This is a genomic window from Maribacter sp. MJ134, assembly GCF_003970695.1.
GTDB lineage: Bacteria > Bacteroidota > Bacteroidia > Flavobacteriales > Flavobacteriaceae > Maribacter.
This window is the reverse complement of the sequence record NZ_CP034570.1, coordinates 173,015-288,357: the sequence shown is the minus strand read 5'-3', so window position 1 is coordinate 288,357 and position 115,343 is coordinate 173,015. Positions and strand designations below refer to the sequence as shown.

General features: G+C 41.8%; 80 protein-coding genes and 1 tRNA gene (2 of these 81 running past the window's edge). 44 read left to right on the top strand and 37 right to left on the bottom strand.

The annotated features are described in order from the left end of the window. The 7 genes from EJ994_RS01205 to EJ994_RS01175 all read left to right on the top strand — a co-directional run. Window positions 1–3,486: the 3' portion of a Calx-beta domain-containing protein gene (locus EJ994_RS01205; protein ID WP_164721412.1), read on the top strand. 4,881 nt of this gene lie to the left of the window's left edge; the window shows 3,486 of its 8,367 coding nt (coding positions 4,882–8,367); its start codon lies beyond the left edge, outside the window; it ends in the stop codon at window positions 3,484–3,486. 283 nt (window positions 3,487–3,769) lie between these two features. After that, window positions 3,770–9,706 (top strand): gliding motility-associated C-terminal domain-containing protein, encoded by a 5,937-nt coding sequence (locus tag EJ994_RS01200; RefSeq protein ID WP_126590850.1) that lies wholly within the window; start codon window positions 3,770–3,772, stop codon window positions 9,704–9,706. An 11-nt stretch (window positions 9,707–9,717) separates the two neighbouring features. Continuing rightward, entirely contained in the window at window positions 9,718–10,647 is a 930-nt protein-coding gene (locus EJ994_RS01195; RefSeq protein ID WP_126590849.1) for a type IX secretion system membrane protein PorP/SprF, read from the top strand. A gap of 928 nt (window positions 10,648–11,575) precedes the next feature. Then, window positions 11,576–17,488 (top strand): Calx-beta domain-containing protein, encoded by a 5,913-nt coding sequence (locus EJ994_RS01190; protein WP_126590848.1) that lies wholly within the window; start codon window positions 11,576–11,578, stop codon window positions 17,486–17,488. An 836-nt stretch (window positions 17,489–18,324) separates the two neighbouring features. Then, the gene (locus EJ994_RS01185; RefSeq protein WP_126590847.1) at window positions 18,325–23,568 is read left to right on the top strand and encodes a galactose oxidase-like domain-containing protein; all 5,244 of its coding nucleotides are present in this window, start codon (window positions 18,325–18,327) and stop codon (window positions 23,566–23,568) included. A 397-nt stretch (window positions 23,569–23,965) separates the two neighbouring features. After that, window positions 23,966–24,871, top strand: a complete 906-nt coding sequence (locus EJ994_RS01180) for a type IX secretion system membrane protein PorP/SprF (RefSeq protein WP_126590846.1) — start codon at window positions 23,966–23,968, stop codon at window positions 24,869–24,871. Between the two features lie 48 nt (window positions 24,872–24,919). Beyond that, complete coding sequence (locus tag EJ994_RS01175; RefSeq protein ID WP_126590845.1) at window positions 24,920–26,866, top strand: OmpA family protein; 1,947 nt, start codon at window positions 24,920–24,922, stop codon at window positions 26,864–26,866. Between the two features lie 76 nt (window positions 26,867–26,942). Here EJ994_RS01175 and EJ994_RS01170 read toward each other — a convergent pair whose 3' ends face one another. The 4 genes from EJ994_RS01170 to EJ994_RS01155 form a co-directional block, all read right to left on the bottom strand. After that, on the bottom strand, window positions 26,943–27,491 hold the full coding sequence (locus EJ994_RS01170; protein ID WP_126590844.1) for a ClpP family protease: 549 nt from the start codon (window positions 27,489–27,491) through the stop codon (window positions 26,943–26,945). Window positions 27,492–27,624: 133 nt separating this feature from the next. Continuing rightward, window positions 27,625–28,452: a mechanosensitive ion channel family protein gene (locus tag EJ994_RS01165; protein ID WP_126590843.1), complete on the bottom strand. Its 828-nt coding sequence runs from the start codon at window positions 28,450–28,452 to the stop codon at window positions 27,625–27,627. 24 nt (window positions 28,453–28,476) lie between these two features. Continuing rightward, window positions 28,477–28,674: a hypothetical protein gene (locus tag EJ994_RS01160; RefSeq protein WP_126590842.1), complete on the bottom strand. Its 198-nt coding sequence runs from the start codon at window positions 28,672–28,674 to the stop codon at window positions 28,477–28,479. After that, entirely contained in the window at window positions 28,675–29,304 is a 630-nt protein-coding gene (locus EJ994_RS01155) for an RNA polymerase sigma factor (protein WP_241240824.1), read from the bottom strand. It abuts the gene before it with no gap. A gap of 77 nt (window positions 29,305–29,381) precedes the next feature. Between EJ994_RS01155 and EJ994_RS01150 the strand changes: the two genes are divergently transcribed. Beyond that, window positions 29,382–30,056 carry a hypothetical protein gene (locus EJ994_RS01150; RefSeq protein ID WP_126590841.1) on the top strand — a complete coding sequence of 225 codons (675 nt, stop codon included), beginning with the start codon at window positions 29,382–29,384 and terminating at the stop codon, window positions 30,054–30,056. A gap of 384 nt (window positions 30,057–30,440) precedes the next feature. On the opposite strand, the gene EJ994_RS01145 is transcribed toward EJ994_RS01150, so the two are convergent. From EJ994_RS01145 to EJ994_RS01135, 3 genes are all read right to left on the bottom strand, one after another. Further along, window positions 30,441–31,589: an MFS transporter gene (locus tag EJ994_RS01145; protein ID WP_126590840.1), complete on the bottom strand. Its 1,149-nt coding sequence runs from the start codon at window positions 31,587–31,589 to the stop codon at window positions 30,441–30,443. Between the two features lie 67 nt (window positions 31,590–31,656). Then, complete coding sequence (gene kynU / locus EJ994_RS01140) at window positions 31,657–32,937, bottom strand: kynureninase (protein ID WP_126590839.1); 1,281 nt, start codon at window positions 32,935–32,937, stop codon at window positions 31,657–31,659. Between the two features lie 67 nt (window positions 32,938–33,004). Further along, on the bottom strand, window positions 33,005–33,475 hold the full coding sequence (locus EJ994_RS01135; protein WP_126590838.1) for a GNAT family N-acetyltransferase: 471 nt from the start codon (window positions 33,473–33,475) through the stop codon (window positions 33,005–33,007). A gap of 62 nt (window positions 33,476–33,537) precedes the next feature. Between EJ994_RS01135 and EJ994_RS01130 the strand changes: the two genes are divergently transcribed. Further along, on the top strand, window positions 33,538–34,179 hold the full coding sequence (locus EJ994_RS01130; RefSeq protein WP_126590837.1) for an O-methyltransferase: 642 nt from the start codon (window positions 33,538–33,540) through the stop codon (window positions 34,177–34,179). Here the strand turns inward: EJ994_RS01130 and EJ994_RS01125 are convergent. From EJ994_RS01125 to EJ994_RS01100, 6 genes are all read right to left on the bottom strand, one after another. Then, window positions 34,157–34,717 carry a phosphatase PAP2 family protein gene (locus EJ994_RS01125; protein WP_126590836.1) on the bottom strand — a complete coding sequence of 187 codons (561 nt, stop codon included), beginning with the start codon at window positions 34,715–34,717 and terminating at the stop codon, window positions 34,157–34,159. The genes EJ994_RS01130 and EJ994_RS01125 overlap by 23 nt on opposite strands. 4 nt (window positions 34,718–34,721) lie before the next feature. After that, window positions 34,722–35,060, bottom strand: a complete 339-nt coding sequence (locus EJ994_RS01120; protein WP_099573044.1) for a twin-arginine translocase TatA/TatE family subunit — start codon at window positions 35,058–35,060, stop codon at window positions 34,722–34,724. A gap of 78 nt (window positions 35,061–35,138) precedes the next feature. Further along, window positions 35,139–37,448, bottom strand: coding sequence for a M1 family metallopeptidase (locus EJ994_RS01115; protein ID WP_126590835.1), 2,310 nt, complete (start codon window positions 37,446–37,448; stop codon window positions 35,139–35,141). 61 nt (window positions 37,449–37,509) lie between these two features. Then, window positions 37,510–38,016, bottom strand: coding sequence for a DUF6702 family protein (locus EJ994_RS01110; RefSeq protein ID WP_126590834.1), 507 nt, complete (start codon window positions 38,014–38,016; stop codon window positions 37,510–37,512). A gap of 46 nt (window positions 38,017–38,062) precedes the next feature. Continuing rightward, a complete protein-coding gene (locus tag EJ994_RS01105) occupies window positions 38,063–38,839 on the bottom strand; it encodes a carboxypeptidase-like regulatory domain-containing protein (protein ID WP_126590833.1) in 777 nt (258 codons plus the stop codon). Further along, complete coding sequence (locus EJ994_RS01100) at window positions 38,829–39,569, bottom strand: hypothetical protein (RefSeq protein ID WP_126590832.1); 741 nt, start codon at window positions 39,567–39,569, stop codon at window positions 38,829–38,831. Before EJ994_RS01100 ends, EJ994_RS01105 begins: the two co-directional genes overlap by 11 nt. Before the next feature lie 300 nt (window positions 39,570–39,869). Here EJ994_RS01100 and EJ994_RS01095 point away from each other — a divergent pair, with 300 nt between their 5' ends. From EJ994_RS01095 to EJ994_RS17740, 7 genes are all read left to right on the top strand, one after another. Next, window positions 39,870–44,417 carry a beta strand repeat-containing protein gene (locus EJ994_RS01095; RefSeq protein WP_126590831.1) on the top strand — a complete coding sequence of 1,516 codons (4,548 nt, stop codon included), beginning with the start codon at window positions 39,870–39,872 and terminating at the stop codon, window positions 44,415–44,417. Then, window positions 44,417–45,580, top strand: a complete 1,164-nt coding sequence (locus tag EJ994_RS01090; RefSeq protein WP_126590830.1) for a gliding motility-associated C-terminal domain-containing protein — start codon at window positions 44,417–44,419, stop codon at window positions 45,578–45,580. Before EJ994_RS01095 ends, EJ994_RS01090 begins: the two co-directional genes overlap by 1 nt. Before the next feature lie 242 nt (window positions 45,581–45,822). Continuing rightward, on the top strand, window positions 45,823–51,564 hold the full coding sequence (locus EJ994_RS01085) for a beta strand repeat-containing protein (RefSeq protein WP_126590829.1): 5,742 nt from the start codon (window positions 45,823–45,825) through the stop codon (window positions 51,562–51,564). Between the two features lie 6 nt (window positions 51,565–51,570). After that, window positions 51,571–52,740, top strand: coding sequence for a gliding motility-associated C-terminal domain-containing protein (locus tag EJ994_RS01080; protein WP_241240823.1), 1,170 nt, complete (start codon window positions 51,571–51,573; stop codon window positions 52,738–52,740). A gap of 107 nt (window positions 52,741–52,847) precedes the next feature. After that, window positions 52,848–53,582 carry a M15 family metallopeptidase gene (locus EJ994_RS01075; protein WP_126590828.1) on the top strand — a complete coding sequence of 245 codons (735 nt, stop codon included), beginning with the start codon at window positions 52,848–52,850 and terminating at the stop codon, window positions 53,580–53,582. 46 nt (window positions 53,583–53,628) lie between these two features. Continuing rightward, on the top strand, window positions 53,629–54,396 hold the full coding sequence (locus tag EJ994_RS01070) for a M48 family metalloprotease (protein WP_126590827.1): 768 nt from the start codon (window positions 53,629–53,631) through the stop codon (window positions 54,394–54,396). A 160-nt stretch (window positions 54,397–54,556) separates the two neighbouring features. Then, window positions 54,557–54,724 (top strand): DUF6747 family protein, encoded by a 168-nt coding sequence (locus EJ994_RS17740; RefSeq protein WP_306475418.1) that lies wholly within the window; start codon window positions 54,557–54,559, stop codon window positions 54,722–54,724. 109 nt (window positions 54,725–54,833) lie between these two features. On the opposite strand, the gene EJ994_RS01065 is transcribed toward EJ994_RS17740, so the two are convergent. Further along, entirely contained in the window at window positions 54,834–55,226 is a 393-nt protein-coding gene (locus EJ994_RS01065) for an ankyrin repeat domain-containing protein (RefSeq protein ID WP_126590826.1), read from the bottom strand. 249 nt (window positions 55,227–55,475) lie between these two features. Here EJ994_RS01065 and gpmI point away from each other — a divergent pair, with 249 nt between their 5' ends. From gpmI to EJ994_RS01050, 3 genes are read left to right on the top strand one after another with little or no spacing between them, the layout of a single operon-like run. Then, a complete protein-coding gene (gene gpmI, locus EJ994_RS01060; RefSeq protein ID WP_126590825.1) occupies window positions 55,476–56,978 on the top strand; it encodes a 2,3-bisphosphoglycerate-independent phosphoglycerate mutase in 1,503 nt (500 codons plus the stop codon). 57 nt (window positions 56,979–57,035) lie between these two features. Then, entirely contained in the window at window positions 57,036–57,854 is an 819-nt protein-coding gene (gene map, locus EJ994_RS01055) for a type I methionyl aminopeptidase (protein ID WP_126590824.1), read from the top strand. 10 nt (window positions 57,855–57,864) lie between these two features. Next, a complete protein-coding gene (locus tag EJ994_RS01050; RefSeq protein ID WP_126590823.1) occupies window positions 57,865–58,635 on the top strand; it encodes a class I SAM-dependent methyltransferase in 771 nt (256 codons plus the stop codon). On the opposite strand, the gene EJ994_RS01045 is transcribed toward EJ994_RS01050, so the two are convergent. The 8 genes from EJ994_RS01045 to EJ994_RS01010 form a co-directional block, all read right to left on the bottom strand. After that, window positions 58,636–59,637 carry an FAD:protein FMN transferase gene (locus EJ994_RS01045; RefSeq protein ID WP_126590822.1) on the bottom strand — a complete coding sequence of 334 codons (1,002 nt, stop codon included), beginning with the start codon at window positions 59,635–59,637 and terminating at the stop codon, window positions 58,636–58,638. Then, window positions 59,634–60,002, bottom strand: a complete 369-nt coding sequence (locus tag EJ994_RS01040) for a Na(+)-translocating NADH-quinone reductase subunit F (protein WP_099573058.1) — start codon at window positions 60,000–60,002, stop codon at window positions 59,634–59,636. The genes EJ994_RS01045 and EJ994_RS01040 overlap by 4 nt, the downstream gene beginning before the upstream one ends. Window positions 60,003–60,070: 68 nt before the next feature. After that, window positions 60,071–61,378, bottom strand: coding sequence for an NADH:ubiquinone reductase (Na(+)-transporting) subunit F (gene nqrF, locus EJ994_RS01035; protein WP_099573059.1), 1,308 nt, complete (start codon window positions 61,376–61,378; stop codon window positions 60,071–60,073). Between the two features lie 2 nt (window positions 61,379–61,380). After that, on the bottom strand, window positions 61,381–62,142 hold the full coding sequence (nqrE, locus tag EJ994_RS01030) for an NADH:ubiquinone reductase (Na(+)-transporting) subunit E (protein ID WP_126590821.1): 762 nt from the start codon (window positions 62,140–62,142) through the stop codon (window positions 61,381–61,383). A 21-nt stretch (window positions 62,143–62,163) separates the two neighbouring features. Next, window positions 62,164–62,811: an NADH:ubiquinone reductase (Na(+)-transporting) subunit D gene (locus EJ994_RS01025; protein WP_126590820.1), complete on the bottom strand. Its 648-nt coding sequence runs from the start codon at window positions 62,809–62,811 to the stop codon at window positions 62,164–62,166. Between the two features lies 1 nt (window position 62,812). Next, on the bottom strand, window positions 62,813–63,565 hold the full coding sequence (locus tag EJ994_RS01020) for a Na(+)-translocating NADH-quinone reductase subunit C (RefSeq protein ID WP_099573062.1): 753 nt from the start codon (window positions 63,563–63,565) through the stop codon (window positions 62,813–62,815). A 2-nt stretch (window positions 63,566–63,567) separates the two neighbouring features. Continuing rightward, complete coding sequence (locus tag EJ994_RS01015; protein WP_126590819.1) at window positions 63,568–64,857, bottom strand: NADH:ubiquinone reductase (Na(+)-transporting) subunit B; 1,290 nt, start codon at window positions 64,855–64,857, stop codon at window positions 63,568–63,570. A gap of 3 nt (window positions 64,858–64,860) precedes the next feature. Then, on the bottom strand, window positions 64,861–66,213 hold the full coding sequence (locus EJ994_RS01010) for a Na(+)-translocating NADH-quinone reductase subunit A (RefSeq protein WP_126590818.1): 1,353 nt from the start codon (window positions 66,211–66,213) through the stop codon (window positions 64,861–64,863). 151 nt (window positions 66,214–66,364) lie between these two features. Between EJ994_RS01010 and EJ994_RS01005 the strand changes: the two genes are divergently transcribed. The 6 genes from EJ994_RS01005 to EJ994_RS00980 all read left to right on the top strand — a co-directional run bounded on the left by EJ994_RS01005 (window position 66,365) and on the right by EJ994_RS00980 (window position 71,991). After that, window positions 66,365–67,609, top strand: a complete 1,245-nt coding sequence (locus EJ994_RS01005; protein ID WP_126590817.1) for a DUF5103 domain-containing protein — start codon at window positions 66,365–66,367, stop codon at window positions 67,607–67,609. Between the two features lie 113 nt (window positions 67,610–67,722). Further along, window positions 67,723–68,763: a DUF3667 domain-containing protein gene (locus tag EJ994_RS01000; RefSeq protein WP_241240822.1), complete on the top strand. Its 1,041-nt coding sequence runs from the start codon at window positions 67,723–67,725 to the stop codon at window positions 68,761–68,763. Between the two features lie 3 nt (window positions 68,764–68,766). After that, window positions 68,767–69,153: a Co2+/Mg2+ efflux protein ApaG gene (apaG, locus tag EJ994_RS00995; protein WP_099573067.1), complete on the top strand. Its 387-nt coding sequence runs from the start codon at window positions 68,767–68,769 to the stop codon at window positions 69,151–69,153. Between the two features lie 81 nt (window positions 69,154–69,234). Continuing rightward, window positions 69,235–70,863 carry an L-glutamate gamma-semialdehyde dehydrogenase gene (gene pruA, locus EJ994_RS00990; protein WP_126590815.1) on the top strand — a complete coding sequence of 543 codons (1,629 nt, stop codon included), beginning with the start codon at window positions 69,235–69,237 and terminating at the stop codon, window positions 70,861–70,863. Between the two features lie 112 nt (window positions 70,864–70,975). Then, window positions 70,976–71,488: a DinB family protein gene (locus EJ994_RS00985; RefSeq protein WP_126590814.1), complete on the top strand. Its 513-nt coding sequence runs from the start codon at window positions 70,976–70,978 to the stop codon at window positions 71,486–71,488. A 128-nt stretch (window positions 71,489–71,616) separates the two neighbouring features. Next, the gene (locus EJ994_RS00980; protein WP_126590813.1) at window positions 71,617–71,991 is read left to right on the top strand and encodes a hypothetical protein; all 375 of its coding nucleotides are present in this window, start codon (window positions 71,617–71,619) and stop codon (window positions 71,989–71,991) included. A 244-nt stretch (window positions 71,992–72,235) separates the two neighbouring features. Here EJ994_RS00980 and rsmG read toward each other — a convergent pair whose 3' ends face one another. Then, the gene (gene rsmG / locus EJ994_RS00975; RefSeq protein WP_126590812.1) at window positions 72,236–72,871 is read right to left on the bottom strand and encodes a 16S rRNA (guanine(527)-N(7))-methyltransferase RsmG; all 636 of its coding nucleotides are present in this window, start codon (window positions 72,869–72,871) and stop codon (window positions 72,236–72,238) included. Between the two features lie 121 nt (window positions 72,872–72,992). Between rsmG and EJ994_RS00970 the strand changes: the two genes are divergently transcribed. The 4 genes from EJ994_RS00970 (at window position 72,993) to EJ994_RS00955 (ending at window position 80,195) form a co-directional block, all read left to right on the top strand. Further along, the gene (locus EJ994_RS00970; RefSeq protein WP_126590811.1) at window positions 72,993–74,093 is read left to right on the top strand and encodes a fatty acid desaturase family protein; all 1,101 of its coding nucleotides are present in this window, start codon (window positions 72,993–72,995) and stop codon (window positions 74,091–74,093) included. 16 nt (window positions 74,094–74,109) lie between these two features. Further along, window positions 74,110–75,300, top strand: coding sequence for a pyridoxal phosphate-dependent aminotransferase (locus EJ994_RS00965; RefSeq protein ID WP_126590810.1), 1,191 nt, complete (start codon window positions 74,110–74,112; stop codon window positions 75,298–75,300). 159 nt (window positions 75,301–75,459) lie between these two features. Further along, complete coding sequence (locus EJ994_RS00960; RefSeq protein WP_126590809.1) at window positions 75,460–77,430, top strand: sulfatase-like hydrolase/transferase; 1,971 nt, start codon at window positions 75,460–75,462, stop codon at window positions 77,428–77,430. 302 nt (window positions 77,431–77,732) lie between these two features. Beyond that, window positions 77,733–80,195, top strand: coding sequence for a DUF5686 and carboxypeptidase regulatory-like domain-containing protein (locus EJ994_RS00955; protein ID WP_126590808.1), 2,463 nt, complete (start codon window positions 77,733–77,735; stop codon window positions 80,193–80,195). A gap of 34 nt (window positions 80,196–80,229) precedes the next feature. Here the strand turns inward: EJ994_RS00955 and EJ994_RS00950 are convergent, their stop codons facing one another. Continuing rightward, on the bottom strand, window positions 80,230–81,723 hold the full coding sequence (locus EJ994_RS00950; protein WP_126590807.1) for a TrkH family potassium uptake protein: 1,494 nt from the start codon (window positions 81,721–81,723) through the stop codon (window positions 80,230–80,232). Between the two features lies 1 nt (window position 81,724). Beyond that, entirely contained in the window at window positions 81,725–83,074 is a 1,350-nt protein-coding gene (gene trkA, locus EJ994_RS00945; protein ID WP_126590806.1) for a Trk system potassium transporter TrkA, read from the bottom strand. A gap of 217 nt (window positions 83,075–83,291) precedes the next feature. Here trkA and ubiE point away from each other — a divergent pair, with 217 nt between their 5' ends. After that, window positions 83,292–84,026, top strand: a complete 735-nt coding sequence (ubiE, locus tag EJ994_RS00940) for a bifunctional demethylmenaquinone methyltransferase/2-methoxy-6-polyprenyl-1,4-benzoquinol methylase UbiE (protein WP_126590805.1) — start codon at window positions 83,292–83,294, stop codon at window positions 84,024–84,026. 49 nt (window positions 84,027–84,075) lie between these two features. Further along, entirely contained in the window at window positions 84,076–84,771 is a 696-nt protein-coding gene (locus EJ994_RS00935) for a porin family protein (RefSeq protein ID WP_126590804.1), read from the top strand. 14 nt (window positions 84,772–84,785) lie between these two features. Here the strand turns inward: EJ994_RS00935 and EJ994_RS00930 are convergent, their stop codons facing one another. Next, window positions 84,786–85,508, bottom strand: coding sequence for a TrmH family RNA methyltransferase (locus tag EJ994_RS00930; protein WP_126590803.1), 723 nt, complete (start codon window positions 85,506–85,508; stop codon window positions 84,786–84,788). 24 nt (window positions 85,509–85,532) lie between these two features. Here EJ994_RS00930 and EJ994_RS00925 point away from each other — a divergent pair, with 24 nt between their 5' ends. From EJ994_RS00925 to EJ994_RS00865, 13 genes are all read left to right on the top strand, one after another. After that, window positions 85,533–88,148, top strand: coding sequence for a BamA/TamA family outer membrane protein (locus EJ994_RS00925; RefSeq protein ID WP_126590802.1), 2,616 nt, complete (start codon window positions 85,533–85,535; stop codon window positions 88,146–88,148). Window positions 88,149–88,208: 60 nt separating this feature from the next. Further along, a complete protein-coding gene (gene fbaA / locus EJ994_RS00920; protein ID WP_126590801.1) occupies window positions 88,209–89,276 on the top strand; it encodes a class II fructose-bisphosphate aldolase in 1,068 nt (355 codons plus the stop codon). A gap of 34 nt (window positions 89,277–89,310) precedes the next feature. Continuing rightward, complete coding sequence (accD, locus tag EJ994_RS00915) at window positions 89,311–90,171, top strand: acetyl-CoA carboxylase, carboxyltransferase subunit beta (protein WP_126593621.1); 861 nt, start codon at window positions 89,311–89,313, stop codon at window positions 90,169–90,171. Between the two features lie 14 nt (window positions 90,172–90,185). Further along, window positions 90,186–90,686, top strand: a complete 501-nt coding sequence (locus EJ994_RS00910) for a hypothetical protein (protein ID WP_126590800.1) — start codon at window positions 90,186–90,188, stop codon at window positions 90,684–90,686. A 106-nt stretch (window positions 90,687–90,792) separates the two neighbouring features. Beyond that, a complete protein-coding gene (gene rpsO / locus EJ994_RS00905) occupies window positions 90,793–91,062 on the top strand; it encodes a 30S ribosomal protein S15 (protein ID WP_068482293.1) in 270 nt (89 codons plus the stop codon). Between the two features lie 201 nt (window positions 91,063–91,263). Continuing rightward, complete coding sequence (locus EJ994_RS00900) at window positions 91,264–93,492, top strand: polyribonucleotide nucleotidyltransferase (RefSeq protein ID WP_126590799.1); 2,229 nt, start codon at window positions 91,264–91,266, stop codon at window positions 93,490–93,492. Window positions 93,493–93,651: 159 nt separating this feature from the next. Next, window positions 93,652–94,515, top strand: coding sequence for an RNA polymerase sigma factor RpoD/SigA (locus EJ994_RS00895; RefSeq protein WP_099573084.1), 864 nt, complete (start codon window positions 93,652–93,654; stop codon window positions 94,513–94,515). Window positions 94,516–94,733: 218 nt separating this feature from the next. Continuing rightward, the gene (locus EJ994_RS00890) at window positions 94,734–94,946 is read left to right on the top strand and encodes a VF530 family DNA-binding protein (protein WP_126590798.1); all 213 of its coding nucleotides are present in this window, start codon (window positions 94,734–94,736) and stop codon (window positions 94,944–94,946) included. 3 nt (window positions 94,947–94,949) lie between these two features. Next, window positions 94,950–95,405 (top strand): tRNA (cytidine(34)-2'-O)-methyltransferase, encoded by a 456-nt coding sequence (locus EJ994_RS00885; protein ID WP_126590797.1) that lies wholly within the window; start codon window positions 94,950–94,952, stop codon window positions 95,403–95,405. 49 nt (window positions 95,406–95,454) lie between these two features. Then, complete coding sequence (locus EJ994_RS00880) at window positions 95,455–98,094, top strand: c-type cytochrome (protein ID WP_126590796.1); 2,640 nt, start codon at window positions 95,455–95,457, stop codon at window positions 98,092–98,094. A gap of 28 nt (window positions 98,095–98,122) precedes the next feature. Further along, window positions 98,123–101,227 (top strand): WD40/YVTN/BNR-like repeat-containing protein, encoded by a 3,105-nt coding sequence (locus EJ994_RS00875; RefSeq protein ID WP_126590795.1) that lies wholly within the window; start codon window positions 98,123–98,125, stop codon window positions 101,225–101,227. 55 nt (window positions 101,228–101,282) lie between these two features. Continuing rightward, window positions 101,283–101,942, top strand: coding sequence for a ribulose-phosphate 3-epimerase (rpe, locus tag EJ994_RS00870; protein WP_126590794.1), 660 nt, complete (start codon window positions 101,283–101,285; stop codon window positions 101,940–101,942). After that, complete coding sequence (locus EJ994_RS00865; protein ID WP_126590793.1) at window positions 101,942–102,907, top strand: YpdA family putative bacillithiol disulfide reductase; 966 nt, start codon at window positions 101,942–101,944, stop codon at window positions 102,905–102,907. Before rpe ends, EJ994_RS00865 begins: the two co-directional genes overlap by 1 nt. 13 nt (window positions 102,908–102,920) lie before the next feature. Here EJ994_RS00865 and EJ994_RS00860 read toward each other — a convergent pair whose 3' ends face one another. From EJ994_RS00860 to mraY, 11 genes are all read right to left on the bottom strand, one after another. Continuing rightward, window positions 102,921–104,051 (bottom strand): glycerate kinase, encoded by a 1,131-nt coding sequence (locus EJ994_RS00860; protein WP_126590792.1) that lies wholly within the window; start codon window positions 104,049–104,051, stop codon window positions 102,921–102,923. A gap of 544 nt (window positions 104,052–104,595) precedes the next feature. Beyond that, window positions 104,596–104,669 (bottom strand) — tRNA-Arg (locus EJ994_RS00855). A 24-nt stretch (window positions 104,670–104,693) separates the two neighbouring features. Continuing rightward, a complete protein-coding gene (locus tag EJ994_RS00850) occupies window positions 104,694–105,140 on the bottom strand; it encodes a GatB/YqeY domain-containing protein (RefSeq protein ID WP_126590791.1) in 447 nt (148 codons plus the stop codon). Between the two features lie 88 nt (window positions 105,141–105,228). Then, window positions 105,229–107,145, bottom strand: a complete 1,917-nt coding sequence (ftsZ, locus tag EJ994_RS00845; RefSeq protein ID WP_126590790.1) for a cell division protein FtsZ — start codon at window positions 107,143–107,145, stop codon at window positions 105,229–105,231. A 45-nt stretch (window positions 107,146–107,190) separates the two neighbouring features. Then, on the bottom strand, window positions 107,191–108,531 hold the full coding sequence (gene ftsA, locus EJ994_RS00840; protein WP_126590789.1) for a cell division protein FtsA: 1,341 nt from the start codon (window positions 108,529–108,531) through the stop codon (window positions 107,191–107,193). A 5-nt stretch (window positions 108,532–108,536) separates the two neighbouring features. Beyond that, window positions 108,537–109,256, bottom strand: a complete 720-nt coding sequence (locus EJ994_RS00835) for a cell division protein FtsQ/DivIB (RefSeq protein WP_126590788.1) — start codon at window positions 109,254–109,256, stop codon at window positions 108,537–108,539. After that, on the bottom strand, window positions 109,246–110,598 hold the full coding sequence (gene murC, locus EJ994_RS00830) for a UDP-N-acetylmuramate--L-alanine ligase (RefSeq protein ID WP_126590787.1): 1,353 nt from the start codon (window positions 110,596–110,598) through the stop codon (window positions 109,246–109,248). Before murC ends, EJ994_RS00835 begins: the two co-directional genes overlap by 11 nt. A 4-nt stretch (window positions 110,599–110,602) precedes the next feature. Beyond that, on the bottom strand, window positions 110,603–111,691 hold the full coding sequence (gene murG, locus EJ994_RS00825) for an undecaprenyldiphospho-muramoylpentapeptide beta-N-acetylglucosaminyltransferase (protein ID WP_126590786.1): 1,089 nt from the start codon (window positions 111,689–111,691) through the stop codon (window positions 110,603–110,605). Beyond that, on the bottom strand, window positions 111,678–112,880 hold the full coding sequence (locus tag EJ994_RS00820; protein WP_126590785.1) for an FtsW/RodA/SpoVE family cell cycle protein: 1,203 nt from the start codon (window positions 112,878–112,880) through the stop codon (window positions 111,678–111,680). Before EJ994_RS00820 ends, murG begins: the two co-directional genes overlap by 14 nt. Beyond that, window positions 112,881–114,215 (bottom strand): UDP-N-acetylmuramoyl-L-alanine--D-glutamate ligase, encoded by a 1,335-nt coding sequence (gene murD, locus EJ994_RS00815; RefSeq protein ID WP_126590784.1) that lies wholly within the window; start codon window positions 114,213–114,215, stop codon window positions 112,881–112,883. Next, on the bottom strand, window positions 114,216–115,343 hold the 3' portion of the coding sequence (gene mraY / locus EJ994_RS00810) for a phospho-N-acetylmuramoyl-pentapeptide-transferase (RefSeq protein ID WP_126590783.1). It continues 93 nt past the right edge of the window; the window shows 1,128 of its 1,221 coding nt (coding positions 94–1,221); its start codon lies beyond the right edge, outside the window; it ends in the stop codon at window positions 114,216–114,218.

Below are 115,343 nucleotides of genomic sequence, written 5' to 3'. Positions count from 1 at the left end.
GTGACGTTCCCTGCGAATACGACAACTGGAACTACCCAGGTGGTCACCATCAATATCGTGGACGACGCTTTATTGGAAGGTGCGGAAGATTTGAACATTACCCTATCCAACATCTCCGACCCTCTTGTGGCCATGGTAGACGATACGGGACTGGGGACCATTACGGATAACGATGCGCCTGGTGCTGGAGACGGTATCGCAGTGAGCGACTTTACCGTGAACGAAGATGCAGGTACCGCTGACTTTGTAGTTACCTATACCGGTCCTACCGTGCAGGACGCCTTCACCGTGGACTTCAACGTGACCGATGGTTCGGCGATCGATCCTGATGATTATACCGTTGCTACCGCAGGTACCAATGTGGCGTTCCCTGCGAATACGACATCCGGAACTACCCAGGTGGTCACCATCAATATCGTGGACGACGCTTTATTGGAAGGTGCGGAAGATTTGAACATTACCCTATCCAACATCTCCGACCCTCTTGTGGCCATGGTAGACGATACGGGACTGGGGACCATTACGGATAACGATGCGCCTGGGGCTGGAGAAGGTATCGCAGTGAGCGACTTTACCGTGAACGAAGATGCAGGTACCGCTGACTTTGTAGTTACCTATACCGGTCCTACCGTGCAGGACGCCTTCACCGTGGACTTCAACGTGACCGATGGTTCGGCGATCGATCCCGATGATTATACCGTTGCTACCGCAGGTACCAATGTGGCGTTCCCTGCGAATACGACATCCGGAACTACCCAGGTGGTCACCATCAATATCGTGGACGACGCTTTACTGGAAGGTGCGGAAGATTTGAACATTACCCTATCCAACATCTCCGACCCTCTTGTGGCCATGGTAGATGATACGGGACTGGGGACCATTACGGATAACGATGCGCCTGGGGCTGGAGACGGTATCGCAGTGAGCGACTTTACCGTGAACGAAGATGCAGGTACCGCTGACTTTGTAGTTACCTATACCGGTCCTACCGTGCAGGACGCCTTCACCGTGGACTTCAACGTGACCGATGGTTCGGCGATCGATCCCGATGATTATACCGTTGCTACCGCAGGTACCAATGTGGCGTTCCCTGCGAATACGACATCCGGAACTACCCAGGTGGTCACCATCAATATCGTGGACGACGCTTTATTGGAAGGTGCGGAAGATTTGAACATTACCCTATCCAACATCTCCGACCCTCTTGTGGCCATGGTAGATGATACGGGACTGGGGACCATTACGGATAACGATGCTAACGGACCTACCGAAGGTATCGCAGTAAGCGACTTTACCGTGAACGAAGATGCCGGTACTGCAACGTTCGTAATCTCGTATACAGGGAACACCGTACAAAACGCTTTCAACGTTAACTTTAACGTGACAGATAATTCAGCGATCGATCCCGATGACTATACCGTAGCGAACACCGATACCTTTGTGACCTTCCCTGCCGGTACGGCAACCGGGGATACACAACTGGTGACCATCAACATCGTGGACGACGCTATCCTTGAAGCAAATGAAGACCTTAACATTACCCTATCCAACATCTCCAACCCTCTTGTGGCCATGGTAGACGATACGGGACTGGGGACCATTACGGATAACGATGCTAACGGACCTACCGAAGGTATCGCAGTGAGCGACTTTACCGTGAACGAAGATGCCGGTACTGCAACGTTCGTAATCTCGTATACAGGGAACACCGTACAAAACGCTTTCAACGTCAACTTTAACGTGACAGATAATTCAGCGATCGATCCCGATGACTATACCGTAGCGAACACCGATACCTTTGTGACCTTCCCTGCCGGTACGGCAACCGGGGATACACAACTGGTGACCATCAACATCGTGGACGACACGATCATAGAGAATACGGAGACCATGGATATCGCTCTCACCTTCGATGCTGTATCACCTGTCGGTGTGAACATGCTCGACGATGCTGGTGTAGGTACCATCACTGACAACGATGCTAACGGACCTACCGAAGGTATCGCAGTGAGCGACTTTACCGTGAACGAAGATGCCGGTACGGCAACGTTCGTAATCTCGTATACAGGGAACACCGTACAAAACGCTTTCAACGTCAACTTTAACGTGACAGATAATTCAGCGATCGATCCCGATGACTATACCGTAGCGAACACCGATACCTTTGTGACCTTCCCTGCCGGTACGGCAACCGGGGATACACAACTGGTGACCATCAACATCGTGGACGACACGATCATAGAGAATACGGAGACCATGGATATCGCTCTCACCTTCGATGCCGTTCCACCTGTCGGTGTGAACATGCTCGACGATGCAGGTGTAGGTACCATCACCGATAACGATGCACCTGGAATGAACGACGGTCTCTATATAGACGACCTTCAAGTCAATGAGCAGACCGGTGTAGCAACTGTTACGGTTCGCGTTCAAGGTTCTTTTACGGCCTTTAACGTTGACTACGCAACCAATGATGGTGGTGGAACAGCAACTGCGACTGCTGGTGGTGTAGATTATACAGCGTCTAACGGAACTTTAGCCTTTGCTGAAGGACAGTCCAGCATAACTTTTAACGTGGTCATAATCGATGATTGCTTGATTGAAAGCACAGAAGTATTTTTTGCGGACCTATTGAACGCTCCCGATTTTGTTCCGGTGATTGACGGTAATGCGACGATAACCATAATAGATGACGAGGAAGCATTGGCATCGAGTGATTTTGAGGCAGAGATAACCAATCTCTGTGGAGACGAGACTCCAGAGGTTCCACAACTTACCTTTACCGGCGGAAGTGGAGATTACGAGGTCCTGTTCTCTGAAGAAATTCAAAATGCAAGCGATTCCGAGGATTTTATGATCATACGAACGTGGAACGTAACGGATACATGCGACAATACGGCCTCTTTTGAGCAGATCATATTCGTGTTACAACCTCAATTACAGGAAATCACTATTGACATTTGTGTTGAAGACGAACCTATCGATCTTCTGGGCTATCTTCCAGAAGGGTTTGATACAAACGGTGTGTTCGAGGTCACGGAAGGAGATGTAATGTTGAACGGCAGTATGTTTGTCCCCGAAGGCTTGGAATTGGGCGAATATAGAATCGCCTATACCTCTACGGGCGGCGAATGTAAATATTATGCGGACTTTACCATAACGACCAATAGCGATTGTGTTCCTTGCGGCATCGACGATATCGAAGTAAGTAAAGCTGTAACGGCCAACGGAGATGGAGTGAACGACATGTTCGAAATTAGGGGGGCCGAATACTGTGACTACACCTTCGATGTTATGATATTCAACAGATGGGGGAACATGGTCTACGAAGGAAAGGATTATAGAAATGATTGGGGCGGATTTGCACCGAACAACTCCTTCGGAAAATCAGGCTTCCTCCCTACAGGTACCTACTACTACATCATAAATGTTAACGGAGCTGACTTTAAACAGTTGAACGGTTATATATACTTAGGTGCCGAATAATGCCAAAGAACCAAGAACATAAAAGCAAACAATAGAACGGAGAGAGAAACACTTGTTTCTCTCTCCGTTCATAAAAAAAACATGACTACGATTTTTACTAGGATAACAACGAAAAACCTTTTATTCACAACAAAAAATCGTCCAAATGATTTATATAGTTTTTTTTTGTTTGATCAGCGTAATCAATTCTTTTAATGCCCAATAACACCAAAATTGACTTTATGGTTTTGAATTATTTCCAAACCGATAAGATGGTCAAAACAACTTAAACGCGTAACGAATTATGAACCTTTTGGAAGTAGCAAAATATATTGGAATAAACAGCTCAATTCTAACAAAAATTTTATCCTATATTGTTATTGGATTTCTATTGCTAGCAACGCAAAATACGTATGGACAAGATGCCGACCAAGATGGCATTGTTGATGCAAACGATTTAGATGATGATAATGACGGTATTCTTGATACCGATGAATGTGGAGCTCTTATAGATGTATTCATAAGTCTAGAAAATTTTGAAACTGCAGGTTTTGTTAGTGATGCGGCCGTAAACGACCCAAACTGCCAAATTCCCGGATGTAACTTAAATCCGAGAGGTGGTAGTGTCCTGATAGGAGATACCGCTACCATAACTTGCTGGAACCCCACTACTGGAGTTGTCGAAGGTACTAAAGGAGCACACCCTACCCCTACAGGAAATGCACTCGTTTTCAATGCGTTCATTTCACCTACAGGACCAATGGACGACTCAACGTGTAACGGTATTGGCGACCAGAACGGTAATGGTAGATTTGGTGAAATTGCGGCAATATCAAATATACCCGTAACCGTTGGCACCACTTACTCAGTAGCCATATACGCTGCAGAAATTACCAATACCGACCCCTTTACGGACTCCTATAGATTTCGTTTTTATATTGCAGGAACCAATACACTCGCCGGCATACCGGATTTTCCCCTTAATAATATAACCCAGGGCAATCAAAATTGGCAACTGAACGAAACCGACTTCACGGCGACCGCTACACAGAACATAGATATCGTATTGATTCAAACTATAGAAAGAGGTAATGGCTCAGATATAGTTCTTGACGCTTTCAGTATTATAGAACGTGTATGCTCCCTTGATACCGATAACGACGGTATATTGGACGTAAGAGACCTTGACTCGGACAATGATGGTTGCCCGGATGCGCTAGAGGGTAACGGCGGTTTTGAATTTAATGACTTACAACCGAATCAAAGCTTGGCGGGTACAGTAGATACCAATGGTATACCAACGCTCACCAATGGCGGGCAACAATCGGATTCTAACCAAAATGCAGACGTTAGAAGTTACGCCTGTTGTCTAAGCGATTTTGATAATGATGGTGTTTGCGATGATATTGATTTTGATGATGACAACGATGGAATATTGGATACGGAAGAATGTCAGTTACCAGAATTACTAAATTTCGACATAAATAGCTTTACACTCCTGCCACCATTCACCGAGGCAAATAATTGCACACAAGGCATATGGTTCAATGCTGCCCCTTTGTATAGTATAGGACAGCCTAACGATATATGTTTTGACCCTGGCGCAACTCCTGGTACCATTACCGACTACACCACGGGGTCTGAGACAACAGGTACAATTTTAGGAATACAGGCCGGCCCTGGCAATGATTTTATCTCAGTACTGAGTTTTAACCAAAACTTACAGGCCAATACAAATTATCAGTTAAGTCTTGCGCATATGATTTGGTCAAGATCAGATGCCCCTATAGAGAGTACTAGGGGTATTATTCAAATAGTAATAAATGGTGTCGTAGTCAACACTTATCAAGGAACTCCTGGCCTGCCTTTTGGTGCTTGGGAATTGGGAACGCTAAACTTTAATACAGGTACGATTACCAATACCACAATAGAAATACAGATAAGAAGAGGGCCAGATGCTTCTGGTAATGATTATATGCTAGATGATGTTATATTACGCCAATTAGATGCAGTTTGCACTATTGATACGGATGGAGACGGTATCACCAACGACAAAGATCTTGATTCTGACAACGACGGTTGTGCCGATGCGTTGGAAGGTACTTTGTCTTTGGATTTTAGCAGCTTAAATCCAGATGGTAGTTTAAATGGTGCTGTTGATGCTAACGGGGTTCCGGTTATAGCAAATGGGGGTCAAGGTACCGTATCATCTACAGACGCCAACACTCGTTCTACGGTATGTGAAGATTTATGTTCTAGAACAGTTCAGAACCAAGATACGAACCTTGGCTCGGGCAGAACTGCCATAGGCAGCGCAGATCCCAATTGGACGGTTGAATGGGTATCTGTAGCGAATGACTTTGCCTTTGCTCCCGGTAATGACGGCGATGTCAGAGCAGCCTATGTTAGCCCAAGGTTTGTACAAACTACTAACGGTACTAGGTGGATTACCAGTGAATTGCTCTTAGACTCTAGAACTCGAGATGATGCGGACGGAGATGGTGATATTAACGAAAATAATGGACCGAGAACCGGCCCAACGGGAGATGCGGTTCGCTTGGTATATGAAACAACGATCACCCTGCCCAATACGGTCATACCCGCTTCTGTTTCCGCTGTGGCTAATATCTCTTCCGATAATACGCATAGAATCAGCGTAAACGGAGTGAGCGATAGTGATACCTTTATAGTAGATGGATTTAATAATATACGGTCCACCGTATTCAATAGCGGTTGGAGACCTGGAATAAATACCATCCAAATTGAAGTTAATTCAACCGGAGGGCCCGTAGCCTTATTGGTAGAGGAGATTCTTGTCTCCTATCAAGAAAATTACGAACCCATAACCCAAGCCAATCTTAATATTGTCAACTGTGATGATAATGCCACTCCTTCGGACGGCACTGATGATATTCTCAACATAGAGCTTAATCCTACCGGAAATCAACCCAATGGAAGTTATAGTGTGCAAATCGACGGAGGACTTACCATAACACCGGCCATAGGAAACTATGCCCAAACGACTTCATTCGAAATTACAGGTATTACAGATACTTTAACGACTTATACCATTACGTTAACGGATAACCAAGATTCGGATTGCGAATTTATAGTACAATTCGACGCGCGTTCCTGCTCCGACCAATGTACCCTGGACAACGCCAACGAAACCATCCTGGGATGTGACGGCAACGGAACACCATCCGACCCCTCGGACGACAGTTTCGCCATAAGCCTGAACCCACAGGGACTAAGGTTGGGCGCGAACTATACCGTGAGCGTGGACGGAGGTCTTAGCGTTACACCTACCACGGCAAGCTACGGAACGACCACGAACTTCACCTTCACGGGACTAACCGACACGGATACCACGTATACCCTGACCATTACGGACGAAAACGACGCCGCATGCGCATTGCCACTATCATTTCAGGCAAGAACATGCTCCGACCAGTGTACCCTGGACAACGCCAACGAAACCATCCTGGGATGTGACGGCAACGGAACACCATCCGACCCCTCGGACGACAGTTTCGCCATAAGCCTGAACCCACAGGGACTAAGGTTGGGCGCGAACTATACCGTGAGCGTGGACGGAGGTCTTAACGTTACACCTACCACGGCAAGCTACGGAACGACCACGAACTTCACCTTCACGGGACTAACCGACACGGATACCACGTATACCCTGACCATTACGGACGAAAACGACGCCGCATGCGCATTGCCACTATCATTTCAGGCAAGAACATGCTCCGACCAGTGTACCCTGGACAACGCCAACGAAACCATCCTGGGATGTGACGGCAACGGAACACCCTCCGACCCCTCGGACGACAGTTTCGCCATAAGCCTGAACCCACAGGGACTAAGGTTGGGCGCGAACTATACCGTGAGCGTGGACGGAGGTCTTAGCGTTACACCTACCACGGCAAGCTACGGAACGACCACGAACTTCACCTTCACGGGACTAACCGACACGGATACCACGTATACCCTGACCATTACGGACGAAAACGACGCCGCATGCGCATTGCCACTATCATTTCAGGCAAGAACATGCTCCGACCAGTGTACCCTGGACAACGCCAACGAAACCATCCTGGGATGTGACGGCAACGGAACACCATCCGACCCCTCGGACGACAGTTTCGCCATAAGCCTGAACCCACAGGGACTAAGGTTGGGCGCGAACTATACCGTGAGCGTGGACGGAGGTCTTAGCGTTACCCCTACAACGGCAAGCTACGGAACGACCACGAACTTCACCTTCACGGGACTAACCGACACGGATACCACGTATACCCTGACCATTACGGACGAAAACGACGCCGCATGCGCATTGCCACTATCATTTCAGGCAAGAACATGCTCCGACCAGTGTACCCTGGACAACGCCAACGAAACCATCCTGGGATGTGACGGCAACGGAACACCCTCCGACCCCTCGGACGACAGTTTCGCCATAAGCCTGAACCCACAGGGACTAAGGTTGGGCGCGAACTATACCGTGAGCGTGGACGGAGGTCTTAACGTTACACCTACCACGGCAAGCTACGGAACGACCACGAACTTCACCTTCACGGGACTAACCGACACGGATACCACGTATACCCTGACCATTACGGACGAAAACGACGCCGCATGCGCATTGCCCATATCCTTTCAGGCAAGAACATGCTCCGACCAATGTACCCTGGACAACGCCAACGAAACCATCCTGGGATGTGACGGCAACGGAACACCATCCGACCCCTCGGACGACAGTTTCGCCATAAGCCTGAACCCACAGGGACTAAGGTTGGGCGCGAACTATACCGTGAGCGTGGACGGAGGTCTTAGCGTTACCCCTACAACGGCAAGCTACGGAACGACCACGAACTTCACCTTCACGGGACTAACCGACACGGATACCACGTATACCCTGACCATTACGGACGAAAACGACGCCGCATGCGCATTGCCACTATCATTTCAGGCAAGAACATGCTCCGACCAGTGTACCCTGGACAACGCCAACGAAACCATCCTGGGATGTGACGGCAACGGAACACCCTCCGACCCCTCGGACGACAGTTTCGCCATAAGCCTGAACCCACAGGGACTAAGGTTGGGCGCGAACTATACCGTGAGCGTGGACGGAGGTCTTAACGTTACACCTACCACGGCAAGCTACGGAACGACCACGAACTTCACCTTCACGGGACTAACCGACACGGATACCACGTATACCCTGACCATTACGGACGAAAACGACGCCGCATGCGCATTGCCACTATCATTTCAGGCAAGAACATGCTCCGACCAGTGTACCCTGGACAACGCCAACGAAACCATCCTGGGATGTGACGGCAACGGAACACCATCCGACCCCTCGGACGACAGTTTCGCCATAAGCCTGAACCCACAGGGACTAAGGTTGGGCGCGAACTATACCGTGAGCGTGGACGGAGGTCTTAACGTTACACCTACCACGGCAAGCTACGGAACGACCACGAACTTCACCTTCACGGGACTAACCGACACGGATACCACGTATACCCTGACCATTACGGACGAAAACGACGCCGCATGCGCATTGCCCATATCCTTTCAGGCAAGAACATGCTCCGACCAATGTAACATAGATGATTTTAATCTCACGATTATAGGATGTAACGATAATGGAACTCCCTATGAAACACAAAATGAGGATGATTTTATAGAGTTTAGTCTCTCAGTTAGCGGAAATAATACCGGAGACCTTTATTTTATTACGTATAATGGAGAAGGCTCCGTTGAACCTAGTTCGGGAACGTTCAATAGTACGGCACAATTCAGATTAAGCACAGGAACAGCAGACGGTATTACAGCTCACAGTGTTACCATTACAAGTGCAAACAGTGATGATTGTGAATTGACCCTACCCATTGATGTCTTGGAAAGTTGTTCAACTATTCCATTACCTAAAGTAACAAATGACCTGATTGACTCCAATAGGATAGATTTAGAAATATTGAATATTTCAGGTATTGAAAATTTTCCCGAGAACCTGGTGAAGATATATAATAGATGGGGTGCTATAGTTTATGAAGTACGTAACTACGATAATCGTGAAAATTCATTTAATGGCAAAGCCAATACTAAATTAATCGTTAGCCAAGACGAGAATTTACCCAATGGAGTTTATTTCTACGTAATAGAATTTAAAATAGGCACAGATGATTACCAAAAAATTAGTGGATACCTCTACAAAAAGTAAAAACTGCATAAATGAAACTGATAAGAACTATAATACTCGTAGTAACCTGTTCGCTATGCTTTACAGCTATTGCCCAGCAAGAATCACAGTACTCGCAATATATGTTAAACCCTCTTCTTTTTAATCCAGCGTACGCAGGGTCGCGAGAGGTTATAAGTATAGCATCGCTATACAGAGCACAATGGTTAGGAATAGATGGTGCTCCATCTACCCAAAACATTTCTATACACGCCCCGGTCAAGAGAAGAGTGGGTCTTGGATTTACAATGAATAACGATGCTATAGGAAACGGCACGGTACAAACTACCGATATTAAGGGAATATTTTCATACACCTTGCCTTTAAATAGAGACCTAAGTACAAGACTTGCTTTCGGTATTAGCGCGGGTGGGTTGTTCAACGAAGTTAATTTAGGGAATCTCGTTGTTTCGAGCAATCAAACCAATGAACAAGGAACACAGTTCTCCCCTAACTTTGGACTTGGCCTTTTTCTAAGGAACCCTAAGTATTATGTTGGCCTTTCTACGCCAAATATCTTACAAAACATAATTGCGAATGATAATAATGCTGAAATCCTATATCAAAAATTAGTCACTTGGCATGCCATAGCCGGTATTATTTTACAAACTTCACCGGACTGGAAAATTAAGCCTGCTACATTACTCAAAATAAATTCTGGCGCACCTTTACAATTAGACATCTCATTGAATGCTTTATATATGGATAAGTTACAATTTGGCGCATCTTATCGTTTTGGTTCGTCGGCAAGTGCTTTAATGGGATACCACTTTACAGAAAAGTTTTTCGGGGGCCTTGCTTTTGACAATGAACTCACCGATTTGGGCGGACAAAGCTTTAGAGGTAGATCGTTCGAATTCTTTTTACGATATGAATTTGAGGATAGAAAATGTAAATGTTCTCCAAAACCACGTTTTTACTAAAATTATGTGCTCTTCGTCTGCAAGTTGAATAACTTTAGATAAACCGGTTAATATCGTTTTCATTTGGAAATATATTTGCCAAAATTCTCTAAATCTCAAAATGGAAATTACCCTCCTAGTAGTTTAACCATACCCCCTATACGCCGAGCAGCATAGCGCATCTAATTTTAGGACTTACTAAATAACCCTTAAAGAGGCCCATTAAGGATTAGAATGCTTAACAACATTCATTTGAACGCAAGCTTGATAGCCTCGCTGATTTTCAAATATTTAGTAAACCTTTGTTTTTTTATATTTTACAGAAGTATAATTCATACTATATTTTTTCATTTTAAAGGGTCGTAATTTAATATACCACACTTTTCTATTCTCTTCTCGATTTCGTTAAAATTTTTACACATTCTTAGCAAAGATCTAGCTTTTGTTAATCTCTTAAAATTACATAATCACAAATAGAATTTTATAAAATGACAATAGTTCGGAGTCTTGTCTCTAATAGTGCAGAATTACCCATAGCCTTAGCTGAAATTCAGAATTTTAGAACTAAGAAATAATTTTCATAAAATTAATTTCCAAAGCTTTTAAGTGTACTATTTGTGGTACATCTTTAGAACCAAAAATTTTGAAAACTGATCTATAAAAAGTCGCAATTTCTAATAAATTACTGGTTTCTCATAGGGTAACAAACCATTATCAGAGCTACTATGCGTATGTCGATGATAACTTGCTTTTAATCCTATTCATAACAGTTAAACGACTTATTGCAAGCTAACACCGTTTAAAATCTGCTCTTTAGCATAGACAAACTAATTTTGACCCAAATCTAAAAATTCCAAACTTTTTATAATTGAATTTCAACCTTTTGATCGTCGGTAAAAAATGAAAATCAGCGGTGGAATTCAGATTTCGAAATCTTAAACCTTAACTTATGCTACTTATAATTTTCACTAAATGTAAAATTTTATTGAGGCAGTTTTTGCTACTTCTTGTACTATTTTGTGGTGTTTTCACCCAAGCCAACAACTCGTTTTCGGCCAACCACCTTAGACCTGTTATGGGTAAGGACAATATGGAGTTAACCAAAACGCCGGTATATATGCCTACCGCCAATAAGGAACATACTTTATTACCCGGAACGACCCTTACTATAACGCGGGATATAGACGTTTTGGCAAATGACGATTTTGGACCCGCAGGACCCAGGGCTAACTCGGCCATAGAAATTATAACACAACCAACGGGAGGTATTACCGCTACGGTCAATGATAATGGAACGCCAACAAATCCTTTAGACGATGTAATTTCCATTACCTATTTAGAAACTGAAGGCAGTTACAGCTTTGTATACCAATTAATAGATGCCAACGGCAACAGAGCTACCGCCACCTCTTACTTCAATGTGGGTAACGCTAATTTGAATATAGGTACCAGTAGCGTCACGGTAAACGAGGATGCGGGAACAGCCTTAGTAAGAATACGGTATAGTACCAATTTTGAAAACTTGGATATAAATTATACCCTTTCCGATGATACCGCTATCGCCGGTGAGGACTACACTACGGTATCAGGAGTTCAAAATACCGTTGGAGATGGAAATGACGAATTTTTGGATATTTTTGTTCCAATTACGGATGATTTAAATATAGAACAGCTCACAGAGCGATTTTTTGTTAATATTGATTATGTATTTAACGGATTAGCCAGAACACAACAGGTTTCTGTTTCAATAACGGATAACGACAGTAATGGTTCCAACGGTATTTCTGTTTCTAATTTCTCGGTAAACGAGAACGCTGGCACTGCAACTTTTGACGTTACCCTGAATACGCAAGCACAAGATGGCTTTAATGTAGATTATACGATAAACAACGGTTCAGCATCTAGACCGAATGACTACACTGTATCCTCCCCAACAGGAAACCTTAACTTTACTGGAATTCTGAACGAAGTACGCTCAGTAACCATTAATATTGTGGATGACAATATTATCGAGGGCGATGAAAACCTAAATTTAGTTCTTTCCAACATTTCCAATAATAGAGTGGCTATTGTTGACGGTCTAGGAGTTGGGACTATCCTAGATAACGATGCTAACGGACCTACCGAAGGTATCGCAGTGAGCGACTTCACCGTGAACGAAGATGCAGGTACCGCTGACTTTGTAGTTACCTATACCGGTCCTACCGTGCAGGACGCCTTCACCGTGGACTTCAACGTGACCGATGGTTCGGCGATCGATCCCGATGATTATACCGTTGCTACCGCAGGTACCAATGTGGCGTTCCCTGCGAATACGACATCCGGAACTACCCAGGTGGTCACCATCAATATCGTGGACGACGCTTTATTGGAAGGTGCGGAAGATTTGAACATTACCCTATCCAACATCTCCGACCCTCTTGTGGCCATGGTAGATGATACGGGACTGGGGACCATTACGGATAACGATGCGCCTGGTGCTGGAGACGGTATCGCAGTGAGCGACTTTACCGTGAACGAAGATGCAGGTACCGCTGACTTTGTAGTTACCTATACCGGTCCTACCGTGCAGGACGCCTTCACCGTGGACTTTAACGTGACAGATGGTTCGGCGATCGATCCCGATGATTATACCGTTGCTACCGCAGGTACCAATGTGGCGTTCCCTGCGAATACGACATCCGGAACTACCCAGGTGGTCACCATCAATATCGTGGACGACGCTTTATTGGAAGGTGCGGAAGATTTGAACATTACCCTATCCAACATCTCCGACCCTCTTGTGGCCATGGTAGACGATACGGGACTGGGGACCATTACAGATAACGATGCGCCTGGTGCTGGAGACGGTATCGCAGTGAGCGACTTTACCGTGAACGAAGATGCAGGTACCGCTGACTTTGTAGTTACCTATACCGGTCCTACCGTGCAGGACGCCTTCACCGTGGACTTCAACGTGACAGATGGTTCGGCGATCGATCCCGATGATTATACCGTTGCTACCGCAGGTACCAATGTGGCGTTCCCTGCGAATACGACATCCGGAACTACCCAGGTGGTCACCATCAATATCGTGGACGACGCTTTATTGGAAGGTGCAGAAGATTTGAACATTACCCTATCCAACATCTCCGACCCTCTTGTGGCCATGGTAGACGATACGGGACTGGGGACCATTACGGATAACGATGCGCCTGGGGCTGGAGAAGGTATCGCAGTGAGCGACTTTACCGTGAACGAAGATGCCGGTACCGCTGACTTTGTAGTTACCTATACCGGTCCTACCGTGCAGGACGCCTTCACCGTGGACTTCAACGTGACCGATGGTTCGGCGATCGATCCCGATGATTATACCGTTGCTACCGCAGGTACCAATGTGGCGTTCCCTGCGAATACGACATCCGGAACTACCCAGGTGGTCACCATCAATATCGTGGACGACGCTTTATTGGAAGGTGCGGAAGATTTGAACATTACCCTATCCAACATCTCCGACCCTCTTGTGGCCATGGTAGACGATACGGGACTGGGGACCATTACGGATAACGATGCGCCTGGTGCTGGAGACGGTATCGCAGTGAGCGACTTTACCGTGAACGAAGATGCCGGTACCGCTGACTTTGTAGTTACCTATACCGGTCCTACCGTGCAGGACGCCTTCACCGTGGACTTCAACGTGACAGATGGTTCGGCGATCGATCCCGATGATTATACCGTTGCTACCGCAAGTACCAATGTGGCGTTCCCTGCGAATACGACATCCGGAACTACCCAGGTGGTCACCATCAATATCGTGGACGACGCTTTATTGGAAGGTGCGGAAGATTTGAACATTACCCTATCCAACATCTCCGACCCTCTTGTGGCCATGGTAGATGATACGGGACTGGGGACCATTACAGATAACGATGCGCCTGGGGCTGGAGACGGTATCGCAGTGAGCGACTTTACCGTGAACGAAGATGCCGGTACCGCTGACTTTGTAGTTACCTATACCGGTCCTACCGTGCAGGACGCCTTCACCGTGGACTTCAACGTGACCGATGGTTCGGCGATCGATCCCGATGATTATACCGTTGCTACCGCAGGTACCAATGTGGCGTTCCCTGCGAATACGACATCCGGAACTACCCAGGTGGTCACCATCAATATCGTGGACGACGCTTTATTGGAAGGTGCGGAAGATTTGAACATTACCCTATCCAACATCTCCGACCCTCTTGTGGCCATGGTAGATGATACGGGACTGGGGACCATTACAGATAACGATGCGCCTGGGGCTGGAGACGGTATCGCAGTGAGCGACTTTACCGTGAACGAAGATGCCGGTACCGCTGACTTTGTAGTTACCTATACCGGTCCTACCGTGCAGGACGCCTTCACCGTGGACTTCAACGTGACCGATGGTTCGGCGATCGATCCCGATGATTATACCGTTGCTACCGCAGGTACCAATGTGGCGTTCCCTGCGAATACGACATCCGGAACTACCCAGGTGGTCACCATCAATATCGTGGACGACGCTTTATTGGAAGGTGCGGAAGATTTGAACATTACCCTATCCAACATCTCCGACCCTCTTGTGGCCATGGTAGATGATACGGGACTGGGGACCATTACGGATAACGATGCGCCTGGTGCTGGAGACGGTATCGCAGTGAGCGACTTTACCGTGAACGAAGATGCCGGTACCGCTGACTTTGTAGTTACCTATACCGGTCCTACCGTGCAGGACGCCTTCACCGTGGACTTCAACGTGACCGATGGTTCGGCGATCGATCCCGATGATTATACCGTTGCTACCGCAGGTACCAATGTGGCGTTCCCTGCGAATACGACATCCGGAACTACCCAGGTGGTCACCATCAATATCGTGGACGACGCTATCCTTGAAGCAAATGAAGACCTTAACATTACCCTATCCAACATCTCCAACCCTCTTGTGGCCATGGTAGACGATACGGGACTGGGGACCATTACAGATAACGATGCTAACGGACCTACCGAAGGTATCGCAGTGAGCGACTTTACCGTGAACGAAGATGCCGGTACGGCAACGTTCGTAATCTCGTATACAGGGAACACCGTACAAAACGCTTTCAACGTCAACTTTAACGTGACAGATAATTCAGCGATCGATCCCGATGACTATACCGTAGCGAACACCGATACCTTTGTGACCTTCCCTGCCGGTACGGCAACCGGGGATACACAACTGGTGACCATCAACATCGTGGACGACACGATCATAGAGAATACGGAGACCATGGATATCGCTCTCACCTTCGATGCCGTTCCACCTGTCGGTGTGAACATGCTCGACGATGCAGGTGTAGGTACCATCACTGACAACGATGCTAACGGACCTACCGAAGGTATCGCAGTGAGCGACTTTACCGTGAACGAAGATGCCGGTACGGCAACGTTCGTAATCTCGTATACAGGGAACACCGTACAAAACGCTTTCAACGTCAACTTTAACGTGACAGATAATTCAGCGATCGATCCCGATGACTATACCGTAGCGAACACCGATACCTTTGTGACCTTCCCTGCCGGTACGGCAACCGGGGATACACAACTGGTGACCATCAACATCGTGGACGACACGATCATAGAGAATACGGAGACCATGGATATCGCTCTCACCTTCGATGCCGTTCCACCTGTCGGTGTGAACATGCTCGACGATGCAGGTGTAGGTACCATTACCGATAACGATGCACCTGGAATGAACGACGGTCTCTATATAGACGACCTTCAAGTCAATGAGCAGACCGGTGTAGCAACTGTTACGGTTCGCGTTCAAGGTTCTTTTACGGCCTTTAACGTTGACTACGCAACCAATGATGGTGGTGGAACAGCAACTGCGACTGCTGGTGGTGTAGATTATACAGCGTCTAACGGAACTTTAGCCTTTGCTGAAGGACAGTCCAGCATAACTTTTAACGTGGTCATAATCGATGATTGCTTGATTGAAAGCACAGAAGTATTTTTTGCGGAACTATTGAACGCTCCCGATTTTGTTCCGGTGATTGACGGTAATGCGACGATAACCATAATAGATGACGAGGAAGCATTGACATCGAGTGATTTTGAGGCAGAGATAACCAATCTCTGTGGAGACGAGACTCCAGAGGTTCCACAACTTACCTTTACCGGCGGAAGTGGAGATTACGAGGTCCTGTTCTCTGAAGAAATTCAAAATGCAAGCGATTCCGAGGATTTTATGATCATACGAACGTGGAACGTAACGGATACATGCGACAATACGGCCTCTTTTGAGCAGATCATATTCGTGTTACAACCTCAATTACAGGAAATCACTATTGACATTTGTGTTGAAGACGAACCTATCGATCTTCTGGACTATCTTCCAGAAGGGTTTGATACAAACGGTGTGTTCGAGGTCACGGAAGGAGATGTAATGTTGAACGGCAGTATGTTTGTCCCCGAAGGCTTGGAATTGGGCGAATATAGAATCGCCTATACCTCTACGGGCGGCGAATGTAAATATTATGCGGACTTTACCATAACGACCAATAGCGATTGTGTTCCTTGCGGCATCGACGATATCGAAGTAAGTAAAGCTGTAACGGCCAACGGAGATGGAGTGAACGACATGTTCGAAATTAGGGGGGCCGAATACTGTGACTACACCTTCGATGTTATGATATTCAACAGATGGGGGAACATGGTCTACGAAGGAAAGGATTATAGAAATGATTGGGGCGGATTTGCACCGAACAACTCCTTCGGAAAATCAGGCTTCCTCCCTACAGGTACCTACTACTACATCATAAATGTTAACGGAGCTGACTTTAAACAGTTGAACGGTTATATATACTTAGGTGCCGAATAATGCCAAAGAACCAAGAACATAAAAGCAAACAATAGAACGGAGAGAGAAACACTTGTTTCTCTCTCCGTTCATAAAAAAAACATGACTACGATTTGGCCTAAAAATAAATCCATTAATATTTGTAACCTGAACTGAACGTAAAAATCAAAATAGCACAGCATTTACCATTTATAATCCTACTAGGATTTTACAATGAAAATGGATGCTCGCATGAATATTTTTTCACAAGTATAGTACTGATGACCGAACAGAAACCTGAATGTATTAGTACTTCATCATATTGGGGCAAACTTAAACTTTACCCATATCTAAAAAATAATTTTCACCGACTTTGCGCAGTATTGTTTAGTGCGGTAGATATATAGAAAAAACATGACTTATCCATGAAACAAAAATAATATGAGATAGTATTTTACAACGCACGCTCAACAGAGCCCCATCCTATACATGGAACAACGTAACGCCCTATTCAAATTTTTTACTATTTTGGGGCACCGGGAATACCTTGTAATTTATAGTATATCATGAATGTGAATAAATGAAAATGGTCATTATAAAATGGGGAGGCACTTCACGGAAATACAAATTGTGCCCAAACTCCTATCTCGGAGAGTACTTTAGCCAACACTCCTTTTGTTTCAAACCTTATCTTGTATCTGAACTATAATAGTTGATGTTATTTTGACACTTAAACGTAAGTTCTTTCTTAAATTTTAACACTAATTAACATATGTGATTTTTTCAACCTATTAGTTCGACTTGCAAAACGTGCTTTTCAACGGTTTTTTGCCTAAAACCGGATTAAGAACCCGACTTTTACCGATAAATTTTTTAATATGAAAAAACATTACACCATTACAAAATTATTTTCACTAGGCTTACTCCTCGTATGGGGAAGTATCTTGGGGCAGAACCCAAGCCAAGATGGCCAGTGGAGCGAACCTATTCAATTTGGGCTTGTACCTGTTGCCGTAGCAAACCTACCAGATGGTCGTCTATTGACCTGGTCATCCCGATTTAGGGATGCCGGTTTTGATGCCGCTGACGGAAACACGTATACAGAAATCTACGATCCTTTTCAAGGGCCCAATGGTACGGCATTAGGAACCCAAATAACCCCGAACAATCACAATATGTTCTGTCCGGGAATCAATAATCTAGCCAACGGGGATATCTTGGTGGCCGGTGGCGGTTCCGCGCCAAAAACGACCATCTATAATGTGGCAACGAATTCATGGGAGGTTTCCGATGATATGAACGTACCAAGAGGGTATCAAGGAAACGTGACCTTACCAGACGGCAGAGCGTTCACCATTGGAGGTCAATGGAACGGCGGTTTCTCCGGAAAACTTGGAGAAATTTGGACGAAAGGACAAGGTTGGGTCAGTTTACCAGGACTACCGGGAACTATTCTTTATAATGATAACGATCTGCAAGGCAATCCTATAAGACCCAACGACCATGCATGGGTCTGGGTAGCTCCCAACGGTAAAATTTTTCATGCCGGACCAAGTGAAGATATGCACTGGTTTGATGTACGCGGAAATGGTTCGTCTACCTTTGCCGGTAAAAGAGCGGATGATACCTTTTCCATTACAGGTACCACCATCATGTACGATATAGGTAAGATTTTAAAGGTAGGGGGTGCTTTGAATTATCAACAGGGCTTTCCCTCCAAGGACAACTCTTTCGTAATCGATATCAATAACGAGAACAACGTAACCGTAAGCCCTACGGCCAACAACTTACAATTATCCCGATCCTATCATAACAGCGTAGTGCTGCCCAACGGAGAGGTAGTGGTTACCGGAGGTATAAGCACCTCTAGCGTTTTTACCGATACCGGGGCACGTTTTGAAGCGGAAATCTGGAACCCACAGACCAATAGTTGGAGAACCGTGGCAGGGATGCAAATACCTAGGACATACCATAGTGTATCCATTCTGATGACAGATGGTAGAGTCTTTGTTGGTGGGGGTGGTCTTTTTTTCGGCGGCGGAAGTCAGAACCATCTTGATGCTGAGATATATAGCCCGCCCTATCTTTTTGACGGAAACGGAAATCTAGCACAACGCCCTACGTTGAACGCACCTGCAACCGCTGGCTTTGACCAACAGTTTACGGTAACAGGTTCCGATGATATTGGAGCGTTTTCCTTTATAAGAATGTCCTCCGCGACCCATAGTACCAATAATGAGCAGCGCAGGGTACCTGTAAGCTATACAAAAAACGGCAATCAGTACACCATCAATGTTCCTAACGCCAACATTATGCCTCCTGGTAATTACATGCTTTTTGCATTAAATTCCAATGGAGTTCCCAGTATGGCAGAAACCGTATTGGTAGGCAACGGTAACGCTACGACAACACCTCCTGCGGTAAGCGGCACCAACCTGGCCCCGGAGGCCGGTATCGCCGTATCCTCCGAGTTCTCGGCACAATTTTCCAAAGATAAACTTGTGGACGGTATTACAGGACAGCCCGGTAACGGTGAATGGGCAAGTCTCGGTGAGCAGAACCCTACCATAACATTGAACTGGGACAGACCGGTGATCGCGAGCCAAATTCTACTATACGATAGACCCATACCTACCGAGAGCATCGTATCCGGTAGACTGGTATTCTCAGACGGCAGTGTGGTAGCGGTAGGAGACCTACCCACCGATGGCAGTGCCTTTTTGGTAAACTTCAGCGAACGCACCTTTACCTCCGTAAGTTTCGAGGTGACCAACAGCGTTGGTCCCAACGTAGGGCTGGCGGAATTTCAGGTCTTTGGCCAATACACCGCAACATCGCCACTAGCGGTTAGTGGAAACAATGTAGCACCCGAGGCCAGCAGCATTACCGTATCATCGGAGTTCTCCGCACAATTTTCCAAGGACAAGCTCGTGGACGGTATTACAGGCCAGTTCGGTGCAGGGGAATGGGCAAGTCTTGGTGAGCAGACCCCAACTATAACCTTAAATTGGGACAGACCAGTAAAAACCAGTGAGATAGTACTCTTTGACAGACCTACAGCCTTCGAGAGAATTATATCTGGTAGACTGGTATTCTCCGACGGCAGTGTCGTAGAAGTAGGAAATTTAGCTACAGATGGTAGTGCGACATTAATATCCTTTAGCGAACGTACCATTACGTCCGTACGTCTTGAGGTAACCAATGGTATTGGTCCCAATGTAGGGCTGTCAGAATTTCAAGTATTCGGCGAGATTGGCGTAACACCACCAACCGTAACCGGTACCAACCTGGCCCCAGAGGCCAGCAGCATTACCGTATCCTCCGAGTTCTCGGCACAATTTTCCAAAGATAAACTTGTGGACGGTATTACAGGACAGCCCGGTAATGGGGAATGGGCAAGTCTCGGCGAGCAGAACCCTACCATAACATTGAACTGGGACAGACCAGTGATCGCCAACGAAATAGTACTGTACGACAGACCTATACCTACCGAGAGCATCGAATCCGGTAGACTGGTATTCTCCGATGGTAGTATCGTAGAAGTAGGAAACCTGCCCACCGATGGCAGTGCCTTCTTGGTATCCTTTAGTGAACGTACCTTTACCTCCGTGCGTTTTGAGGTGACCAACAGCATTGGTCCCAATGTAGGGCTGGCGGAGTTTCAAGTCTTTGGCGAATTCGGGGCCGCACCACCAACGGTTACCGGTACCAACCTGGCACCGCAGGCCAGCAGCATTACCGTATCCTCGGAGTTCTCCGCGCAATTTTCCAAGGACAAGCTCGTGGACGGTATTACAGGACAGCCCGGTAATGGGGAATGGGCAAGTCTCGGCGAGCAGAACCCTACCGTAACATTGAACTGGGACAGACCGGTGATCGCCAACGAAATAGTACTGTACGACAGACCTATACCTACCGAGAGCATCGAATCCGGTAGACTGGTATTCTCCGATGGTAGTATCGTAGAAGTAGGAAACCTGCCCACCGATGGCAGTGCCTTCTTGGTATCCTTTAGTGAACGTACCTTTACCTCCGTGCGTTTTGAGGTGACCAACAGCATTGGTCCCAATGTAGGGCTGGCGGAGTTTCAAGTCTTTGGCGAATTCGGGGCCGCACCACCAACGGTTACCGGTACCAACCTGGCACCGGAGGCCAGCAGCATTACCGTATCCTCGGAGTTCTCGGCACAATTTTCCAAAGATAAACTTGTGGACGGTATTACAGGACAGCCCGGTAACGGTGAATGGGCAAGTCTCGGCGAGCAGAACCCTACCATAACATTGAACTGGGACAGACCAGTGATCGCGAGCCAAATCGTCTTGTACGACAGACCTATACTTACCGAGAGCATCGAATCCGGTAGGCTGGTATTCTCGGACGGTAGTGTCGTAGCGGTAGGAAACCTGCCCACAGATGGCAGTGCCTTCTTGGTATCGTTCAGTGAACGTACCTTTACCTCCGTGCGTTTTGAGGTGACCAATAGTATTGGTCCCAATGTAGGGCTGGCGGAGTTTCAAGTCTTTGGCGAATTCGGGGCCGTGCCACCAACGGTTACAGGCACCAACCTGGCACCGCAGGCCAGCAGCATTACCGTATCCTCGGAGTTCTCCGCGCAATTTTCCAAGGACAAGCTCGTGGACGGTATTACAGGCCAGTTCGGTAACGGTGAATGGGCAAGTCTCGGTGAGCAGAAGCCTACCGTAACATTGAACTGGGACAGACCGGTGATCGGGAGTCAAATTGTGCTCTTTGACAGAACTTTGTTTAACGAGAATATTTTATCCGGTAGACTGGTATTCTCCGACGGCAGTGTCGTAGCGGTAGGAAACCTACCCACCGATGGCAGTGCCTTAATAGTGGACTTTAGCGAACGCATCTTTACCTCGGTACGTTTTGAGGTGACCAATGGCGTTGGTCCCAACGTAGGGCTGTCGGAGTTCCAAGTCTTTGGCGAATTCGCGGCCGTACCGCCAACGGTTACAGGTACCAACCTGGCACCGGAAGCCAGCAGCATAACCGTATCCTCGGAGTTCTCCACACGATATGCAAAAAGTAAACTAGTGGACGGTATCACTGGATTTGTAGACCCAGGGGAATGGGCAAGTTTTAGAGAACAGAACCCAAGTATTAGACTTACATGGGACAGACCGGTGACCACAAACCAAGTTGTACTTTACGACAGACCTAATGTAGTAGATGTTATATTTCAAGGCGTACTAAAATTCAGCGATGGAAGTACGGTCAATGTTAACGGTCTAGAAAATTCAGGTACGGCTAATATCATAAACTTTCAACAAAAGACGATTACCTGGGTAGAGTTTGATATTACAAACGGGCAAGGTTACAGCGTGGGGCTAGCAGAGTTCGAGGTCTATGGAAAATTTTCCGGTAGCCAATTTGCTGCCACACCAACTACGAATATAGCACCTCAGGCCAGTAGTATTACGGCATCTTCAGAATTCTCTGCTCGATTTGCCAAGAGGAAAATCGTAGACGGTATAATTGGATTGGTAGACCCAGGGGAATGGGCTAGTCTTGGCGAGCAGCGACCAAGCGTTACTCTGAACTGGAACCAACCCATTAGAACGGATAGAATCGTGCTTTTTGACAGACCTTTGATAAATGAGAACATCAATGCCGGTAGGCTGGTATTCTCCGATGGTAGTGTCGTGCAAGTAGGGAATTTGCCCGCAAATGGCGGAGCACTACCTGTAACTTTCAATGAACGAAATATAACCTCGGTACGTTTTGAGGTAACGGATGGCGTTGGTCCCAATGTAGGGCTATCCGAGTTCCAAGTCTTTGGCTCCTTCTTATCGGCAGCCACAAATCTCCAAGCAGAGCTCTCTAAAGACCGGGCGCAAGGGGAAATGGATGTCATAATCTATCCAAACCCTACATCCGGTGAGTTGAGTTTGAACTTGGCGAACATGCCCGATGTGGGTGATGTTTCAATACTGATATTCAGTAGCGACGGGAAAATGGTGTTTGAAAAGGACTACGGCAACAATTATGGTACGGTAGCGTTTTTGAACCTTGAGTTCCTAGATAACGGCATCTACTATGTGCAAATAACAAAGGGTGCCACAACCAACGTGAAATCCTTGATAATTTCCAAGTAGAGCAAGATATTATTTATTACTGTTGGCCCGAACCGTTCGCATATTTGTGTATTACGGTTCGGGCCAACTCTTTTTTCGAAAATTCATAAAATCCTTCTACAAGACAACATATTAACTGCGGGACAGTAACCATACTATATTTTCCAAAGGATTCTGGGAAATACCTTTTGAAATCTCTTTGTATAAGAGCCAACATGTGTAAGACACTTGGAGTAAACACCCTCATAATTACAACCAAGATACCCTACGGTTAAACGATTTTTATACACAAGAACGAATTTACTTACACCTTAGTCGTGCAATTTAGCAAGTTTATGTACTTATATCTAAATTTGTCTTATAATTAACCTATTTACGATACCCCAGTATCAGCTAGTAAGAATTTAATCTAAAAATCATGAACAATCTTAAAAAGGTAACATTAATCCTAATGGTCTTTATCGGAACCATTGCTACCGCTCAACAGTTACCCCAATTTACACAGTATATGTACAATACAATCTCTGTTAACCCAGCCTATGCAGGAAGCAGAGGAACACTTAACGCCACTGTTCTTCATAGAAATCAGTGGGCCGGATTGGAAGGAAATCCAAGAACTAGCACATTTTCCGTTCACTCTCCCTTAAGAAACGATAGGGTTGGTTTGGGTATTTCCTATATAAACGACCGTTTAGGTTTTGAAAGTACAAATTATGTATATGGGGATTTCTCCTATACCGTTCCAGTAAACGAAGAAGTAAAAATGTCATTTGGTCTCAAGGCAGGTTTTACCAATTATACCTTGGAAAATCCTGACCCCAACGACGTGTTCTTTAATTCTAACTTTAATAGTTGGAACCCCAATTTTGGAGCGGGTTTTTATATTGGTTCCAATAGATGGTATGCGGGGATTTCATCTCCGAGAATTCTTAACACGGATTTGAACGAAGGTGAGTTCCAGGCTCTAGAAAGAAATAGTTATTACGCTATTGGGGGCTTGGTTTTAGATATATCTGAAAACACAAAATTTAAACCGACCGTTATTACAAAATTTACGAACGGAGCTCCGGCCACTTATGATTTTACGGCAAACTTTCTTTTTAATGAAAAGTTCTGGATAGGTGCTTCCTACAGGGTTAATGACGCTTCGAACTTTGGAGCAATGATGGATTATCAAGTTTCGAAAGATATTAGAGTAGGTTATGCCTATGATTTACCTACCTCAACTATTAGACCTTATACTGGAGGAACCCACGAAATAATTCTAATCTATGAACTTAGAAAGAAACAAAGAGGTCCAATAAAGTCCCCAAGATATTTCTAATTAAAGAACCCCAATACGTTTAGTCCCAAAAATATTAAATCCTACATCATGAAAAGTTTTAAAAATTCAGTTTTATTGGTCGCCTTTCTGTTTGCCTGCCAACTTACCATTGCGCAGTATGGTGCACAGAAAAAAGGAGACTATTTCTTTAGTAAATTCTCTTATATCAAAGCAATTGCGGAGTATGAACGAATGATAGAAGGAGGGCTTAACAGCGATTATGCCCACCAACAATTAGCAGAATGTTACCTGCTTATCAGAGATTACAAAAAATCGATTCCACACTTTAAGGCGGTAATCAATAATGCTACGCTACCTACGGACTATTACTTTAAATACGCCATGGCACTTTATAGCAATGGTAATCATGAGGAGTCAGCAAAATGGTTGAGGAAATATAAAAAGTTCAACAAAAATGATTCTCGTTTAAAGCGTTTTCTTAAAGATGGGAATATGGCCTCTGTAGTTTTTAATAGTAGACAGCGTTACGAGGTAGAACCGGTTACTTTCAACTCTACCGAAAGTGATTTTGGAACCTTCTCAAGAGGTGGAGACCTGTATTTTGCTTCTTCTAGGAGAGACATTGTTACCGGAGACACTTATGGTTGGAACGAAGAGCCTTGGCTAGACCTGTTTGTAGTGCAGGGAGATAACGAATTATCTGTTCCTACTAGATTGAAGGGCGATGTAAATACCAAATTTCATGAAAGCTCTTTAATATTTTCCACGGATTATAAGAATGATACTATCATCTACTTCACTAGAAACAATTTCTTTGACAAAAAAGAAGGCTATGGTGCGTTCGATGAAATAAACCTGAAAATATATAGTGCTAAACTTGTAGATGGTGAGTGGACGGAAAACAGGGGTTTGCGCGTAAATGGTGATTACTATTCCACAGGTCACCCATCCGTTACACCAGACAGAAAAAGACTGTATTTTACTTCTGATAGACCTGGAGGGTACGGTGGTACGGATATCTATTATTCTGAAATTCATGACCGAGGTGGTGTTGGTTCACCTATTAACGCAGGGCCCGCTGTGAATACGGAAGGTAACGAAATGTTTCCCTTCATAAACGAAGAAGGAAAATTGTTCTTTAGTTCTGATGGTCATGTAGGATTTGGTCAGTTAGATGTGTTTTCAACCATATCCAATGAAGAAGGTGAAATCGTAGATGTAATTAATTTAGGTACTCCTATTAACAGCTCTAGCGACGATTTTGGTTACTATGGTCTTCCAAACGGAATAGACGGTTATGTAAGTTCTAACCGAGAAGGAGGAATGGGTGGTGATGATATCTATAAGTTTAAGTTTACCCCTGCTTTGGATGTAGAAGGATTTGTAATTGATGGTGTTAACGAACAACCCCTAGATAGTGTTCATATAAAATTATTTGACCAAAAAACAAATACTTTGGTAGCACAGGCTGTTACCGATGAGAAGGGTTACTACAGATTTCCAATCAATAGAAAAACGACCTACATGATTGAAGCGGTTAGAAAAACCCACCCACACAAAACTATCTATTTCAATACATCGGAAACACCTAATAAACAGAAGATGATACGAAAAGATATTGTCTTAGAACCGGTACTGGACCTTAAGCTTTTGGCCGATTTGAACAAGATTTATTTTGATTTCAATAAAAGTAACATACGACCGGATGCCGCCTTGGAATTGGATAAAGTTGTTCGTGTAATGACCAAGACCTATCCTGATATGATCATAAAATTAGAGGCCCACACAGACCCTGTTGGAAGTCATAACTATAACGATGGTCTTTCTCAAAGAAGAGCAAAATCTACCTACGAATATTTGATTGCCAATGGTATATCGGAAGACAGAATAATTTCTTACAAAGGATTTGGTAAACGAATGCCCATTAACCATTGTACCAGCAAAAAAGACTGTTCACCGGAAGAATTAGAGTTGAACAGAAGAACGGAGTTTCCAATAGTTCAAATCAAAAAAGGAGTATTGAGCACCAAATAAATCATACAATAAGTGAATATTAAAAAAGTCCTTCTCAAATTAAGAGAAGGACTTTTTTAATACCGATATAGAATGGTTATTCTAGAACACCATCTACAATACCATATTCAATTGACTCCTGGGCGTTCATCCAGTAATCCCTATCAAAATCCTTTAGGACCTTATCAAATTTTTGACCACAATTATCCGCAAGGATTTGGGCACTTAACTCTTTGGTCTTAATAATTTCCCTTGCCTGGATTTCTATATTAGAGGCCTGTCCCCTTGCTCCTCCACTTGGTTGATGAATCATCACCTGTGCATGTGGCTGTATAAAACGTCTTCCTTTTTTTCCAACAGAAAGTAAGATAGACCCCATAGACGCCGCAAGGCCAGTACATATAGTAGAAACGGGACTTTTCAATGCCTTAATGGTATCATACATGGCAAATCCGGAAGTAACATAACCACCGGGACTATTAATGTATAATTGTATTTCCTTATTATTTTGCATATCCAAATACAACAATCTATCTATCACATGTTTTGCTGAATCATCGTCTACCATGCCCCAAAGAAATACCTTTCTTTCTTCTAGCATTTTCTCATCTATAGCCTCTTGTATTTTTCCTTTTTTAGCACTCATAAATAAAGTTTTTTCTAGACATCAAAATTAAGGAAATAATTACTAAACCTACCACGCAAAAATTTGATAATCATAATAAATAAAAAAAGCGGAGCAATATGCCCCGCCTATACCTATAATAATTTACTAATCTTTAATCTTCTACCTCAACGGTTTTATTCACCACTTTTTTGATGGGAACAACTACCTTACCGGATTTAGTTTTAACAATAACAGAAATATTATCGATAGCCTCTACCCTACCTTCTATTTTACCTATTTTAACCTTATCCCCCACTTCATAAATTTTTCTCGTATAAAAGGTTAGTAGCAGGTCACCCACCACTTCTCTAGAACCTAGACCTAACGCCAAGGCAGCAGCAAAAAGAAAAGCACCTAATATTATAGTGAAATTACTAGTAATTATGGTCGTATCAATACCTGCCTGATTGAGCGCGGTAATACTCACAAAAATTATTATCATATAGAAAAGAACGTTGCCCAACATCTTGCCACCGCCCAAGTCCATAGACTCAAAAACCGTGGTAACCGTGTTCTTGATGGCTTTTGCCAAATACAGCCCTATCATGAAAATGATGAGGGCGGACAATAGTATGGGAAGGTACCTTAATAGATTAGCTATCTCACTGGAGATAATCTTTAAGTTCATTACATCTGCGGCAACGATTATGAATACCAACCATAACACACCCTTTATAAAACTTAGGAGTACCTTGGCTATATCTATCTTTATGTCAGAGTCTCCGAAAAGTTTTGCGTCGTTTACCTTGTTAGATAATACTTCTACCTTGGCTATTTTAAGGATTTTTTTAACGATAAAAGAGACTATTTTTATCGTAATCCATCCGAATAACAACACTACAAAGGCGCCAAAAATGCCGGGTAGTGCCGAAGCAATATCCTTTAAGATTGAGCCCAATGTCTCAAATATAAGATCTTTCCATTGTCCTACTGTTTCCATAATTTATGACTATCTCTTTAATTATTATTTCTTACTATTTGAATCCGATGTTTTAAGCATACCTTCTATTATCGCTGAATAATTACCCGTAAACAATGTAGCCATTTCCATGATAAGTTTCGCTATGGCGATATCGTGCATCACTTTCTTACGCAATTCTGGTGGAACATCCTTAAGATCTCCCTGAATTCCCTTAAACGGATTTTTGTTTTGTTCTAACATCTAGGGTAATGAATTATAGGTTTCAATTACTCTTGCTTTTGCTCTTTTTAAGCGCATTTTTACCGCACTACTGCCTATCTCCAAGATAGTCTCCAACTCTTTAATAGATACTCCATCTTGATATTTAAGTAATAATAAACTCTTATCCTCTGGCGGTATCATTTCCAACGCTCTTTTCAACTTCTCTACTTGTAGGTCCAACAAACTCTCATCCGTCACCTCAACTGACAACTTATATTCGGTGTCCTCTATGTTATTGGCCTTATCACTAATTTTCCTTCCTTTATCCCTATTTACATAATTTACACAAAAGTTATAGGTAAACGAATAAAGCCAGGTCGAAAACTTAGACCTTCCTTTAAAAGAACCTAATTTAACAAATAGCATTAAAAAGACATCCTGCGTTAAATCCTCTGCCTCCTTTTGGGATTTGGCAAAGCCATAACACTTGTTATAGACCATTTTTGCGTAACGGTCGTACAAGACTCCAAACATCATAGAGTCTTTCTTTTCAACTATTTTAAGAACTAGATCTTCGTCACTTACGTCCTTGTAGGGGTCATCAGAATCCAATTTTATTTTGAATTGGTTGTTTATGATGATTAGACACAGTTTTCTTATGAAGGTCACTCTCTGGTATTTTTAGGTATTTCAAAAATAGGCATAAGATTAAGATATTAATATCTTTACGCTAAATACCAAGTTTTATGAAGAACTATATCTTAGGAATAATGGCAATTCTTCTTCTTTCTGTAAGTTGTAAAGATGATAAAAAGGAAGAACCAAAAACCGCTATAAAGGAACTTACAATTTTAGAAAAAGTAGCCAATGCACACGGTTTTGAGAACTGGAAAACCATATCTCATATCAAATACACTTTTAATGTAGATAGGGATTCCTCTCATTTTGAGCGTACCTGGCTCTGGGAGCCAAAAACCAATAACATAGTTCTGACGACGAGAGAGGACACGGTTCGTTATAATCGAATGTCCATGGATAGTACCATCATGAAAACAGATGGTGGATTTATTAACGATAAATTTTGGCTTTTAGGACCCTTCCAATTGGTTTGGGACCAGAATAATTTCACCTACGAACATGAAGCCACTAGCGACGCTCCTATAAGCAAGGAAGCTATGCAAAAACTGACCATTGTTTATGGTAGTGAAGGTGGTTATACTCCGGGAGACGCCTATGATTTTTACTTTGGTAAAGACTATAGGATAAAGGAATGGGTCTTTAGAAAAGGAAACCAAGAGGAACCTTCCATGATTACCAGTTGGGAAGATTATAAGAATTTAAACGGTTTACATATAGCCGGTATGCATAAAATGCCAGATAGCAACTTTATGCTCTATTTTACAGGCATTGAAGTGAAGTAATTTGGTCTTATTTTTAATTGAGAAAGAATAGCATAGTTATTCATGAAAATCAACCTTACCAAAGTCATTCTTTTTATTGCTTTTTTACTGCTTTGTCAAAATAATCACAAAGCCTTAATCGCCGATTCCTTAATTGAAATGCCTATTTAAAGTAGAAATTACCTCCAACACCGCACATAATTTTTGGCAATGAGAGAATAAAGAGTAACGTAAATGAACAAAAGGATATCTTCAAATTAAAATTTCCATACAAAAAGACCTATTGGGATACACAAAACCAGCTTTTACTTACAAAGGAGATGCAAGATTTCATAAGACAAATGGGCGAAGGAAACAAGGAATTTAAAATTAGGAACAACCTAGATTAAAAATAGTTTTATAAAATTAGCTTGGTCGTTTTTTTAGACTCAAAGTTGCCATTAGAATTAACAACGCCACTGCCAAAAGAACCATGAAACAGACTTTGAGTGAATAGTTTTCCGCTAAAAATCCCAAAATAGGGGGAGCACACAGAAAACCTGCATAACCGGTTCCTGCAATAAAAGCCACACCTTGGGAAGAATCCACTCCTTTGACATTACCTCCTATTCTAAATATTTCTGGCACCATTACCGAAAAACCAAGACCACACAAAGCAAAGCCTGCTATGACCAGACCCGTATTAACGGTTAACACAAGAACATAGCCCGCTACAGCTAAAATTGTACCCAGGGCCACCATTTTTACAGAGCCCATTACGTTGCTCATTTGGTCACCTAAGAAACGCCCCAAGGTCATGGTTATCTGAAACCCTAAAAATCCTACGCCCCAGAGTGCTTCCGGAGCTATGCTAACCTCCTTTAAATAAATACCACTCCAATCTACTATGGCGCCTTCACTCCCCATAGCAATAAATGAAATTATCCCTAAAAGCATAAGCGGTTTAAATAATCCTAAACTAAAAGGCTCTTTTACAATAGGTGCTGCTATAACGGATACGTACTTTCTATAAAAAACAAGATTTACCACAAGCACCAGAAGTACGGCCATGCCCATATGCAAAACAGGATTATCTAAAGGTCCTATGAGAAAACTACCTAAACCCGCCAAAACCCCACCAAGACTGAAAAAACCATGGGACGCGGACATAAACTTCGCTTTATCTTTCTTCTCTATCTCCGTGACCAAGGTATTCATAGAAATATCCGTAAAACCATTGGTAGCTCCGAAAATGAATAGTGCCGCCATCAAACTATAATAGGATGGTGCAAGTAAAGGTAACATAGCGGCAAACGAACTACCTATTACCCCATACCAGGTTGTTTTACCTACCCCAAACCTATTAATTATGGTTGACGCAAACGGAAATATGGAGAATACGCCAAGTGACAGAAAGAAAATGGCAATTCCTAACTCCGAATTGTTTATCGCCAACGATTCTTTTACGCTTGGGATATAAATGGCCCAAGTACCAAAAAGAATATTTAAACTGGCAAATACCCAAGAGGGGCCAAAATACCGTGCATTACCCAATATTAGGAGAAGTGATTTCAATAGTATATGTTGCTTACGGGTTTAAAATATATTGAACATTAGTGTTCTCTGTTTCCTTGATAAGATTTCAGTTTTTAATTGATTTAGAAAGAATTCCATTTTTCAAAATCTGACCGAATCTATACATATCCTCAAAAGAACAATAAAAAGGTGCTGGTGCCAATCTTATAACATTTGGTTCTCTCCAATCCGTAATGACACCGTTATCCATTAAATATTGAAACAGCGCTTTACCTTCACCATGTAAAAAGACCGACAGCTGACATCCCCTATCCTTTGGCGTTATAATTTCAAAAGAACTGGCTACTTCTTTATCGATTTCCGTTAATACAAACTCCAAGTAAGCCACAATTTTATCTCTTTTCCTGATCAACGCTTCCATACCTACTTCCTCAAATAGCTCTAAGGAGGCTAGATAGGGTGCTATGGATAAAATAGGTGCGTTACTCACCTGCCACGCATCTGCGTTCTCCATAGGCTCAAATTCTGGTTTCATAAGAAAACGTGTTTCTTTTTTGGTACCCCACCATCCTTCAAAACGTGGAATGTCCTTCCTGTTCAAATAGCGCTCGTGTACATAAATTCCAGAAGCATTACCTGGACCACTGTTCATATACTTATAACTACACCATGCCGCAAAATCTGCGTTCCAATCGTGTAATTCTAAAGCAACATTACCTACGCCATGGGCCAAATCCCATCCTACCATGGCCCCAGCGGCCTTACCTGCCTTGGTAATCGCTTCCATATCCAGAACCTGTCCGTTGTAATAATTTACTCCACCAATTAAAACCAATGCCAACTCATCCCCGACCTCTTCAATTTTAGAAATAAAATTTTGGGTCTTCCAAGCATGTGCACCTTCCGGTTTTTTAACCTCTATAATTGCCTCTGACGGATCTAGTCCATGAAACTTAACCTGACTTTGAAGCATGTACTGATCACTTGGAAATGCTTTTTCTTCGCATATGATCTTAAATCGTTTTTTATCTGGCCTGTAAAAGGATACCATTAAGAGATGTAGGTTTACCGTTAGGGTATTCATTACGGATACTTCCTTAGGTTTGGCACCTACCACCTTAGCTAGGGGCTCTGCTAGACGCTCATGGTAATCCCACCAAGGTTTATCAGCGTAAAAATGACCCTCTACCGCAAGTGAAGCCCAATCGTTCATGACCTCGTCTATATACTTCTTGGTACGCTTTGGCTGCAAGCCAAGAGAGTTACCAGTAAAATAAATAACATCCTTGCCATTGACTTTTGGAAATAGAAACTCGTCCCTATACGATTGTAATGCATCTTCACTATCCATCGCCTGTGCAAAGGATAAGGTGTTCTTAAATTCCATAGACAAAATTTTATGTAAAAATACTGATACAAAAGGAAAGCGTAGAACTTGGTAGTAGAATTATAATTTATTGCTTATTCGATATTCGCATCTCTATCATATGACTCTTAAAACCAACCTTTTCATACGCTCGGATTGCAGGATGGTTATCACTGTATACGGTAAGTCTAATTTCCGACAGACCCCGGGAGTACGCCCACTCCTTTAAACCTTCTATTATCTGCTTGTTGATACCGTGACCCCGGTAATCCGATACCGTGAACATAAATCCTAAATAGGCATACGTATCGTGGTCCAAATAACTCCTAGCCGCCTTTTCAAGCGCGTATCCACAACTTACAATTTTCTCTTTGTACAGGGCGACCAATAGTATTGCCTTTGGATTGGCCATTAAATCCTTTAAATCGTAATAATGTACAGGATTTTCCTTTATGGTAGGATCATAAGGCCTCTCGGCAGTTATTACGCCCTGCTCCATGGCCAACAACACCTCTAAATCAGCATCAACAGCTTTTCTTATCACTATTTCTTCGGTCATACAGAAAAATTATGATGACCTAAGGTACTGCTTAAAATGGTATTTTTGACATAAATTAAGTCATGCACTTCCTATCTACTTTATTGGAGAATTATATCAGCGACAACTCGCAAGACGAGCCTGATATTTTGAAGGAGCTAACCCGGGAAACCCATTTAAAGGTAATACAACCGAGAATGCTTACGGGTCATTTTCAGGGAAGGGTCCTTAGTCTTCTTTCCAAAATAGTACGTCCCAAAAATATTTTAGAGATTGGAACCTACACTGGGTACTCGGCAATTTGCCTGGCAGAAGGACTTCAAAAGGGTGGCACTCTGCATACGATAGACGTAAATGCGGAGCTGTTTGACATACAGCGTAAATACTTTGATAAAAGTGGATATGGAACTCATATTAAGCAACACGTAGGTAATGCCCTGAATATTATTCCAGAGCTAGATACCACCTTTGACCTCGTATTTATTGATGCGGAAAAAAAAGAATACCTCAACTATTTAGATGTTGTACTCCCCAAGACCAAAACAGGCGCTATACTCCTGTCGGACAATGTGCTTTGGTCCGGAAAGGTAATTGAAGCCCTAGACCCCAAGGATAAGACTACAAAAATACTGTTGGAATATAACAAAGCCCTAAAAGAACATCCAAAACTAGAGACCGTTCTACTACCGGTACGGGATGGCCTTACGCTAAGTAGGGTAAAATAAGCCTAAGATAAAGACGGTAGAACAACCACGCCGAAAAGGCGCCCACCAAAGCTCCCACGATTAAATCAATGGGAAAATGAACACCTACATAAATCCTACTCATGGCAAACAGTAATGGCCACATAAAAAATATGGCCGCCCATTTAACATGCTTCCTTAAAAACAAAAAAACCAATGTTGTGATAGAGAATGATGAAGATGCGTGACCGGAAAAGAAACTGTAGCCTGTAGGACTTCTTAAGATTCGAATAAGCGTATTTATTTCAGTATCGTTGTTGGGCCTTAATCTCGCAACGACTTCCTTGGTCAAATCTGTTAAGGTTACTACAAAGAAGACCATAACCAACAAGGTTATAATGATACCTAGTGCTTGTTTTTTAGGGTATGTTCTGAAAAATAAGAATCCAAAGAGAAGAAAAAGAGGGGTCCAAGTGGGAATTTTGGTTACCGTTGACCAAAACACATCGAACTGTTCAATACCAAGACTGTTTAAATAAATAAAGGTTTCACGATCCCATTTTAAAAGTTTATCGAGCATGGGACTATTTTCTTTTTACGGAACCGGCAGCATCACTAATACTTTTACCCACATCACCAAAACCCTTTTTTACGTCTTTAGCAATACCGGTATCTATACTGTTCTTAACATCATCTATATCCTTTTGGATATCCGTAATTACGCTTGTATCTATACCCTGCTTGTCCGCACTGCGCTGAATCTCTCGCTTTATATCCTCAGTGGCGTCCTTTAACTGGCGCATGCCCTTTCCAAGACCTTTGGCGATTCCTGGAATTTTATCTGCACCAAAGACCATTACCACTATGAACATGATAAAGAAAATCTCACCACCACTGATGAACAAAAAATGGGTCGCTATCATTCTACAAATATAAACAAGTTTAGATGCTAACTAAAAAAGCCCCGTTGAATTAACGAGGCTTTTAGTAAAAAATGGAATTTATTTTCCTTTAATATTCTCTTTGAACTTATCAAAGTTGTTCTGCTCTTCTTTCTTAGGCCAAGAGTTATTGGTAGTATCAATATCCGCGGTCTCCAGTTTTGGATCTACCACGATTCCCTTCAATTCTTTTTCGGATGCCATAACAATACTAACTTCTTTATCGTTTTTTCTCCAAATTTCTGCGGGATAAGTCATATTTTTCGTAGTACCGTCCGCATAGGTATACTCTACGATTAATGGCATTGGAATACCACCGGGCTTGTCATAAGTAACCTCATAAAAATATTTGGGTTCTTTGACAGCAGCTCTTTCGGCCTCCGTCATATTATCCATCATAAACTCTTTGAGAGTCGTAGAACTTTCAGAAGGTAACTTACCTTTTAATTCAGGATCTGCATCATCACCCTCCGCATCAGCTAAATAAACCAAGGGTCTTAAATCTGCTTCAGTAAGGTTCCTTGCAGCCATATACTCCTGCATTTTTTTATTGGGTTTATCACTCACGTAGTACTTCTTTATACCCTTTACACCTATATCTACATAATCCGTAGTATAAAACCATCCTCTCCAATACCAGTCCAAATCTACGGCAGAGGCATCTTCCATAGTTCTAAAGAAATCTTCCGGGGTAGGGTGTTTAAACATCCAACGTTTGGAATAGGTTTTAAAGGCATGATCAAAAAGTTCTCTGCCCATAACCGTTTCGCGAAGAATATTTAAGGCCGTAGCCGGTTTTCCGTAAGCATTAGGACCCAGCTGATAAACGTTTTCAGGATTGGACATAATTGGGGAAATCGTACTTTGGTCACCACTCATATACGGGACTATCTTTGCCGGAGCCCCTCTTCTAGATGGGTAAGCACTATTTGGCGCGATTGCCTCCGGAAATGCTTCTCCGAATTCCTGCTCTGCCATATACTGCATAAAGGTATCCAAACCTTCGTCCATCCAACCCCATTGACGCTCATCGGAATTGACGATCATTGGAAAAAAGTTATGACCAACCTCGTGTATGATTACACTGATCATACCATATTTTACTCGGTCCGAATAGCTTCCATCTTCATTTGGTCTTCCGTAATTCCAACATATCATAGGATATTCCATACCCTGATTCTTTGCATGTACGGATATGGCCTTTGAATAAGGATAATCAAAAGTATGTGCGGAATAGGATTTTAAGGTATGGGCTACCGCTTTGGTAGAATATTCCTCCCAAAGGGGATTACCTTCTTTAGGGTACATGGATACGGCCATGACATCCCTATTCCCTAATTTAACGGCCTGCATATCCCAAATAAATTTTCTTGAAGTGGCAAATCCAAAATCCCTTACGTTTTCGGCCTTTAATTTCCAAATCTTCGTTTTATCGGAAAAAGACTTTTCGGCTGCTTCGGCTTCCGCTTGGGAAACAATGATTACAGGTTTATCGTAAGACTTCTTAGCCATCTCATAGCGCCTCATCATCTCTTTGGAATAGACCTCTTTTCTATTTTGAAGAACACCTGTACCATCTAGAACATGGTCTGCAGGAACGGTAATATTCACTTCATAGTCCCCGAAAGGCAATGCAAACTCTCCACTGCCCCAGAACTGATGATTCTGCCATCCTTCCACATCACTGTAAACGGCCATTCTAGGAAAAAACTGCGCAATGACATAGGCTCTATTTCCGTCTTTTGGAAAATACTCATAACCAGAGCGTGCTCTGTTCACAGTATGATCGGGTATGTTATAATTCCATTTAATAGAGAAGGTGTACTGCTCTCCGCTCTTCAGCGCTTTTGGCATATTTATCCTCATCATAGTAAAATTGATGGTGTGCGAAAGGGCTCTACCATTGGCATCCTTTACGTGTTCTATATTAAAACCCCCATCAAAAGGTTCGGTCAAGTATTTTGCAGCAAAGCCACTTGGACCTTCTGCCATGGGTACCCCGCCACCATTACGCAAGGGTGCTTTGGAGTCTTTAGCCCTAACGTTTTGGTCTAACTGCACCCAAAGATATTCCAGGTTATCGGGAGAATTATTCGTATACGTTATAGTCTCTTCCCCATATATTTTGGCATTCTTATCGTCTAAACGAATGTCCATCACATAATCTGCCTGCTGTTGATAGTAATCGGGACCAGGTGCCCCGGAAGCGGAACGATAGGTATTGGGCGTTGCAAACTCTTCGTAAAGTTGCTTGAATTTACTCTGATTGTAATGACCTGGCTCTTTTTCTTGCTTTTCTTCTTCCTGTGCAAAGGAAATCGCAGCAAATAAAAATAAAACCGAGGCAAAAGTGTACTTGAATCTTATCATTTTCTATTCCATTTTTAGTCGGGGGAAAATAAAGTTTTTTAAAGGATTTCCGAGGAGAATGTTACAAGTTTAACATTCCTTTAGCATCAGATTTAAGCAAGACGAAGCTCTTTTTTTTTCCCTTTATTTTAATATGCAACACATTCTGTTGCTCATCGAAAAGGTCGGTTAGCATTTCGTTCGTAATAGCAACAGTCTTAACGGTGGGTAAATCAATTTTTGGAACTTCAAGATAACAAACAATCATGTCCGTATCATACTCTTTACCGATCATGGTGTACCGTACTGGTTTTCCGTTGATCTCAATAACGAATTTGGTACGCAAATACTTTTCAAAATACGAATTATCCGCCTTAGATGCTTCATCGGTACCTAGTTTAGAACTAATATCGTAACGCTCGTTAAGCACACTGTTCATATCATCTATAAAAACCCTTGTAGTAACCTGTAAGGCATCATCTTTTTCAGAGTAGCCCACGTGCGTTACACTGATATAAAATTTATGTGCTATCGTAAATGCAAAAAGCGGTAGTATTAAAAGTAAAAGTCCTTTCCTTAAATAGCCCATATTGTTGTTTTTATAAAAATAAGCAAACGATATGCCAAAAAATGAATTAGTCAATATCATTGTTTTCTAAGTATACGATGCTTTTTCTTTCCAAAAATTCCCATATTTTAAATAAATCGTGGGTATCTACAATGGATTGAAAGGAAGGATCGATTTCACAGTAATAGAAAAAGTCGTCCGTGTTGGCCTCGGGTATATGAAGCTTTGTTCGATAAAGGGAATCTGCATAGAACTCCCTTACCCGCAAGGTCCGATCATATAATTTATTGCGGGCCAAACGTTTTTTCAGCATTTTAGTCCTTCCGGATATCGCGTTTAAAATGGGTGTTACAGGAATCAGCCCTCCGCCGGAGGTAGCCTCATATAATTCCCGTTCCGCCTTTGTGGGTACGCGCACATAAGCATTAGGTAAATTTAATGTGGAGGCCGTTACCACAGGCTCTATTTCTAAAGAAAGCAAATCTTTGGTGATATCTCCCGAAAGGTTGTAAGGCGTAACCACAACCTCTTCTAACTCCGTAAGCTCGTCTTCCAAAGGCACTACAAGCATTTTACTATCGTAAATGGACTGCGTTATTACGATTTGTTTTTTTTTAAACTGAACGGCAGAAAATATAAGGGTATCGTTAAGGTGCACAGGTATATCAAAAAAACCGTTTAGGTCCGTAATCGTTGCCCTTTGCGTAGTGGTATTCAAAACATGGGTTGCAGCTACATCTCCGTCCCTACTAGTTACCCTCCCATCTAAATCCTTGGCATTATCAATCTGAGCCAAGGAAAGTACAGGCAATGTACAACAGCATATAAAGATTTTACTCCTCATTCAATGACGCCAGGAAAGATTTGCTGAGATTCACCAGGGAATCGATTAATTGAAACTCGTTTTCTTTTTTCAATAAGGATCTTGCGGGCATTTTAGGGTCACAATACAGTAAAAATGCGTCAATTTTGTCTTGTGGTATGTTCAAATCCATGACAAAAAATTGATCGTCATATACTTGGCGTAATACCTCACTGGCCAACATAGGTTTTACTTCTGGGTCAATTTCCTTGGACTTAAAAATTGCCCTGAAAATATTGACAAAATTAATGCCGTCCTGCATTCCCCTTTCCGATTGGGAGAGCGCTACGTTCTCAACCTCCGTACCACGGTCCACTTCATATTCATACTCCTTAAATTCCTCATTCTTCACTTGTAAGTAGCGTTCTTGGTCTTCTGGTGTTAGCACCACCTCATCCAATTCGGTAACCTTTTCGTTCACAGAAACTACTAACCTGTTATTCGCTAAAATCTCAGGGGTTATTTTCACCAATTTATATTGGAAATTTACCGCAGTAAATACCAATTCGTCACCCACCTTAACTTTTATGGAAAATTCACCATCATCGTTGGTTATCGTAGCCTTTTCAGTCGTAGAATTTATAACGTACTCATTGGCAACATTAACGTTCTTATAAATAACCTGACCCATTAAAATACGGCGATCATCGTCTTGTGAAAAAGATATTGCCGTAAAAAATAGTAGCGCAGCGCTAAGTAAATTTTTAATCATAATAGTCGGTATAAAGACTTTCATCATGGAATGTTCCATGAAACAGTCTATAAAGAAAACACTTGTACCCGTTTAAAAAAAACCACTACCAATAAACTTTTGTTAATTTCTAGTAGAAGGACCTCATGGCAGCATTCTTAGCACAATTTAAGACAAGTTCCCAACTCCTATTTCTTTTTAACGAGATTTGCCTTCACTTTATCCTAAAGATCGTAATTTTTGACCATTAAACTTAGGTTAATATTGGGATAATCCTATTTTTGTTTCCCCCTTTATCTTAACAGCTTTAAAACACTAAGTATGAAATCAATAGTCCTCATCGCCCTCCTTACGATATTCGGTATTTTTACCGTATCCGGACAAATAAAAATAGGAGATAATCCGCAGAACATTGACCCCGCTTCTCTTTTGGAACTGGAGAGTTCTTCCCGGGTGTTGGTCATTTCTAGAGTTAGTACACCACAAATGGAAGCCATAGCTCCACAAAGAGGTGGGGTGGTCTATAATACGGACACGGAGTGCTTACATTATTTTGATGGAACCCAATGGGTAAATCTGTGCGATGCAGTAAGCTTTAACCTAACCAATGATCCTATTGAAAATAGTAACACAACCATTAGTATTGTTGACAATGGCTCCTCTATAAACCTAGAGGTTGCGCCCAACAGTATTAGAAGTGAAAATATTGTAGATGGTGGTATTAACGGGGATGACATACAGGATAACTCCATCGGAGAAAGCAAGTTGGGGGACGACTCGGTGAGCTCTAATGAATTGCGAGACAATTCCGTGGGTAGTTCAGAAATAAGGGATGGTAGTGTGCAAACTACAGATATGGCCAACACCATTCCAAACCAAGTAATGACTTCGGACGAAAATGGTATTGTCCTTTGGCGAGATGCCTCGGGGCTACAGGGTGCTACGGGTGATGAAATCACCATTACAGGTGCAGGGACTATTGCAGACCCCCTAACTTTGACCGACGCAATACAAAATAACATCAATGACAATACCGTGACACTTGCTACTCATATTTTGGAAGACTCGGATACCGACGACCAAAACGAGACTTTGACCGATGTTCGGTTAGAAGGGAACAATCTTGTCTTAACGGAATCCGGTATTGAAACTACACTAGACCTTGGCCCTTTGAATAATTCCGGTACGGACAATCAGACTTTAAACTTAGCAGGGAACATATTGGAAATTGAAAGGGGTAATACGGTAAACTTAAATGGATTTTTAGACAATACGGACGAACAGCAACTAAGTATAAACCCCGCTGGAACTCAAATTTCCTTAACTAATGGAGGTACAATTAATTTACCCGCAGGTACAGTAAATACAGACAATCAAAATTTGAGTCTTACGGGGAATACGATAAATATCTCAGGCGGAACCGGAGTAGATTTGACCCCAATTTTAGGCGGTGGAGCAACGGACGGAGTTGTTACCAACGTGGTTCTCGCAGGAAACGATTTAAATTTTACCGGTGCCAACGGTGGTTTTAATGGTTCTGTAAGCCTTGCAGGACTAGGTGGTGGAGCAGCCGATGGTGTAATTACCAATATGGAACTTATAGGTACTGATTTGGTAGTTACGGGAACGGCCCCCGGTTTTAGCGGTACCATTCCGTTGGGCACACTTGGCGGTGGCACAGGAAGTACGGAAGAAGCGGACCAGACTACCATTACGGGTATCGGTACCAATGCCGACCCTTTTAAAATAGAACCAGGAGCTCAGGGGGAATTTTTAACCACGGATGCCGGCGGCCTTGTAAGTTGGACAAATGCAGGACCTGGCGGAGGAACAACGGAACTCGTAGATGGCACGACAATTCTAGGTTTGGGTACCGCTACGGACCCGTTTAGAGTAGGCAGTATTGGTTCTACAGAAATAACAGACGCTTCCATAGGAGTAATCGATATTACACCCGCAGGAGCTACTCCGGCAACTACCCAAGTACTTACCACAAATACCGTGGGAACCGTGGAATGGATAGACCTACCAACCGGAGGAGCGGGAAGCACCCAACTTGCCGATCAAGTCACCATTGTGGGAGACGGACAAACGGGAAACGAATTTGCCGTGGCGGATGCGGGAATCACTCCTATTAAAATTGAACCCTCGGCAACACCCGGTCAGTTTTTAAGTACGGATGCTACAGGAAATGTAGTCTGGGACAACCTTCCTCCATCTGGTGGTATTACAGCAGCGGACATAGCATTTGTCCCTACGGGAAATACGGAAAGTAATGAGGTACAGGCGGCCATAACGGAATTACAATCGGAGATTGATGGAATTAGTCTGGGAGGGGCAGCCAATCCTACTGATGAATTAAATCAGAGTTTTCAGGTAAATGGATCAAATTTAGAAATAACAGATGCTGCGGGAACGTTCCAAGTACCACTGAACCTAATTAATACCGATGAACAGACAGCAGGGCTCGTTCCCGTTGAAGCGACACCTGTAAACTATGCAGCGGCAACACCCGATGTGGAAGCTCACCTAGCTGGTATCGATGTGGCGCTGGCAACGAGCGTGGCCAACCCTACGGACGAAATCCAGGACCTTCAACTCACTACGGACGTTTTGACCATTACGAACAATGTAACCGCAACGCCTATCGACCTCACTCCTTATCTGGACAATACCGATGAACAGACAGCAGAGCTCGTTCCTGTGGCCGCGACACCTGCAAACTACACGGCGGCAACGCCAGACGTGGAGGCCCACTTAGCCGGAATCGATGCAGTACTGGCAACGAGCGTGGCCAACCCTACGGACGAAATCCAGGACCTTCAACTTACTACGGACGTTTTGACCATTACGAACAATGCAACCGCAACGCCTATCGACCTTACACCTTATCTGGACAATACCGATGCCCAAACGGCCGACCTTGTTCCCGTGGCTGCTACACCTGTAAATTATGCAGTGACTGCACCAGACGTGGAAGCCCACTTAGCCGGAATCGATGCAGTACTGGCAACGAGCGTGGCCAACCCTACTGACGAAATTCAAGACCTGCAACTAACCACGGACATTTTGACCATTACGAACAATGCAACCGCCACGCCTATCGACCTCACTCCTTACTTGGACAATACCGACGCCCAAACTGCCGATCTCGTTCCCGTAGCGGCGACACCTGTAAACTATACAGCGGCAACGCCAGACGTTGAGGCCCACCTAGCCGGTATCGATGCGGTACTGGCAACGAGCGTGGCCAACCCTACGGACGAAATCCAGGATCTTCAACTTACTACGGACGTTTTGACCATTACGAACAACGCCGCCGCTACACCTATAGACCTTACTCCTTACTTGGACGATACGGATGAACAGACAGCAGAGCTCGTTCCTGTTGCCGCGACACCTGCAAACTACACGGCGGCAACGCCAGACGTGGAGGCCCACCTAGCTGGAATCGATGTGGCTCTTTTAGCGGGAACTGGGGGAGAAAACTTATTTAGTGTTAACGGTCTAAACCTTACAGCGGATAGAACACATACTCTTGGAGGTAATAATTTTATTTTGAGTGGTGCGGGTAATATCGGTATAGGAAATTTACCAGGAGCTCCTCAAAGCAAGCTAGATGTTGCAGGACAGATTCAAGCTAGAGGTGGATTCGCAGCCACTGGTGGTACTGCAATAACTCCGAGTATAGGGTTTTACACAGACGATGATACCAATACAGGAATGTTTAGACCTGCTGCGGATGAAATAGGATTTTCAGTTGGAGCTCAAGAGGCGATGAGAATAGAAGAAGACGATAATGATACGAATGTCATAATTTTTCAAAGTTTACAACTAGGTAATTTACTTTTAGATAAGGACGGCGAATCGGGAACGGCAGGACAAATTTTATCTTCAACTGGTGGTCAAACAGACTGGATTAATCCTCCTACAGGAAGTTCTGTGGTAGATAATGAAGCCGACGATGGTCTTTCCAATTTTGACGGAGCTAATGGTTATGATATCAACGTAGATGATGCAACTATAGAAATAGACACGGATGCACTGCGTGTAAAAGGCTCGGCAAACAATGGCGAAGTCTTAACTACGGTAGGTGGCATTGCCACTTGGGCGGCACCGACCGCCGGAGCAGTAAACGTGGACGGCACCACAATTGAGGGTAACGGCACTACTGTAAATCTTTCCGTACGTACTGGGGGTATTACTTCCACGCAAATACTGGATGACACCATTACCAATGCCGATATGGCTGATGATTCCATCGATAATGACCAACTGCAAAATGACTCCGTTACGGCCGATAAGATTGTAGACGGTGAAGTTTACACAGAAGAAATTCAAAATGGCACCATCATTAATGAAGATATATCCCCAACTGCCGCAATTGCCGGTTCTAAAATAAATCCAGATTTTGATGATCAAAATATTCAAACAACGGGAACAATTACAAGTGGTGCCATTACAGCTAACGGAGTTTTACAAGTTAATGGCGATGTCAATTTTACTGGCACTCACCAAGGGATACCGGACTACGTATTCCAAGAGTATTTCACTGGCTATTCTTCAATTAAAGAAGATTATAAATTTGGAAATTTAAAAGAAGTTGAAAATTTTGTAAAGAAGCATCATCATTTACCGGGAGTAACCTCAGCAGCTCAAGCGAAAAAAAATGGTTTTTGGAGCCTAAGTCAGTCCAACCTTCAAAACCTAGAAAAAATAGAGGAACTCTTTCTGCATACCATAGAACAGGAGAAAAAGATTGAAGCATTAGTCACGGAAAAAGAAGCCTTAGCGCAAAAGCTAGAACGCTTAGAAAAGGATATGGACATGATCAAGCAACTGTTACAAACCAAAAACGACAAAGAGTAATGAAATATTCGTTGTACATACCGCTGTTGCTACTTTCTATATGGGTCAATGCTCAAACGGCGCTCTTCAATGGTGGAAACTTGCGTATTCATGAGGAAGGTACCATCGGTTTCCATACCAACTTGATCAACGAAGCGCCTTTTGACAATAACCTGGGACTGGTAGGCTTTTATAGTCCATCTAATCTGGCTGTTCAAGGAGATGTTGTGCCACAGTTCTACGATATCGAAATTGCTACGGAACTGGGCCTATTTCTGGAACTTGGTATAGATAATAGCAACAACACCAATTTTATACTGGGAGATATTCAAACCCCAAGAAACGAAGCGAATAGCAACTTTAATTTTCTACAAAACGGTTTTTATAATGGAGAAGACAATAGTAGCAAAATAGATGGCTATGCTGCCATCACCAACCAACAGAATTTTACCTTTCCCGTAGGCGATGCGGAATTTTTAAGGCCCTTAATCGTAAGTTCCGAATCGGAAAACCCGTTTTCCAGATGTGCCTATTTCTTTGAAAACCCGAGCACCCCAAGTACACTTAGCGATAGTTTTGACACGGCGGAACTCGCATTGGATTTGGCTTTTGTTAGTCCGTTGGAATTTTGGCGTTTAGAGGGGAGTGTACCATCTACCATAAGCCTTAGTTGGAATGTGCGAAGCGGTATTGGAAACCTTACGGAAGAGGCTACCAAAGTGGTGGTCGCAGGTTGGAGTAAAGCAGGAAGCCGCTGGGAAAATCTAGGTGCAAATCCTGTGGCAGGAACCTTAGAAGAGGGTTTTGTGACCTCAGATTCTTTCGTGCCCGATGATTATGAAATTATTACACTCGGCATATCAAAAGAACCTTTTGAACCGCTTTCCATGGAGGTGTTAAGCTTGGATAATTATTTTGTTTCCGTAAACGGCGATGGCATCAACGATTCCTTTTTTATTCCAGAACTTGAGGATTCACCCAATAATCTCGTGCAAATTTACGACCGGTACGGGCTTAAGGTTTTTGAAAAAGCAAATTACAGGGATGAGTTTGTCGGTGTTGCGAACGTTGGGGATTTTATTTTTAACAAGGAAGACGGACTACCCGTAGGGGTCTATTTCTATACCGTTTACATGGCGGATTTAGATTTAAACTATCAAGGCTTTCTTTACTTGGCCAGGTAATTATACTATAATTTCTTCGTCCTAACCCTATTATCTTTCTATCCGGACAACCCATTAATGTCGGTTTCTATTAGCAGCTCAATTTCATCTTTTCAACGGTCCAGACACCTTTTAAATTTAGGCTTCAGGCCCGTATATGCAATTCACAACAACTTTCCCTACGTTGACAACAATTATCTGCAAGCCCTTTATTTGTGGGTTATTTTTACGTGCGAGGTTAATCCCCCTAAATTCTTACTTCAATGCGCAAAAAACAGTTTTGGTTAATAGTTGTTCTCTTTAGTGTTCAGTTTATCGCCGCACAAGTTAAAATAGGTAGTAGTCCTAATACTATTGATCCTAGCTCTATCGTAGAATTAGAAAGCAGTAATAAGGCTTTAGTCTTGACAAGACTAAGTAATTCAGAAATGTTAAGCCTTACCCCCTTACGTGGTGCTATTACTTATAATATTGATACACAATGTGTTTACTTTTACAATGGTTCGGAATGGGAAAATCTTTGTGAGGAAACGGGGGCAAGTGGCTTTTCTTTTACGGACAATGGTGATGGTACCATAACGCTTAGCGATGGTTCAGGGGGAGAATTAACGTTCAATGGAGCACCAGAAACGCCTTCAACCTTAGTTGATAATTTAGATGGAACCTATACCTACACTAATGAGTCTGGTGAGGAAACAATTATTAACGCTAGTGCTAACATTCAAAACTTAAGTACGGATGGAACAGCCGGAAATATTACTATTGATGATGGAAATACAATAACCTTGAATGTGAATGATGCCGATGCTGATGCTGAGAATGAAATTCAAGATTTACAATTTTCAAGCGATATCATCACGCTATCCGGAGATCCGGATGGTACTAGTATAAATCTTTCTGGTTATGACAATTCCGCAGCTATCGCCGCCGTACAAACGGATGTCGATGCTAACGAAAGTGATGCCGACGCGGCCATCGCAGCAGTACAGGCGGATGTGGATTTAAATGAATCCGATGCCGATGCGGCCATTGCAGCGGTACAGGCCGATGTGGACCTTAACGAATCCGATGCGGATGCAGCCATCGCACTTAAAGAGGACAGTGCCAACAAGTCCACCGACGTTACCCTGGCGGACGGTACCAATACCCTCTTCCCTACGGAACTCGCGGTCAAAACCTATGTCGATACACAGGTAGGAACCATCACAACGGACGACGATATCTCCGCGGTCACCTTCGACGGTACCAACCTGAACGTTACCGAAAGTGGAACCACCTTATCCGCGGATATCTCCGCTCTCGACGATTCCGCAGCCATTGCGGCCGTTCAAGCGGATGTCGATGCAAACGAATCCGATGCTGATGCAGCCATTGCAGCGGTGCAGTCCGATGTGGATGCTAACGAAAGTGATGCCGACGCGGCCATCGCAGCGGTACAGGCAGATGTAGATGCTAACGAATCCGATGCTGATGCGGGCATTGCAGCAGTACAGGCGGATGTGGATACTAATGAAAGTGACGCCGACGCGGCCATCGCCCTTAAAGAGGACAGTGCCAACAAGTCCACCGACGTTACCCTGGCGGACGGGACCAATACCCTTTTCCCTACCGAACTTGCGGTCAAAACCTATGTCGATACCCAAGTGGGAACAATCACAACGGACGACGATATCTCGGCGGTAACCTTTGACGGCACCAACCTGAACGTTACCGAAAGCGGGACCACATTGTCGGCGGATATTTCCGCACTCGACGATTCCGCAGCCATTGCGGCCGTACAGGCCGATGTGGACCTTAACGAATCCGATGCGGATGCGGCCATCGCCCTTAAAGAGGACAGTGCCAACAAGTCCACCGACGTTACTCTGGCGGACGGTACCAACACCCTCTTCCCTACGGAACTCGCGGTCAAAACCTATGTCGATACACAGGTGGGGACCATCACAACGGACGACGATATCTCCGCGGTCACCTTCGACGGTACCAACCTGAACGTTACCGAAAGTGGAACCACGTTATCGGCGGATATCTCCGCTCTCGATGACTCCGCAGCCATTGCGGCCGTTCAAGCCGATGTCGATGCTAATGAAAGTGACGCCGATGCGGCCATCGCCCTTAAAGAGGACAGTGCCAACAAGTCAACCGACGTTACCCTGGCGGACGGTACCAATACCCTTTTCCCTACGGAACTCGCGGTTAAAACCTATGTCGATACACAGTTGGGAACCATCACAACGGACGACGATATCTCCGCGGTCACCTTCGACGGTACCAACCTGAACGTTACCGAAAGTGGAACCACCTTATCCGCGGATATCTCCGCTCTCGACGATTCCGCAGCTATCGCTGCCGTACAAGCAGATGTGGACCTGAATGAATCCGATGCCGATGCGGCTATCGCTTTAAAAGAGGACAGTGCCAACAAGTCCAACGACGTCACCCTGTCGGACGGTACCAATACTCTCTTCCCTACGGAACTCGCGGTCAAAACCTATGTCGATACACAGGTGGGGACCATCACAACGGACGACGATATCTCCGCGGTCACCTTCGACGGCACCAACCTGAACGTTACTGAAAGTGGAACCACCTTATCGGCGGATATCTCCGCTCTCGACGATTCCGCAGCTATCGCTGCCGTACAAGCAGATGTGGACCTGAATGAATCCGATGCCGATGCGGCCATCGCAGCGGTACAGGCGGATGTGGATGCTAACGAAAGTGACGCCGATGCGGCTATCGCAGCGGTACAGGCGGATGTGGATGCTAACCAAAGTGATGCTGATGCAGCTATTACCGCAGTACAGGCTGACGTGGATTTAAATGAAAGTGACGCCAATGCAGCTATTGCAGCGGTACAGGCCGATGTCGATGCAAACGAAAGTGATGCTGATGCGGCTATTGCTTTAAAAGAGGATAGTGCCAACAAGTCCACCGACGTGACCCTGGCGGACGGTACCAACACCCTCTTCCCTACCGAACTCGCGGTCAAAACCTATGTCGATACACAGGTGGGAACCATCACAACGGACGACGATATCTCCGCGGTCACCTTCGACGGTACCAACCTGAACGTCACCGAAAGTGGAACCACGTTATCGGCGGATATTTCAGCATTGGACGATTCTGCAGCCATCGCTGCCGTTCAAGCGGATGTGGATTTAAATGAAAGTGATGCCGATGCGGCCATTGCTGCCGTACAGGCAGATGTTGATGCTAACGAAAGTGACGCCGATGCGGCCATTGCGGCAGTGCAAGCTGATGTAGACCTGAACGAATCCGATGCCGATGCAGCCATCGCTGCCGTTCAAGCGGATGTTGATGCAAACGAATCCGATACCGATGCGGCCATCGCACTTAAAGAGGACAGTGCCAACAAGTCCACCGACGTTACCCTGGCGGACGTGACCAATACCCTTTTCCCTACCGAACTCGCGGTCAAAACCTATGTCGATACACAGGTGGGAACCATCACAACGGACGACGATATCTCGGCGGTAACCTTTGACGGCACCAACCTGAACGTCACCGAAAGTGGAACCACGTTATCGGCGGATATCTCCGCTCTCGATGACTCCGCAGCCATTGCGGCCGTTCAAGCGGATGTCGATGCAAACGAATCCGATGCTGATGCAGCTATCGCAGCAGTACAGGCAGATGTAGATGCTAACGAAAGTGATGCGGATACGGCTATCGCGGCGGTACAGGCCGATGTAGATTCAAATGAAAGTGACGCCGATGCGGCCATTGCAGCAGTACAGGCGGATGTGGATACTAATGAAAGTGACGCCGACGCGGCCATCGCCCTTAAAGAGGACAGTGCCAACAAGTCCACCGACGTTACTCTGGCGGACGGTACCAACACCCTCTTCCCTACGGAACTCGCGGTCAAAACCTATGTCGATACACAGGTAGGAACCATCACTTCGGACGACGATATCTCCGCGGTCACCTTCGACGGTACCAACCTGAACGTCACCGAAAGTGGAACTACGTTATCCGCGGACATCTCCGCTCTCGATGACTCCGCAGCTATTACAGCAGTACAAGCCGATGTGGACCTGAATGAATCCGATGCCGATGCGGCTATTGCTGCCGTACAGGCCGATGTAGATTCAAATGAAAGTGACGCCGATGCGGCTATTACAGCGGTACAGGCCGATGTGGATTTAAACGAATCCGATGCGGATGCGGCCATCGCCCTTAAAGAGGACAGTGCCAACAAGTCCACCGACGTTACCCTGGCGGACGGTACCAATACCCTCTTCCCTACCGAACTCGCGGTCAAAACCTATGTCGATACACAGGTGGGAACCATCACAACGGACGACGATATCTCCGCGGTCACCTTCGACGGTACCAACCTGAACGTCACCGAAAGTGGAACCACGTTATCGGCGGATATTTCAGCATTGGACGATTCTGCAGCCATCGCTGCCGTTCAAGCGGATGTGGATTTAAATGAAAGTGATGCCGATGCGGCCATTGCTGCCGTACAGGCAGATGTTGATGCTAACGAAAGTGACGCCGATGCGGCCATTGCGGCAGTGCAAGCTGATGTAGACCTGAACGAATCCGATGCCGATGCAGCCATCGCTGCCGTTCAAGCGGATGTTGATGCAAACGAATCCGATACCGATGCGGCCATCGCCCTTAAAGAGGACAGTGCCAACAAGTCAACCGACGTTACCCTGGCGGACGGTACCAATACCCTCTTCCCTACAGAACTCGCTGTCAAAACCTATGTCGACACCCAAGTGGGAACCATCACAACGGACGACGATATCTCCGCGGTCACCTTCGACGGCACCAACCTGAACGTTACCGAAAGTGGAACCACGTTATCCGCGGACATCTCCGCTCTCGATGACTCCGCAGCCATCGCGGCCGTTCAAGCCGATGTGGACCTGAATGAATCCGATGCCGATGCGGCCATTGCGGCAGTACAAGTCGATGTGGATTTAAACGAAAGTGATGCCGATGCGGCCATCGCCCTTAAAGAGGACAGTGCCAACAAGTCCACCGACGTTACCCTGGCGGACGGGACCAATACCCTTTTCCCTACAGAACTCGCGGTCAAAACCTATGTCGATACCCAAGTGGGAACCATCACAACGGACGACGATATCTCCGCGGTCACCTTTGACGGTACCAACCTGAACGTTACCGAAAGTGGAACGACATTATCGGCGGATATTTCCGCTCTTGATGACTCCGCAGCTATCACCGCCGTACAAGCGGATGTCGATGCTAACGAAAGTGATGCCGACGCGGCCATCGCAGCAGTACAAGCCGATGTAGACCTTAACGAATCCGATGCGGATGCAGCCATCGCTTTAAAAGAGGACAGTGCCAACAAGTCCACCGACGTTAATCTGGCGGACGGTACCAATACCCTCTTCCCTACGGAACTCGCGGTCAAAACCTACGTCGATACCCAAGTGGGGACCATCACAACGGACGACGATGTTAGTATAACTAATACTATTTCCGGTAATAGAATTGCCACTATTTCGGAAGCTGGTATTACACCTGTAGATATTAATGAAACAACTACTTTGTTATCTCAGGACACATCAACTGGTGTTATTAGTTATTCGAATGAAGCTACCGTCACTCAAACCGCCAATGTAGTTGGTGCTGAAACAAACAACAGTATTTCAGTTGGGGCCAATGGAGGTGCTTTTTACGAAAGTCCTATAAAAGCTTTTGGAAAGATTAATTCAGGTGGCGGTGTTACCCGCGCCACACCTGGTGTAACCTCAACAAGAATAAGCACCGGACGATATAGAATAACACTACCTGCTAGTGCCGTATCTGATGCCAACTATATTATTCAACTAACGCAGCCCGGTAGAGGAGGTGCCGGAAACGATGACCCTGGCATATCATACGACAATCAAACAGCAACTACTTTTGAAGTAATCATTGGCGATAATGATAATGGCGGAACAGATAGATCACGGTTTGATTCAGAATTTATGTTTACGATTTTAGATTTATAAACGAATATGAAAATTAGCTTTAAAATTTTCTCACTTTTACTTACCATCGTGATGTATGGACAAGATGCCGTTCACAACTACGGTACTATCCAAATACATGACACAGGTTTGGTAGGTTTCCATATGGATGTTATCAACGACGGTGCCTTTAACCAAAACCGAGGTCTGGTCGGTTTTTACAATACGGATAAGAGCATTACACTCTCCGGAACGTCTAATCCAGTGTTTTACGACACAGAAATTGCAGTGGACAATGGCTTTTACTTGGAAAATACTATGGGTGTTCTTAATAACCTAAATTTTTTAGCAGGTACCATTTTTACACCAAGGGCTGCATCCGAAACGAACATAAGTTTTTTATCTGACTCCTTTTATATTGGCGAAACTAATAGCACAAAAGTAGACGGATACGCGTCCATTCAAGGGAAGGAATCGTTTACCTTTCCGGTAGGAATCGAAGATAGACTCAGACCGTTGACCCTTGACTCAAATACAATTAACGACTACGCCAAGAGTGCCTATTTTTACGAAGACCCCAATACTCCCATTTATTTCGCAAGCTCTTTTGATACTAGCGCCATTGAAGATGAATTTCTTTCGGTCAGCAATTACGAATTTTGGCATTTAGACGGTGAGGTTCCATCCAAAGTCACCTTATCGTGGGATAATCAAAGTTTTGTTAGTCTACTTGCTGAATTCATCGAAGACCTTAAAGTAGTAGGATGGAGCATTGCCGAAAAAAGATGGGTAAATTTAGGAAATACAAATGTGGAAGGTGATTTGGAAAACGGAACGGTTACTTCGGAAGAATTTATACCTAACCAATACGAAGTGTTAACGATCGGTGGAAATAACGACTTATTAGAGACTTTAGAAAACATTGAACTGGATAATTATTATATGACCCCTAACGGTGACGGAACCAACGATTTTCTAGTGATCGAAGGTATAGAAAGCTCACCGAACAATACCTTACAAATTTTTAATAGATACGGTATACTGGTGTATACCAAACGGGGTTATGATAATTCCTTTGACGGTATCTCTAACGTTTCTAATGTTTTCTCCAGAAACAAAGGACTAGCTTCGGGAATCTACTTTTATATTATAACCTTGAACGATATCAAGAAAAAGCATCAAGGATATTTATATTTGACAACGTACCAAGAAAACTAATTAAGAATTAAGTGAATTGGATATACGGCACAGATTAATTGTTTAATTTTAAACCAATACCTACTGTTTTCAGTTGGTAATTTTACCCGACATAAAATAATTACAATATGCAAAGGAGGTCATTCATTAAAAAAAGTGGAACTGCAGGCATTGCCCTTTCAATTATTCCAAATTTAGCGCTATCACAGGATTTTACCTATTCCATACTTGAGCTTATGGGTAAAGTAGATATTGATTTGTTCGGTGAAGGCATCAATCTTAGAGAAGAAGCACATGATGCTTTCGTAAAGATGAAAAAAGCTGCTTATCTTGATGGAATAGATTTAAAAATAGTCTCTAGTTATCGTAACTTTTACAGGCAAGAAGCCATTTTTGAACGCAAATATCTCAATTATACCGAGGAGAAAGGTATGCAACCATTGGCTGCTATTGATAAGATTATAGAGTATTCCACTATCCCCGGTACCAGTCGTCATCATTGGGGAACCGATATTGATATCATAGATGGGTATAGAAAGACCAAAGGTGATGTTCTCATTCCCGAAAAGTTTGAATCTGGAGGACCTTTCGAGGATTTTAAAACTTGGATGGATGAGAATGCAAACGAGTATGGCTATTATCTTGTCTATACCGACAGTCCAAAACGAAGGGGGTTTAAGTATGAGCCCTGGCATTATAGCTATGCACCCTTGTCCAAACCCATGCTAGAGGCTTTTCGAGGTAAGAATATCGTACAATTGCTACAAAAAGAAGAATTTCTTGGGGCTGAACACTTTACCATCGGCTTTTTGAAGAATTATATACAAAACAATATTTTAGACATCAATAGAGCCCTTCTATAACTCTTTTGTATATTAGGGTTCATAATACGAACACTAATAACACATCATGAGAAGAGGAAGTTGGAAAATCCGAATATTCATAGGATTGGCAATTGTCGCTTTTGCATTTATTCAAAAATGTAACAACAAAGAAGAAAACCCCTATACAGGTAGGACCCAGACCATAAATATGTCCGCGGAACAAGAGATTGCCATTGGACTACAAAGTGCTCCGGAAATGGCACAGCAACATGGGGGGCTTTATCCTGATGAACGATTACAGTCTTTTGTAGATAATGTTGGAGCAAAATTAGTGAACAACAGTATTGCGCGAGAAACTCCCTATCAATACGATTTTCATCTTTTAGCGGATGACCAGACCATTAACGCGTTCGCCCTACCCGGTGGACAGTGTTTTATTACCTACGCACTGTTCTCCCAACTGACCGAAGCGCAATTAGCCGGGGTTCTAGGACATGAAATAGGACACGTTATCGGGCGGCATTCCGCCGAAAGGATTGCAGAAAGTAGTTTTTGGCAGACCGTGACCATGGGAGCAACAGTTGGCGCGGACATGGGCGGCCTGGTCGGTAATATAGGTCAAAATACCTTGTTGACCAATGGTAGAGGCGATGAGCTAGAAAGTGATGAGCTTGGCGTACTTTTTATGATACAATCCGGTTATGACCCTTATGAGATGATTAAGGTTATGGAAATTTTAAAAGCCGCTGGTGGTCCAAATAGGGTTCCAGAATTCCAAAGTACGCACCCTGACCCTGAAAATAGAATACAAAAGATAAGAGAAGCTATTGAGAAATATCAAGGAGAGCGTTAAACGTTAATTTATGCCAATCAACGTTAAAACACAACATAGGAAGATTGATTTTACCTATATTTGATAATCCCAAATTAGTTTACCGCTTAGATTTAACTCTTATAGCTTTGCATTTAGAACACTTGTACTGAATTAGTTTTGGTACTCAAACAGAACTATAATGGGAACACTATCACACTTTAAAAGCCTTTATTTGGGCGCATTTGAAAATTGCAAGCCTGAATTTTTGGTCGTGCTTTTAAAAGTATACTCCGTTTTTTGTGCCTTAATGTTGTTTATGGCCGTTTATGCTTTTATGCATAGAGCATTCAACGGATTTGAATTTTAACGCTATTACTCTTTTACCTGAACACTATAAGAGTTATTATTTTAATTAAAAAAACCCTTGCTTATGCAAGGGTTTTTTCGTTTTTTGATTGATTTGGCTGATTGGATTTTCAGGAACCTAAAGCGGTTTCCAGTACCGCGAGAGCATCAACGGCATTTGATAATTCCGCATACTTTTTGACGGAAAAGCCCTGATTACTCTTAATTTTCAGATTGGCACCCTTGTCTATAAGTAATTGTAATACTTCTGCCTTATTGTAACGAGCAGCAAACATTACGGGCGTCATTCCCAGTGATTTTTGGTTGATGTCTTCTCCAAGTTCTAACATGCGTTTTACCATGTCAATATCTCCTTGCATGACCGCTTTACAGAAAGAATTGATTTCAACTCCTTTGACATTGGTCGTTGGAGCAAATTGAACATTGGACTGCGTTTCGTTGGCCAATAGGCCGGTCCCCAAGAACATCGCTGTTAAGGAGAAGGTTAGGATTGCTTTTTTCATGATGAATGAATTTAATACCGAAATTTCGGTAAGATTGATGAATAGATTTTGTTTATATAAATATAGACGCTACTTATTATGTTTTGTTTCACCGTTAACAGTTAAATAACTAAAGTTTAACAAAAGGCCTTTTTCGGCGTTAAAAGAATTAACACCCAAAGCTTTAAGAATTTAACAAAAAGGCGCAGGATAATATCGCTTAACTAACTAAATGGTACTATTTTTGGAATTCAATATTGCAGTGAACACATGAATAAAAAAGTAATTTTAATGATTTTAGATGGTTGGGGAACCTCTCCAGACCCTAAAGTTTCGGCCATCGACAACGCCAATACCCCTTTTATAGATGCACTGTACACAACGTATCCAAATGCGGCATTGCGTACAGATGGTTTAAATGTTGGACTCCCAGAGGGGCAAATGGGCAATAGTGAAGTGGGCCATATGAACCTTGGCGCCGGTAGAATCGTTTATCAAGAGTTAACACGCATCAACCTTGCGGTTCAGAACAATACCTTAAAAGACGAGCAGGTATTGGTCAATGCTTTTGAATATGCTATACAGAATAATAAGAAGGTCCATTTTCTAGGTTTATTAAGTGATGGTGGAGTGCATTCACATATAAACCATCTTAAGGGTTTGTTAACCGCTGCCAATGATAGAGGACTTAAAGATGTCTATGTTCATGCCTTTACGGACGGTAGAGACGTCGACCCCAAAGCCGGCATCTCCTATGTTAAGAATCTACAGGAACACATGAGCAAAACTACGGGTAAAATTGCTACCGTAACGGGACGTTATTATGCCATGGACAGAGACAACCGTTGGGAGCGAGTTAAGCTGGCTTACGACGTTATAACAAGTGGCATAGGTGAAGCTACAACTAATATTATCGAAAGTTTAGAAGCCAACTACGCTAATGATGTCACTGATGAATTCATTAAACCACTGGTAGCCGATAAAAATGGTACTATTTCAGAGGATGATGTGGTCATCTTTTTCAATTTCAGGACTGATAGAGGTAGAGAACTGACCAATATGTTGTCTCAAAATGATTTTCCAGAGTACGGCACCAAAAAACTAAGGCTATACTATGTTACCATGACCAATTATGATGACAGCTTTAGTGGTATTCATATTATTTTCAATAAGGATAACATCACCGAAACGCTTGGCGAAGTATTGGCCAAGGCCGGTAAAAAACAAATAAGAATAGCCGAGACGGAGAAATATCCCCATGTTACTTTCTTTTTCTCCGGCGGACAAGAAGAACCTTTTGAAGGCGAAAGTAGAATTCTTCGCAATTCCCCTAAAGTGGCCACCTATGACCTAAAACCGGAAATGAGTGCTTATGAATTGACCGAAGCCCTTGTAACAGATTTAGAAAAGCAAGAAGCAGATTTTGTCTGTCTGAACTTTGCCAATGGGGATATGGTGGGCCATACGGGAATGATGGATGCTGCCATAAAAGCTTGTGAAGCGGTAGACAGCTGTGCTAAAAAGGTTATAGAAACCGGTTTGGCCAATGGATACTCCACTATACTTATAGCGGATCACGGAAATTGCGAAACAATGATAAATCCTGATGGTTCTCCGCATACTGCACACACAACCAATCCAGTACCAGTGATCTTAATTGATAAAGATTTAAAGGAAATTAAGGATGGTGTTCTGGGAGACATCGCCCCTACCATTTTAAAAATGATAGGAGTGCCACAACCAGAAACTATGACCTGTAAATCGCTTATCTAATCCAATACGTTTGCGGCTATTAGAATCAAAGAACCGATTGCTTTACCTTTGTAACCTATGATTAAGATAAAAACTGCCGAGGAAATAGAATTGATGCGCCAAAGTGCACTACTTGTATCAAAGACGTTGGGAATGCTCGCAACTGAAGTGAAACCGGGTGTAAGCACCCTACAATTAGACACCCTGGCCGAAACGTTTATTCGAGATCATGGTGGCGTCCCAGGCTTTCTTGGCCTATATGATTTTCCGAATTCTTTGTGCATGAGTCCAAATGCACAAGTGGTTCACGGTATTCCAAACGAGACACCTCTGGTTGAAGGAGATATCATCTCTATAGATTGTGGTGTTTTAATGAACGATTTTTATGGAGATCATGCGTATACGTTTGAAGTTGGGGAGGTAACGCAAGAAACCAAAAAACTATTGGACATTACCAAACAGTCACTTTACGTGGGTATACGGGAATTTAAAATAGGTAACCGAGTTGGCGATGTAGGTTATGCCATTCAAAAATTTACGGAGGACCATGGTTACGGTGTAGTGCGGGAATTGGTCGGACATGGTTTAGGAAGAAAAATGCACGAAGACCCCGAAATGCCGAATTACGGAAGACGCGGACGTGGTAAAAAATTTGTAGAAGGAATGACCGTAGCCATTGAACCAATGACGAATATGGGTACTAAGAACATAAAACAGCTTAAAGATGGCTGGACCATCCTTACGGCTGACGGAAAGCCAAGTGCGCATTTTGAACACAATGTAGCCATCGTAAACGGTAAACCAGAATTACTCTCCACCTTTAAATATATTTACGAAGCCTTAGGGATTGAGAGTAATGAAGAAGATGAATTTAGACAGACCGCTATCAAGTCATAGTAATTGAAGAATGAAAAAAATCTTCAAATATTTTTTAAATGCAATACCCAGACCACTCCTTATAAAATTAAGTTACTTCGTTAGACCCTTATTTGCACTTTATTATAAGGGAAACACCTATGAGGACCCCATAGACGGGAAAAAATTTAGAAGCTTTCTGCCCTATGGCTATGAGAATCCAAGAGAAAATGTACTCTCCCCTTCTACCCTATCTCTGGAAAGACACCGACTTTTATGGTTGTATTTAAAGAATGAAACCAATTTTTTTAGTGATCATTTAAAGGTACTTCATTTTGCACCCGAACAGTCTTTTTATGATAGATTTAAAAAGCTTAGCAATATTGATTACACCACCACAGATTTAAACTCTCCTTTGGCCGATGTAAAGGCCGACATCTGTGATTTGCCCTTTGAGAACGATTCTTTTGATGTAATTCTCTGCAATCATGTGTTAGAACATATTCCTGATGACACAAAAGCCATGCAGGAATTATTTCGAACACTAAAGCCAGGTGGATGGGGTGTTCTGCAAATACCGCAAGATTTAAAAAGAGCGAAAACTTTTGAAGATGATTCCATCACCGATAAAAAGGAGCGCGCAAAAATTTTTGGGCAATACGATCACGTACGTATTTACGGCTTAGATTACTTTGATAAATTGAGGGCCGTAGGATTTAAAGTCGAGGAAGTTAATTACTCGGAAAACCTTACAGAAAAAGAAATTGATACATACCGTCTTGCTAGCGCAGAAATAATACCTGTAGTTAGAAAACACCAATAATTATTTAGAAACGACTTCTTTAAACCCGGAAGTTAAAAACTCCTTAGTCTCACCCTTATCATCCAAATAGACGATATATGCCTCTAACTTCTCATTAGAAGAAATTAATTTAAAAGCCACATCGAGGTCCATAGCCATGAAAGCTGTAGCATAAGCATCTGCAATGGCGCAATTTTCCGCCAGTATGGTTACCCCGAGCGTATTAGAATCCTTCGTATAACCTGTAATAGGATCAATCGTATGCACGAACTTTTTTCCCGTAAGGCTATCTACCCTAAACTTTCTATAATTCCCAGAAGAAGCCAAGGCCCTATTTTCCAGATTAATCAACAGTTTCAGTTCTCTATCTCCAGTAGCCTCTGGGTCATCTATACCCACCACCCATGGTTTGTTCTTTACCACATTGGTGCCCTTAGCTGCAATTTCGCCCCCTACTTCTACTAGAAAATTCTGTATTCCCTTGTCGTTAAGCATAACTGCTACTCTGTCAATGGCATAACCTTTGGCAATAGCATTAAAATCAAAATAGATATTGGAATCTTCCTTTTCGATAATGCCTTCATGTGTTATGTTTACCTTATTAAAACCAACATATTTCAATAAACTATCCACCTTAGCACTATCCATTACTATCTGTTTTTCAGGACCAAAACCCCATGCATTGACCAAGTTACCGACCGTTGGGTCAAAATAACCGTTCGTGGCTTCATGTATTTCCTTCGAAAGCTCAAAAACTTCTCGAAACATATGGTCTACTTCTATAGTCGTTTCTCCCTTATTAATTCTTGAAATATCGGATGTTGGAATGTAGGTAGATAACGATTGATTAACTACTGCAAAAACAGAGTCTATCTCTTTTCTATAATCCACTTCTTCATCCATTAGGTAGATGATATTATACGAGGTACCTAGCGCCTCTCCTATTGCCTGATTTTTAACTATTTCTTTATTAGTACATGAAAAAAATAAACAAACTAAAAAGACACTTAGACAACCCTTCATTCCTTAATCTCTATTAAACCATCATAATCAACTATATACTCCTCATTCAAATACACCGGAAGATTGTAATCCTTGGCATTGACCAAACCAACAGCGGCATAATAGGTCTTAGCCTCAAACTTTAGGGCGTGGTCTCTCATCTTGTTCAAGTCACTCTTGTAAAACGCTATATCTTTTGGGTCACCGGGATATTCAATACTTTTTACAACAATAAAATGCAATTGTTTTTCTTTAGTGCAAACAAATTGGGGATTCTTCTTCAATTCGCTATTTACCGCCAAGAACTCAAAACCGCCAGCCTCAAGTTCTTTTCCCACGATATTCATGGCCAAGTTATGTAGTTCTTGCTCGTTTAATGGCTGCATCTTCTATCTACTTATCAAAAAAACCGATATAAAATATCGGTTTTTCTATGTTTGTGTTCTTCTTGAGATTATCCTCCGAAATCGTCAAAACGAATATGTTCGTCCGGAATTCCAAAATCCTCTCCCATTTTTTGAACAGCTTTGTTCATTAATGGCGGTCCACAGAAATAAAGTTCGATATCCTCTGGAGATTCGTGGTGGTTTAAATAATTATCAATTACACAATTATGTATAAAACCTACGAAACCATCTCCTGGTGCATCTATATTCTCTTTCACCTTCCAATTATCTTCTTCCATAGGTTCCGACAATGCTAAATAGAATTTAAAATTCGGAAACTCCTTCTCCAAACGATAGAAATGATCTAAATAAAACAACTCTCGTTTAGAACGACCACCGTACCAATAAGATACCTTTCTATCTGTCTTCAATGTTTTGAACAAATGATACAGGTGTGAACGCATAGGGGCCATACCAGCACCACCACCTACATACAACATTTCCGCATCGGACTCATTAATAAAGAATTCTCCGTAAGGTCCGGATATAGTAACGTCATCCCCTGGTTTTAAACCAAAGATATACGAAGAAGCAACACCAGGATTTACATCCATCCATCCATTCTTAGAACGGTCCCAAGGCGGAGTTGCAATACGAACGTTCAACATAATCTCTCTTCCTTCTGCGGGAAAAGAGGCCATTGAATATGCTCTTTCAACCGTTTCAGGATTTTTCATAACCAAAGGCCACAAATTAAATTTATCCCACTCTGCTTGAAATTTATCCGGAGTGTCATGCTCTTCTGGGTGGGCCGTAATATCCATATCGGCAAATTTGACCTCACATTCCGGAATTTCAATCTGTATGTATCCACCGGCCTTATAACCCATATCTTCTGGAATTTCAACAACAAACTCCTTTATAAAAGATGCAACGTTATAATTACGCACTACTTTAGCTGGCCATTTTTTGATACCAAAAACTTCTTCAGGAATGGTAATCTCCATATCCTGCTTCACTTTTACCTGACATGCCAAACGCGCACCGTGATTTAATTCTCGTTTAGAGAAGTGTGGCGTCTCAGTAGGTAACGCTTCACCACCACCAGAAAGGACGTGGCACTCACATTGAATGCATGTACCACCCCCACCGCATGCCGATGGCAAGAATACCTTTTGATTACCCAAAGTAGTTAACAAAGAACTACCTGATGCAACCTCAACTTTCTTCTCTCCGTTTATGGTAATGGTCACCGGCCCAGAAGGTGATAATTTTTCTTTGGTAAACAATAGCAGTGCCACTAATACCATTAATAGTATTAAGAAGGCAACTACTGTAATTAATATTGTACCACCCGTACTTGTAGCTAAAATCATTCTTATTTGTTTACGTCGTTATACGAAATTTCATTCTCGTCAATCTCTTTTTTTACTTCATCAACATCTTCATCAAAAAGCACTTCTTTCTGCTCTAGCTGTTGTACCGTGGTATTTTCTACCTCTACCGGAGCCTCATCACCGCCGCCGGTAAGCATACCACCGAAACTTTGGAATCCAATACCCATTAGTCCGGTAATAATGAAGGTGATTCCCAAACCTCTTAATGGTGCAGGCACATTGGAATATCTGATTTTTTCCCTAATCGCAGCAATCGCCAAAATGGCCAAAAACCAACCGATACCGGAACTTACCCCATAATTAAAGGCCAAACCTAAAGTCTCTATTTCTCTTGCCTGCATAAAAAGTGAACCTCCCAAAATGGCACAGTTTACAGCAATAAGCGGTAAAAATATACCCAATGAATTGTAAAGTGATGGAGAAAATTTTTCTACCACGATTTCCACTAATTGTACCATAGTGGCTATAGTAGCTATGAAAAGAATAAAGGACAAGAAACTAAGATTATAGTCTGCATACTCCTCTCCTAACCATACCAGAGCACCGTCCTGCAAAAGATATTTATCCAATAACCAGTTTAAAGGAACGGTTACTGCCAAGACAAAAATAACAGCAGCACCTAGTCCTACCGCAGTCGCCACTTTTTTGGAAACTGCCAAATAGGAACACATTCCCAAGAACACGGCGAAAACCATGTTATCAATGAAAATGGATTTAAAGAATAATTCTATATGTTCTAACATAACGTCTTTTTAAATATCTGGTTAGTTTTCTTCTACTAAAGCTGGGTTTCTTGAACGTTGTACCCAAATGATAATACCTACCACTATTAAAGCAGCAGGAGGGATAATCATGAAACCGTTATTCTCATATCCGGTGGCATACAAACCCGTTTTCGTGATTGGGTCTCCTAAAACAGGGAAACCTAAAAGCGTGCCTGAACCTAAAAGTTCTCTAAAAAAGCCTACAATTATCAATATAACGCCATAACCAAGAGCATTCCCTATGCCGTCCAAGAAAGAACGCCAAGGACCATTCGCTAAAGCAAAAGCTTCAAAACGGCCCATGATTATACAATTAGTGATAATCAACCCAATAAAGGCTCCAAGTGTTTTACTAAGCTCATAAGCAAATGCCTTTAATACTTGGTCTACAATAATTACCAATGTAGCCACAACGATCAGCTGAACGATAATTCTAATTTTTGAAGGTATAATATCTCTCATTAAGGATATCACAACGTTTCCGATACCCATAACAAAGATTACGGAAATGGACATTACTATGGAGGCTTCCAATTCCGCAGTAATCGCGAGTGCCGAACAAATTCCCAAAACCTGAATGGTAATTGGGTTATTATCCGCTAAAGGGTCCAATATTAACCCAGCATCTTTTTTTGTTAGTAATCCCATATTATTTAACTCTTATCGTTTCTAAATAATCCTTATACAAATCAATGCTCTCTTTAATCATAGCCGCCACCCCGTTACCGGTAATGGTAGCACCTGCAAGTGCATCCACCTCGTTATCGTCCTTAGTTTTGTTCAAAGGATCATTATTTCCTTTGGCCACTGCGATACCTTCATACTTGGTACCGTCTAAAATGCTTTCTCCCGTAAAATCGTCCATGAAATAGCGCATTTTAATATTTGCACCCAATCCCGCCGTTTCTCCTTTATGATCAAAGTATACGCCTTGAACCGTCATGGTATCATCCACCGCAATGTAACCCCAGATAGCATCCCATAGTCCTTTCCCGTACATTGGAATGATGTAAAAGTTCTTTTGATCCTTTTCGCCAATAAAAAGTGGAAGTTTATAAGGTTGCCCTTTTTTCTTAGCAGCTAACTGCTTTTTCAAATCGATTAAAAAAGCCTCGTTATTTTCCGTAATCTTGTCGCCTTCAATTACGAGTTGCTCTTTGATGTAACTTTTAAATTCTCCCTCTACTTTGTCTGTAGGGATAAAGTTTACGCTACCGGCATCATCACCATTCTCGTTTATGCCCATGGCGTAGAGAATATTCTGCTGTTTCGCAAAACGTTCGTTCTCTTGAATGTTAGGTCTTAGACCAGATGCAAGGAATGCTAGTATAGAACCTACTACTACAACCATTACTGCCGCAAATATTACGGTGTAACTATTCTTATTTGTATCTAGTGCCATAATTAAACAGTTTCTGCTTTTAGTTCTTTAGCCTCTGCGTCCGAATCCAACGGAAGGATAACCGCGTTCTTAAGTCTTTTCATTCTTCTCTTGACATTACTTTGAATGACGTAATGGTCTATCGTTGGAGCAAATACGTTCATTAATAGAATTGCAAGAAAAACTCCTTCTGGATAAGCCGGATTAAATACCCTTATCATTACGGAAATAAAACCAATAAAGAAACCATAAATCCATTTACCACGATTGGTCTGCGACCCCGTAACAGGGTCCGTGGCCATGTAAACGATTCCAAACGCAAGTCCGCCTACAATCAAATGTTTCCAGAAATCGAAACTCATTAGCCCATAGAACTTACTTGTTTCTCCTACCCAACCGAAATCTACAACCTGATTAAAAATAAGTCCCATTACCAATGAGCCTATCACGGCGCTAACCATAATTCTCCAGCTAGCAATTTTACTGAATATTAAAAAGAGACCTCCTAAAAGGCATAGAAAAGCCGATGTTTCTCCTACAGAACCGGGAATAAAACCGAAGAACATATCCGAAATACTGTATTTTGCTTCCATCGCCGCACCATTGTTCTGGGCCAAATAACCCAAAATGGTTTCACCAGAGATAGCATCAACATTGGTTGCGCCTGCTAAAATTTGTTCTGAACGCTCCCGTGCTTCGTGTACCCAAACCTTGTCACCACTCATCCAAGTAGGATAGGCGAAGAATAAAAATGCACGTATGGTCAAAGCGGGATTTAAAATATTCATCCCAGTACCTCCAAAGACCTCTTTTCCGATAACAACACCGAAAACAACAGCTACCGCTAACATCCATAATGGCGTATCTACAGGAACAATCAATGGAACAAGCATTCCCGTAACCAAATAGCCTTCCTCTACTTCATGACCTTTGATTACAGCAAAGATAAATTCAACTATAAGTCCAATCCCGTAAGAAATTACCACCAACGGAAGTACTTTTATGATTCCTATCCAGAAATTATCCCATGTAATAAAATGTTCCATAACCGAAAAGTTGGATGGAAAACCATTGATTGCAGAATAATGTTGGTAGCCTGCATTGAACATGGAGAACACTAATATGGGAATCAATGCCATGATTACCGTGTTCATGGTTCGCTTTAAATCATCTGCTGCTTTCACATGAGTGCCACCGGCATGGGTGGTTTCGTCCGGAGTGAATAAAAAAGTATGAAAAGCATTGAAGGCCGGAGCCATCTTTTTGCCCTGATACTTTAATTTCAACTCATGCATTTTACTTTTTATGCTCATCTTTTATCCTATTTCTTTTTGTAACAAATCCAATCCTTCACGAATAATCCTCTGGTGTGGTTGCTTAGATATACATATAAATTCTGTCAAAGAAAAATCCTCTGGCGCAACCTCGTAAAGCCCTAATTGCTCCATTTCATCCAAATCCTTAACCATACAGGCTTTTAATAACTGCATTGGATAAATATCCAAAGGAAACACCTCCTCATACTGACCGGTAACCACAAAAGCCCTATGTTCACCATTGGTATTCGTATTTAAATCATATTTCTTTTTGGGCTGTAACCACGAGAATGTCAATGCTCTCGTATTGGAAACTTTATTGAAAATGGGTTTATTCCATCCGAAGAAATCATAGTCATCACCTTCAGGAATTACCGTTACCGTATTATTATAAAAACCTAAACTACCGTCAGGACTGCTTTTAGACCCTGTAAGCACATCGCCGTTGATTACTCTAAAATTCTCCTCGTTAACACCACTACCATATAAAAAAGTAGATATCTCGGCACCTATTTTGGTAGTATAATATTTGGGGGCTTTTACCGAAGAACCTGCCAAAGCAACAGTTCTGTCCGCATTAAATTTTCCTGTCAACAAAAACTCGCCGATAATCACTAAATCCTGTGGAGCAACGGTCCAGACCACCTCCCCCTTATTAATGGGGTCTAATCTATTGATTTGTGTTCCCACCAAACCTGCAGGGTGTGGTCCAGAAACTTTGTGCAATTCAACCCCACTCATTCCAGCAAGGGGAGAATCTGCATTTTGACCAACCGATATGTGAATCTTACCTGGTGTCAGTTTTGCTAGTGCGTTCAACGCAGCCTGCAGCTCTGCCTCTTTACCTTTTAGCACATAATCCAAGTCTGCAGTCAATGGTCCTGAATTATAGCCGGACACGAATATAGACTTCGGCGTAGTATCGGGATTTGCAATAACGTCATAGGGCCTCTGTTTGATAAATGGCCAGCATCCACCCTTTAATAAAAATGCCTTTACATCTTGCTTAGTAGCGCTTTCTAATGAGATAGCTTTGTGACTTGACGTTTCCTGAGTCTTGTCCGCCAAGATTTTTACGGTAAGGATTTTTCTTCTCGCTCCTCTTTCTATCTCCACCAACTCTCCACTTACAGGAGACACAAAAAGCATCTCCTCTACGTTTTTGTTGTAGAATATAGGTTCTCCCGCTTTTATCTCAGCTCCTTGTTTTACAAGCATTTTTGGCGTCACACCATGAAAATCCTCTAGATTTAAAGTGTAAACGTTACTCGCTACAGCTTTAGACGTTGTAAGCTCTGCAGCACCTACTAAATTGAGGTTCAGACCTTTTTTGATTCGAATGTCTTTAGACATATATTGTAGACCTTAGGTTAACAAAATTAGGTGCGAATTTACTACTAAATGAAAAAAATTCATAATAATTACCTTATAATTTCGGCATTATATCGATGTTAATTTGTTCGGCATCCTTTTTGTTTACCTTTACCTAAAAATTGGCTAAATAATGCGCTTTTTCCTTAAACAAATTCTTTTACTTTTTTTTCTACAAAATACGGTTGCTCAAGTACAGGAGGAAGTAATTGAACCAGAGAATATTAAATCGATTATTTTCAAAGGCCCTACAGAAGATCAGTTCCCTATTATACAGCTAGGTGAACCGATGTATTTAGAGTTTGACGATTTGTTGGCCAACGAACAGGACTACTACTATAAAATAGTGCACTGTGATTACGACTGGACACCATCGGACCTGCTTAAATCACAATATTTGAGTGGCGTGGACAATCAGCGAATCATTAATTACGAAAACAGCTACACCACGCTAGAGACCTATTCCAACTACCAATTAACCATTCCCAACGAGAATGTAAAATTGAAAGTTAGCGGCAATTATGTCCTAGAAATTTACAACAGTAGTTATGAACTTCAATTTTCTAGAAGATTTGTAGTCTATAAAGATATCGTTAAAGTAGGTGGTACGGTAAAACGGTCCAGGGATTTTGACTTTTTAAACGAGAAACAGGTGGTACAGTTTGCCATCAATGCGGGTAATTTTAGATTGGTAAATCCAAAAAAGGAAGTGAAAGTGGCTATTTTACAGAATTATTATTGGCCTAACGCTCTTTACAACATTAAACCACAATTTACACTTGGTCAAGAGCTGGTGTACAGATACGACCAAGAGACCGCATTCAACGGTGGTAATGAGTATCTGCTCTTTGACACAAGCGACTTAAGGGCCCCAAGTTCCCAGATATCAAGAATTGAATTGAACGAAATCTACCATCACTACCTATTCTCCGATGATTACAGAAATGACGAACCCTACACCTTTTTCCCTGACATAAATGGTGATTTTACGATTAGAACATTGCAGGGCGAGAACGCTTCCAGAGAAGCTGAGTACACTAATGTACATTTTAGTCTGCCCTATACCGAGGCACTAGCACTGGACGATGTTCACATATTCGGAAAGTACAATAACTATGCCTTGACCGAAGAGAACAAAATGGTCTACAATGAAGAAAATGGTATGATGGAAGCCGTAATAAAATTCAAACAAGGCTTTTACAATTACAAATACGTGACAAAAAACTCGGAAAATGAAATCCGCTTAAATCCTGTAGGAGGTAATTTTCATTTTACCGAAAATAATTACTTGATTTTGGTATATTACAGGGATTTTGGCGACATGTACGATAGTATTATTGGCGTAGGTTCGGCAAACTCTAGAAACATCACCAATTAGGGTAATTTACTTTCTGATTTTAAATGGAAACCAAACCAAAGGTTAATACTTCTGGGCGTTACAAGCTAAAATACCGAGGGGTAGCTTGCTTAAATTGCAAACATCCCTTGGATATGAGCGATAAGTATTGCCCTAACTGTGCACAAGCCAATAGCACCAAAAAGCTTTCCTTAAAGGATTTTTTTGATGAGTTTTTTTCCAATGTTCTTTCTTACGACTCTAAACTGCTCAAGACCCTGGGCGCCCTTTTATTAAGACCGGGGAAAATTACCCGCGACTATATAGAAGGTAAACGGGTTTCTTATACCAATCCTTTTAGGTTTCTTTTAAGCCTATCTATCGTATACTTTCTTTTAATGGGCTTATCAGGTGATTTTTCACAAATAGATAAATTTGCGGATACCACTGGAAATGAAATTCTAAATTTTGAGGCCGACGATGTCATTCAAAATTTAGACTTTGAAGAGAAAAAAGAGGCGGAGAGCTTCTTAAACACTATAGACTCCTTAAAATTAGGAGAATTTATCCGTAATCAGCAGCGTAAAAAAGATTCTATGATCCTTGCGCATCCAAAAAAAGAATTGGAAGCCGTATCGGATAAAGGCTTTATTGCAAGGTATTTTGAAAAACAAAAGATTTTTACTCTTTTAATAGAAAACGACACTATCTACGTTTTTGATGATCTTGTTGAGAAATATAATATTGAAAACAGCCGGGAGCACCGCATGTCATTTAGCGGCGCAAAAAGCCTGATCAAGGCCAAAAGTCGACCGGGTGAGTACATTAGTTCCTTAATTTCAAAATTGCCTTTCACCACATTTTTCTTTCTGCCGGTCTTCGCCATCTTCGTTTGGTTGATGTATATCAGAAAAAAATACACTTATACCGATCATTTAATCTTTAGTTTCCACAATCAATCATTGTTATTTATCTTGCTCATTATTAGTTATTTGATAGATAATATTTTTGGTATTGAAAGCGGAGGTATCTTCTTTCTCATTTTTGGGATTTACCTCTACAAGGCAATGAGAAATTATTACCAGCAAGGAAGGTTTAAAACTATTGTTAAATATCTTTTTCTCAATACTATTTTCATTATTTTGGCTATTGTAGGTGTAGCAATATTGTTCACCACCAGCATTTTTACATTTTAGATTATGACTACACAGGTTACTAAAGGCATTAAGATTTCAGTAAATACTAATTTTGAAGGTACTTTCTTTAAAAATTATAAAATGCACTATGCTTTCGGGTATACCATTACAATTGAGAATCAAAGCAAAGAACCTGTGCAACTCACATCACGTCATTGGAGAATCTACGACTCCTTAAACGATATTGAAATTTTGGACGGTGAAGGTGTTATTGGCAAAAAACCGGTAATTCAACCCGGGGAATCGCATACCTACAATTCCGGCTGCTTGTTAACCTCCCCTATAGGAGCTATGAAAGGACATTATAACATGGTGAATTTTGATTCCTCAGAGAAATTCAGAGTGTTCATTCCTACATTTAAATTTAGCGCACCGTTCGCCTTAAATTGATTCCTTTTCTGGCCATTTAGTTTTTAGTGGCAAACCCTTTTAGTACCTTTGTTAGACTTTTTAATTCTTAAAATTTTGACAATGGGTAAAGGTTTTTTTCAAGTACCAACAGCTTTTAATGAGCCAATAAAAAGCTATGCTCCAGGGACTCCGGAGCGAGAGGAAGTGCTACATCAATATAAAGAATATTACAATAACAAAGTCGATGTACCTATGTATATTGGCGCCGAAGAAGTGCGCACCGGGAACACCAAACCCATGTCTCCGCCACATGACCACCAACACATCGTAGGGAGCTATCATATCGCGGAAAAGAGTCACGTAGAAAATGCCATTTCTAATTGTTTGGCATCAAGGGATGCATGGGCAAACCTTACTTGGGAACAACGCGCTGCTATTTTCTTAAAGGCAGCGGAACTCATCGCAGGTCCTTACAGGGCAAAGATTAACGCTGCCACCATGATTGCACAGTCAAAAACGATACACCAAGCAGAAATAGATGCGGCCTGTGAGTTCATAGACTTCTTAAGGTTCAACGTAGAATTCATGTCACAGATCTATGAGGAGCAGCCAGATTCTGCGGAAGGCATATGGAACCGCGTGGAATATCGTCCTTTAGAAGGATTTATATATGCGGTTACTCCGTTCAACTTTACGGCTATTGCGGGAAACCTGCCTGCAAGTGCGGCCATGATGGGTAATGTTGTCGTATGGAAACCAAGTGACAGTCAAGTATTTTCGGCTAAAGTAATTGTAGACGTGTTTAAGGAAGCAGGTCTTCCAGATGGTGTTATCAACGTGGTCTATGGTGACCCGGTAATGATTACGGAAACGGTGCTATCCAGTCCCGATTTTGCAGGAATACATTTCACAGGCTCAACATTTGTTTTCAAAGAACTTTGGAAACAAATCGGAAATAATATACATACCTACAAGACCTATCCTAAAATCGTTGGTGAAACTGGTGGAAAAGACTTCATCGTAGCCCACCCTTCAGCAAAACCGAAGCAAGTTGCAACGGCCATTGTCCGTGGTGCCTTTGAATTCCAAGGACAAAAGTGTAGTGCGGCATCTAGGGTTTATCTACCAAAATCAACGGCTCAAGAAATACTGGACCTCGTAAAGAAGGATATTGCCTCTTTTAACGAACCGGGTTCTCCTGAAGATATGAGCAATTTCATCACTGCGGTAATTCACGAAGGGTCCTTTGATAAACTTGCCAAGTATATTGATCAGGCCAAAAGCGATAAGGCTGCGGAAATCGTTGCGGGTGGAAACTACGACAAATCAAAAGGGTATTTTATTGAGCCTACCGTGATTGTCACTACAGATCCAAAATACACTACTATGGAGACCGAACTTTTTGGGCCCGTTGTCACCATATATGTTTATGATGACAAGGATTGGAGTAAAACCTTGAAGCTTGTAGATGCTACCTCGGAATATGCACTAACCGGAGCAGTTTTGTCCACGGACAGGTACGCCATTGAAGAGGCGACACAGGCGCTACAGAATTGCGCAGGAAACTTTTACATTAATGACAAACCTACGGGAGCAGTTGTTGGACAACAACCCTTTGGTGGCGCTAGAGCATCGGGAACCAACGATAAAGCCGGTTCCGCACAAAATCTATTAAGATGGGTTTCCCCAAGATTAATAAAAGAAACGTTTGTTACCCCAGAGAATTACAGGTATCCGTTCTTAGGGTAACCCACTGATGTTAAATTGTTTGGAAAAACGATCAGTAGATTGAAAATTGATTAAATTTAAAGGCTCCGTTAGATAACCTAACGGAGCCTTTAAACAACTATAACCTCGTAAAATGAAAAAAGTATTAGCAATTTGTGCCTTATTGACCGTGGGACTCAATTATGCACAAGAAAATTTAGCCCAAAGCACTATTAAAGCTGTTTTAACGGGTAATCAAGCCCAAGTTGTTCAATTGGCAGAAGCTTTTGCCGAAGATCAATACGACTGGAGACCAGCCGAAGGCGTAAGCTCTGTAGGAGAAGCGCTTATGCATGTTGCCGGAGCAAATTATTATCTCGCTTCTAAAATGGGGTTTCCGCCGCCAGAAGACGTAGACATGATGTCTCTTGGAAAAATTACAGGGAAAGAAAATATCATTAGCGCATTAAAAAAATCCAACGAATTTGTTTTAGAGAAAATTATGATGGTAAACAATAGCGAACTCAATGAAGAGGTCGATTTTGGTTTCGCTAAGATGAACAAAATGGGCGGACTTTTAGCCATTATGGAGCACAACGGAGAGCATAAAGGCCAATTAATTGCTTATGCCCGGTCCAATGGAGTTGTACCGCCTTGGAGCAAATAAGCTTCTCACCACTAAAACATGTAAAAGGTGCCAATTGGCACCTTTTTTATTCTTTATACATTACGTAAAGAAAACACTAAAGCTAGCAACCATTTGGTAATTAGCGTATCTCTTTAAGAAATGTAATTATGAAAAGATGTATTCTACTTGCGAGCTTTATTAGCTTAATATCCTGTAGTACAGATGATTCAAACCTTCCAATAATTGCCGCGTGCGACACTGCGAATCCAATCGAAGATTTAACTTGGTTAAGAGCACAGACTGAAGTTATAAAAAATGACCAAAGCGATATTGCCCAATATTTTTTCATTGAAATTGCCGAATACCAAAACCAAACCGTATTCTTAGCTAATAACTGCTGCCCCATTTGTGGAACAGTCGTTCCCATCTATAATTGCGAAGGAGAGCAAATTGGATTTTTAGGCAGTGATATTCTTATGGACGAACTATCGGACACAAGAATTATTTTCAGTAGAGATGACTTTTCCTGTCAGGTAAATTAAAATGACAATCTTCAAAAAATCTGCGCCTATCAGCATCTTGAAAACAGTATAAATGTAAATTTAACGTTAATTTATTGTAAATTAAATGTAATTATCTCATATTTATTACCTAAAATCAAAGGCCATGAAAATGTATTCAAAATTAAGACTGACCATTACTTGTCTAAGAATCCATTACTGGAGTCACCTGAAAAGCTATGCAAAAAAATGTAGAAGCGGTTATTATGCCATTTTAGCCATTTAATTACCCCTTAAACTTTAGCGGCAAATAGACTACTTTCTTGGTCTCAAAAAAATCATGTTCAAAGTAGGATGTTAAGTCGAAAACCTCTGCCGTCCTGTAATCCTTAAGCTCCTCACTTAAATCACCTCCTTTTAGATAAAGAATACCATTCCTTCTTTGATGAACGGACTCTTTTTTAATTTTGCCTTTTACCCAGTGTACAAAAGTTGGCATTGCCGCCACGGCTCTGCTCACTATAAAATCAAATTGTCCTGGAATCTCCTCAACTCTAGAATTTACTGAAGTGACGTTTAATAGTTCTAAACCGTCCACCACTTCATTCACCACTTTAATTTTCTTACCAATAGAATCTACCAAAGTAAAATGAACGTCGGGATAAAGTATTGCCAAAGGAATACCCGGGAAACCTCCACCTGTGCCCACATCTAAAATCTCAGCACTATCCTTAAAATCTTGAATCTTTGCGATTCCCAAAGAGTGCAACACATGCCGTAGGTATAACTCTTCAATATCCCTTCTGGAAACCACATTGATTTTCTGGTTCCAATCTTTATAAAGCTCCTCCAAAAGCACAAATTGTTTCTTTTGGATATCAGATAAATTGGGAAAATATTCAAATATGGTTTCAGCCGTCATCCGTATCTTTGTAAATTAATTTTATTAGTATATTCACTTTTGCAAAGATTTCGTTTTTTAACTAAGCTATCAAACAATAACGACTTCAATTGCGTTATATTTATCAAAAAGATTTCTTCAAATGGAACAAAACACAATTCGTTTTTCAAGAAAAGACTCTGCCCAATTTTTTAAAACATTAAATGGAAGGGTAAACGAGTATTTCAAGAACAATAAAATAAAGAAAACAGGAAACTGGAGATTGCACGTAAAGACCATCGTAATGTTTACGCTATTTTTAGCTCCTTACTTCCTTATACTTACGTTAGGCTTACCAACATGGGCAAATTTGCTCTTAACCATTGTCATGGGTGTAGGAATGGCCGGGGTAGGAATGAATGTGATGCACGATGGTAATCACGGGTCTTACTCCAATAAAAAATGGGTGAACAAACTCATGGGAAGTAGTATTTACATACTCGCAGGAAATGTTTACAATTGGCAGGTACAACACAATGTATTACATCATACATACACCAACATCCATGAGCACGATGAAGATATGGAGGCCGGAAGAATTCTGCGTTTTTCTAAACATACGGAATGGAAAAAACATCATAAATTTCAACACTTTTACTCGGTATTCCTTTACGGCCTGCTCACATTTAACTGGGCCATTACGACAGATTTTCAGCAAATGTACCGTTACATGAAGCGTAAGTTGTCTTACGGAAAATTACCAAGTGCCGCCATGAACTGGAGCACCTTGTTAATTACCAAAGCGCTATACATTACTATTTGGATTGTCTTACCGATGTTATTTCTTGACATTGCATGGTGGAAAATTTTTATTGGTTTCTTTATTATGCACTACGTGGCAGGGGTTATTTTAAGCGTAGTTTTTCAATTAGCACACATTGTTGACCATGCTGATACACCATTGCCGGACGAAAACGGCACCATGAAAAATACTTGGGCTATTCACCAATTGTTCACAACGGTAAATTTTGGCACAAAAAACCGAATTGTTAACTGGTTCACAGGTGGCTTGAACCATCAGGTAGAGCACCATATCTTTCCGAACATCAGCCATGTACATTACACAAAAATTTCTAAAATTGTGAAACAGACGGCCAAGGAATTTAATTTGCCTTACCATGAGTATAAAACTACTAGGAAAGCCATAATTTCGCACTTCAAACATTTAAAGGAATTGGGAAAACAACCTTCCCTTCAGTACTAGTAATTTTATAAGCGACATGAGCAAGCAACTATCGGACAGAATCAACAGTGTAACTCCTTCCGCAACCCTAGAAATGGCCGCAAAGGCCCGTGAACTTAGAACTCAAGGAAAAGACATCATAGGATTAAGCTTGGGGGAGCCCGATTTTAAAGTTCCGGGTTATATACAAGAAGCCGCAATACAAGCCGTTAAAGATGGTTATAATTCCTATACCCCAGTTGACGGATATGTAGACTTAAAGCAAGCTATCATCACAAAGTTTAAACGTGATAATAACTTGACCTACGAAGCGCCTCAAATTGTGGTATCCACAGGAGCCAAGCAAGCACTTTACAACGTTGCACAAGTAGTGTTGAACAAAGGGGACGAAGTTATTTTACCCTGCCCTTACTGGGTAAGCTATTCTGATATCGTGAAACTTGCAGACGGTGTTCCCGTAGAAGTACCTACTTCTTTGGAAGATGATTTTAAAATGACCGCGGCACAATTAGAGGCTGCCATCACACCAAAGACAAAAATGCTTTGGTACAGTTCTCCTTGTAACCCTAGTGGATCTATTTATAGTAAAGAAGAATTACGCGCATTGGCGGATGTGTTACAAAAACATCCTCAAATCATCGTAGTAAGCGATGAAATTTATGAGCATATCAACTATGGTGTCACGGAACATGCTTCTATGGCTTCATTCCCGGACATGTACGATCGCACCGTAACGGTCAATGGAGTCGCAAAGGCATTCGCCATGACCGGATGGCGTATTGGGTACATCGGTGCCCCAGCCTACATAGCCCGAGCATGTAACAAATTACAAGGTCAGGTAACTAGTGGCGCTAACTGTATAGCACAAAGAGCGGTAATTACCGCATTGGAAGAGTCGCCCGACCGTATTTCGTATATGGTGGACGAGTTCAAAGAACGAAGAAAACTTATTCTTGGTCTTTTAAATAGTATTGACGGATTTAAATGTAATGAACCTGAGGGAGCCTTTTATGTTTATCCGGATGTAACGGCGTATTTCGGAAAGACTTTGAACGGCACTACAATACATAATGCTTCGGATTTTGCCATGTATCTCTTGGAACATGCCAATGTAGCAACCGTTACGGGTGATGCCTTCGGTAACGGAAATTGCGTCCGTATATCTTACGCTGCCTCCGTAGCGCATATAAAAGATGCCATATCTAGAATAAAAACTGCTCTAGGTTAGAAATTATGAATCTAGCAATTGAAAATACCCTCAAGGCCTAAACCTTGAGGGTGTTTTCTTTGGAGGTGCCCCATACCACAAAGATGACGTCATTTTTTAGAAGAAAAATTACAATTAGAGGGAATCATATAGTATATTCCAACTAGAAAAAACTTCCCAATGAGAAAACTGGTCGCCCGTTTAATATTACTTCAATTTTATTTTGTTGGTAGTATTCTTTTCGCTCAAACAAAACCCAACGTGGTACTCATATTCCCAGATAACCTAGGTGTAGGCGAGGTTGCCTCATATGGTGGTGCCAGGGGTGTTCCTACGCCTAATATTGACCGAATAGGAAATGAGGGCATTCGCCTAACGAACTTTAATGTGGAGTATTCATGTACTCCATCTCGTATCGCCATTATGACCGGACGATATGCTGTTCGCGCCGGGGAGGATTACTATTCCGGGACGACACTGTGGGAAGAAATGCTTCCGGAACGTTTAAAATTGGAAGGTTATGCCACGGCGCTCTACGGAAAGTGGGATTTAGGGGCTAAAGACTGGCTCGGTAACCGAGAGCCTACTGACCAAGGTTTTGACCAATGGTACGGCATACCGGGAACAACCACAGTAGCCCAATATCCTGCAATGGAAGGATTTGACCCAAGTTTACAGCCAGAACCCTATATATGGGAAGGTACCGCAGGCAGTGATTCTAAAAAGGTAAAACCATTTAATCCTGATACCAGACGAACCATTGACCGAGAAGCGGCCGAAAAAGGCGTTGCATTTATAAAAGAGAACGCCGATAAAAATAAACCCTTCTTTCTGTATTACGCCATGACCCAGCTCCATTTTCCCGCATTACCCCACCCCGATATGGCCGGAACTACCGGAGCAGGTGATATGGGCGATTCTATGGCCGATGTTGATTTTAACGTAGGTTTAATTTTAGACCAATTGAAAGAACTGGGAATCGAGGAGAACACCTTAGTTATTTGGTGTACGGACAACGGCGCTGAGATGAGAAGACCATGGAGAGGTTCTCCCGGACCGTATAGAGGCTACTATAACTCCGCCATGGAAGGTGGTGTGCGAACCCCGGCGGTCATTAGATGGCCAAATAGGATCAAACCCGGTCAAGTTTCTAATGAGATGATACATGAGGTGGATTTATTCACCACCATTATCAATGCCACGGGCTCGGACAAGGCGGTACCAAAAGACCGATATATCGATGGCGTAAACCAACTACCGTTTTTAGAGGGCAAGCAAGAACACGCCAATCGCGAAAGTGCCATTTTCACCCAACGTTTTGGTCAGATCATGGCAGTGAAATGGCGTAATTGGAAGTTGTGGTACGTATACAAAACAGAAATGCCCGACCCTGAACCCGATAACTTGGTACGCCTATTTGATTTGCGCGTGGACCCAAGGGAGGAAATAGACGTTAAAGATTATTATCCTGGTGTCGTAGGAATTATGGACAGTATTGTTCAGAACTATGAAAAAACATTCATTGAATACCCCAGGGTAACAGCGAGTGCAAATAGAAAAGAACCCTATTTACCACCCTCAAAAGGTTCGGGAAGTCCAGTACAAACCTACACGAGAAGTGATAGAATCAAACTGAACCCTAGAAGTAATGCTATGAAGAACCCTGATTTTTCGGGTACATGGTCTACCACCGTGCTGCATAGGGTATCGGTCATAAATCGGACGGACGAGCCGGCCATACCTACTTTGGGTAGCGGTTGGGGAGATAAAATTTCAATCAAGCATGTTCCTGAGGAGTTAGCTGTAGAGCGGGTGGTTTTTATTCCCCGGGACTTTCAACAACTTGTTACCTATCAATTTGCTTTAGACGGTTCAAAATCCGAAAACAATGTATTGACCGGTCGGCAACGTAAAGCTATCACCTCAACTACCCATTGGGAAGACCATAGGCTGGTGATTACCTCAATCTATCCTTTTAAAGACACGAAAACAGGAAAATGGCTAGCAAGTAAGGTGACCCAGACGCTCTGGCTAGAACCCCCTACCAAAACTCCGTGGGAACCCACATTGGTTGTGGAGACGACTAGGGAAGGATTAATGGATGGTTTAACCTCGACCAACAGAACGGTTTATACTAAAGGGTATCGGTAATATCTCAATCATAAAAAAGCATATGTTTTAGAATTTAAATAACCCTCGACCGCCAAAAGGAGGGTTGTTTTTATTATTCCATAGCGTTTGTAACCTTAACAACATCGTTCTCAACACTACAATGATTATTAGCATTACAATTTAATACGCCTATCCAACAATTAACCATGCTATTTTTACAATTGAGTACGGATAATTAGAGAAGGGAATACATCTTTTTTAAATTTATTCATCAAATGAAGCTAGCCTAGCTAGTACAGGATAATTAATATAGGTTTAACTCACATTATAAATTATGATTTATGTGCAATAAATATCTCATTGTTATCTTTCAAATATGCTGTAGTTATTTTGCGAGCGGTCAAGTATTTGGACTGGTGGTCGACAAAAACAACGAACCACTGCCGTTTGTAAATATCTATATCGAGGAAACCTTAAACGGAACGACCACTAACGCAAATGGGGAATATGAGCTCGTGGCACCTACTAAAGGGGAACAAGTAATTGTTTTTAAATATCTAGGTTATAAAACCGAGAAAAAACCTGTGGACATCTCATCAGGAAATTATGAACTGAACATAACTATGACCGAGGAAGGTCTAAACCTTGATGAGGTTCAAATCGTAGCGAACGAGAATCCTGCCAACATCATCATGAGAAAGGTAATTTCCAAAAGAAAGGAACTGCGAGATAAAATAACCAATTACAGGGTTAACTTTTATTCTAAGGGGCTTATCAAAATCAAAAATGCCCCTGAACGTATTTTAGGCCAAGAGTTAGGAGATTTTGGCGGTGGTTTGGACTCTACACGTACAGGAATCTTGTACCTGTCCGAGACAATATCGGAAGTGGCACGAAGCAATGGAAAGCTAAAGGAAAAAATCCTAGCCTCTAAAGTAAGTGGCGACGACAATGGCTTTAGTTTCAACGCTGCCTTAGATGTTGATTTTTCTTTTTATGAAAACAGAGTAGCGTTGGGCAGTCAATTGGTATCTCCCCTTGCGGATAATGCTTTCTCTTATTACACCTATCAATTAAAGGGAACTTTCTATGATGAGGGTAATCGATTAATAAATCAAATTGAGGTGACGTCAAAACTAGCGGAAGATAAAACGTTCAATGGAACTATTTATATCGTAGAGGACGAATGGGCATTATATGCAGTGGACTTAAAACTTACAGGAAAACAGGCTCAGATTGTTCCGGTGGACACCTTCAACATAAAACAGAGTTTTAATTATTCCAAGCGAGACAACATGTGGCTAAAAGTATTACAGCGTTTCGATTTTGAATATAGTATACTAGGTTTTGAAGGTGCTGGCAGATTTACATCAGCTTATAAAGACTATGATTTGAATCCCAACTTTGTTAAGGGGGATTTTACATCCGAAATCTTATCTTTTGAAACAAATGCGAATAAAAAGGATAGTATATTTTGGGAGGATAAAAGACCTGTACCCCTAACCACTGAGGAATTTTCGGATTACAAATTAAAAGATAGTATACAGATTATTAGAAAAACTCAGAAATACTTGGATTCTGTAGATGCGAAGAAAAATAAATTCAGACTTTCATCTCTACTATTCGGCTACACTTACGATAATACTTTCAAGGAAAAGTATTACACCATAAATTTTCCGGTAGAAAACCTTTTATTCAATACGGTTCAGGGATGGCATGGTTCACTAGCGTTCAATTATCTCAAATTGAATAAAGAAAAAGGCAATGCTTTTCAGTTCAACACCAAGGTAAATTACGGCCTATCAGATAAAAGAGTGCGTCCTACCGCTGCTTTGTATTATAGGTTCAATACATTCTCTAGACCCATACTCCGATTAAAAATGGGTAATGAGGTAAGGCAATTTAACAATGAAGAACCCATTACACCTATTGGAAATACCATTACTTCCCTATTTTTTGAGCGTAACTTTGCTAAATTCTATGACTTAACTTTTGTAAACCTATCCTACTCCAAAGAAGTCACAAACGGAATACAGACAAATTTCAACTTAGCTTTCGAGGATAGAAAACCCTTGTTCAATACTACGGACTTCACCTATGTAGATTTTAATGACAGGAGATATACTTCCAATAATCCCTTGGAACCGGAAGATTTTACGACTGCACCCATAAACGACCATACTATTGTGAGATTAGCAATAGATGTTAGATTCCGCTTTGGACAACAATATATTAGTTATCCTGACGAAAAGTTTAATGTACCCAATGAAAAATATCCTACATTATATCTAGGTTATGAAAAAGGATTCGCCTCCAGTTCGGTTTCCAATCACTTTGACCAGCTTAAGATACGGCTAAATCAATCTGTAAATGTAGCCACTAAAGGAACATTTTCTTATAACCTGAGAGCGGGCGCATTTTTAAATCAGGGAGATATTTCTTTTGTAGATTACCAGCATTTTAATGGTAACGAATCCTATATTACGCGAAAGGACTATCTGGAATCTTTTTTGCTACTGCCCTATTATTCCTTTAGCACCAACCAAGAATACCTAGAAGGACATGCAGAATATAACTTTAAGGGTTTTATATTAAATAGAATACCGCTTCTAAAAAAATTAAATGCCCACTTGATTGTATCTGGAAATTTTTTAGCCACAACAAACAATAGACCGTACTCGGAATTTGGCGTTGCTTTAGGTAATTTAGGTATAAGAAAATTCAGGTTCCTTCGAGTAGGTTATGCTCAAAGTTATTTTAATAATACCGTTGAAAAGGGTATAAATATAGGTTTAATGTTTTAAGGTCTTTCTTAATTGCATGCTACTTTGCAATGCTTTATGTCCGTTTCCAGAAATAAGGCGTAAGAAGTATCAATACGGTAAATAATTCTAGCCTACCGGCCAGCATCAAAAATCCGCACCACCATTTCGCCAAATCTGGCAATCCGTTAAAATTACTAACAGGATTTAAGCTTCCCAAGGCAGGGCCTACATTACCTAAGGAAGACGCTGCCCCACCAATGGCCGATTCAAAGTCCAGACCTAAGAAGCCTAAGACCAAAGCCCCAATAATAAAGAGAAGCATGTAGAGTACAAAAAAACCTATTATATTATAAACGATATGTTCCTTGACCGTTTTATTATTGTACCGTACCGGTATAATGGCATTGGAGTGCAAGGTTCTTTTGAACTCTAGAAGACCATTCTTTATAATCAATAAATGGCGCATTACTTTGATACCACCTGCTGTAGAACCGGCAGAACCGCCCAAAAAAAACAACCCAAAAAAGAATATGGTTAAAAAAGGGGTCCATGCGGTAAAATCGGCACTGACAAAACCCGTAGTCGTAACCACGGCGACCACCTGAAAGAGTGCATGCCTAAACGAACTTTCCGCTTTACCTAAAACCATAGGGTATCCTGGAGTAAGTTCCGTAATATTCGCTCTAAAATAAATGACCAAGCCAGCCGTAATCGTTGCGGTGAGAATAAACAGAAAATAAAACTTAAGTTCCTCGTCTTTCAATACTTTTTGAACTTTTCCTTTGAACGCAAAATAGCTCATTACAAAATTGGTCCCTGCCAAGAACATGAAAAGAATTATAATATACTGTATCATGGGCTGGTCGTTCCAATGTGCCAAACTAGCATTTTTAGTAGAAAATCCACCTGTAGAGAGGGTCGCCAAGGCATGGTTTATAGCATCAAAAAAGGACATCCCCGCTAATTTTAAGAGTATGGTCTCGGCTACGGTATACCCTACGTAAATGAGCCAAAGTCTTTTTGCCGTGTCGGTAATTCTTGGATGTAACTTATCCGCACTTGGTCCAGGAGCTTCAGCTGCAAATAGCTGCATACCACCAATTCCTAAAAGCGGTAGTATTGCAATTGCCAATACGATTATACCCATACCACCGATCCAATGGGTAAGGCTTCGCCAAAACAAAATTCCTTCAGGCATGGATTCAATGTCATCCATAATAGAAGCACCGGTTGTGGTATATCCGGATATGGTCTCAAAGAAAGCATTAGTGATATCGGGGATGGCACCCGAAAAAATATAGGGTAACATCCCTGAAATGGACATCACGATCCAACCGAACGTGACGATAATATACCCCTCTTTCTGCTTTACTTCCTTACGATGTCCACGTGTATAATACATCGCAAAAACACCAGCGAACATCGTTGAAATCGAAGCTAGGGTAATACTTAAGGTTGCACCGTCCTTGTAGATACCGCTGACCACTGCAGCCAACAGCATAAAGCCCCCATTGCAAAGCAATAAAAGACCCATTAAGTGAAAAATTATTCTAGAATTCAGGCGCATTTTACAGGAACATTCGTTCTATTTGTGAAATTTCTTCTGGAAGACAACAGACCACTACCCTATCTCCGGCCTCTATTTTAAATCCTCCTAAGGCAATGATACCTTCACCGTTCCTAACAACACCGCCAATGGTAGCCGCTTTAGGAAAATTCAATTCCCTTATGGTCGTTCCCGTAACACGAGAATCTTTTTTTACGACAAATTCTAAAATCTCCGCATTTAGATTGTTCAACCGCATGAGCGCTACCACTTCTCCACGCCGTATATGCCGGAATATATTATTCGCGGCCAAAAGCTTTTTGTTTATTAAGGTATCGATACCAATAGAATGCGATAGCTGAAAATAATCCATGTTCTCCACCAAGGCAATGGTCTTTTTTATGAATTTTGATTTTGCTACCAAACAAGACATGATATTCGTTTCTGAATTTCCGGTAACCGCAATAAAAGCATCCATGGACTCTAGACTCTCTTCCTCAAGAAGCTCCACATTTCTACCATCACCATTAATCACTAAGGCATTGGGGAGGTCATCTGCCAAATCAAAAGCTTTTTCCTTACTTTTCTCTATTAGCTTTACATTGAATTTGTTGGCGCAAAGGTCCCTAGCCGTCTTAAAACCTACCTTACTACCTCCAAGAATCATGACATTCTTTATATCTTCTTTCTTTTTTCCGGTAAGCTTGTACAGTTCATCAACACCTTCTTTTACCGTAATAAAATACACTTGATCTCCCTCCTTGAAAACGGTATCACCCCTTGGAATGACAGTGAATTGGGTACCCATTCTCTTTAGCGCAATGGGCATGAAATGAAGCTCGGGGAATATGTTAGCCGCCTCCTTTACCATTTTACCCACAAAGGGAGCGGACTTAGGCAGGGAAACCCCCACCATAATCAACTTACCGTCTTCAAACTCATAGGTATCATTAAAGGCAGATTTATTAAGTAGTAACTGAATCTCTGTCGCCGCAAGTTCTTCGGGTGAAATGAGCTCATCAATACCTAACTCTGAGAACTGCAATATTTCCTTATTGTCTATAAACTCTGTATTGGATATTCGAGCGATGGTACGTTTGCAACCCAACTGTTTGGCTAACATACACAAGGTTATATTCGTAGTTTCAGAGGAGGTAACGCCAATTACAAGGTCGGAATCCTGTACTCGCGCATCCTGCAGAACAGCTATAGAAGTAGCATCTCCCTTTAACACACGAATATCCAAATGATTGTCCGCATAGGCCAGACTTTCTTTACGTGTGTCTATTAAGGTAATATCTTGAGATTCGTAGGAAAGTAATTTGGCAAGATGAAACCCTACTTCACCCGCACCTGCAATTATAATCTTCATTTACGTACTTAATTGCGCTTTTATAGGCTATAAACAACTCGTTTATAATAGCATATTAAAAATTAGCAGTAGTATAGTCAACGCATATTTCGACGCAAAATTACACAATTAAATAAAGGTCACTACTAATTTTAAAGCTTTTAACCTTGACGATCATCAATCCCAATTAAAGCGCTTGCAAGCAAAGGCTAAATCGTATCTTTGCAGAAAAAATACAATGCCTAATAAAGTAACTCCCTATAAGGACTCCAAACTTGGTAAGAAAGAACAGGTCACCAAAATGTTCGACACGATTTCTAAAGATTATGACGGACTGAACAGGGTGATATCTTTTGGAATTGATATTAAATGGAGGAAAAGAGTTGTTGCTATTCTTAAAAAAGAAAAACCTAAAACTATTTTGGATATTGCTACGGGCACGGGCGATCTTGCCATTGCCTTGGTAAAAACAGGTGCTGAAAAAATCATAGGTTTGGATATTTCTCCTGGCATGCTAGAAGTTGGAAAGGAAAAAATAAAGGAAAAGAAACTGGACCCAAAAATTGAAATGGTCGTAGGTGATAGTGAAAATCTAGCGTATTCCGACCATTCTTTTGACGCTGTTACGGTCTCTTTTGGTGTTCGTAATTTTGAAACCTTGGAAACTGGTCTCAGCGAGATTCTTCGCGTATTAAAACCAGGAGGTAGCCTCGTAGTGCTAGAAACCTCTGTGCCTACCAAAACACCTTTTAGACAGGGTTACCATCTTTATACAAGATATGTTTTGCCGCTGATAGGTAAAATATTTTCCAAAGATAATTCCGCCTATGGCTACTTAAGCGAATCTGCCGCTGTTTTTCCGCATGGAGAAAACTTCAACAATATTTTACTCAAAATTGGGTTTATAGATGTAGTGAACAAGCCTCAAACATTTGGGGTCGCATCTATCTATGTTGCTAAAAAACGTAGCTAGACTAATCGTAAACCCGATGGTTTAACAACTACGGAGTAATTGTTGGTAAATGAGGAAATGGTTTTTTATTTGTGTTGGGCTCTTAGTATTAATGCCCTCACTCCATGCACAATTTAATGAACGCCCTATTCTTAATAAGGAGAACGAGGATAAGAAATTTTTAAATTGGGGCTATTTTTTAGGGTTCAATCAATATGATTTTAAGTTTGATTATGAAGAGAATGCCAGAGATGTTCTGGTAAGCAAAACACTAGGTTTTAACGTAGGGCTAATCGGAGAGATGCGTATAAACAATTTCTTGGACCTACGCTTTGAGCCAGGTCTTCATTATACGGCTAGAAATTTGGGCTTTCCAGGTTTTGATGAGGAGCGAGATGCGATTCGAGAAGTAAAATCAACTTATATAAATTTTCCGTTGTTGTTAAAGGTGAGTGCCAAAAGATTCGGGAATTGGAAACCCTTTTTAATTGGTGGCGGATCCACAAGCTTAAACCTTGGCAGTAATGAAACTAGCCTAGACGACAATAGTTCGGGTACGTTCCGAATGACGAAATGGGTCTATAATTATGAGCTTGGTTTTGGTATAGATTTTTACTTGGAGTATTTCAAGTTCACCCCATCGATAAGAGGAGTTTTTGCACTCACGGATGAATTGATTCGTGATAACGACCCCAACAGCCCATGGACGGGAAATATAGACGGGATGCGCACCAGAGGGCTTTTCGTCAACTTTACTTTTGAGTAAACGGCGAGTACTATTTAGGCCCTTCTAATCTCATTCATTAGAATTGCTGCAGCCGTCGCCACATTTAAACTTTCGGTTTCAGATTTTCCGTATCTGGGGATGGTGATTCTATTTTCACATTTCCTCTTGACCCGATCAGAAATACCTTTCCCTTCATTGCCCATAATTAAAATACCCCTTTCAGGTAGTTCTTCTTTATATATATTATTCCCATCCATGAACGAACCGTAGACCGGTACCGAAACCTCTGAAAGAAATAAATCCAGACTGGTATATGAAATATTTACCCGAGCAATGGAACCCATCGTTGCCTGAAGCACTTTTGGGTTATAACAATCCACGGTATTCTCGGAGCATACCAAAGAAGGTATCCCGAACCAATCACAAAGCCTGATTATGGTTCCCAAATTACCAGGGTCTCGAACATCATCTAGCACTATAATCCAATCACTAAAATCCACAGCTCCGGCTTTTGGAATGTAAAATACCCCAACAACGCCATTTGGATTTTTTAAACTACTTATCTGATTCATTTCCTTTGGAAGAATTACAGCTACATCCTTAACACCTTTTACAGGAAGTACATCCTCCAAAACATAAATCCTGAACACCTTAAATTTAGAGCGCAATAACTCCTCCACAGCCTTTTTCCCTTCTATTATAAACAGACCGTGTTCATTTCGGTACTTTTTTTGATGTAAGCTTTTGATAAGTTTCAATTCACTTTTTACAACCATACAAATAATGTATTTTTGATTAATATGAGGAGGTTTTCATACCCTGAACATAGCATCGCTAAAATAAGCTTATTCTTACTACTGACCATAGTCGCGCTATCATGTAATTCACTGAAAAAAATTGAAAACGACGAGTACCTGGTAGCAAGGAATACCATTCTGGTAGATTCCCTAAGAATAACCGATGAGGATGTAAACAGCTTAATCTACCAAAAGCCCAATACCGCCCTTTTAGGCTATCCCTTAAGGCTAAACCTATACAATCTTGCTAAGGAAAATCCAGATTCTCTTTATCAAGACTGGCTTAACCGTAAACCCAATCGAAGGAAAAGGCTCACTAAATTTTTATCCGAAAAACAGGTCAACAGACTTGGGGAATCCTTTTTGGTAAAGGGTTTGAGCGAATGGTTAAAGGAAATAGGTGAAGCTCCTACAGTTTTGGATACCTCAAGGACCAGAAGAAGCTTAGAGCGTTTAAGCGCTTATTACGATTCTAAAGGGTATTTCTTAAATACAACTACGTACGAAGTTGATACCACTAGAAGAAAGCAGCGGGCTTATATCGATTATAAAATAGACCTTGGAAAACCCTATGTTGTAGATTCCGTATCCAACGAAATTTCTTCCAAGGCCATAGATTCTATTTATTTTTTGAACATGGGCGGGTCTTTTGTAAAAGAGGGAAAACAATTTAACTTGGCCGATTTTAATGGCGAAAGAGAGCGACTAACAGAGATTTTCAGGAATAATGGTATCCGAAATTTTCAAGGAAGTTCTATCACCTTTGATATTGTTAGAGATACCGTAAGGGCTGAAGATGACCAAAAAATGAACATCACCCTTAACATTGGAGACCTCAAGAGAAGAGGAGAAAATGAGGTAACGACCTCAGAATATAAAGTAGAAAAAATAAACACCATAGATGTTTATACCGATTACCTTGCGTCTTACAAATCAACGCCATACCGTAGTATAACATATGGTGATTTTACCTTCCATTATTCGGATAATTTTCAAATTAAACCAAAGACGCTAGCGGACGCCATTCTTTTTGAAAAAGGGGCAATTTACCGGGACATTGACAAAATCAGGACCTCTAGACAGCTCAACAACCTGAACATCTTTAAATACCCGAATGTTATATTTGAAGAGGATAGTACCGGTAGCAAGGTCAACACCAGTATTTATCTGGCACCTAAACCAAAATACTCTTTAGGCACAAACTTTGAAATAAGCCGTTCTAATCTAAGGAGACTTGGGGTGGGAGCTGGCGCCTCTCTATTGATACGTAACATATTTAAAGGAGCGGAGAATCTAAGTCTTTCGGTAGACGGTGCTTTTGGTCTTTTAAGTAGGGAAATATTTCAAGAGGACTATTTTTCAGAAATTGGAGGGGAAGTAACGCTCGATTTTCCGAGAATATGGTTCCCTTTTATAAACACCTCGAAGCTTATTCCAAACTACACCTTACCAAAAACCAGAATTGCACTTGGTACCAGTTTTCAAAAGAATATAGGACTAGACAAACAAACCTTCAACACCACGCTTGGCTATAATTGGACGCCCAATGAATTTAAAAGGAATTCCATAGAACTTTTGAACGTGCAATATGTTAGGAATGTGAACAGCAATAGATTCTTTGATGTATATAGAACCACCTATAACCAGTTAAACGATATCGCCACTGACCAAGCTGTGAGTCCCTTATTAGACCCCTCATATTTTAATGAAGACGGAAACCTTACTACGCCGAGTGAGGCGCAACCCGATACCACCCCGGGTACCACCGGATTCATAAGCGATGTGCGGAATGGACTAATACCGACTTCCAACGGCGGCTTTACCCAAGAAGATTTCAACAATGTGAACAGTATTGCGGAACGTGAAGAACGTCTCACGGAGAACAATCTTATTTTTGCGACCAACTACACGTTCAACAAAAACAATAGGAACGGTATAACAGATAACAATTTTTATCAATTTCGTTTTAAATTGGAAAGTGCGGGAAATTTATTATCCGGTATTTCCAACTTAATCGCCTTTAATGAAAATGATAGGGAACAACTACTCGTATTCGGTGTTCCTTTCTCTCAATACGTAAAAACAGAGTTTGACGTTGTTAAATACTGGGACCTTTCTCGATCCAACGTATTGGCGGCAAGAACATTTGTAGGTATTGCCATACCCTACGGAAACTCGGACAATATTCCCTTTGTGCGTAGTTATTTCGCTGGTGGCTCCAACGACAATAGAGCATGGTTCCCATATTCACTAGGCCCTGGAAGCACTTCTGCCATTAACGATTTCAACGAAGCCAACCTTAAAATAGCCTTGAACTTAGAGTATCGTTTTCCTATAGTAGGTGATATCAACGGGGCACTTTTTGCAGATGCCGGTAATATATGGAACGTCTTTGACGATGTGGAGAATCCTGATGCCATATTCTCAGGTTTTGACTCCTTAAAAGATATTGCTCTGGGTTCAGGTTTTGGACTTAGATACGATTTTACTTATTTCCTTTTTCGCTTAGATTTGGGCTTCAAAACCTATAACCCAGCAGAAATTCCTTCAAAAAGATGGTTTAGAGACTACAATTTTGCTAACTCCGTACTGCAAATAGGTATTAACTATCCATTTTAAATCTAATTGTTTTATTACTTTTGCCCTACATTTTTAAAGAAACTAACAGACTACAACAATATGGCTCATAATATTAAACCGGGCGTTGCGACCGGAGATCAAGTTCAGGAAATTTTCAAATACGCTAAAGAAAAAGCATTTGCGTTACCTGCTGTAAACGTAATAGGCTCAAACACCATAAACGGAGTGCTTGAAACCGCAGCAAGTCTTAATGCCCCGGTAATCATCCAATTTTCCAATGGTGGTGCTCAATTCAATGCTGGTAAAGGACTTTCTAACGACGGACAAAATGCGGCCATACAAGGCGCGGTAGCGGGAGCAAAGCACGTTCATCAATTAGCGGAGGCTTACGGCGCTACGGTTATTTTGCATACTGACCATTGCGCAAAAAAATTACTACCCTGGATAGACGGTTTGTTAGATGCCAGTGAAAAACATTTTTCAGAGACCGGCAAATCCTTATTCAGCTCACACATGATAGACCTTTCAGAGGAGCCTTTGGAAGAGAACATTGAAATATGCAAAGGTTATTTAGAGCGTATGAGCAAAATGGAGATGACCCTAGAAATTGAACTTGGTATAACAGGTGGTGAAGAGGATGGGGTAGACAATTCCGATGTAGACGATTCTAAGCTATACACACAGCCAGAGGAAGTGGCCTATGCCTACGAAGAGCTTTCTAAAGTGAGTCATAGATTTACCATTGCAGCTGCTTTCGGTAACGTACATGGCGTTTACAAACCAGGAAACGTAAAGCTTACGCCAAAAATTTTAAAGAACTCACAAGAGTTTGTTTCCGAGAAATACGGTGTTGGGCATAACCATATCGATTTTGTATTCCACGGTGGTTCAGGTTCTACGGTAGAGGAAATCAGGGAAGGTATCAGCTATGGCGTTATAAAAATGAACATCGATACCGATTTACAATATGCATTCCTTTCTGGTGTAAGGGATTATGTTCAGGACAATAAAGATTATCTACAGGCACAAATAGGGAACCCAAAAGGTTCCGATGAGCCCAATAAAAAATTCTACGACCCAAGAGTTTGGTTAAGAAAAGGAGAAACTGCTTTTATAGACCGACTAAAGAAAGCCTTTGAAGATCTTAATAACGTAAACACATTATAAATTCCTAAATTCACTAATCTAAACTATGGACAATATGACGGCTTGGTTTAAAAGAAAGGAAAAAGGAATTCAGACTACCACCGAGGAAAAGAAAGACACACCGAAAGGACTTTGGTACAAGTCTCCTACGGGTAAAATTGTGGAATCCGAAGATTTAGCGAAGAATTTTTACGTGAGTCCAGAGGATGATTACCACGTAAGAATTGGCAGCAAAGAGTATTTTGAAATCCTTTTTGACGATAATACGTTTACCGAGTTAGATGCAAAGCTAAATTCCAAAGACCCGTTAAAATTCGAGGACACCAAAAAATATGGAGAGCGGTTAAAAGCGGCTCAGAAAAAAACAGGTCTTAAAGATGCCGTAAGAACAGGCTTCGGAAAATCCTTGGGTAAAAATGTTGTAATCTGTTGTATGGACTTTAGTTTTATCGGGGGATCAATGGGAAGTGTCGTTGGTGAAAAAATTGCTCGCGGAATCGACCACGCCATCAAAAAGAAAGTTCCTTTTATAATGATTTCCAAATCAGGGGGAGCACGTATGATGGAAGCAGCGTTATCATTGATGCAACTGGCCAAGACATCTGTTAAACTGGCGCAACTCGCGGAAGCTGGCTTACCTTATATTTCATTATGTACCGACCCAACCACGGGAGGTACAACGGCTTCATATGCTATGCTGGGAGATATTAATATTGCGGAACCTGGAGCGCTCATAGGGTTTGCAGGACCTCGAATCGTGAAGGATACTACCGGAAAGGATTTACCGGAAGGCTTTCAATCTTCCGAATTTTTACTGGAACACGGATTCTTGGATTTCATTACGCACAGGCGGGACTTAAAAACCAAGATAAATCTTTATATCGATTTAATACAGAACAACCCAGTGAGATCTTAAAATCATATCACTTTATGAAAAGAGCCATAAAATCAAGTATACTACTATCGACTTTATGGCTTTTTTGTTGCGCATCGGAAAACTCCGTTTCCTTGCCGGTAGCTGAAGAAGAAACTACAGAAATTGGGAATGCAAACACCGCGCAAACGACCAATGTAGAGGTAACCGGAGAAGAAAATGCGTATACCTTCAGCGTAACTATTCTAAGTCCTGATACCGGCTGTGAACAATATGCGGATTGGTGGGAGGTTGTAGATACAGAGGGAAACCTTTTATATCGTAGAATTCTCGGCCATAGTCATGTAAACGAACAACCCTTTACCCGTAGTGGGGGAACCATCTCCATAACCGAGGAACAGGAGGTCTACATCAGGGCACATATGAATAATCTCGGCTATGGGAATACTGTTTTAAAAGGAAGCATCCTCACGGGCTTTACCACATCTGAATTGGATGTTACCTTTGCGGCAACGCTAGCAAAACAAGAACCCTTACCAACTTCCTGTGCCTTCTAATTAAAATATCCAAAAACATTGGCTGTTCAAAATAAAAATTATAGTATCTTTGCAGCCTGATTGAAAATCAGTCAGATACATAAAAATCATTTAAAATAATATTGGAATGTATTTAACAAAAGAAGTAAAAGCCGAGATTTTTAAGAAACACGGCGGAAAAGCAGAGAACACAGGCTCTACCGAAGGTCAGATTGCTTTGTTCACACATCGTATTAATCACCTAACCGGTCACTTAAAAAAGAATCACAAAGATTACAACACGGAGCGTTCTTTGGTAAAACTGGTAGGTAAAAGAAGAAGTCTGCTAGATTATATGATAAAGAAAGACATTGTAAAATACAGAGAGCTTATTAAAGAGCTTGGTATTAGAAAATAATTTTAAAAAGGGGATGGCTAACCATCCCCTTTTTTTAAAGTACTTCAAGTCTAAGAAGTGAAAAATGACGAACACAAAAAGCTACACATAGTTTTTCATTGGTCCACACAACAACACAACAACAGTCCGGCCATCAAAAATGTCGGAATGACCATTGTTTAACAAAATCCTGAGAAATTATCTTGGGTAAAAATCAATTTTATGATTCCAAAAGTATTTAGAGAGGTCATAGACCTTGGAGACGGTAGGGAAATTTCTATCGAAACCGGAAAATTAGCAAAACAAGCCCATGGCTCTGTGGTTGTTCAATCCGGAAAATGTATGTTATTATGTACGGTAGTTTCTAACTACAAACAAAGTGATGTAGATTTTCTTCCACTAACCGTAGATTACCGTGAAAAATTCGCTGCTGCAGGGCGTTACCCCGGAGGTTTTTTCAAAAGAGAAGCCAGACCAAGTGACGGCGAAGTATTAACCATGCGATTGGTGGATCGTGTTTTACGTCCGCTTTTCCCAAAAGATTATCACTCTGAAACACAGGTGATGATTCAATTAATGTCTCATGACGAAGATGTTATGCCAGATGCAATGGCAGGTTTAGCTGCATCCGCGGCTATTCAGTTATCCGATTTTCCTTTCGAATGTGCTATTTCAGAAGCACGAGTAGGGCGTGTAAACGGCGAATTCGTCATTAACCCGACTAGAGCGCAATTAGCCGAATCTGATATTGACATGATGATCGGTGCTTCTGCTGATTCTGTTATGATGGTTGAAGGTGAAATGGATGAAATTTCCGAAGAGGAAATGACAGAGGCTATCAAATTTGCCCATGAAGCAATTAAAGTACAATGTGCAGCACAAGTTAAACTGGCTGAAGCTTTCGGCAAGAAAGAAGTACGTGAATATGAAGGCGAAAGGGAAGATGCTGATTTAGCTAAAAAAATTCATGATATGGCATATGACAAAGTGTATGCTATAGCAAAAGCTGGTTCTGCCAAGCATGAAAGAAGCGCTGCCTTTAGCGAGATAAAAGATGAGATTAAAGCTTCTTTTTCTGAGGAAGAACAAGAGGATTTTGGCGCTCTCATTTCTAAATACTACTATAAAGCTGAAAAAGCTGCGGTTCGTGACCTTACTTTAAACGAAGGTCTGCGTTTAGATGGTCGTAAGACCGATGAGATTCGCCCAATCTGGTGTGAAATCGATTACTTACCATCAACGCACGGTTCTGCCATCTTTACCCGTGGTGAAACGCAAGCATTGGCAACAGTAACTTTAGGTACCTCTAGAGATGCCAATAAAATAGATATGCCATCTCATGAAGGCGAGGAGAATTTCTATCTACACTATAACTTCCCTCCTTTCTCTACTGGTGAGGCAAGACCTATTCGTGGAACATCCCGTAGAGAAGTTGGTCATGGTAATCTAGCGCAACGTGCATTAAAAGGAATGGTTCCTGATGATTGTCCATATACCGTTCGTGTAGTTTCAGAGGTATTAGAATCTAACGGTTCTTCTTCTATGGCTACCGTTTGTTCGGGTACAATGGCCATGATGGATGCAGGTGTTCAATTGAAAAAGCCAGTTTCCGGTATCGCCATGGGACTAATTTCCGATGTAGATTCAGGTAAATATGCCGTTCTTTCGGATATCTTGGGTGATGAAGATCACTTGGGAGATATGGACTTTAAAGTAACTGGTACCGCAGATGGTATCACGGCTTGCCAAATGGATATCAAGGTCAAAGGATTGTCCTACGAGATTTTGGTAAATGCACTACAACAAGCTAGAGCAGGTCGTTTACATATTTTAGAGAAATTAACGGATACGATTGCTGAACCTGCAGCTGATGTGAAACCACATTCTCCGAAAATGGTTACCCGTACTATTCCTAATGAATTTATTGGTGCACTTATTGGACCGGGTGGAAAAGTGATTCAAGAACTTCAAAAAGAAACGGGAACAACTATCGTTATAAACGAAGACCCTGTTACGGAAGAAGGTATTGTTGAAATATTAGGAACGGACCAAAATGGTATCGATGCTGTGCTTAGTAAGATAGATTCTTTGATGTTTAAACCTCAAATGAACGAATCTTATAAAGTAAAAGTGATCAAGATGTTAGATTTTGGTGCCGTTGTGGAATATCTTGATGCTCCAGGCAACGAGACTTTATTACACGTATCGGAATTGGCATGGGAACGTACGGAAAATGTTACCGATGTCGTAAACATGGGAGATGAGTTTGAAGTGAAGTATTTAGGTACGGACCCTAGAACACGTAAGGAAAAAGTTTCGCGTAAGGCACTTTTACCAAAACCGGAAGGTTACGTAGAAAGACCACCAAGAAGCAATGATAGAAATCGTGGTGGACGAGATGACAGACGCGGAGGTAGAGATAACCGTGACCGCAAACCAAGAAGGGATTAAGTTCTTCTCTTGTAGCGTACAGAAAGCCTCAACGATAACGTTGGGGCTTTTTTATGCCGTTCAACGGAAAAAATAGTTTTTTTACACCAATTTGTAACATTTGCGACTTTTTTACGTATAAGTATATGCAGTCTATGCAATTGAACTTAATTTATATTAATGAGACAGCTTAAGATTACAAAACAGGTCACCAATAGGGAGACCGCATCTTTGGACAAGTACTTACAAGAAATTGGAAAAGTGGACTTGATCACCGCTGATGAAGAAGTAGAGTTGGCACAACGCATCAAGGCAGGCGACCAGATCGCTCTTGAAAAACTTACAAAAGCCAACCTCAGATTCGTGGTGTCCGTAGCGAAGCAGTACCAAAACCAAGGACTTACTTTACCGGATTTAATTAACGAGGGAAACCTTGGTCTGATTAAAGCTGCACAGCGTTTTGACGAGACGCGGGGATTTAAATTTATATCCTACGCCGTATGGTGGATTCGTCAATCTATATTACAGGCATTAGCAGAACAGTCTAGGATTGTTCGTTTGCCCTTAAACAAAATTGGTTCTATCAATAAAATCAACAAAACTTTTGCCTTTCTAGAGCAAGCGCATGAAAGAATGCCTTCGCCAGAAGAAATTGCGAAGGAGTTGGATATGACCGTTGATGATGTAAAACAATCCTTAAAGAACTCAGGAAGACACGTGTCCATGGATGCGCCTCTTATTGATGGTGAAGATTCTAATCTCTATGATGTATTACGTAGCGGTGAGTCTCCTAACCCAGACAAAGAATTATTACACGAATCCTTAAGAACGGAGATAGAGCGTGCATTAGAAACATTAACACCAAGAGAGGCAGATGTTATTCGTCTATACTTTGGTCTTGCCGGTCAGCATTCAATGACCTTGGAGGAGATTGGCGAAACTTTTGACCTTACTAGGGAAAGAGTACGTCAAATAAAAGAAAAAGCGATCCGTAGATTAAAGCACACTTCAAGAAGTAAAATCTTGAAAACTTATCTAGGATAGGCATTAAAAGCATAAAATTATATCAATTTGCCTGTTAAACAATTCTTAAATTGGAAATTTGGCATATAAGTTGTAATTTTAACGGTAACAACAGTTTATCATGACTGTTCGTTTTTTGATTGATGAATAAACTCCGGCTGATTACCGGAGTTTTTTCATTTTATATCTTAAGGAAAAAAATTAACTTGAGTTAATTTGTTTATCTAATTCGTATAAAAATGCAACAGCCCAATAATCCATTACATGGTATAAAACTGTCAGATATAATGGAACACCTTACACAAAATTATACATGGAATGAGCTGGCAGTAGAAATCAATATCAACTGTTTTAAAAATGATCCTTCTATAAAATCGAGCTTAAAATTTCTCAGAAGAACACCATGGGCAAGAAAGAAAGTAGAAGAATTGTATCTAAAATCCATCACGTAGAGAATGCCTTTAAATATTGTCTTAATTGAACCGGAAATTCCAAATAATACCGGAAACATAGGAAGATTAGCCTTAGCATCTGGCTCAAAGCTACATTTGGTAAAACCATTTGGCTTTGAATTAACGGACAACAAACTGAAAAGAGCCGGGCTGGACTATTGGCAACACATTTCCGTATCCATATATGAAAACCAAGAAGAATTCTTTAAAGTACACGACCAAAAAGAAATGGTCTTTTTCTCTTCCCACGGAGAAAAGAGCCATTGGGATATCAGCTATTCAGAAGACTTATTTTTAATCTTCGGGAAAGAATCCGTAGGCTTACCAAAGGAACTCTTAACTTCTGAAAATGCGGTTGTAGCCAAGATTCCATTAAAAACTTCACAAATCAGAAGCTTAAATCTAGCGAATGCTGTAGCCATTTCCGTTTACGAGGGCTTAAGGCAATTAAACAACTAACACGGCAATCATTCATTTTGTATATTTAAGTATCCAACAATGGAAAACAATGTACAAATCAATCATACTACCTCTGGTAGTGTCTATCTTTATCCTATCCTCCTGTAAAAAAGGCACAGAAACTTCTACTTTAGAGTCCAAGCAAGAAATAGTTTTTAATTTACCGGAAGGTTTCGTTTTAGAGGAATTATACCAACCAAGCAGACATGACCAAGGCTCTTGGGTCGCCATGACCAAGGATTCGGAAAACAAAATCTATGCGTGCGATCAGTACGGTAAAATATACTATTTTAACGCCCCTAAAATAGATGAGACATTAAAACCAGAGGATGTACATCCCCTAGCCTTAGAAATTGGCGAGGCCCATGGTCTTTTATGGTCCCATAATAGCCTCTATGTTGCCGTAAATAAAGAATGGGAGGACACCAAAGTTGATAAACAACAGAATGGTAGTGGTATTTACAGGGTAACAGACAGTAATGACGATGGCATATTGGATACCTTTAAAATGATGTTAAAGCTAGAAGGTCATGGAGAACACGGGCCACATAGTCTTGTACCCTCACCGGACGGAAAGGAAATTTATTTTATTGCTGGCAACTATACCCGTATCCCCGAAAAGCTAAAAGAAAAAAGTCGGTTGCCTAGAAACTGGGGAGAAGATAATTTATTCGAACCGTATCTGGACGCTAGAGGTCACGCAAACGATATTAAGGCTCCCGGTGGTTGGATAGGGAAGTTTAATCCCGATGGTACAAACTGGGAACTAGTTTCGGCCGGATACAGAAATCCTTTTGATATGGCATTCAATGGGGATGGGGAACTATTCACTTACGATGCCGATATGGAATGGGATATTGGAATGCCGTGGTACCGGCCCACCAGAATTTGCCATGTTACCAGTGGAAGCGAGTACGGATGGCGTACAGGCTCCGGGAAATGGCCAGCGTACTATCCAGATGCATTACCTGCAGTACATAATCTAGAACAAGGCTCACCTACCGCCGTTCTTTCGGGTATGGAATTGAACTTTCCAGATATATATTCGCATGGGTTACTAGTAATGGATTGGAGTTTTGGCACCATTTATTTTGCAGATTTAAAGGCAAAAGGAAGCAGTTACACCGCAGATCGCAAGGAGTTTTTATCGGGAACTCCCCTACCCTTGACAGATATGATAGCGGGTACCGATGGGAACCTGTATTTTACAACTGGAGGTCGTAGAATAGATTCTCATTTATTTCGATTACGCTATGTCGGTGACGACCTTGCGGATGCCGAGGTACGGTTGGAAGAGCAAGAACGATCTCTTCGGGAATTACGCCATAGCCTTGAGAATTACCATTCCTCCCAGTCGCCTAAAGGTATTGAACTCGCTTGGGCCAATTTGAACCATGACGACCGTTTTATAAGGTATGCGGCACGCATTGCTTTAGAACATCAACCTGTGAAACAATGGTTTCATAAATTTTTAGAGGAACGAGATGCCAAAAAAATTATAGCGGCAAGTATTGCATTGGCCAGACAGGGCAGTCCTGATATGCAAACCAAAATCCTGAAAAAATTAGACCCGATTATGCTTGAAACACAGGATACCGGGCACCAATTAAACATGCTGCGGGCCTATGAACTACTCTTTATACGTTTAGGAGAACCCAGTGAAAATGATAAAATCAAAACTGCTAAAAAGCTCAATGCTTACTTTCCGCATGCCAGTGCTGTAATGAATAGAGAACTTGGACAGTTATTACTCTATTTAGATGCCGATGGTATAACAGGAAAGTTGGTAGTACTACTGGATAAGCATACCAAGGAACGAACTACGCTCTCCAAGGATTTTCTTTCCGAAGAAATCACCCAAAGGAGCGAACAATATGGTCCATTAATCCGAGAAATACTAGAGAAAATGCCTCCCAGTGAAGCCATCTACTATGGCGTACTCCTGAGTCATGCAGTCAAAGGATGGACCAAAAATGATAGAGAAAAATATTTCAACTGGTTCTATGATGTGCTCAATGCCAAGGGAGGTTTAAGTTTTAAACCTGGCATGGAGAACATTCGTTTAGCAGCCATGAAAAATGTACCGGAGAATGAAAAAAAGTACTTTCAGGAAGTATCAGGTGTATATGCTCCAGGGGCAGCGGTCGCGGACTTACCACAACCTATTGGACCTGGAAATGAATATACGGGTAACGATATAAGTAAAATAATCTGGGGAGAGGAATTAGCAGATTACAAGGTGAATTATGAACGGGGAAAACGTGCTTTTGAAGCGGGAATGTGCATCTTGTGTCACCGGATGCGGGGTGAAGGGGCCGCCATTGGACCAGATTTGACCCAAGCTCATACCAAGTTCAGCAATAGCGCTATGCTCTTTGCTACCTATAGCCCTAACGACCAAATCTCCGACCAATATGCCAATACCTTGTTGCATTTAAAGGATGACAAAAAGATTTCTGGGCGCATCAAATCCGAAAATGATACGATGGTCGTTTTGATGCCTAATCCGTTCAATGAAAGCTATACTGTAGAAATAGCCAAAGGAGACATCACAAAACAAGAATTATCACCCCTCTCGCCCATGCCGTCCGGCTTGTTGAACCGGCTAAATCCAGAGGAAATAAAAGATTTACTCACTTTTCTACTTGCAGGTGGTGATGAAAACCATAAATTGTATCAACCAAAGTAAATAATCGCTTTTAAACCAAACTAGCTCTATGTTCCGTAAAATTATCTTTACCTTCTTCTTTCTCGCTGGCTTCAGCCTGCATAGTCAAGAACAATCCAATTCATCAACTTCCAAAACTATTCCCGCTTCATTTTACGAAGGTCTGGAATGGAGAAATATTGGTCCCAATCGTGGTGGTCGTTCTTTGGGTTCCACAGGGAGCCCAAGTAGGCCCAACGAGTATTATTTTGGCGCCACAGGTGGTGGGCTATGGAAAACCGTAGATGGTGGAACCGAATGGAAACCGGTAACCGATGGTCAGGTCACAAGCTCATCCGTAGGTGCTGTTGCGGTGGCGGAGACCAACCCGGATGTAGTATATATAGGTATGGGTGAAGTGCAGTTACGAGGAAGTATAACCCAAGGAGACGGTGTTTACAAAACGGAAGATGGTGGCGAAACATGGAAACATTTAGGGCTCAAGGAAACACAGGCCGTGGCGCGCATCAGAATTCATCCCACAAATCCGGACATCGTTTATGTCGCTGCTTTGGGACATCCTTACGGAGATAATGAAGAACGTGGCGTATTCAAGAGTACTGATGGTGGCGCCAACTGGGAAAAAGTATTATACGTAAGTCCAAAAGCTGGTGCCGTAGATTTAATAATAGACCGCACCAATCCCCAAGTGCTCTACGCAAGTACGTGGGAAGTTCAACGAAAAGCCTGGAAAATGTGGGGTGGCGGTGGCGACTCCAAATTATGGAAGTCTACGGACGGTGGTTCTACTTGGACAGATTTGACCTCAAATACAGGTATGCCGGCGGGACCGATAGGCAAAATTGGCGTAACTGTTTCTCCTGTAGATTCCAATCGCGTCTGGGCCATAGTGGAAGCCAATGAGGGAGGTGTATTTCGTTCCGATGACGCCGGTAAAACGTGGAAACGAACCAATGACGAACGTAAATTGCGTCAACGCGCTTTCTATTATTCTCGTATTTATGCAGACCCGCTAGACAAAGAAACCGTATACTGTCTTAATACAGGGTTTTATAAATCTACCGATGGCGGAAAGACATTTGACACAACGATTAAAGTCCCGCACGGAGACAACCACGACCTCTGGATAGACCCCAAAAATCCAGACCGTATGATCAATTCCAATGACGGTGGCGGAAATGTTAGTATCAATGGTGGAAAGACTTGGACGGAACAAGATTATCCAACATCGCAGTTTTACCATGTCATGACCACTAGTGATGTACCTTATCATGTGGCAGGGGCACAGCAAGATAATAGTACGTTGGCCATGCCGAGCGATGGCTGGGACCATATGCAAGCTCGCGGTCCCAATCACGGGTGGTACTATGCCGTTGGAGGTGGTGAAAGTGGCTGGATTACGCAACACCCGGTTAACAAGGATATTTTTTATGCCGGAAGCCAAGGAGCGCTTTTAACGCGATACGATCGGAGCAACGGACAAACAAGGGATATTCAGGTCTACCCTAGATTCTTCTCCGGAGAGCCCGCAAGTGCTTTACCAGAAAGATGGCAATGGACATTCCCCATAACGTTTGCACCACAAGACCCAAAAATCATGTACACTTGTTCTCAACACGTTTGGAAGACGACAAATGACGGACAGTCTTGGGAGAAAATAAGCCCAGACCTTACCTATGCCGACCCGGAAACGCTGGGAAAAACAGGAGGCATAATTACCATGGATATGAATGGTCCCGAGATTTATGCCACAGTTTTTGCTCTAGCGCCTTCAACTCATGATATTAATACTATTTGGGCAGGTTCTGACGATGGAAAAATTCACATTACCCGTAACGGAGGGGAAAATTGGGAAGATATTACCCCAAAAGACCTTCCAAAATTTTCTCGTGTCAGTATTATAGACGAATCTAAGCACCGACCTGGAACTTTATTCGTGGCGGCAAATAGATATCAGGTAGATGATCGCCAACCCTACGTTTTCAAAACAAATGACTACGGCAAAACATGGACAAAAATCATTAAAGGAATTGAAGATGGTCATTTTGCCAGAGCCATTAGAGAAGACCACGTACGCGAGGGCTTACTATTTTTAGCCACAGAACATGGTGTATATTTTTCATTGAACGATGGTGAGCTTTGGCAAAGTCTACAATTAGAACTTCCGGATACCCCTATCCGTGATTTAGTCATAAAGGATAACGATGTGGTGTTAGGGTCTCATGGCAGGGGCTTTTGGATTTTAGACGATATACAACCCATAAGGCAGTATCAACCAGAAATGAATAGTCAATCCGCAGTTCTTTTTAAACCAGCGGACGCGATTAGAGGAATTTCTGAAGCCTCTGTTCAATATTTTCTAAAAGAGCAGTTAGATACCATTACCTTTGAAGTTCTAGATGCCAATAACAAGCTCATCGATACTTTTACCGGTAGCAAGACCGAATACAAAGAAGACCCTGATATTCCATGGTGGAAAAAAGGAGGTTCTACCAAACCTACGACCGCAAAAGGTATCAATACATTTACTTGGGACCTAAGATATCCAGGAGCCACTGAGTTTGATGGAATGATCATTTGGAGCGCCCGACCCACTAGAGGTCCTAAAGCACCCATTGGCGATTACAAAATTCGAATGAAAACAAAAGACTACGAAAAAGTCTACCCCTTTAAAATCACCATGAATCCTAATCTAAAAGGGATTAGCAAAGAAGATTTGGACGAACAGTTTGCGCTTGCCAATAAGATTATGCAAAAAACTTCTGCTGCAAACGAAGCCGTCATCCGAATAAGAACGATAAAAAATCACCTCTCTGAAAACAAATCGAAAATTTCATCAAATACGTACAATAAAACTATAGTGCCATTTTTGAATCAATTATCAGCTATTGAAGAAGCCTTGTATCAAGTAAAAAATCAATCTGGACAAGACCCATTGAATTTCCCTATTAAGTTGAACAATAGATTGGCTTCTTTGCGCAGAAGTATGGAAAACGGAGAGGCGAAACCAACAGACGGGGCCTATAAGGTATTCGAGGAATTATCCTCTGAGTTAAAAAGCCATATGACCGATCTTGAAAGTGTAATGAATAAAAATCTTTCTAAAATTAATTTGATACTGAAAAAGGCAGGGGTTATACCAATTGAATGTTAGTGCTCAGAAATTAACAATATCAATTCCGTATTTTTGCAGGAAACAAGAGTAGCTAATGAGCATAGTCAAAATTGCACCGTCCCTATTGGCGGCAGATTTCGGAAATTTACAACGAGACGTTGAAATGGTCAATAATAGCGATGCAGATTGGCACCATATCGATGTCATGGATGGCGTATTCGTACCCAACATCTCCTATGGCATGCCCGTTGTAAAAGCGATACAAAAGTATGCTACCAAACCTTTGGACGTGCATTTAATGATTGTAGACCCGGACCGTTATATCCAGACCTTCGCGGATTTAGGAGCTTCAATCCTCACGGTACATTATGAGGCATGTACGCATTTGCACAGAACGTTACAAGCTATCAAAGCTGCCCACATGAAAGCAGGGGTTGCACTTAACCCGCACACTCCGGTTCATCTGTTGGAAGATATTATACAAGATATTGATTTGGTGTGCGTTATGAGCGTAAACCCGGGTTTTGGCGGGCAATCCTTTATCGAAAATACCTATCAAAAGGTTCAGGCTTTAAAAGCGTTAATTAAAAAGAAGGATACTTCTACCCTAATCGAGATTGATGGTGGTGTCACCTCCTCCAATGCAAAAGCCCTGACCGATGCAGGTGCTGATGTGCTGGTAGCTGGTAGTTTTGTATTCAAGAGTGATAATCCTTCCCAGACCATCAAAGAATTAAAGGAAATAGCCAAATAATGAAACTATTGGACTTAATAATAGTTGGGGGAGGACCAATAGGTATTGCTTGCGGACTGGAAGCTCAAAAGAATGGACTTTCCTATATAATTCTGGAAAAGGGGCCTATTGTAAATTCCCTTTACAACTATCCTAGCAACATGCAATTTTTTTCTTCTTCGGAAAAACTTGAAATAGACAATATTCCATTTATTAGCAAAGAGGCTAAACCTAAAAGGGACGAAGCCCTAGAGTATTATCGAAGAATCGTTACCAATAACAAATTGAATATTAATTTATTCGAAAAGGTCACCTCCCTTAAAAAAGATAAAGGAGTCTTTGAAACAACCACCAACAAGGCTAGTTACCATAGTGTAAATGTTGTTCTCGCTACTGGTTTTTATGATATACCCAACCTGCTCAATATTCCTGGAGAAGACCTACCCAAGGTAAGTCACTATTACAAAGACCCTCATTTCTACGCCGGACAGAAAGTTGCGGTTATCGGTGCAAGTAACTCGGCCATAGATTCGGCTTTGGAGTGCTGGAGAAAGGGTGCCGATGTAAGTCTTGTCATTCGGGGACCAGAAGTTGGCCAACGCGTTAAATATTGGGTGCGTCCGGATATTATCAATAGAATTAAAGAAGGTAGTATCAAGGCCTTTTATAAAAGTACGGTAACAGAAATAACCGAGGATGAAATTTATCTAAATACAAAAGAGGGCTCAGTGGTACTGCCAAATGACTTTGTCCTTGCTCTTACCGGATATATGCCCAATTTCGAGTTTTTAGAGGATTTGGGTATTGAACTGTCCAGTGATGCCAAACGATTACCGAATTACGACCCAGAAACTATGGAAAGTAACGTAAATGGACTTTACTTGGCAGGGGTTATCTGCGGCGGCATGGAGACACACAAGTGGTTCATAGAGAATTCTAGAGCGCACTCAGGGATGATCGTACAGCATATCATCAATAAGCACTAAAACAGCGGTACTACTATTTACTATCAATGAGTTTAGCGAAGTTATAAGCGGCAGCAACCAGATTTTCTTTACTTTGAGATACAGCCTGCTCTAAATTGGATATATCCCTTAAAATAGCACACACATAAGTCAGACCCGTTTCCTCTTGCTGCTCCGGGGGTAAGGTTACTGCGCCACATAAGGCCGCAACAGGAATTTTCTGCTTGCGAGCAGATTCAAGCACACCAGCAATGGTTTTCCCGGATAGTGTCTGACTATCCAATCTACCTTCCCCGGTTACTATCCAATCGGCGTTGGTAATTGCTTCATCAAAACCTGCTATTTCTTTCATTAAATCTATTCCGGGAATTAAGGTTGCATTTAGAAATACAACAGCGCCACCACCTACGCCACCAGCAGCTCCAGAGCCGGAAACCTTTTGAATGTCAGTTCCGAATTCCTGTGCTATTATTTTTGCGAAATTTTGCAATCCCTTATCCAATACTTCAACTTCTTCCTTATTCGCTCCTTTTTGAGGACCGTAGACATATGCCGCTCCATTTTTACCAAAAAAGGGATTGGTAACATCACAAGCAACTTTAATAGTTACTTCCGAGAGTCTTGGGTGACGACCTTTCTTTTGTATCCTACTAACCTTCAAGAGATTCCCTCCGATAGGGCTCAGTACAGTATCATTTCTGTCTAAAAACTCATACCCTAGTGCAACCGCAATACCCATACCCCCATCGGTCGTAGCACTACCTCCAATTCCTAAAATAATCTCTTGTACTCCTTTGTTCAAAGCATTTACGATGAGTTCGCCAGTACCTAAGCTCGTGGTTGACATACAATTGAGCTCATTTTTGTGGAGTAATTTGTACCCCGAGGCTTCTGACATTTCTATAAAAGCCGTCTTTTTATCCTGTGACAATAAATAACCAACCTCTATTTTTCGGAACAAAGGGTCGTTTACTGAGACTTTTATAGTATCCGCTTTTAAATAATACCGTACAATGGCCAAAGTACCGTCACCTCCATCGGCCAATGGTTTATGCTTAATTAGAGCTGTTGGGAAAACTTTTCGAAGACCTTGAGATACCGCTTCACAAAATTCTAATCCCGTTAGGGAGCCTTTGTATTTATCGGGTGCAATTACAAACTTCATAAGCCCTTAAATTAGCTAAAAAGTGTGACTTTTCAATAAAGCTTTTACCGTGATATCACAAATCCACAACCTTGGCACAAGCAAACTTTATAAATGCGATTTAAGGTAGTGTAAACTTCACCGAAAGGATTCGCCAAATGCTTTTTATAACGCGTTAACCTTTACAATAGGAACAATGTAAAAAAGCAAGAATTTGGCTTTATAGCAATTATCCAGACGATGTAGCTGATAAGAAAGTGCACTAGTTCTTGCTCTTTTCAAAAAAACAAAACCACGTCAAAAATGACGTGGTTCTCCTCTTGTAGTGACCCCGGAGGGATTACCTTCGCTAAAGCTCGTTTTTCCCTCAAAGCTTCACCCGAAAGTTCGGGATTGAAAATAAAAAAACTTTGTTTTCAAATTTAAGTGAGAATCTTTTCAATGAACTGTAGTCTTTACTTAGGGATTGGCTGCGCCTTTCCCTCAAAGCTCCGCTTTGAAAATAGTTCAAACAAAAAAACGCTCAAGCAAGCTTGGCGTTTTTTCTTATCGAACTATTTATTCGTGACCCCGGAGGGATTCAAACCCCCAACCCTCAGAGCCGAAATCTGATGCGCTATTCAGTTGCGCCACGAGGCCAATTATTTTTCAGTAAGCACTAGCTTACAAAGATAATTTATTCTTTACAATTGTGGATATTGTTTTACCATCCGCTTGGCCGGCAAGTTCCTTGGAAACCACGCCCATAACCTTACCCATGTCCTTCATCCCGGAAGCACCAGTAGCGTCAATGGTTTGTACTACCACCTTTTCTATTTCTTCTTCCGTTAGCTGCTCTGGTAAAAATTGTTCTATTACGACTACTTGTGCTAACTCTGGTTCTGCGAGGTCGTCTCTCCCTTGCTCCGTAAAAATAGCAGCACTGTCCTTTCTTTGCTTTACGAGTTTCTGGACCAACTTTACTTCATCGTCCTCGGACAGATCACCATTGCCACTCGTCTGTGCCAACAATAGCGCCGATTTAATGGCCCTTAACGATTCCAAGGCAACGGTATCCTTAGCTTTCATGGCCATTTTCATTTGCTCCATTACCTTTTTCTGTAGTCCCATGGTATATTATTTTAGCGGCACGAAGATAAAAAATAAACCCGAAAACAGCTTTTGTTTTCGGGTTTAAACTTCTTTAAAAAGGTATTACCTAATCTACATTGTCATGCAGAAAAGAATTGTTGGACCTTAACTGAATCTCATCGTTACTGTCATCACTTAAACTTGTTCTGGAGATTTTATTCTCTCTAGGATTATCGTTTAAATGAACACCTTGTCTTTTGTAAGCGGGTTCCTTTTCAATTTCATCGATATTACTAAGACTGTTCTTGAACTTATAGTTGAAATCTTTTAATTTTCTTCTGCGTTCGTCAGCCCTTTCTTTTAAAAGCTCCTCGATAGGAGTTTCCATAGGATCTACTTCACGATTCGTATGTGTAGTGGAATTATCATCTACTATGGTTTTCTTCTCAAAAACGAGCTCATCCTCAATAATTTTTGGCTCAAACTCCTCTGCTTTTGATTTAGCTCCTGTCAATTGATTCTCCAATTGCATGTAATCGTCCAGACTATAGCGTGTTTCCCTGGTCTTGTTGTACTCCAACACCGGTATGATTTCAACACTGTCCTTTACATCCATGTCCTTTACATCATCATCCAAACTAAAGGTAATAACGTTCTCCTTCTCATCTTCATCCTTTAAAGGCATATCAAAACTCATCGCAAATTGATCGTCCTCTTCTTCGACCTTTAATATTTCCGGCTCTACCACCTCTATACTCCTGAGCGCATCGGAAGACTCGATGATAATAAAATCATCTTCGGAAACATTCTCTGCAACCACTTCTTCATAAAAAACATTGAAATTCTTAATGTAGCTGGTCGTAGGTATCAAGTCAAAATCGCCATCGTCCAAAAGCTCATAGCGAGTTTCTGGTTCCGGAGCTGCCTTTTCTTCTTCGTCCTCAACAACCAGAGTATGCACCGTAGTATTATTGGACAAGAGCTCTTTCTCTGCGCGCTGACCATCCTCAAGCGTGTGGATTATTTTTTTTGTCTCTGTATTTACGATATCGTCCTGTTGTTCAATATTAAAACCCGTCGCGATTACCGTTACCGCAATTGCTTCTCCCAAAGTTTCGTCCTCACCTACACCCATGATAATATTGGCACCATAACCAGCCTCTACTTGGATATGGTCATTTATTTCGCCTATCTCATCGATAGTAATTTCTTGCGCACCGGACACGATCAGCAATAAAACATTTTTAGCACCCTGTATCTTGTTATCATTTAATAACGGTGAATCCAAAGCTTTCATGATGGCCTCGTTAGCTCTTGAAGAACCAGAGGCTATTGCCGAGCCCATTATGGCCGTTCCGCTATTGGAAAGTACTGTTTTAGCATCACGTAAATCGATATTCTGCGTGTAATGATGCGTAATTACTTCTGCAATACCACGCGCTGCCGTAGCTAAGACTTCATCCGCTTTTGAAAACCCAGCCTTAAAGCCTAAGTTACCGTAAACTTCCCTTAGTTTATTATTATTGATGACAATCAACGAATCTACGTTTCTCCTTAATTTCTCAATTCCCAATTGGGCTTGATCGCATCTCATTTTTCCTTCAAACTGAAATGGCATGGTCACGATACCAACGGTAAGGACATCCATCTCCTTTGCAAACTTGGCAATAACGGGAGCAGCACCAGTTCCTGTTCCCCCACCCATACCAGCAGTGATGAATATCATTTTTGTCGTATTATCCAGCATTTGCTTGATATCTTCCATACTCTCCATAGCAGCTTCCTCACCTACTTCAGGGTTGGCACCAGCCCCCAATCCTTCTGTTAAAGAAACGCCCAGTTGAATTTTGTTAGGAACCGGACTATTGTCCAATGCCTGTGAATCTGTATTACAAATAACAAAATCAACACCATTGATGCCTGCTTGGAACATGTGGTTTATGGCATTACTACCACCGCCACCTACACCAATGACCTTTATGACGTTGCTCTGATTCTTTGGAAGATCAAAAGAGATATTATCAAATTCGCTGTTCTTACTCATATTACTTTTATTACTGGTTATTGTATTCGTTGTATGCTTTATTATTTACTCTGCGTTGTCCAAAAACTCCTTTAGCTTTTCAGACCACTTGTCAAAAACTGATTTTCTTTCCCTTCTTTCTCCGTTAGTGGAAATTTTAGTGTCCCCACTTTCCGCATAGACCAGTTCACCTTCTCCTGTTTCTTCATTACCATCCGTGGCCTCTGTAGCTGGGGCCATCCTTGCCTCGTTCTTTATTGCATTCATTAATAATCCTACAGCTGTAGCGTATAAAGGACTCGCTATTTCTTCTTCTGAATCCCCGGCTAAATGCTCGTTTGGATAGCCTATTCTGGTATCCATACCGGTGATATACTCCACTAGCTGTTTCAAGTGTTTTAATTGGCTTCCACCTCCTGTTAGCACGATACCTGCAATGAGCTTTTTCTTTTGCTCATCATGGCCGTAGTTCTTAATCTCTACGTAAACTTGTTCTATAATCTCCACTACACGGGCATGGATTATTTTGGACAAATTCTTTAAGGTAATTTCCTTTGGTTCCCTACCTCTTAGTCCCGGAATGGAAACAATTTCATTGTCCTTGTTCTCGCCAGGCCAAGCAGAACCAAATTTAATCTTAAGCAACTCTGCCTGCTTCTCTATAATAGAACATCCCTCTTTTATGTCTTCCGTAATAACACCACCACCAAAAGGAATTACTGCAGTGTGCCGAATGATACCATCCTTGAAGATGGCCAAATCAGTTGTACCACCTCCTATATCAATCAATGCAACACCTGCTTCTTTCTCTTCTTGACTAAGTACCGCATCCGAAGAAGCCAATGGCTCCAAGGTGATATTCCCCAAGTCCAACCCGGCACTTTTAATACAGCGGCCTACATTTTTGATGGAAGTAACCTGACCCACAACAACGTGGAAGTTAGCCTCCAAACGACCTCCGTACATACCAATGGGCTGCTTAATCTCAGCCTGTCCGTCCACTTTATATTCTTGCGGCAATACATGGATAATTTCCTCTCCAGGGAGCATAATCAGTTTATAAACCTGGTTGCAAAGGGTATCCAAATCCTCATCGTTGATTACCTCTTCAGAATCTCTACGAGTGATATAGTCACTATGCTGTAAACTTCGTATGTGCTGGCCAGCAATACCAACAACTACAGAACCGATTTTAAGACCGGAGTTGCTCTCCGCCTCTTCAACGGCCTGCTGAATAGATTGTATGGTTTGTGTAATATTATTGACAACACCTCTGTGAACACCTAAACTCTTGGATTTTCCTATACCCAAAATTTCAATCTTCCCATACTCATTTTCCTTCCCAATAATGGCAACGATTTTTGTTGTTCCTATGTCTAGGCCTACTGAATATTTAGTTTGTTCCATTTCTATTATATTTTAGTGCACACCACTTGGTTATTGAATTCTAAACTGACGATCGCAAAATTTTCCAAAGTTTTATCCTTGTTCGCCTTTGCATAAAAAGCTTTAAAATTGCTGAACTTTTCCTCTAGATTATCAATACCCCCTAAATTCACCACAAAGCGGTTCAGCCTAAATTTTAATTGATAGTTATCCTCTGCCTCAACATGAATACCAATTATGTTTTTTCGTAAAAAATCGTCTTTATTTATAAATTCCAAAATTTCATACACATCTTTAAGGCTTTCCCCTGTTACATTACCTGTAATTATGGGAACTCTAGCTGAATAATTGGACGAAAACGGCATGCGTTTTCCTTCGTCATCCAAATAGAATTTTGAATTACCTTCTATGCGTCCGATTGGTTTACGTTGAACAATTTTAGACGTAAGCTCACCATCTATAGTAAGATAGACTTGGGCACTTTTCACCATTTCATTGGCCGTAATGACCTTCTCTACAGTATTCAAAACTAATTTTTCTTTAGGCACATTTTCTAGCCGTCCGTATTTTTGTATTAACAATTTATTAACCGTCCCTTCTGTGAGGTATAAATTTTGGTCTCCTATAAATTCTACATTTATTTTAGCGATATTCTTCCTATTACTCCTTTGGTTAGAAAATGCGTAAAGCCCCATTACCACTAGCATTAGAGAAATAAACTTTAAAATGTTCCAATTAATACGCATAAGACAGTTCCTTTTGTATTTTATTTATTTCGAGTCCGATATCTCCTGCACCCATAGTCACGAGAACATCAGGATTTTGAGCTTTTATTTCGGATATAATTTGTTCCTTTTGAATTAATTTTTTAAAGGGATTTGTTATTTTATCCAACAACCAATTCGAAGTAATCCCTGGAATGGCCTTTTCCCTTGCCGGATAAATTTCCAGCAGGCAAATACTATCGAATCTGGAAAGACTTGTCGCAAAATCATCACCAAAATCCTTAGTTCTTGAAAACAGATGTGGCTGAAAAATCGCCAATACTTTTTTCTGGGGATGCATCTCCCTAATTGCTTCAAAAACAGCATTGATTTCTGTAGGATGATGCGCGTAATCATCTATAAATACCAATTCATCGTTCTTTATCCTGTAAGAGAATCTTCGTTGCACCCCCTTGAAAGTGGCCAAAGCTTCAGCCAGGCGATACGGTGGGGAACCGGCCTCTATCGCCATAGCAAAAGCAACCAAACCGTTAAGCAGGTTATGCCTTCCCGGTTTATTGAACCTAACCCCTTTCAAAACTGAATTCGGGGTTCCCAAATCAAATATGTAGGTACCTTGTTCTATTCTTATGTTTTGGATACAGTAGTCCGAATTATCCTCAATACCATAGGTTATACCCGCTACAGGCAGACCACTCTTTACAAATAACTTTCCGTTAGGCTTTAGCCGCTTTGTAAATTCCAGAAACGATTTTTTCAATTCGTCCGAATCTCCATAAATATCCAAGTGATCCGCATCCATTGAGGTAATACATGCTACATTAGGCGTTAACCTTAAAAAAGAGCGATCAAACTCATCTGCCTCCACCACGGAGTACTCCGTACCCTCCAATAAGAAATTACTATTAAAATCCTCAGAAATACCTCCGAGAAAAGCGGTTAAAGGAGTGCCCGTTTCTTTTAACAAATGTGCGAGAATACTAGAGGTAGTTGTTTTACCGTGCGTACCGGCAACGGCAAAACAAAAGGAATCTTTTGTAACCATCCCTAATACTTCAGACCGCTTTTTAATATGAAAACCGCGCTCGGAAAAATATTGATATTCGGAATGTGTTTTGGCAACCGCCGGTGTGTAAACGACCAAGGTATCCTTAACATTTTTGAATGTTGACGGAATACGGTCCACATCATCTTCATAATGTATAGCTATAGTATTAGACGTAAGTTCTCTTGTTAAAGGGGTTTCCGTCTTATCATAGCCCGCAACATGCTTATTAATAAAACGAAAATATCGCGCAAGGGCGGACATACCAATGCCACCTATCCCGATGAAGTACACATTATGTATGTCTTTTAAATTCATTTTATCAGTTCAATAATTTTACGATTTCATCACATATTTCAATCGTGGCGTTGGGCAATGCCAATGCCTTACTATTTTTCGATAGTTCTTGCTGTTTTTCTTCCGAATTAAAAACGGAACCAAACTCCTGTTCAAAATCCCGCTCCAAATCCTCTTCTTTAATCATGATGGCCGCATCCTCTTGTACCAATGCCAAAGCATTTTTAGTCTGATGATTCTCTGCCACCGTTGGGGACGGGATGAAGATTGTGGGCTTACCCACCAAACACAGTTCGGAAACCGCGCCTGCTCCAGATCTAGAAATGATGAAATCTGCAGCGGCGTAGGCCTTGTCCATATGGTTTAAAAAAGCCTGCACCTTCACCTCTTTGGAATCATATTTTTCGTATTCCGCTATATATCCTTTTCCACATTGCCATAACACCTGAATCCCAAGGCTTTTAAAATAATCCAGCTTCTCCGCTATTAAAGTGTTAATTCTTCTCGCACCAAGACTGCCGCCTAAAACCAATAGCGTTTTCTTGTTGACATCCAGTTCGTAGAAAGCAATTGCCTCTGCTTTGGATACGCGAAGCGCAACCAAGTCCTCTCGTACGGGATTACCCGTTTTTACTATTTTTTCCTTTGGAAAAAACTTTTCCATACCATCATAAGCAACACAAATCTTTGCCACCTTATCTTTTAATAGTTTATTGGTAATCCCGGCATAGGAATTCTGTTCTTGTAACACACATGGTATTCCCCTTCCTGAGGCAACTTTCAGTAACGGTCCGCTGGCGAAACCACCCGTGCCGATAACCGCATCTGGTTTAAACCTTGTTACTATGTTGCCTGCTTTGATCAAACTACTTATCAATTTTATGGGAAACATTAAATTTTTAAGGGTGAGTTTCCTTTGCAACCCCGTAATCCATAATCCTTCAATCTTATAACCTGCCTGCGGCACTTTTTCCATCTCCATTCTATCCTTGGCCCCAACGAATAAAAATTGGGCCTTGGGGAACCTTCTCTTTAGTTCATTGGCTATGGCAATCGCCGGATATATATGTCCGCCTGTTCCACCACCGGAAACAATAAATCTATAATTGCCCACTTAATACTTCTAAGGGGTTACTTTCATCAAAATGCTTGTTACTGTTGTTGTCCTGAACTATACTTTTATTGCTTGCACTAAGAATAATTCCAATGGCCAAACAGGTCATCCAGCTAGAGGTACCCCCGCTACTTATCAATGGTAAATTCTGTCCCGTAACGGGAAATAATTCTACTGCCACCGCCATATTTATTAGCGCCTGAAAAACAATGGGCAACCCAACTCCTAAAACCAAAAGTTTACTGAATACGGTGCCGGCCCCGTTTGCAACCACCACGATCCGAAACAATAGGAACAGGTAAAAAAACATTAAAGCGAAACCTCCGACCAAACCATATTCCTCTACAATAATGGCATATATAAAATCTGACGAGCTCTGGGGCAAAAAGTTCTTTTGCACACTTTTCCCGGCCCCTTTACCAACGATACCCCCCGTGGCGATGGCTATTTTAGCTTTTTCAATCTGGTAGTTGGCCTGGACATCATCCGGATTGGAAAAACTATCTATTCTGCTCATCCAGGTATCCACCCTATTGGGAAATAAACCTGGCGCCGCCTTTGCCGTAAGGATAAATAGCGTTAAGCATAAAAGACCCGTACCTACTATTCCCAATAAATATTTTACGGGATATCCGCCTAAAAAGCACAACATCAAAACCATGGAAAATATGATGCCCGCGGTTGAAAAATTCGCAGGTAAAATCAGTAAAACCACTAAAAACACGGGAACCCATAAGGGTAATATACTTTCCGTAAAACCTATTTTGACATCCCTGATCTTAGACAGATAGCGGGCCACATAGATCATTACCACTACCGCTGCCAAATTTGAAGGCTGAAAACCAAAGCCCACAAAAGGAATCCTTATCCACCGACTGGCATTAGCTCCGCCGATAGAGGTTCCCTGCGCTAAAACAAAGATCAAGAGCACCAGTACAATGGGCAGCGCAATGAGCGATAGTCCCTTAAAAAAATGGGTAGGAATCTTATGTACACCGTAAATAATACCAAAACCAAGAAATAGTAGCAAAGCGTGTTTTACCAAATGGCCTACCGTAGTGCCATTACCTACCACGTACACCAAATTGCTACTGGCACTATACACCGGCAGAAAAGAAAACAAGGCCAAAAGTGCCGCAACGGCCCAAATAGCTTTATCTCCATTTATGTTTCTTAATACGCTTAACACTTATAGATTTTTTACACAATTCTTAAATTGATTTCCCCTGTCCTCATAATTTTTGAACAAATCAAAACTGGCACATGCCGGAGAAAGCAAAACACTATCCCCTCTTTCCGCAATTTTATACGCTACTTTTACCGCCTCTTCCATGGCAAAGGTCTCCACGACCAAATCCACGACATTGCCAAACGTTTCCTTTATCTTTTCATTATCCATACCCAAACAGACGATTGCTTTCACTTTTTCCCGCACCAACGGCATCAGTTCTTTGTATTGATTTCCTTTATCCACGCCGCCCACGATCCAAACGGTGGGGGTCTTTAAACTATCCAACGCGTAATATGTAGCATTCACGTTCGTTGCTTTGGAATCGTTGATGTACTGTACGTGATGAATTTTAAGGACCTTCTCTAACCTATGCGGTGCCCCTTGAAAATTAGAAATACATTCTCGTATGGTTTCTTTACGAATTCCTACCAATTTGGCAATCGTAGCTGCCGCCATGGAATTTTTTAAATTGTGCTGCCCTTCCAGTGCCAATGCGTCTGTCATAATCGTTATAGTGTCAGTATCTGTTGTTATTCTTATCTGTTCGTTCTCTAAAAATGCGCCCTCCTTTATCATTTTTTTCAATGAAAAAGGGATTCGTTTTGATTTGATCGGGTTGTCTTTTAACCAGTTGGTAATTACTTCGTCATCTGCATCATAAATGAGATAATCCTCTTCCGTTTGATTCTTCGTTATTCTAAATTTAGAGGCGATATAGTTTTCAAACTTATAGTCATACCGGTCCAAATGGTCTGGCGTTATATTCGTAATTACCGCGATATGCGGTCTAAACCGTACTACGCCATCTAACTGAAAACTGCTGATTTCCAACACGTAATAGTCAAAATCATTTTCAGCGACCATTTTGGCATAACTATCGCCAATGTTTCCCGCCATGCCCACATTTAAGTTCCCACCTTTTAAGAGATGGTTGGTCAACATGGTCGTAGTGGTCTTCCCGTTACTGCCCGTAATTCCTATAATCGTAGCATCCGTATACTGTGATGCGAACTCTATCTCAGAAATAACCGGTATGTTATGGCTTAACAGGTTTTGCACCAAAGGAACACTATCCGGAATACCAGGACTTTTCATGACCACATCGGCCTTGAGGATTAGCGCCTCAGTGTGCTGCTCTTCTTCCCAATCAATTTCAAAATGTTCAAGAACGTCTTTATATTTTTTTTGAATTGTTCCCTTATCGGAGACAAAAACCTTAAATCCTTTTTTCTTTCCTAAAATGGCGGTTCCTACACCACTTTCTCCGCCTCCAAGGATTACCAAAAATTTCATTTAGCGCACTTTTAAAGTCACAATAGTCACAATGGCCAACATAATTCCTACAATCCAAAATCGTGTTACAATCTTACTCTCGTGATATCCTTTCTTTTGATAGTGATGATGTAATGGCGACATCAAAAAAATTCTTTTCCCCTCTCCTAATTTTTTCTTGGTATACTTAAAATATCCCACCTGAAGCATTACCGATAAAGACTCCGCGAAGAAGATTCCGCACATAAGTGGAATCAACAGCTCTTTTCTCACGATAATGGCTATGACCGCGATAACGCCGCCAATGGTCAGACTCCCTGTATCTCCCATAAATACTTGGGCAGGAAAGGTATTGTACCAAAGAAATCCTACCAAGGCCCCAACAAATGCCGTTATGAATATTAATAGTTCTCCCACTCTGGGGATGTACATAATATCCAGATAGTCGGAAAAAATAATATTACCGGATACGAGTGCAAAAACACCTAAGGTGAATACGATAATGGCCGAGGTCCCAGCTGCCAAACCATCAATACCGTCCGTAAGGTTAGCTCCATTAGACACTGCCGTTACGATTAAAATGATGATAGGAATAAAAACCAGCCAAGCGTAATCTTTGGCACCATCTCCGGCCCAGCCAATGAAATTGGTATAATCAAACTCATTATTCTTAAAGAAAGGAACTGTTGTCATGGTAGACTTGACCTCTTCTCCCCTTACTTCCTCTACCGTATATTGGTCGGTAATCATCGTTTTACTATGCTCTCTCATGGTCACTTCCGGATGAAAGTATAATACCGCGCCTACAATTAAGCCCAGTACCAGTTGCCCTAAAACTTTGAACCTTCCTTTTAAACCCTCCTTGTTTTTCTTAAATACTTTTATATAGTCATCCACAAAGCCGATAACACCCATCCATAACATGGTAAAAATCAAAAGGATGATGTATATATTCTCCAACCTGGCGAATAATAAGACAGGAATTAAAGTGGCTAAAATTATAATGACACCTCCCATGGTCGGCGTACCTGCTTTTTGTTTTTGACCTTCTAAGCCCAAATCCCTTATCGTTTCCCCTACTTGTTTTCTTTGCAGAAAAAGAATGATGCGTTTACCAAATGCCGTTGCGATGATTAAAGAGAATAAGAT

Bases quoted from the DNA above. Each gene is read 5' to 3' on its own strand.
- EJ994_RS01200 (WP_126590850.1), top strand. From the start codon at position 3,770: ATGAACCTTTTGGAAGTAGCAAAATATATTGGAATAAACAGCTCAATT.
- EJ994_RS01195 (WP_126590849.1), top strand. From the start codon at position 9,718: ATGAAACTGATAAGAACTATAATACTCGTAGTAACCTGTTCGCTATGC.
- EJ994_RS01190 (WP_126590848.1), top strand. From the start codon at position 11,576: ATGCTACTTATAATTTTCACTAAATGTAAAATTTTATTGAGGCAGTTT.
- EJ994_RS01185 (WP_126590847.1), top strand. From the start codon at position 18,325: ATGAAAAAACATTACACCATTACAAAATTATTTTCACTAGGCTTACTC.
- EJ994_RS01180 (WP_126590846.1), top strand. From the start codon at position 23,966: ATGAACAATCTTAAAAAGGTAACATTAATCCTAATGGTCTTTATCGGA.
- EJ994_RS01175 (WP_126590845.1), top strand. From the start codon at position 24,920: ATGAAAAGTTTTAAAAATTCAGTTTTATTGGTCGCCTTTCTGTTTGCC.
- EJ994_RS01170 (WP_126590844.1), bottom strand. From the start codon at position 27,491: ATGAGTGCTAAAAAAGGAAAAATACAAGAGGCTATAGATGAGAAAATG.
- EJ994_RS01165 (WP_126590843.1), bottom strand. From the start codon at position 28,452: ATGGAAACAGTAGGACAATGGAAAGATCTTATATTTGAGACATTGGGC.
- EJ994_RS01160 (WP_126590842.1), bottom strand. From the start codon at position 28,674: ATGTTAGAACAAAACAAAAATCCGTTTAAGGGAATTCAGGGAGATCTT.
- EJ994_RS01150 (WP_126590841.1), top strand. From the start codon at position 29,382: ATGAAGAACTATATCTTAGGAATAATGGCAATTCTTCTTCTTTCTGTA.
- kynU (WP_126590839.1), bottom strand. From the start codon at position 32,937: ATGGAATTTAAGAACACCTTATCCTTTGCACAGGCGATGGATAGTGAA.
- EJ994_RS01135 (WP_126590838.1), bottom strand. From the start codon at position 33,475: ATGACCGAAGAAATAGTGATAAGAAAAGCTGTTGATGCTGATTTAGAG.
- EJ994_RS01130 (WP_126590837.1), top strand. From the start codon at position 33,538: ATGCACTTCCTATCTACTTTATTGGAGAATTATATCAGCGACAACTCG.
- EJ994_RS01125 (WP_126590836.1), bottom strand. From the start codon at position 34,717: ATGCTCGATAAACTTTTAAAATGGGATCGTGAAACCTTTATTTATTTA.
- EJ994_RS01120 (WP_099573044.1), bottom strand. From the start codon at position 35,060: ATGATAGCGACCCATTTTTTGTTCATCAGTGGTGGTGAGATTTTCTTT.
- EJ994_RS01115 (WP_126590835.1), bottom strand. From the start codon at position 37,448: ATGATAAGATTCAAGTACACTTTTGCCTCGGTTTTATTTTTATTTGCT.
- EJ994_RS01110 (WP_126590834.1), bottom strand. From the start codon at position 38,016: ATGGGCTATTTAAGGAAAGGACTTTTACTTTTAATACTACCGCTTTTT.
- EJ994_RS01105 (WP_126590833.1), bottom strand. From the start codon at position 38,839: ATGAGGAGTAAAATCTTTATATGCTGTTGTACATTGCCTGTACTTTCC.
- EJ994_RS01100 (WP_126590832.1), bottom strand. From the start codon at position 39,569: ATGATTAAAAATTTACTTAGCGCTGCGCTACTATTTTTTACGGCAATA.
- EJ994_RS01095 (WP_126590831.1), top strand. From the start codon at position 39,870: ATGAAATCAATAGTCCTCATCGCCCTCCTTACGATATTCGGTATTTTT.
- EJ994_RS01090 (WP_126590830.1), top strand. From the start codon at position 44,417: ATGAAATATTCGTTGTACATACCGCTGTTGCTACTTTCTATATGGGTC.
- EJ994_RS01085 (WP_126590829.1), top strand. From the start codon at position 45,823: ATGCGCAAAAAACAGTTTTGGTTAATAGTTGTTCTCTTTAGTGTTCAG.
- EJ994_RS01080 (WP_241240823.1), top strand. From the start codon at position 51,571: ATGAAAATTAGCTTTAAAATTTTCTCACTTTTACTTACCATCGTGATG.
- EJ994_RS01075 (WP_126590828.1), top strand. From the start codon at position 52,848: ATGCAAAGGAGGTCATTCATTAAAAAAAGTGGAACTGCAGGCATTGCC.
- EJ994_RS01070 (WP_126590827.1), top strand. From the start codon at position 53,629: ATGAGAAGAGGAAGTTGGAAAATCCGAATATTCATAGGATTGGCAATT.
- EJ994_RS17740 (WP_306475418.1), top strand. From the start codon at position 54,557: ATGGGAACACTATCACACTTTAAAAGCCTTTATTTGGGCGCATTTGAA.
- EJ994_RS01065 (WP_126590826.1), bottom strand. From the start codon at position 55,226: ATGAAAAAAGCAATCCTAACCTTCTCCTTAACAGCGATGTTCTTGGGG.
- gpmI (WP_126590825.1), top strand. From the start codon at position 55,476: ATGAATAAAAAAGTAATTTTAATGATTTTAGATGGTTGGGGAACCTCT.
- map (WP_126590824.1), top strand. From the start codon at position 57,036: ATGATTAAGATAAAAACTGCCGAGGAAATAGAATTGATGCGCCAAAGT.
- EJ994_RS01050 (WP_126590823.1), top strand. From the start codon at position 57,865: ATGAAAAAAATCTTCAAATATTTTTTAAATGCAATACCCAGACCACTC.
- EJ994_RS01045 (WP_126590822.1), bottom strand. From the start codon at position 59,637: ATGAAGGGTTGTCTAAGTGTCTTTTTAGTTTGTTTATTTTTTTCATGT.
- EJ994_RS01040 (WP_099573058.1), bottom strand. From the start codon at position 60,002: ATGCAGCCATTAAACGAGCAAGAACTACATAACTTGGCCATGAATATC.
- nqrF (WP_099573059.1), bottom strand. From the start codon at position 61,378: ATGATTTTAGCTACAAGTACGGGTGGTACAATATTAATTACAGTAGTT.
- nqrE (WP_126590821.1), bottom strand. From the start codon at position 62,142: ATGTTAGAACATATAGAATTATTCTTTAAATCCATTTTCATTGATAAC.
- EJ994_RS01025 (WP_126590820.1), bottom strand. From the start codon at position 62,811: ATGGGATTACTAACAAAAAAAGATGCTGGGTTAATATTGGACCCTTTA.
- EJ994_RS01020 (WP_099573062.1), bottom strand. From the start codon at position 63,565: ATGGCACTAGATACAAATAAGAATAGTTACACCGTAATATTTGCGGCA.
- EJ994_RS01015 (WP_126590819.1), bottom strand. From the start codon at position 64,857: ATGAGCATAAAAAGTAAAATGCATGAGTTGAAATTAAAGTATCAGGGC.
- EJ994_RS01010 (WP_126590818.1), bottom strand. From the start codon at position 66,213: ATGTCTAAAGACATTCGAATCAAAAAAGGTCTGAACCTCAATTTAGTA.
- EJ994_RS01005 (WP_126590817.1), top strand. From the start codon at position 66,365: ATGCGCTTTTTCCTTAAACAAATTCTTTTACTTTTTTTTCTACAAAAT.
- EJ994_RS01000 (WP_241240822.1), top strand. From the start codon at position 67,723: ATGAGCGATAAGTATTGCCCTAACTGTGCACAAGCCAATAGCACCAAA.
- apaG (WP_099573067.1), top strand. From the start codon at position 68,767: ATGACTACACAGGTTACTAAAGGCATTAAGATTTCAGTAAATACTAAT.
- pruA (WP_126590815.1), top strand. From the start codon at position 69,235: ATGGGTAAAGGTTTTTTTCAAGTACCAACAGCTTTTAATGAGCCAATA.
- EJ994_RS00985 (WP_126590814.1), top strand. From the start codon at position 70,976: ATGAAAAAAGTATTAGCAATTTGTGCCTTATTGACCGTGGGACTCAAT.
- EJ994_RS00980 (WP_126590813.1), top strand. From the start codon at position 71,617: ATGAAAAGATGTATTCTACTTGCGAGCTTTATTAGCTTAATATCCTGT.
- rsmG (WP_126590812.1), bottom strand. From the start codon at position 72,871: ATGACGGCTGAAACCATATTTGAATATTTTCCCAATTTATCTGATATC.
- EJ994_RS00970 (WP_126590811.1), top strand. From the start codon at position 72,993: ATGGAACAAAACACAATTCGTTTTTCAAGAAAAGACTCTGCCCAATTT.
- EJ994_RS00965 (WP_126590810.1), top strand. From the start codon at position 74,110: ATGAGCAAGCAACTATCGGACAGAATCAACAGTGTAACTCCTTCCGCA.
- EJ994_RS00960 (WP_126590809.1), top strand. From the start codon at position 75,460: ATGAGAAAACTGGTCGCCCGTTTAATATTACTTCAATTTTATTTTGTT.
- EJ994_RS00955 (WP_126590808.1), top strand. From the start codon at position 77,733: ATGTGCAATAAATATCTCATTGTTATCTTTCAAATATGCTGTAGTTAT.
- EJ994_RS00950 (WP_126590807.1), bottom strand. From the start codon at position 81,723: ATGCGCCTGAATTCTAGAATAATTTTTCACTTAATGGGTCTTTTATTG.
- trkA (WP_126590806.1), bottom strand. From the start codon at position 83,074: ATGAAGATTATAATTGCAGGTGCGGGTGAAGTAGGGTTTCATCTTGCC.
- ubiE (WP_126590805.1), top strand. From the start codon at position 83,292: ATGCCTAATAAAGTAACTCCCTATAAGGACTCCAAACTTGGTAAGAAA.
- EJ994_RS00935 (WP_126590804.1), top strand. From the start codon at position 84,076: ATGAGGAAATGGTTTTTTATTTGTGTTGGGCTCTTAGTATTAATGCCC.
- EJ994_RS00930 (WP_126590803.1), bottom strand. From the start codon at position 85,508: ATGGTTGTAAAAAGTGAATTGAAACTTATCAAAAGCTTACATCAAAAA.
- EJ994_RS00925 (WP_126590802.1), top strand. From the start codon at position 85,533: ATGAGGAGGTTTTCATACCCTGAACATAGCATCGCTAAAATAAGCTTA.
- fbaA (WP_126590801.1), top strand. From the start codon at position 88,209: ATGGCTCATAATATTAAACCGGGCGTTGCGACCGGAGATCAAGTTCAG.
- accD (WP_126593621.1), top strand. From the start codon at position 89,311: ATGACGGCTTGGTTTAAAAGAAAGGAAAAAGGAATTCAGACTACCACC.
- EJ994_RS00910 (WP_126590800.1), top strand. From the start codon at position 90,186: ATGAAAAGAGCCATAAAATCAAGTATACTACTATCGACTTTATGGCTT.
- rpsO (WP_068482293.1), top strand. From the start codon at position 90,793: ATGTATTTAACAAAAGAAGTAAAAGCCGAGATTTTTAAGAAACACGGC.
- EJ994_RS00900 (WP_126590799.1), top strand. From the start codon at position 91,264: ATGATTCCAAAAGTATTTAGAGAGGTCATAGACCTTGGAGACGGTAGG.
- EJ994_RS00895 (WP_099573084.1), top strand. From the start codon at position 93,652: ATGAGACAGCTTAAGATTACAAAACAGGTCACCAATAGGGAGACCGCA.
- EJ994_RS00890 (WP_126590798.1), top strand. From the start codon at position 94,734: ATGCAACAGCCCAATAATCCATTACATGGTATAAAACTGTCAGATATA.
- EJ994_RS00885 (WP_126590797.1), top strand. From the start codon at position 94,950: ATGCCTTTAAATATTGTCTTAATTGAACCGGAAATTCCAAATAATACC.
- EJ994_RS00880 (WP_126590796.1), top strand. From the start codon at position 95,455: ATGTACAAATCAATCATACTACCTCTGGTAGTGTCTATCTTTATCCTA.
- EJ994_RS00875 (WP_126590795.1), top strand. From the start codon at position 98,123: ATGTTCCGTAAAATTATCTTTACCTTCTTCTTTCTCGCTGGCTTCAGC.
- rpe (WP_126590794.1), top strand. From the start codon at position 101,283: ATGAGCATAGTCAAAATTGCACCGTCCCTATTGGCGGCAGATTTCGGA.
- EJ994_RS00865 (WP_126590793.1), top strand. From the start codon at position 101,942: ATGAAACTATTGGACTTAATAATAGTTGGGGGAGGACCAATAGGTATT.
- EJ994_RS00860 (WP_126590792.1), bottom strand. From the start codon at position 104,051: ATGAAGTTTGTAATTGCACCCGATAAATACAAAGGCTCCCTAACGGGA.
- EJ994_RS00850 (WP_126590791.1), bottom strand. From the start codon at position 105,140: ATGGGACTACAGAAAAAGGTAATGGAGCAAATGAAAATGGCCATGAAA.
- ftsZ (WP_126590790.1), bottom strand. From the start codon at position 107,145: ATGAGTAAGAACAGCGAATTTGATAATATCTCTTTTGATCTTCCAAAG.
- ftsA (WP_126590789.1), bottom strand. From the start codon at position 108,531: ATGGAACAAACTAAATATTCAGTAGGCCTAGACATAGGAACAACAAAA.
- EJ994_RS00835 (WP_126590788.1), bottom strand. From the start codon at position 109,256: ATGCGTATTAATTGGAACATTTTAAAGTTTATTTCTCTAATGCTAGTG.
- murC (WP_126590787.1), bottom strand. From the start codon at position 110,598: ATGAATTTAAAAGACATACATAATGTGTACTTCATCGGGATAGGTGGC.
- murD (WP_126590784.1), bottom strand. From the start codon at position 114,215: ATGAAATTTTTGGTAATCCTTGGAGGCGGAGAAAGTGGTGTAGGAACC.